This is a genomic window from Salinicola salarius, assembly GCF_003206135.1.
Lineage (GTDB): Bacteria > Pseudomonadota > Gammaproteobacteria > Pseudomonadales > Halomonadaceae > Salinicola > Salinicola salarius.
The window spans coordinates 1-114,442 of record NZ_PZJT01000016.1; the positions used below are offsets into that span (position 1 = coordinate 1).

Consider the following 114,442-nt stretch of genomic DNA (forward strand, 5'->3'; position numbering starts at 1 on the left):
TTTACACAGCTAGTCTGCGCGCCTTTTGCCACCTCCTGGAGAGACTGCCATGGAAAACGCTGCCCTTGCCCTCACCGGCATCGGCCTGCTGGCACTGATCTGCCAATGGCTTGCCTGGCAGCTCCGGGTGCCCGCCATTCTTCCGCTACTGATCGCCGGCATCGCCGCCGGCCCGGTGACCGGCATCCTCGATCCCGACGCGGTGCTGGGCGACCTGCTGTTCCCGCTGGTTTCCCTGGCGGTGGCGGTGATCCTGTTCGAGGGCGCCTTGACGCTGGATTTCCGCGAGCTTCGCGGCCATGGCCGCACGGTCAGCCGGCTGGTGACCTGGGGCGCGCTGATCACGGCGCTGATCGCCATTGCCGCCGCGCATCTGGTACTGGGCCTTTCCTGGGAGATGGCCAGCGTGCTGGGGGCGTTACTGGTGGTGACCGGCCCGACGGTAGTATTGCCGCTGCTGCAGACCCTGCGCGCCCGGGAACACGTCAGCCAGATCCTGCGCTGGGAAGGCATCCTGATCGATCCGATCGGCGCCATCGGCGCGGTACTGGTCTACGAGTTCGTCGCCCTGGGGCTCTCCAACGGTGCGGCAGCGCATACCCTGCTGAGCTTCGCCCAGACCGCGGTGATCGGCTTCGGCCTGGGCACGGCCGGCGGCTATCTATGGGGCAGCGTGCTGCGTCACTACTGGCTGCCCCAGCGGCTGCACAGCTTCGGCACCCTGATGATCATGCTGACGCTGTTCACCGCGTCGAACCTGCTGTTCCACGAGTCCGGCCTGCTGACCGTCACCGTCATGGGGGTATGGATGGCAAACATGCGCGGCGTGCCGACCCAGCCGATCCTGGAGTTCAAGGAGACGCTATCGATCCTGCTGATCTCGGGGCTGTTCATCCTGCTGGCTGCGCGCCTGAGCCTGGCCCAGTTGGGCCTGCTGTCGTGGGAAGCGTGGGCGTTCCTGGTCATTCTGGTGTGGGTCGCGCGGCCGCTGGCGGTGTGGCTGTGCACCTGGGGCAGCTCGCTCAACTGGCGGGAAAAGGCGCTGCTGGCCTGGCTCTCTCCTCGCGGGATCGTCGCGGCGGCCGTGGCCTCGCTGTTCGCGATTCGCCTCGAGGCGCTGGAGGTTCCCGGCGCCGAGCTGCTGGTGCCGGTCACGTTTCTGGTGATCATCAGCACCGTCGTCGTCCAGAGCCTGTTCTCGCGCCCGCTGGCGAGGCTGCTGAAAGTGAACGCCCCAACCGCATCGGGATTCCTGATCATCGGCGCCAACCCCGTCTCGCGGGCATTCGGCAGCGCGCTCCAGGAAGCCGGTTTCGCGGTGCGGTTATGCGACCACAACTGGGACGCCATTCAGGAAGCGCGGATGGCCAACATCCCGACCTACTACGGCAACCCGCTGTCGGAGCACGCCGCCCAGCATTTGGGGCTGACCGGCATCGGCCACCTGTTGCCGCTCTCGCCCTACCGCGAGCTCAACAACCTGGCCGCGCTGCACTTCGAGCACATCCTCGGACACGGCAAGGTCTTCCGGCTGGCGGTGGAGTCCTCCCGCAACGCCCGGCGCCACCACCAACAGGCGCTGGCACACCTGCCGCTGCTGTTCGACGGTCATACCACTTTCACCCGTCTTTCAAGCCTGATCGGCCAGGGCGCCGTGGTTCGTCAGGCCAACATCAGCGACAACTTCGATATCGACGATTATCGTCGCATTCACCACGACCGCCTGCTGACGCTGTTCACGCTCTCGACCAGCGGCCGGATCCGTATCGCCACGGCCGACAAGCCGCTCAACCCGAAGGCGGGAGATACGCTGATCAGCCTGATATTCCCGGATTCGCCCGAGTTCTGAATTCCAGGTTCCGGATTTGGGGCTCTGGATTATGAGCTCCGATTAGGCCACGCAATGACGAACCCCGCTTCCCGAGTCGACGACCGGGAAGCGGGGTTCTTACATTGGCGCTGAGCGTTCGTCAGCCCGGCGTGGACGCGTGACGCGGTCCGGGTTAAAAGAACATCCGGCGAAGCGCGCTCCCGGGTTCTTTCTCGCGCATGAAAGCTTCGCCGACCAGAAAGGCATTGACGTCGAATTCGCGCATGCGCTCGACGTCGTCCCGGCCATGAATGCCGGACTCGGTGACGACCGTCACGCCCTGGGGGATTCGCTTGAGCAGGTCGAAAGTGGTGTCCAGCGAGGTTTCGAACGTGCGCAGGTCGCGGTTGTTGATCCCCACCAGTGGCAGATCGAGCATCAGCGCCCGTTCGAGCTCGAAGATATCGTGCACCTCGACCAGCACGTCCATGCCCAGTGCCGTCGCCTGCTGGTAGAGATCCTTGAGCTGCTCGTCGCTCAGCGCTGCCACGATCAGCAGAATGCAGTCCGCGCCGATGCCTCTGGCTTCCGCCACCTGATAGCCGTCGATGATGAAATCCTTGCGAATCACCGGCAGGTCGCAGACATTCCGGGCGGCGATCAGATAGTCCTCGTGCCCCTGGAAGTAGTCGGCGTCCGTCAGTACCGAGAGACAGCTGGCGCCGGCCGCGGCGTAGTCGGCCGCAATCTCGGCGGGCCGGAAGTCTTCCCGGATGATTCCCTTGGAGGGCGACGCCTTCTTGATCTCGGCGATGACCGCGGGGTCGCCGCCATCGATACAGGCATTGAGCGCCGAGACGAAGCCTCGCGGCGCGCTCTGCGCCTTCGCCCGCTCCAGCCAGGTCTGCTCGCTGTCGACCGCGCGGCGTTCGGCGATCTCCTCGCGCTTGCGTGCCAGGATCTTGGCCAGAATGGTAGGCAGTTCACTATCGGCGGCATCGGTCATCGTGGAGATTCCTGTTGAGCTGGTTCTGATTCAGCGAAGACGCTGGTTCGGCGAAGACGCCAGTTTTGTCGCGGGCGGTCAGTTGGCGAAGACCCGGGTAAAGTCGGAAAGCTCCTTGAGCTTTTCCAGCGGCAGCTTGGAGGCCTGGGCGTCCTGCGCCATCAGCACGCCTTCCTTGAGCGAATCCGCCACATCGGCAGCGAACAGCGCCGCTCCGGCGTTGAGCGCGACGATATCGCCAGCCACACCCTTGCCGACCAGCGCTTCCTTGACCAGCTGGAGACTGTCTTCGGCGGTCACGACCTTCAGCGGATCGAGGGACTGACGCTCGATGCCCAGCTCCTCGGGCGTGATCGTGTATTCACGAATCTCGCCGTCGCGAAGCTCGGCAACCCGCGTCGGCGCCGCCACAGAGATTTCGTCCAGGCCATCCTCGGCGTGAACCACCAGCACGTGCCGGCTGCCCAGCTTGCGCAGCGACTCTGCCACCAGCGGCACGAGATGCGGTGCGTAGACGCCCAGCAGCTGATTGGGCGCCCCCGCCGGATTGGTCAGCGGACCAAGGATGTTGAAGACCGTACGAACGCCCATTTCCCGTCGCGGGCCGATGGCGTGGCGCATCGCCTGGTGGTGGCGCGGCGCGAACATGAAACCGACCCCGACCTGTTCTATACAGCGCGCGATGGTCGCCGCGTCGAGATCGAGATAGATCCCCGCCACATCGAACAGATCCGCGCTACCGGCGGCGGAGGAAACGCCCCGGTTGCCGTGCTTGGCGACATGGCCGCCCGCGGCCGCGACCACGAAGCTCGAAGCCGTGGAAACGTTGAAAAGGTTGGCGCCATCGCCGCCGGTGCCGACGATGTCGACGATGTTGTCGCAGTCGATCGATACCGGCTGCATCAGTTCGCGCATGACCTGCGCTGCCGCCGTGATCTCGTCGGCGGTTTCCCCCTTCATCGCCAGCCCGATCAGAAAACCGCCGATCTGGGCCTCGGTCGCTTCGCCCGTCATGATCGCCTTCATGACGGCGTGGGTGTCCTCGTAACTGAGATCCTGACGGCGCATGACCGCGCCAATGGCATCCCGCATCTGCATGTTGGTTCCTCGCCTGTTCCGTTAGCCGCGCCGTTTCAGGAAGTTCGCCAGCAGCTCGTGGCCTTGGCGAGACAGAATCGATTCGGGGTGAAACTGGACCCCTTCGATATCCAGCGTCTTGTGCTTCAAACCCATGATCAGCCCTGGGGTCGGGTCGTCGTCATCGGCCCAGGCCGTGATCTCGAGGCACTCCGGCAGGGTAGCGGCATCGACCACCAGCGAATGGTAACGGGTGACCTCGAGCGGGTCTTCGAGCCCTTCGAAAACCCCTTCACCGCGGTGACGAATGCGAGATGTCTTGCCGTGCATCACCTGAGGCGCGCGGATCACGTCGCCACCATAGACCTGGCCGATGGCCTGGTGACCGAGACAGACGCCGAGTATCGGGATCCTGCCGGCGAAGTGGCGAATCGCCTCCATCGAGATACCCGCTTCGTTGGGCGTACACGGCCCGGGCGAGACCACCAGGTGGGTCGGTTCGTGGCGCTCCAGCTCGGCAAGGTCCACGTCGTCGTTGCGCACGGTGACGACATCGGCCCCCAGCTCGCCCAGATACTGAACGATATTGAAGGTGAAGCTATCGTAATTGTCGATCATGAGGACTGACATGGGAATAAACTCCTGATATATCGATTAAATCGACTCTTGGCTCGAGATTTACCCGAATGCGATCCAAGTCGATCGCTGCCTCTATGCCGACCTCACGAAGCGAAACGAACACACAAAAATGCCGCCCCGTGGGGCGGCATTCTTTTCAAACGTCAGACAGACGTAGGCGTGCCACCCTTGGATCAAAGGCGCCACCACCCCTGGTTATGCTTGCGTATTCGGTTCGTGATCATGGGAAATATAGTGCCGCGTCGTCACGCAGGGTGTCAACGGCGTTATCGCCTGTCTTCCAAAAGGAATCGGGCCAACGCCGCTCAATTCGAGACGCTCTTGATTTGGTGAAGATAGAGCGGGTCGAAGTCTCCCTCCTCCTTCAGCCGCTCCTCATCCAGAACGGTTATCCTGCCACGCTTGGCTTCGATCAGACCATCCGCGCGCAGCGCCTGAAAGACGCGATTCATGTGGACCGGGGTGATACCTATCGCATCTGCCAATTCGGCCTGCGTAATTGGCAGGCGGAAAGAGTCATTCTCGGCAAACCCTACGGCTTTCAGCCGCATCAATAGCTCGCAAAGAAGGTGCGCCACCCGCGGATAGGCGCCCCGCTGCCCGATATTGAGGATCCAGTCCCGGTATATCGACGCATCGACCAGTGTCTCGCGCCAGAAGGCCGCGGCGAGGCGGGGAGAACGCTCGCAGGCCCGCTTCAAGGCGTCATGCTGGATGAATCCGACCATGCTGGAACTGATCGACGCGAGACTCATGTCCATGACCTTGAGATGCAGGCTCTGCAGATCCGGCATGTCGCCAGGAACATGCACCGCCATGATCTGACGCTTCCCGTCCGAGGTCAGCTTGTAGACGCAGGTAAACCCCTCCAGCAGCAGACAGCTCCGGGAAGCGTGCTCGCCGATGCGGATGATATCCTGCCCGGGATTGAGCGACTCCACTTGCACCGGAAGGTCCTGTAGCACCTGCCTCTCATCGTCGGAAAGCCTGAAGATGCTCTCCAGCTTCCGAATCATCAGGTCGTTGGGAGAAAGACGATTGGAAAAGTGAACGCCTGATACCATGGTTTTGCACCTTTGCTTCCCAAAGAAATGAAGCTGCTGCCTCAGTATCTCTGTTCATATGATTAAAACGCCTGTCTCGTCCATGAAGTGTGGTTCACGCTTCGGGAGCTGGCTACTCGTCGACGCCATTTCCGTCGAGGCGTGTCAACAGTTCGTCGATATCGGGAAAGATGGGTTCGATCGCTAGCTGGCCAGACCTCAAGGGGCCCAGTCGGATACAGAGAAACTGCCAGAAGACCAGCCCGTAGCGGCTCATGTAATGGCCGATTCGGGATTGCAGGGGAACGCCCTCCCCCTTTGCGAGCCGCTGAGCCAGAAAAGGAATGATCACGTCCTGGAGACGTTCGAAAGCCTTCATATCGGTCGAGGCTTCTGCCGTCAGGCCGGGCAAGGCCGGCACCAACGCCTCCCAGCGTTGCCGGGACGAACCTGCTGCCGGTCTGATCGCGACGTCGAATACGAACTCTTGCATACGGCCCCTCGCAATGCGTTTGGCTACCTCAAGGTCAACCGCTGGTTCATCGCGGCGAATCACTGCATTGTGTGAGTCGCTCGACGCGGCAAAGAGATAAGTATCTGCAGATAAGTAGGCTAATTCATTGCCGCAGCCGAATTGCGACAGCCCGCTGCATGGCGTAGCGCAAGCGCTACGGCTGGAGCTCCCAATCGAATGATCCGGCTCGAGGGAATGATGACAAGGACAGGCATTCAGACATGAAAAAGCCGCCAGGCACATGAAGCGCGAAGCGGCTAATTCAATAGGTATTCTTGGTGGAGCCTAGCGGGATCGAACCGCTGACCTCAACACTGCCAGTGTTGCGCTCTCCCAGCTGAGCTAAGGCCCCGAATAGCTGCTGCCCCGAAGGACGCGACGCACTATAAAAGCCTGACAGGCCAAGGTCAACCCCCAATAGGAAAAGCATGGTCAAAACCGCGTCGGGAAGACCGATCGAAGCGATTTCCCGAGCGCAAATCTCGAGGCCGGATGGGAGTATTTGGTCCGATAACATGTCACACTACGTAACAGAGGGAACGGGAGACGACAGCGCCAACGGTGCCGGTTTCACGATTTGCTCATACTCTTTTTCGTAAAGAAGCCAACATCGGCTTTCCGTAAAGAAGCCAACATCGGCGCGTATCGACCCGATAAAGGCCCAGGGCGTTCCATCGCGCCGATTGCTGCACATTTGCCACAGGCAGGTTTCAAGGACAGCAGGAATCCAGGAGTTATCTTGATCAAGGTATTGGTAGCCGACGATCACCATCTGGTGCGCACGAGTATCGCTCGCGTATTGGACAGCGAGCCTGACATCGAGGTCATTGCCGAAGCCGACAGTGGTGAAAGCGCCTTGGAGAGCTGCCGGATTCAGGCGCCGGATATTGCGATGATCGACATTCGCATGCCGGGAATCGGGGGCCTGGAGACCATCCTGAAGCTCCTCAAGACGCAGCCCGGCATTCGAATCATCGCGCTGACGGGGCAGGTCGACGAAGGAACGGCGCAACGCCTGATCAACGCTGGCGTGACGGGATTCATCAGCAAGGGCACCGAGCTGGATCTGATGATCGACGCGGTGCGCCGAATAGCGGACGGCGAGCGCTTCATCAGCGCCGACATTGCCCAGCGCGTCGTGCTGGCTCGTAGCGAAGGCCGTCACAATCCGTTCGATCAGCTCTCGCACCGGGAATTGCAGATCGCGACGATGATCATCCATTGCTACAAGGTGAGTCGCATTTCGGAGCAGCTCGCACTTAGCCCGAAGACCGTGAATACCTACCGCTACCGAATCTTCGACAAGCTGCAGGTGCAGTCCGATGTCGAGCTGACCCATCTCGGTCTGCGCCACGGTTTACTGGACAACCTCGGCCCCCGGACCTGAACCTCGGCCATGCGCGATGAGCCCGGTGGAAATGTTCGATCCTCGCAGTGCCCGCCCGGGTTTTTGATATACTGCGAGGATGAGTGAATCCTCGATCGATACCCCATCGCGCTTCGACGCCAAGCACTTCCTGAAGTCGGTCTCGGAGTCTCCGGGCGTGTACCGCATGCTCGACGAGCAGGCCAACGTGCTCTATGTCGGCAAGGCCAAGCGACTCAAGCCACGACTGGCCAGCTACTTCCGTGGCGCGTTGAACGCCAAGACCCAGGCGCTGGTCGCGCGGATCCAGGACATCCAGGTCACGATTACCCGGAGCGAAACCGAGGCGCTGCTGCTCGAGCAGACCCTGATCAAGGAGTTGCGCCCTCCTTACAACATTCTGCTTCGAGACGACAAGTCGTATCCCTACGTCTTCGTCACCGATCGGCACCCCTACCCCGCGCTCGAGTTCAAGCGCGTTCGGCAGAAGCGACGCGACGGCCGTTACCTGGGCCCCTATCCCAGCTCCACCGCGGTACGCGAGAGCCTTTCGCTGATGCAGAAGATCTTTCGTATCCGCAACTGCGAAGACAGCGTGTTCGCCCATCGTCAGCGCCCCTGCCTGCAGTATCAGATCAAGCGCTGCAGCGCGCCCTGCGTCGACAACATCAGCGAAGCCGACTACCGCCAGGATGTCGAGCACGCCGTGATGTGTCTCGAAGGGCGCAGCGAGCAGGTCACGCAGCAGTTGACCGCCAGCATGGAGCGCGCGAGCGATTCCCTCGATTTCGAGGAAGCTGCCCGGCTGCGGGATCAGATACAGCAGCTGCGACGGCTGCAGGAGAAGCAGTACGTCGACAATACCGATGGCGATGCCGATGTCTTTGCCCTGGCGGAGCAACCGGGCGGGCTGTGCGTCAGCGTGCTGGCCATTCGTCAGGGACGCATGCTGGGCGCGCGGCACTATCAGCCCGACAACGGCCTGGATCTTGGCGCCAGCGAACTGCTCAGCGAGTTCGTCAGCCAGTTCTACCTCGGCCAGTCCAAGGAGATCCCGCTCGAGATCATCGCCTCGCATCCACTGATGGACAGCGAACTCCTCCAGTCGGCGCTGAGCGAGCATGCCGGTCGCCGGGTCCGGGTGACCTCGCAAGTCCGTGGCCATCGTGCCCAGTGGCGTCGGCTGGCGATCACCAACGCCGAGCAGCATCTGGCCACCCAGCTCGCCAACCGCAGCCAGTTGGGCAAGCGCTTCGAATCTCTGCGAGAAGCCTTGGACATGCCGACAGCGCCCGCACGGCTGGAGTGTTTCGATATCAGCCACAGTCATGGCGAGGCGACAGTGGCCTCCTGCGTCGTGTTCGACCAGAACGGCCCGGCCAAGTCCGACTATCGGCGTTTCAATATCGAGGGCGTGGCCGCCGGTGACGATTACGCGGCCATGCGACAGGCCCTGACCCGCCGTTTCAAACGACTGCAGAAAGGCGAAGGCAAACTGCCTGATATCCTGATCGTCGACGGCGGCAAGGGCCAGTTGAACATGGCGCGGGAAGTGCTGGTCGAGCTGGAAGTCGTCGGCGTTGCGCTGATCGGCGTCGCCAAGGGCACGACACGCAAGGCCGGCCTGGAAACGCTGTTCATCGAAACCGTGGACCGCACGCTGAATCTCGACACCAGCTCGCCGGCACTACATCTGATCCAGCATATACGCGACGAAGCCCACCGCTTCGCGATCACCGGCCACCGTCAGCGCCGCGACAAGCAGCGTCGAACGTCTTCGCTGCAGGATATTCCCGGTATCGGGCCGAAACGCCGTCGAGAACTGTTACGCTTCTTCGGCGGTCTGCAGGGCGTGCGCAAGGCAACCAGAGACGATCTTTCGCGCGTTCCCGGGATCAATGAACAGATGGCGGCTACCATTCACCAGGCGCTCCATGGATGAGCGCAAGCAGCAGGCGTAAAATGCCCGATTCCCAACCCCCAGTAAGGACGCTAGCGGCACGATGAACATACCCAACATGCTCACTCTGGCAAGAATCGTGTTCATCCCGCTCATGGTGGTGCTGTTCTATCTCCCCTATGCCTGGAGTCTTCCGCTGACCGCAGCGCTTTTCGGGCTGGCCGCGATCACCGATTGGCTGGATGGCTACCTGGCCAGACGCTGGAATCAGAGCACCCCCTTCGGCGCCTTTCTCGATCCCGTGGCGGACAAGGTCATGGTCGCCGTTGCCCTGGCACTATTGATAGAGCGCTACGAGGCGATCTGGCTGACGCTTCCCGCCCTGGTCATCATCGGTCGCGAGATCGTGATCTCCGCGCTGCGCGAATGGATGGCGGAGATAGGCCAGCGCAAGCGCGTCGCCGTCTCCTGGATCGGCAAGTCCAAGACGACGCTGCAGATGATTTCCCTGCTGCTGCTGCTGGGCTTTCCTCCCGGTTCTCCGATCGCCCATCTCGCCATCGTTCTGCTCTACGCCGCGGCCGGCCTGACACTGTGGTCGATGATCCAGTACCTCAAGGCGGCCTGGCCGGAATTGACTCGCTCGCTGTGACTAAAAATTGCCATAAGCGTTTGACACTTACGAAGTTATCCTTATAATGCGACGGCGTGTTCAGCGGGAATAGCTCAGTGGTAGAGCATCGCCTTGCCAAGGCGAGGGTCGGGAGTTCGAATCTCCTTTCCCGCTCCAACACGATTTTCGATCCTACTGAATTGACGCAGGTTTTACTGGCCAGACCAGTTCGAGCGGCAGTCCTTGGTAAATCGATGAAAGGCTGGATGGCAGAGTGGTTATGCAGCGGACTGCAACTCCGTGTACGCCGGTTCGATTCCGACTCCAGCCTCCACTTCTTCTCAGCATCGAATCTGCGTGATTCGGTCGCTTCCTTGGTCACCGGCGCCTTGCCTTTCAAAAGGTTACCGGATAGTTTGACCGGATGTCGTTGGCCCGGATGGCGAAATTGGTAGACGCAAGGGACTTAAAATCCCTCGACCGTTAGGTCGTGTCGGTTCAAGTCCGACTCCGGGCACCATTTTCCTGATCAATTGGCATTTCCGTTCCCGAATCGATCGTCTTCTCAGGCCGAATACCGGCTGTATGATAATTCTCTTCCGTCTTTCCGGAATGACACGTTCTCCAGGCAATATCGCGGTCCGGCATGACGAGAAGCCGCGGTAAAAAATCGATTCTTGAAGTCAATCAGTGAAATGTCCGATGTTGAATCGGCGGGAAAAAGCGACCCGATCGCACACAAGGATGGTTGCCATGTGCGCCGGGTCGAAGCAGTCGCAGGGAAGCGACACAAAGTGATAGGCGAATTCGGCCAAAGACGCCGAACACATACCCGGCTACTGGCGCTCATGCGCGCATCAGGCCGTTGGACGAATACTCTATCGGCAGACAACCAGGCGACTTTAGCCCGCCCCTTGCATTCGTCTCGAGTCATGCGACCTGCTCGAAAATATGCGACACTCTCGCGCCCTGTGGCCCGCCGAATCAGTCATCCCGCTATTCGGATCCCGCTGCCAAGACATCCTGCCAACTCGATCTCGATGCCATGACCGACCTTCAAACCAATACCACAGCGCCACAGCTCGACCGCACCTTTTCCGTGGCCCCGATGATGGAATGGACGACCCGCGATTACCGCGCGCTGGCGCGATGTCTCACGCGGCGTGCGCTGCTGTATACGGAAATGGTGACCACGGGCGCGATCCTGCACGGCTCGCCGCGAGAGCGTTTTCTGGGTTACAGCGCCGTCGAACATCCGCTGGCGCTGCAATTGGGGGGCAGCGATCCCGGGGAATTGACCGAATGCGCGGCCATCGCCGAGGCGTGGGGCTACGACGAGGTCAACCTGAACGTGGGCTGCCCCAGCGATCGGGTCCAGAACAACCTGATCGGCGCCTGCCTGATGGGTTATCCCGACAAGGTTGCCGATGCCGTGGCGGCGATGCGTGGCGCGGTATCGATCCCGGTCACGGTGAAGTGCCGTATCGGCATCGACGACCAGGACGAGGATGCCGATCTCGAGCGCTTCATCGAGCGGGTGGCAGCCGCCGGCTGCGATACCTTCATCGTGCATGCCCGCAAGGCCTGGCTGCAGGGGCTCTCTCCCAAGGAGAACCGGGACGTGCCGCCGCTGAACTACGAACGGATCTATCGTCTCAAGGCCGCCCATCCCGAGCTGCATATTGGCATCAACGGCGGTATCAAGACACTGGAGGCGTGCCGGGCGCACCTGGAGGCCGGCGTGGACAGCGTGATGGTCGGTCGTGAGGCGTATCAGAATCCCTGGCTGCTGGCCGAGGTCGATAGCCAGCTCTATGGTCAGACGCCGCCGGCATCCAGCCGCCACGACGTGGCGCGCGCCTTCCGTCCCTACGTGATCGAGCGACTCGCCGAGGGCGCCAAGCTCAACCACGTGACCCGACATCTACTGGGACTGTTCCAGGGATGCGCGGGCGGAAGACGCTTCCGTCGTCATCTATCGGAGCATGCCCATCGGGAAGGCGCCGGCATCAGCATCTACGACGATGCCGTTGGCCTGGTGGACGAAAGCCAGCTGGCACAGACGGCCTGACTGCCGCAGGAAAACGGCCCGTAAGCAACGGGCCGTAAGCAATGGGCCAAAGACCGGTGACCGCTCGCCGACTGTTGAATATCAACCTAGAAGCCGGTCGTCTCGTAGCGCGACTGGAAGTCCTCCACCGCGTTCTCGACGTCGTCGATTTCCTGGTAGCGGGCAACGTGAAGCAACGCCTCGCCTTCGTTGACCAGCGGCAGGTTGCTCATCCCGATGACGATACCATCGGCACTCGCGACGATCGGCGCTTCATCGTTGCCGAACGGATCAGCGACCACCCCCAGCACCTGCTGCTTGGCGACCCGCGCGCCCAGCCTCACGCGCGGTCGGAAAATGCCATCGATCGGCGCCCGCGCCCAGCTGGAACCGTTGGCGATCTCGGCCGCCGGCGGCGCCCGTCGCCGGCTATCCGCCGGCAGCATGCCGATCAGCCGCATGACACGCCGAATCCCTCTGACGCCGGGCGCTATCGCCCACTCGTCGAATCTCAGCGCCTCGCCGGCCTCGTAGGTCAGCACCGGCACGCCGCGATTCTGGGCATATTCGCGCAGACTCCCCTCGCGCAGCTCGGCATTCAGGATCACCGGCACCCCGAACGCCTCGGCCATGGCCTGGGTTTCCCGATTCTGGCGCAGTTGGGATCGGATCTGCGGCAGGTTGGTACGGTGAATGGCCCCGGTATGCAGGTCGATGATATGCGTGGCCCGATCGACCATCTCCTCGCGCAACAGCGCCGCGATTCGTGAACCCAACGACCCGTTCTCGCTTCCCGGGAAGCAGCGATTGAGATCGCGCCGATCCGGCAGGTAGCGCGACTGCTGCACGAAGCCGAAGACGTTGACGACCGGAACGGCGATCAATGTTCCCCGCAGTCTCGACAGGTTCGGCAACTTCAACAGTCGGCGGACGATCTCGACACCATTGAGCTCGTCGCCATGAATCGCACTGCAAACCAGCAGCACCGGCCCGGGCTGGCGCCCGTGAACCACTTCGACCGGAATATGCATCGGAGCGTGCGTATAGAGCTTGGCGACCGGTACATCGATCTGGCGACGCGTGCCGGGCTCGATTCGTTCGCCCGCAAGCGTGAAAGCTTCCTGCGCCATGACAACCCTTGGTAATTGAAGATCTTATGATCGTAAAGCCATCGCGCGATCAAGGCGAGTCATGTTACTGCCCGGCTTCCCGCTCGATAGGCGCGGTGCCTCCTCCTCTCCTCGCTCCGAAAGCATTCGAAAGCGGATCATGGATGCGCGAGACACCGGCAACGACGCAGCGTCAGAATTCGGCATCGTCGACCGGGCGGTGCCGCCAGAGCCAGATGATGTCGCGGCCGAAGGAGAGCAGCAGCAGCAGCGCCGCCAGAAGCGCAAAATCGGTGGCCCACGCCGGCTCGACGAAAGGCAGCAGACAGACCATCAACGTCGCCACCTGCCATACGCAAATCGTCTTGCGAAAGTAGCTCTCGGGCAGCGCCCGATTGAGCCAGGGCGAGTACATTCCGGCGATCACGAACGCGTAGCGAGCCAGGCCGATGACCAGCACCCACGGGCCGACCTTCTCCAGCGCGATCAGCGCCGTACACAGCACGACGATGAAGAAGGCATCCAGCTCCATGTCGAAACGGGCACCGAAAGCGCTCGACGAACCGGTGCGGCGCGCCACCCAGCCATCGATACCGTCGAGCGACAGCGCCAGCAAACAGAGCGAAGCGATACCTTCGGCGTGGCGCTGGATGAAATCCGGATAGACCACCACGCCAGCGATGACCGCGATCAACGCGGCGCGCAGCAACGTGATGCGATTGGCCCAACCCAGGCCATGACGGGCGGCGGGCCAGACCCACAGCACGGCCGTCGCGATCGCCAAATAAACGCCACCGGCGGTGAACCGTAGGCCCGACGGGGCGGAAAACGCCCACTGCACCCACTCGACCAGCAACGCCACCAGGGCCAGACCGGCCGCCAACTCCACCCAGCCCCGCACGGACCGAAATCGCCGTGAAGGCGGTGCTACCCGCATGCGTGCCGATGAATGTCGCATCGTCGGTCTCTCCCTGGTTGCCATGATCGCCCTCTCCCACGCCGCCTCATTGTGTCCAAGGCGTTGGTGGTCAGGCATCGTTACGCACCTCGTACAAGTCTGGATGCACTTTGATCGATTTGCGAGAAGCGACTTCCTGGCCGCTTCATTACCGGAAGCGGACGGCACCCTATCCCGCCCAGCATCATTCCGCCAAGCCTTCGATAGAAAGCGGATATCCAACCCGGGTTCGATGACTCTTGCTTGCCGCCCTTTTATTGTACAAGTATTGTACAATGCTAAATCGTCATACTCTGCCATACTGCCATTCAGAGCGACAGCAAGCCGGACATCCAGATCTGTATCAAGGAGCGGATATCTCAATGACGACGCCTTACGCCCATGCTTTCTGGTCGCTCGGCGACGGCACCGGCGAAATTCGCCAGGCCGAGCTGAGTGTCAGCGGCGATCTGATGATAAGGACCTGCTACTCGGCCATCAGCCGTGGCAGCGAAACCCTGGTCTTCAAGGGCCAGGTGCCGGTCAGCGAATACCAGCGAATGCGCGCGCCGTTCCAGAGCGGCGAGTTTCCGGGGCCGGTCAAATACGGCTACTCCAACGTCGGCGTCGTCGAGCAGGGAGCCCACGACTGGCACGGCCGGTACGTCTATTGCCTGCATCCACACCAGACCCACTACCGCGTCGGGGCCGACGATGTCGTTCCGCTGCCGCCGGACGTGCCTCCGCAACGCGCGATCCTCGGCGCCAACATGGAGACGGCGCTCAACGCCCTGTGGGATGCCGCCCCGGGAATCGGCGACCGAATCAGCGTCGTCGGCGCTGGCGTGGTCGGCGCCCTGGTGGCCTGGCTCTGCGCGCGCCTGCCCGGTGCCCACGTCCAGTTGATCGATATCGACGAGCGCAAGCGCTTCCTGGGAGAGGCGCTGAGCGTCGACTTTCATACCCCGGAAACGGCCGCTGCCGAGCAGGACCTGGTCATCCACGCCAGCGCCTCGGATGGCGGCCTGCAGACCGCCCTTTCGCTGGCCGGGTTCGAGGCGACCGTGCTCGAAATGAGCTGGTACGGCAGTCGCGAAGTGAACCTGCCGCTCGGCGAGGCGTTTCACGCGCGCCGCCTGACGCTGCGGTCGAGCCAGGTCGGCAGCGTCTCCCCGGGGCATCGCCCGCGCTGGGATCACAAGCGGCGGCTCTCGCTCGCGCTGTCGCTGCTCAACCACGACTGCCTGGACGTGCTGATCAGCGGCGAAAGCCACTTCCGGGATCTGCCCGAGACATTGAAACGGCTGAGCCAGTCGGATGACGATACGCTCTGTCAGCGCATCCGCTACGGCTGAAGCCGCGTAACCGCCTTGGCACCGGCATCCAAGGACACACGCATCAAAGGACTCATGCCTCAAGGAGCGAAAGGAATGTTCAGCCTGACCGTCCGCGATCACATGATGATCGCTCACAGCTTCCACAGCGAAACCTTCGGCCCGGCACAGAAGCTGCACGGCGCGACGTACGTGGTCGATGTCACCTTCAAGCGCCCCGAGCTGGATCATGACGATCTCGTGGTCGACATCGGCCTCGCCAGCGAGACCCTGAAGCGCGTTCTCGGCGAGTTCACGCTGAACAATCTCGACGAGATCGAGGAGTTCAAGGGCCGCAATACCACCACCGAATTCATGGCCCGGGTAGTTTTCGACCGCCTGTCCCACGCCATTCGAGAAGGCGCCCTGGGCGACGGCGGCCGCCACCTCACCGCCATGACCGTCACGCTCCATGAATCCCACATCGCCTGGGCAAGTTACGAAGGGGGCCTATGAGCGACTTCACGCTTATCGTTGCCGGCGACCCCGGCCAGTTGACCGGCGGCTACGTCTATGACGCCAGAATCGTCGAGGCACTGCGCGCCAGCGGCTGGGAGATCGACATCGTCGGGCTCGACGGGCGCTTCCCGGAGCCGGATGCCGTCGCCTCCCACGCCCTGGACAGCGCCTTGACCGCCCTGCCCGACGGCAGCCAGGCCGTGATCGACGGGCTCGCCATGGGCGGCCTGCCGGCGATCGTCGAGCGTCACGCCTCGCGTCTGGCGATCACGGCACTGGTCCATCACCCGCTCGCCGACGAAACCGGCCTGGGGGCGCCTGAGCAGCAACGTTTTCGCATCAGCGAAACCCGCGCTCTGGCCGCCGTCGGCCACGTGATCGTCACCAGTGTCTACACCGCCCGCCGGCTGGCCGACTTCGCCGTGCCGGCGGAGAAGATCGCCGTCATCGAACCCGGCGTCGAGCTCGGTCAACTGGCGAGCGGCGACGGCAGCGGAACGCCTCGCCTGCTCTGCATTGCCACGATCACCCCGCGCAAGGGCCAGGATCTGCTGGTCGAGGCGCTGTCGGGCCTCACATCGCTGTCGTGGCAGTGCGACCTGATCGGCGCTCTCGATCGAGCCGACGCCTACGTCGAGGAGGTGCGCGAGGCCATCGACGCACACCAGTTGAACGAGCGTATCCGGCTGCTGGGTTCTCAACCCACCGATCGTCTGAGCGAGCATTATCGGCAGGCAGACCTGTTCGTGCTGCCGTCGCACTATGAAGGCTACGGCATGGTGATTACCGAAGCCCTCGCCCATGGTCTTCCCGTCGTTACCACTACGGGCGGCGCCCTCGCCCACACGCTGCCGGACGCAGCCGGTATCAAGGTGCCGCCGGGGGACGTGACCGCACTTCGCGACGCGCTGAAACGCATGCTCGAAGAGCCGCAAACCTATCGGCGCTATCAGGCAGGTGCGCGGAAGATTCGCGACACGCTCGGCGACTGGAACCGCGCCGCCGAGGCCTTCGGTCAGGCGTTGAAACGCACCAGGGCCGCGGAGGCGACGTCCTGATGTCGAAGCCGTCCACGCCCGCCGCCGACGCTCTGTTCAGCGATGCCTTGTTCAGCGACCAGTGGCTGACACTGCGGGAGCCCGCCGACCATCTGGCGCGCGATGCCCAGCTCGCCCACGCCGCCGACCGCTGGCTGACGCAGCGCGCCACGCCGACCCGACCGCTCGAGACGCAACGGACGCTGGTCGATCTGGGATGCGGCAGCGGTTCGAACCCGCGCTATCTGGCGCCACGGCTTCACGGTGCCCAGCACTGGCGTCTGATCGATCACGACGCCGAACTGCTGACCCAGGCCCGACTGCGCTGCGAGCCGCTGGTCAGCGCCGACGGCCAGCCGATTCACCTGGAGACCCGCAATCTGAGCCTCGCCGATGCCTGGAAGCACGGCCTGCAGGGGGCGGACCTGGTCACCGCCTCAGCGCTGTTCGATCTGCTGACAGCCGCCGATATCGAAGCTCTGTCCGATGCCTGCCGGGCCAACGATTGCGCCGTGCTGTTCGCGCTCAGCGTCGATGGTCAGATACGCTTTCACGATTCCAGCGGTACGCCGCTTTACAGTGACGACGACCGTTTCATGCTGGCTGCACTCGCGGCCCATCAGCAGCGCAACAAGGGCGGCGGTCCCGCCATGGGCACCCAGGCGCCGCGCCATCTCCGCGAGAGCTTTCATCGCCGTGGCTACCACATCCGCGAGGCCACGACGCCCTGGCGTCTCGGGCCGGAATCGCTGGCGCTCGCCGAGGCCCTGCTGGCCGGCTGGCGCACCGCCCTCCACGAACAACTGCCGCAGCAGCACAGCCGCGTCGACCGCTGGCATGCCCAACGGCTGGAAGGGTTGATGCGCGAGCAACTGACGGTGACCGTCGGGCATCGGGACCTCTTCGCCGCGCCCATCGCGGACGCCGCCCCGGGAGCGCCAGCGTGAACCGCTGGCTGTCGCCTGCGCTGCGCCTGGCCGCGACGCTGGCGCTGCTGGGGATGCTCGCCTGGCAACTGGATACCGACCAGTTGCTGTCGCGGCTCGCCGACCTGTCGCCGGGCTGGGTTCTGCTGGCCGTGCTGATCGGCGTTCCCCAGGTCGTGCTGTCGGCCTGGCGCTGGCGCATGACGGCTCACCAGATCGGGATCGCGCTGCCGTGGCCGACCGCCATCCGCGAATACTATCTGGCGACTTTTCTCAATCAGGTCTTGCCGGGCGGGGTGATGGGAGACGCGGCGCGCGCCTGGCGGCACGGCAGCACCCGTGAACGACCGAATGCCCGCGCCAGCTCGCCATCCGGGGCAGCGATCCGTGCCGTCATCATCGAGCGCGCCTCCGGACAGCTCGCGCTGCTGCTGGTCGCGGTCGCCGCCATTCTGCTCTCGCCGGCGCTGCGCGGCGGCATCGGCGGATGGTGGGAAGTGCACGGCAACATGGCGCTGTGGCTGCTACTGGCGATCCTGCTCGCATCCGCCGCCATCATCCAACGCCTGCGACATCGGCCCTGGCCGCCGCTGGCAAGCTTCGGCCGGGACGCCAGGCGGGCGCTGCTGGCGCTCTCCGTCTGGCCGGCCCAGTTGGCCGGCTCGCTGCTGATCGTCGCCACCTACATGGCCGTGTTCCTCTGCGCCGCCCAGGCGCTGGGGCTGTCACGATCGGTGTCGGAATGGCTGCCGTTGATCCCGCCGCTGCTGATGGCGATGGCGATTCCGCTGACCGTCGCCGGCTGGGGGTTGCGGGAAGGCGCCGCCGCCGTGATCTGGCCATTGGCCGGCCTGCCGGCACAGGAAGGCGTGGCACTGTCGGTGACCTACGGCCTGCTGATTCTCGCCGCCAGCCTGCCAGGCCTGGCGGTGCTGCTATGGGATCGCCGGCCGAACCGGCAGGCCACGCGGCCGGTTCGAACGCCCGCGCGGGGCGAGTCCGCTCCGGGAGGGCATCCCGGATGAAACCTCGATCACGTCACGCCGCGATCACGCAGATCCAGATCGAACAACATGTCCTGGCCCAGGCAGAAGTGCCGGCAAGCCGGCCGCAGCGCCCCGTCCAGCGTCTCGATTTCCGGCAGCGTCAGCGCCGGGCGGCCGGAGCCGATCAGCATGGGCGCGACCACGCTGTGCATTCGATCGAGGCAGTCAGCTTCGAGAAAGCGCGAGATCGTCAGCCCGCCGCCCTCGATCAGAATCCGGCGATGGCCGTGCTCGGCCAGCAGCGAGATGACCTGCGCGGGATCGATCCCCGCCGGCCCCGGCGTCACCGGCTTGACGCTGACATGATCGGCGCCACCGTGACCGGCAACACCCTCGCCGACGAGATGCCAGGTCGGCGCCGCCGGCTGCCGAAACACACCGCGATCCGCCGGCACCCGGCCTCGCGGATCGAGCACCACGCGCAGCGGGCTGTCGCCCTCGACATGGCGCACGGTCAGTTGCGGGTCGTCGGCATCGACCGTACCGGCACCCACGACCACGGCATCCACCAGCGCCCGCAGCCGGTGAAGATGAACCAGACTCTGCGTGCCGGTGACATAGTGGGAAGCCCCGCTCGCCGTCGCGATTCGACCGTCCAGGCTCTGCCCGATCTGCGCGATGACGCGCGGGCCCCGGGTGATGTCCGCCATGCACCACGGCAGCCAGATCGACAGCAACTGCGCCGCCTCCTCGTCGACCTCGTGGCTACAGCGCCAATCGCCCCGGGCATCGATATCGAGCCGGTAGCGCCCATCGACGACAGCCCCCTCGAAGATACCGTCACGGTTCAGATCCGCCGCACGACGAATCCAATTCCAGGCCTGCGGAGTATGTACAGGAGGTATACGAGCAGAAGCAGTACGAGAAGAAGGAGTACGAGAAGAAAAAGTCATGGTCATTCCTTGGCCAGACGGCACCACAGCGTAGCAAAGATCGCCCCTCGGGCGGAGGCGGTTCGATGATGAACACCCTGGCCGCCAACGACACGCACCTTTGATCACGGATGACGATCACGGCTCTCGATCATGCAGAGGCGGATCATGGATGACAGGATAAGGAGACGAGCATGCGACAGGTAGAACGCGCGATTTTCGATCTGCGACGCGGCCTTCCGGTTCTCGTACGCGCCAGCCATGGCGACGTGATGGTTCACCCGCTCGAGGGCTGCGACGACGAAGCCCTGGCAGCACTGCACGCCTTCAGCGGCAATCAGCCCGCGCTGGCGCTGACCCGGCATCGGCTCTCGCGGTTGGGCATCGACTTCGAGCCCAGGGTCGGGCTAGTGCCGATCGGTCCCGCCGACCGGGCGGAAGAGATCATTGCCTGGGCCAGCGCCGAGGAGCAGCGCTTCTCGCCGGGGAGCCAGCCGCTGAACGCCAACGACGGCAGCGTGGCGGCGCTGGACCTGATGCGCATCGGCCTGCTCATCCCCGCCGCGATCGTCGCCAGCGTCAGCGATGGCAAGCGCGCCCAGGTAGAAGCCCTCGTCGCCGAAGGCACCGTGCTGGCCGTCGCCGCCGAGCAGATCGCTGTCTATTCTGAGACGCGATCGCATTTCCTCAAACGCACCAGCGACGCGGAAATCCCGCTATCCCACGCCGAACGCGCCAGATTCGTGATGTTCCGGGAGGCCGACGGCATGCGCGAGCACATCGCCATCGTCATCGGCGATCCCGATGCGTGGAACGATGCCGTGCCGGTGCGGCTGCACTCCGCCTGTCTGACCGGCGATCTCTTCGGCAGCCTGCGCTGTGACTGCGGCGAACAGCTCCGCGAGAGCGTGCGCACCATCGACGAACGCGGCGGCGGCGTGCTGCTCTATCTCGCCCAGGAAGGACGCGGTATCGGCCTGGCCAACAAGCTGCGCGCCTATACATTGCAGGACGGCGGGCTGGATACGGTGGACGCCGACCAGGTACTCGGATTCGGCGAAGACGAGCGCACCTACGGCGTCGCGCTGGAGATGCTGGAACAGCTCGACATCACCCGCATCGAGCTGTTGACCAACAATCCGGAGAAGATCGCCGCCATGGACCAGGGCGGCGTCGAGGTCGTCAACCGTCGCGGCGTCTACGGCAAGCTGACCAAGCAGAACCGTCGCTACCTGGACGCCAAGGCCAAGCGCGCCGGCCACTGGCTGGAAGAGGTGCTCAACGAGGGCGAAAGCGGGCCGGTGACGCCGCTCAAGCGCCCCATGGCCCGCTGACAGGCGCCTCGGACGAAGACCTACGTCGGACGAAGACCTACGTCGGACGAAGACCGACGTCCGGACGACGCCGATCTTCAGGCGTCGCCCGGATCTCGACCTCGCAGCGTGGTCAAATCGAAGCGCCCCGCTTCCTCGATCACCCGCGCCAGGCGGGCACCGAAATGCTCGACCAGTCGTCGCCCGGTATCGGCATCGGCCAGCGTCGCATTGCCGGTGACGCCGCTCGGGTGCAGATCCTGGGCCATCCAGGCGTAGCCGGCATCACCTTCAGGGCCTAGCGTGGAGCCGGCTTGTTCTTGAAGCCGGCCCTGCGATACGGCATCCGCCAGATGATCGACACGAACCTTGTGCGGCGCGAGGTGCAGCATCATCGACGTTTCCAGCGCGCCGCCATGCAAGCCATGGCGCAGCTCCTCGGCGGGAAGCGCCTGCTCCGGGGGCGCGAAGCGAAAGTAGTTGGCCTTGACCGCCAGCATGCCATGGGCGGCACGCAGCTTGAGTGCCGCCAGATCGATGACCGCCTTGTTCCCGCCATGGCTGTTGAACAGCACCAGGCGCCGGATGCCGGCGCGATGCACCGCCTCGCCCAGCGCCTCGATCACGGCCATCGTCGTCTCCGGCATCAGGCTCAGCGTTCCCGCAAAATCGGTATGTTCCAGACTCGAGCCCAGCGCCAGCGGTGGCAGCGCGATCACGCCCCGGGCCGGCTCGAGCTGCCCCGCTGCCACGTCGAGCAGCCCCAGCCCGATATCCAGATCGGTCGAAAGCGGCAGATGCGCGCCGTGCTGTTCGATCGCCGCCAGCGGCAACACCGCCACCGTCGTCTCGTCGACCAGCCCGGCAAGCTCGGTGCTGGTCAGCTCCTGCCACTGATGAAGACTCATGCTTCCCTCCCTGACAAATCGGTTGCGGTGGATGCCGCCGAGGTCTTCAGCAACCGCTCCGCGATGGCACTGTCCCTGACCACCCGTCGCGCCACGGCGTCGCGCAGCATCCGCTCGTCGCTGCCGCCGCGGGACTGAGGCTGGGCCAGAGCCAACGTCAGCCGTGAGCGCGCTCGGGTGATACCGGTGTAGATCAACTCCCGCGTGACGATGGGGTTGGCTCGCGCCGGCAGCGCGAACAGCACATGCTCGAATTCCGAACCCTGGGACTTGTGGACGGTCATGGCGAAGGCGGTCGCCGCCGCATCGAGCCGCGAAGGCAGCACCTGACGCACGCCGTCGCCCTGCGGGAAACAGACCCGCAGCCGCCCACCCTCGTCGGGCAGCGTCAGCCCCAGGTCGCCATTGTAGAGCCCCAGTTGCGGGTCGTTGTGCGTCACCATCACCGGACGTCCGGCGAACCAGCCATCGGTGCGCGAGATCCAGCCCTGCTGCCACAATGCCCGCGCAATCCGCTCGTTTAACCCTTCGACGCCCCACGGCCCGCGTCGCAGCGCGCACAGCACCTGAAAGCGGCTCTGCAGCGCGAGGATCGCTGACGGCGAAGCCCCGGCCCGCAGCGCCTCGAACAGTTCCCGGTAACCCGCCACTATCGCCCGCTCGAACGCCGTGGCGTCGATATCCAGCGTCGCCAGGTCCTCGAAGCCGCCTTTCAGCGCCTGGACGAAGCCGCGGCCATCGCCGGCATTGGCGGCTCTGGCGAGCGCCCCGATGCCGCTGTCCGCCCGGAATCGAAAGCTCTTGCGCAGCATGGCGACATGGTCCGCCAGCGGATTGGTCTGGGTGGCGGCGGGCAGCGGCTCGCCGGCCACCGCCTGCAGATAGTCACGCAGGGGCTCGGAATATCCCACGCCGTCACCGACGCCGGCTCCCGCGCACAGATCCCCCAGGACCGAGCCCGCCTCCACCGAGGCCAGCTGGTCCTTGTCACCGAGCAGAATCAGTCGGGCGTCCGCCGGCATCGCCTCGAGCAGCGCCGCCATCATCTCCAGGTCGACCATCGAGGCCTCGTCCACCACCAGCAGATCCAGGCTCAACGGCGCCTCGGCGTGATGGCGAAAATGGCGCGTGTCCGGACGCGCCCCCAGCAGCCGGTGAAGCGTCTGCGCCTCCTGCGGAATCGCGTCGCGCACGGTCGCCGGGACCTCCAGGCGACCCACCGCCCCGGCGATCGACTCGGACAAGCGGGCTGCCGCCTTGCCGGTGGGTGCCGCCAGCCGGATACGCAGCGCCTCGCCGTCCCGCGCCAGCGACTGCTGCTGCAGCAGCGCCAGCAGTCGCGTCACGGTAGTGGTCTTGCCGGTGCCGGGGCCGCCGGAGATGATCGTCAACCGCTGGCGCAGCGCCAGTGCGCACGCCACGCGCTGCCAGTCAGGGTCGTCTCCCTCGCGCTGGTTGCCGGCGAACAGTGCCGCCAGCTGCTCCGCCAGTTCGTCGGCGACGGCCAGCGGCTGGCCCAGGCGCTGACGCAGGTGCGCCGCGACGCCGCTCTCGGCCTGCCAGTAGCGGCGCAGATAGAGTCGTTCGCCATCGAGCACCAGCGGCGTGGCGAGCCCCGAGGCCTCCCCGGCCAGCGCGACGATGGAGGACGCCGCCAGCACCGCCGCCCACCGCTGTGGCGTGACGCCCTCGAGCAGGGATTCCGGCAGCACCACGGCCTGCGCGGCGTCGTTCCCCTCCTCCAGCGGCGGCAACGACAGCGCGGAACGCGGCGCCTCCAGCACGCGGGATAGCGACAGGCAGACGTGACCGCGCCCCACCTGGTGGCTGGCGAGCGCGGCTGCCAGCCACAGCAACGGATCGTCGCCCGGATCGCGCTCGGCGAGAAAGATCGCGAAGTGGCGGTCGAGCTGGCGCAGCCAGCCGAGCTCCACCCACAGCGCCAGCGCCTCGAACAGCGCCTCTCGCGTCAGCGCCGGCTCGTCGACATCGAGCGCCAGGGTGAACTGATCCGCTTCGCGGGAATGCGGGTCCGATCGTTGATCGGATTTCTGCGACGAGGGTCGGCGGTTCATGAATGAGTCTCCCTGGACTGACGCAACAAGGCTCTCGCCGGCTCGGCGTCCCCTTCGAGCCAGGCATCCAGCGCCTCGATCAGCGCACGGTCGGGGCGGCGATGGAACACGCCGTTCGCCGTCGCCGCAGCGAGCGAGGTTGAAGGCGCTGGCGCGTCTCCGGGCGCGACCTCAGAAAGCCCCCGAAGAAAGACGTAACAGGCACCGCCCACATGCCGATCGTAGTCATAATCCTCCAGCCGCGACTTGAGCAGGCGATGCAGCGCCAGCACATAGAGCACGTACTGCAGGTCGTAACGGTGATCCACCATCGCCGCAGCCAGCCGTTCGCCCTGATAATCCGCCGGGTCGTCGCCCAGATGGTTGGACTTCCAGTCGAGCACGTACCAGCGCCCGCCCGCCTCGAAGGTCAGGTCGATATACCCCTTGAGCATGCCGTTGAGCTTGCGCGGCGCCAGCCGGGGCCGCAGTCCGGGCAGCGGTTCGAGCCGGGTGACGAGCCGGTCCAGCGGTTCGCTCCACGCATCCGAGGCCGGCAGCCAGAATTCCAGCTCGGTACGCCACGCCTCGAGCCGGTCGAGACGCACCGGGTGACCATCGACATGCATCAGCGGCAGCCGCAGCCGTTCGAGCAGCCAGGCGTGCAGCAGCGACGTCCAATCGGCGTCGAAGCCGCTCATCGCCAGGCGCCGTTCGATATCGCGGCGCAACGCCACGGCGTAGGCCGGGTCTTCCAGGCGATCGAAATCGAGCCTTTCCAGCAAGCCGTGCAGGAAGGTGCCCGGCCGCGGGCCTCGCGGGAAGTCGAGCAGCGAACGGATGCTGGGCCGCGGTACTGGATCGCGCTCGCGGCTGACCTCGATGTCCAGCGTCGCCGGCAAATCCTCGCTGGCTGCCGCCGCATCCTCTCCGCCGCCTTCGCCGTTCGTGTCGCGGTGCCACGCCTCCTCTCCCCGGTCGGTATCGCCCAGGGCCCGGCGCGCGTCGGCAATCAGCGAGGTATAGGAGGCGATCCACCAGTCGTCATCGATCTGCCCCCGAAAGACGCGTGCCGGCTTGGTCTGCGGTGCGAACGCATCGATTCGCAGCCGGTGAACCGGCGCCTCGGGCGGGGGCTCGATCGCCAGCCACCCGGCTTGCTGGCCTTCTTTCAACCGTCCCAGCAGCGCCGCGCCGTCGTCTTCCTTGTCGCTGCCCAGCAGCCGCCCCAGCGCCGTCTCGTGCAGGCAGCCGCTCTTGCCACGACCGCGGCCGACATGCGCCACGCCCAATCGGCAGGCGTAGGCGGCGCGGGTCAGGGCGACATAGAGCAGCCTTACATCCTCGTCGAGACGGGCCAGATCGGCCTCGCGCTGCTGGGCGTCGTCCGGCGACGCCACCATCACGCTGCCTTCGCCCTCCGGCGACTTCAACGCCAGCAGCCCGGTCTGGCGGTCCGGCTCCGCCGGGCGGTGCGAGCAGATGAACGGCAGCAGCACGATGGGATATTCGAGTCCCTTGGACTTGTGCACCGTGATCACCCGGACCAGATCCTCGTCACTCTCCAGACGCTGGCTGAGCGCCTGGCTGTCCAGCGTCTCGACGCCTTCCTGCAACGCGCGATGCCACCAGCGCAGCAGCGCCTGCTCACCGTCGAGCCGCTGCTGGGCGTTCTGCGCCAGTTCGCCGAGATGCAGCAGATCGGTCAGCGCCCGCTCGCCGTCGGTACGCTGGGCAAGCCGCTCGGCGATACGGAAGTCCCGCATGACGGTGCGTAGCATGGGCAGCACGCCGCGCCGCTGCCACTGGCGGTGGTAGTCGCTGAAGCGCTCGACCTCGCGCTCCCACGCCAGTTCGTCGGCCAGCAGCGGCTCCAGCGCCTGCGGCGAGTCGTTGAGGAGCTTGGTCGCCAGCGCCGCCTTGAGCCTGGCGTCCTGACGCGGCTGGGCCACGGCTTCGAACAGCTGCAGCAGCTCGAACGCCTGGGGCGTATCGAACACGCTCGAGCGCTCGCTCAGGTAGACGCTGCGGATACCGCCTTCGGCGAGCGCCGCGCGAACCTTGAGCGCCTCGCCGCCATGGCGGACCAGAATGGCAATGTCGGCGGGCTGCACCGGGCGCTCGCCCTTCGCCCCCTCGAACCGCCATGCGCCTTCCAGCAGCCGCTGCACCTCCGCCCGCGTCGCCGCCGCCATCACGTTCTGGTATTCACCGCGGGAATGGCGCTCGGTATCCGGCCACCAGACGCCCAGCGCCGCTACCGGCTGGCCGCCCCGGTCGACCAGCCGCGTCGACTTGGGGTTCGACTCGACGGCGACGAACGGAATCTCGTCGCTGCCGAAGGGTTGCGGATGACCCCGGAACAGCGCATTGGTGGCCTCGACCATGGCCTGGGTCGAGCGGAAATTGCGCATCAGCGTGAAGCGACTCGGCGTCGCCCGGCGCGCGCGCAGGTAGGTATGGATATCGGCCCCGCGAAAGGCGTAGATCGCCTGCTTGGGGTCGCCGATCATTAAAAGCGCTGTCGTGGCCGGATCGCTCTCCGGCGCACGGTAGATGTTCGAGAAGATCCGATACTGGACCGGATCGGTATCCTGAAATTCGTCGATCAGCGCCACCGGCAGCTCGTGGCGGATGCGCGCCGCCAGCCGCAGCGCCGCGCTGTCGTCGGCTCTCGTTTCGCTCTCTGTAGCCACTATGCCCGCTGGCCCGTCCGATGACGGGGCCGGCCGTGCCAGGGCGGCATCGAGATCGTTAAGCAGGTCCGAGAACTCCCACAGCCCCTGGCGGCGCTTGTCGGCAGCGAAGCTCACCGCGATGCGGTCGCGGGCGTGGGCCAGCACCTGTCGGGCGACCGCGTCGAAGGGCCGGCCGTGGGCGGCGAGGCGATCGAGATGGGCAAAGAACGGGTGCGTTGGCGCTGTCAGCCCTTTCTGGGCCGCGCTCTTCAGCAACGCCCCCGCGAGCTTCTCCTGACTCAGCCAGAAGCGCCCGCTGCTGTCGGTGATCTCCTCGGCGGCCTCGAACTCGCCCCGGGCCAGCCAGCTTTCGAACGCCGCCAGCCGATCGGCCAGCTCGTCGGGCTTGAACCGGCTCTTGTTGAGCACGCCATCGTGGAATGCCTCGGCCATCAAGGCGCCGATGGCATCGCGATCCCAGGCCGCCGCCAGCGCCGCTTCGATGGACTCCCGTTCGTGCAGCCCGCTTTCCAGCTCGGCGAACAGCGCGGTCAGGGAGTCCGGCGCTTTTACCGCCTCGCCGGCGACCCACAGCGGCTGGGGTTCGCCATCCTTCAACAATGGCCGCAACGCGGCCGCCAGCGCTTCCGGCCCGCTCCACTGCGAACGGATCTGGCGCTGCCAGCGCTCGTCGAGCGGATAGAACTCGCACCGCCAGTAATCCTCCACCGCCCGAGCCAGCAGCGCCTGACCATCCTGCAGCAGCTCGGCGGAGAAGCGTGCGCCGGCATCGAAGGCGTGGCGGGTCAGCATGCGCTGGCAGAAGCCGTGAATGGTGAAGATCGCCGCCTCGTCCATCAGCCGCGCCGCCTGGTCCAGCCGCCGGGCGCCGCTGCGGCAGGCCGTCTCGCCCGCCGTGGCCAGCGGCTCCAGCAGTTCGGCCAGTACCGGATCGTGGCGATCCTCGGCGCTTGCCAGCAGCCAGTCGCGGGCCTGCTTGAGACGCGCCCGAATGCGCCCGCGCAGCTCGGCGGTGGCGGCTTCGGTGAAGGTCACGACCAGGATCTCGGGCGGCGTCAACGGCCGGGGGAAATCCACCGTCTCGCGGCCGGGCAGCGGCCCCAGCACCAACCGCACGTAGAGCGCGGCCAGGGTGAAGGTCTTGCCGGTGCCGGCGCTGGCCTCGATCAGATGATGGCCGATCAACGGCAGGCCGACGAGCTCGAGCGGGACGGTTTGTTCCCGGTTTTCATTCGTGATACCGCTCATTCGCTCGCTCCCCCTCGAGATCGGGTCGACGAGGGTTTCGATAACGGCTTCGATGACGCTGGCGTTGCCACCGCCTGGGAATGGAAATGGGAATGGGTCTGCTGGGACGCTCGCAACAGGATCTCCAGTATCGGTTGATAGTGGGCCACGCTCTCGCGAACGCCGCCGGCCGCCTCGAACGCCTCGAAATCCGGCCACAGCTGGCCGAGACCGCCTTCGCGCTGAACCAGCGACGGCATGCCGAAGCCGCCCTCGTCGTACGCTTCCGCCAGCCGGTCGCGCCAGCCGGGATCGAGCGATTCCCCCGCCGCCAGCCCGCCGAGCGCCTCGCGATCGGCCAGGCTCCAAAGCGTCTTGACCAGCGCATCGCTGGCGGGCAGCGGCGCGCACCAGGCGCGCCACCAGGTGCGAAGCCAGTGGCCGAGACTCGCCCGCGCTTGTGCCCTCTCCAGCGCCGGGAACTCCAGCCAGCGATCCTCGAAAATCGCCGTCCACCGGCAGGGTGACTCTCCGCTGGCGTTGACCAGCAGCCAACGAACGTAACCCGCGTAGAGTCGATGCGGCTTTCCGAGCTTCTTCCACGGGCCGTCTCCCGAGCCCTTACCATCGGGCTTGAAATGGCCGAAGTGGCTGGTCTCCAGCGTCACCAGGCCAAGACTGCCTGCCTTCCCGCCGTCATCGTTTCTGTCGCCGTCATCGCTTTTGTTGTGGTCATTGCGTGTATCGAGATAAAGACCGTCGACCCGGGCCTCCAGCGCCAGCGCGGGACAGTCAGTCGTCGCGTCGATCGCGAACCGCAGCATGGGCGGCGTCAGCGCTTCGGCGCCGTCGACCCGGCGATGCCAGCTCTCCAGTTGGGTCTGCAGGCGCCTGAGCGGCGGCTCGATCGTCGCCCGGCCGAAACCCGCCGCCGGCAGCCGCCCTGCCAGACGCAGCCGGTCGGCGACCTGCGCCAGCGGCTCGTGGCGACGGCCGGCATCCAGCAGCTCGCGCTTGAGCGTGTGATCCTCGAGGGCATCGAGAATGAACGGCTCGCTGTCCTCGTCGGGCACGTCGGGATCCTGGAAGCGCACGCCCAGGCGGCCAAGGTAGACGCTCCAAGGCCGGCGCAACAGCCGCTGCAGATCGGCAAGCCCGAGCGCTTCCGCTGGCGCGGGCACGGCATCCGGCGCCGCAGGCTGCGCCGTCTCGGCGTCCGGATTCTCAGCCAGCAGATGCAGCGGCTCCCAGCTGGTATCGAAGGTGTAACGCGGATCGTCGGCGTGGAAATAGCGCCGCGAGAACGGCTGCAACGGATGCGCCTCGATCAGTCTCGCCGCCAGCGCCGCTTCGTCGTCCTGTATCGAAGCGTCGCCCGGGTCCGGCCGCCAGCCCTGCTCCAGCGTGTCGAGCAGCTCGCCGATCAGCACCGAGGGCGGTCGTGGGGTGTTGTCGCGCTGATCGAAGCCGACCCAGGAGAACGTCAGCCGTTCGCGGGCGGAGAGCAGCGCCTCGAGCAGCAGGTAGCGGTCGTCGTCGCGGCGGGAACGGTCCCCCGGACGCGGACGCTGCGCCATCAGGTCGAAGTCCTGCGGTTGGCGCGTGCGGGGATAGGCGCCGTCGTTCATCCCCAACAGGTAGACCTGCCGGAACGGAATGGCGCGCATCGGCATCAGCGTGGCGAAGTTGACCTTGCCGGCCAGAAAACGCTGGGCCAGGCCACCCTCGTCGAGCTCCGCCCTGAGCGCGTCGCGCACCACGGCGAGGCCGATCGGCTGGGTAAAGGCGGCCAGCTCGCAACTCTGCTGCCAGCGGCCCAGCGCCTGATCCACCCGCGCCAGCACGTCATGCTCGTCCAGCGCGGTGGGGGAGAACAGCGTGTCGATCAGCTGCCGCAAGCGCGCCAGCCAGTCCTCCGGCGTGGCGGCGCTATTCAATGCCTCGCACTGGGCAGCCATCACGCGTATCAGCTCGGCCAGCCGCCCGGCCAGATCCGCTTCCAGCCCGCCCACCTCGTCGTAGGGCACGATCTCGTCGAACTGCCACGCGGTGCTGTCGGGTAGCGGGCCGGTAGATCGTCCCGGCGGCAGCGGGCCGGTAGATCGTCCCGGCGGTAATGGGCCGGTAGAATACCCCAGCAGCATGCGCTCGAGCCCGAACGCCCAGCTGTTTTCATGCAGCGCGGGAAAGCCGAGCGATCGGCGGTGCGCGCCGGACAGCCCCCAGCGCACGCCACTCTCCGCCAGCCACTGGCGAAGGCGTGGCAGCTCCGCTTCCTCGATGGCGAAGCGCGCCCGAAACGCCGGAACGTCCAGCGCATCGAGCAGCTCGCTCACGCCCAGCCGCCGTTCGGGAAGCTCCAGCAGCGACAGGATCAGCACCATCATCGGATGCGCTTCACTGGCGACCTGATCGGCGATGGTGAACGGAATATGGCGGGGATCGTTCGGCGGCAATTGACCGAAGACCGCCTCGATGTAGGGCGCGTAGACGTCGATCTCCGGCACCATCACCAGAATGTCCCGGGGCCGCAGCGGCGTACCCTGGCTGCTGGCCTCCTCGAACGCCGCCAGCAGCCGATCGTGCAGTACCTCCACCTCGCGCAGTGGCGAGTGCACGCTGATGAGTGACAGCGAGGCGTCGTCCGGGGCGATCAGCCGTTTGCCGCTTTCCCGGGTTCGTTCTCCGGGATGTCTGAGATCGAGAATGTCCTGCTGCAGCTGGTTGAGCAGTGGCGCCCGTTCGGGATGCGCCTCATCGACCGTCGCCGGATCGCGGAACAGGTCGGTCTCGACGTCGAAGCCGCCGTCCTGACTTTCGAACTCGTAGAGGCCGACGATGAAATCCCGCCCTTGCGCGCCCCAGGCAGCCAACAGCGGATTGGCCTGAAGGTGCAGCGCTTCCTCGTCCAGCGTCTCGAGCCACGGCGCTTCCGGATGGCGGGACTGCTGTCTCGCCACCGCCTCGGCGGAAAGCCGTCCGGCGCGCTTGATCGCTTCCCGATCGGAGACGATATCGCCCCAGTAATGTCGACACGGATTGGCGATCATCAGGAAGACGTCGATGACGCCGGAAAGCGCGTGCAGCGCCTCCAGCGTCTGGGACGGCAGCGCCGAGATGCCGAACACGAAGAGCCGGGGCGGCAATCCTGGCGGGCAGCTCTCCAGCTGTCTGGCGGCGCGCAGGAATCGCCCGTGCAGGCTGGCGCGGTGAAACGCCCGCTCGGCCGGGTCGGCATCGGCGATGAGCGCTCGCCATAACGCCGGCTGCCAGCGCTGGTCGGCGGGCAGATCGGCCGGGGCGTCCTCCCCCGCTTCCCAGGCGGCCAGCCAGTCGGGGCGGTAGTTGAGGTACTGATCGAACAGATCCGCCAGGCGGACTGCCAGTTGCCAGCGCTTGCGCTCGGCCTGTTCGACGGCCCGGCGCTGTGCGCTCTCCTCCATCGCCGCAGACGATTCGACGCTCTCGTCGTCGTGCGACCGGCCCGCCGCGGCAGTTTCCAGCCCGGCGCTCAGGTAGTGGGCGAGCGGCGCGAAGGTGACCGGGTCGCTGGCGATCTCGCCTTCCAGCAGCCGCAGGATGCGCCATGCCAGCGGGCGCTTGTCGAACGGCGAATGCAGCGGAATCGGCCGGCTTTCGCCGTCTTCTCCGGCCTGTTCGAGCACCGCACGATAGGCACGCCAGACGAAGCTCGACGGCAGCGGGAAATCCACCGAGGCGGCGATGCCGTCGGCCTCGGCCAGCGAGAGGCGCAGCCATTGGGCCATGCCGTTGGACTGCACCAGGAAGGTTTCCGGGGTCAGCGGCGGCAACCGGTGGCGCTTGATCAACGCCAGTGCCAGATCGTGCAGGTCTTCGAGGTGATTGGCATGCAGGACGCTGAACATCCGCTCTCCCGGGTTCTTGGATCGAGGGTCGATGAGGCTTCGACAAAGACGCCATCCTACCGTGGTGCGGGACGACGATCACCCGGTGCCTGTGGCAAGATGTGACGTTCTCGTGTCAACCATGTCGTCGCCGCCATCACTGCCTCCGTGGCAGCCAATGGCAACGTTCACGGTAGCCATGACGACCTCCGCAGTGACTAATAACAATATCCGTGGCAAAGGACTTCCATTGACGACACCCGTCTTCCTCGCCGTGCTGGCCGGTGCTCTGATGCATGCCAGCTGGAACGCTCTGGTCAAGGTCGGCCTGGACCGACTGCTGAGCATCTCGCTGATCCAGGCCGCCTGCGCCGTGATCGCGCTCGCCGGCGTGGCCTTCGTGCCACTGCCTCAGCCGGCCGCCTGGCCGTGGCTGGCCGTATCGACGCTTTTGCATATCGGCTACAACGTGTTCCTGGCCCGCGCCTATCGGGTCGGTGATCTCGGCCAGATCTACCCGATTGCTCGCGGTTGCGCGCCCCTGCTGGTCACGCTGATCAGCGTCTTCGCGCTCAGCGAACATCCGTCATGGATCGGCTATCTGGGTATCGCGGTGCTGGTGCTCGGCATTCTGTGCATGGCTTTTCGCGGCGGCAAGGGGCCGCGGCTGGAGCGCGCCTCGCTGATCAACGCGCTGACGACCTCCGTCTTCATCGCCGGCTATACGCTGGCCGACGGCAGCGGTGCCCGCGCCAACGGCGATGCGATCGGTTACGTGGTCTGGCTGTTTTTGTTCGATGGCTTCGGCATGCTGCTGGCGCTGGTCGCCATGCGTGGCGTCCGCGCCCTGCCCGAGCTGACCCGCTACTGGCGGGTCGGCCTGCTCGGCGGCGCCCTCTCCATCGGTGCCTACGGCATCACGATCTGGGCCATGACCCAGGCGCCGATCGCGCTGGTGGCGGCGCTGCGGGAAACCAGCGTGCTGTTCGCCATTGCCATCGGTATCGTCTGGCTGAAGGAGCCGTTGCACCGCGAACGCTTGCTGGCCGGCGGCCTGATTCTGGGTGGCGTCATCCTGGCGCACTGGGGTTGATCGTCGACTGTCATCCTGCGTCAGGACTGCTAGGCTAGGAGCAATGACTTCTCGCTCTGCCAACGCCGCTTTACCCGCTTCCGGCGCGCATTCGCCCCATACCCGGACTCGAGCCATCGAGGCGACAGCCATCACCACGACAGCGATCGGCAAGGAGCCCATTTTGCCTCTCACCGCTCCACCGCACGCCACCAACACCGACGGCCAACCGCGCCGGGTCGGCGTCGAGCTCGAGTTCGCCGGCATCGGGCCGATCCAGGCGGCGCGTCTGGTCGAAATGACCTTCGGTGGTCGTGTCGAACAGCACAGCGCGCATCGACTGCAGGTCACCGGAACACCATGGGGCACGTTCCACATCGAGCTGGACAGCAAGTATGTCCACCCGGACGAACAGCTGCTCGATCGCGCTCGTACCACTGATGGTCAGCCGCCGGGTTTCGGCGAGCACCTGCGCGCCAGCGTGCACAGCCGTACCCGCGAATGGCTGGGCGATATGGTCGCCGGCCTGGTGCCGACGGAGATCGTCTGCCCGCCGATTCCCTGGGACGAGCTGGCGCGCCTGGACGAGCTGTTCGCGGCGCTGCGCCGCCACGGCGCGGAAGGCACCGATGCCAGCCTGCTCTACGGCTTCGGCCTCCATCTCAATCCGGAAATCCCTTCTCCCGAGGTGGAGAGCATACTGGCCTATCTGCGAGCCTACCTGATCCTGGCCGACTGGCTGCGCGACGAGATCGTCGTCGACGTGACCCGGGACATGCTGCCCCATACGCGGCCGTTTCACAGCGACTACACCCGCAAGATACTGGCACCGGACTACTGCCCCACCCTGCAGGCTCTGATCGACGACTACCTGGTCGCCAACCCGACCCGCAACCGGGAGCTGGACCTGCTGCCGCTGTTCGCCTGGCTGATGCCGGATCATCCCAACGCGCTGCTACGGGAAACGCTGGTCAAGCCACGGCCGACCTATCACTACCGCCTGCCCAACGCCGCGCTTTCCGACCCGGAATGGGGCGTGAGCGTGGAGTGGAACCGCTGGGCGGAGGTCGAACGTCTTGCCGCCGATCCGGATCGCCTGGCGGAGCGCAGCGCAGCCTATCGCGAGCATCTCGCCCAGCCGACCCTGAGCCGCTGGCTCGATTCCCTGCGTCACTGGATGCGTCATTGATGGCTTCACCGAAACACGCGGCGATAGCCCTGGGAAACGACAAAAGCCGTCCGCTGATCGGCATCACCACCTCGGATCACAAGAGCCTTCTGGCCTGGTGGTGCGACTGGATCTCGGTGTGGCGCGCCGGCGGCAGGCCGGTGCGGATCTCTCCGGCGCGCCCGCTACGGCAGGCGGTGGATGGCCTGATCATCGGTGGCGGCGACGATATCGGTGCCCAACGCTACGGGGGCGAGGTTCAGTTGAATGTCCGCGTCGACCCCGCCCGCGACGAGCTCGAGCTCGACCTGCTGGCCGACTACCTGCCGACCCGCGTGCCGATCCTGGGTATCTGCCGTGGCGCCCAGATGATCAACATCCACTGCGGCGGCAGCCTGATCGAAGACATCCAGACGACTTATAGCCACATCAAGAACCGGCGCACGGTGCTGCCCCGCAAGCGAATCGAGATCGAACCGTTCAGCCAGCTGGCCGACATTCTCAATCGCCGCTACTGCCACGTGAACAGCCTGCATCATCAGGCGGTGGATCGCCCCGGGGACGGCCTCAAGGTGGTCGCCCAGGACCGCGACGACCTCGTGCAGGCGATCGAGAGCGAAAGCCACCCGTTTCTCATCGGCGTGCAGTGGCACCCGGAATTCCTGCTCTTCAGCCGTTCCCAGCAGCGACTGATCCGAGCGCTGGTAGAAGCCGCGAGGCACCGCGAGGCTGAATCCGGAGAGGCCACAGCCAGCGAAGTCAAAATCAGCGACGTCGAGGCCAGCGAGGCCACAGTCAGCGAGGTCAAAGCCAGCGCGGATCCGCCGTGAAGGAGACGGTGAACCAGCGCTGTTCGGCGGGAATGGAGAGCCCTTCGGCGATCTCTTCCCGGATCCGGTCGAGTTCGGCGATCCCGCTACCGCTGGCGAAATCCGGTGTGGTAACAATGTGGATCTCGATGTTGTGCACCCGTCCGGTCTTGGCGACATAGCTCTCGAAGCGCTCCAGCCCCGGCCGCTGCATGACTGGCGCCATCGCCTCGCGAACCTCGCGGTCGAGCCGCGATGGCGCCATCATCAGTACCTCCCGCATGGCGCGATACACGATGCCTGCCGGCACCGGCATGAAGCCAAGCGTCAGCACCACCAGCAGCGTCGAATCCACGTAGGGTATCCAGGGCGCGAGAGCCGTCCCCTGCATCACCAGTGCCGCCGCAAACGCCACCAGCAGGGCGCTGGTGATCAGTGCCGCCATCAGCCAGTTCTGGATGTCGATCTTCACGAAGTCGGACCGGGCCTGACGATTGAGCCGACGTTCGACGAATACCATCACGTAGCAGATCACGCAGACGATCAGCGAGTAGCCGATCGCCATGTCGACTGCCAGCGGGTTGCCGCCCTGAAGCAGCGTGCTGAGCGCATTGAGGAAGGCGTAGAAGCACAGCAGCAGCAGGATTGCGCCGTTGAGCGCCGCCGCCATCGGCTCGAAATGCCAGTACCCCAACTGGAAGCGTCGCGTCGATTCACGGGCGACCAGTTTCGATACCAGCAGCGCCAGTAGCGACATCGCCGCATCGATCGACGAAAAGACGCCGTCGAACAGGATCGAATGCGATCCCGACAGCAACCCGAATCCGACGCCGAGCCCCGCCACGACCAGCGTCGTGGCGATGGATAGCTTGAGTGTCTTCTGCTCGAGGGAGACGTCCACGCCACACCCCTTTTCGTCTTGTCATTGTGCGATTTGTCGTATGCGCCCCGGCACGCGGAACACCGGCCACGATGCCGACGTTCAGGAGGGCATCACGGCCAGCCGCCGCCCTGCCGGCGAGCGCAGCAGGAACAGGCCAATGATGACGCCCATGACCGACAGCGCAGCGACGTAGATCGCCGGCGACATCGGATACCAGCGCATCAGCGTGGTGACGATGATCGGCGTGAAGCCGCCGAAGATCGCGTAGGCGACGTTGTAGGAGAACGAGAGCCCGCTGAAGCGAACCGCGGCCGGAAAGGCCTTGACCGCGATCGCCGGAATGGCGCCGGTAATTCCCACCGCGAAGCCGGCCAGCGCATAGAGCGGCATCAGTTGCTCGGGACGCTGACCGACGACACTCATCATCAACCAGTAGCTCGCCCCCAGCAGCGCGCTCCATCCCACCAGCGTCGCGCCGCTGCCGAACCGGTCGGCGCACCAGCCGGCGATCACGCAGCCCACGATCAGGCACAGGATCGCCACCACGTTGGCCAGCGAGGCATCCAGCCCGGCGTACTGCGCCGCCAGCAGCGGCGGCGTCATCAACATCACCACGACGATCGCCGCGGTCAGGATCCAGCTCACCGCCATGGCCAGCAGCACGCCGCCCAGGTGATCGCGAAGCACCGCCTTGACCGGCAGTTCCGCCGCCAGCGCACGGCGCTCGCGCATTTCGGCGAAGACCGGGGTTTCGCTCAGCCAGCGGCGCAGATAGACCGCCACCAGCCCGAAGATGCCACCGAGCAGGAACGGGATCCGCCAGGCGCCGTCGGCCAGCTCCGCCGGCGAGAAGTGGGACTTCATGATCGCCGCTACCAGCGAGCCGATCAGGATGCCGGCCGCCAGTCCCGCCGACAGCGTGCCGCAGGCAAGGCCGACGTGGCGACGCTGGACGTGCTCGGTGACGAACACCCAGGCGCCGGGCACCTCGCCGCCCACCGCCGCGCCCTGCAGCATGCGCAGCAGCACCAGCACCAGCGGCGCCAGGTAGCCGATGGCGTGGTAGGTCGGCAGGCAGCCGATCGCCAGCGTCGGCAGCGCCATCAGCAGGATCGACAGCGTGAACATCCGCTTGCGGCCCAGCAGGTCGCCGAAGTGCGCCATGACGATGCCGCCCAGCGGCCTGACCAGATAGCCGGCGGCAAAGATGCCGAAGGTCTGGATCTGGCGCAGCCACTCCGGCATGTCGGGTGGAAAGAAGAGCTGGCCGATGACCGTGGCGAAATAGACGAAGATGATGAAGTCGTAGAATTCCAGCGCGCCGCCGAGGGCCGACAGCGAGAGCGTTCGGACATCGTTGCGGGAGAGCGGGCGCGACGAGGTCGTGGTGGGATCGTGAGCCATATCGGTGTTCCAGGAGGATGACGCCCAGGGCGCCGTCACGGTCATTCCGGACGAAGCGGCCGAGGCCCGGGCCCCGCGCGTCGGCGTGGCACGGACCTCGAGACGCCGTTTCAGTGCTGCATCACCGCCAGACGCTGGCCACTCGGCGCCCGCAGCAGGAAGATGCCGATCACCACGCCGAGGACCGCCAGCGCGGCGATATAGTACGCCGGCGCGGCGGGATGACTGGCCATCAGCGTCGAGACGACGACGGGCGTGAAGCCGCCGAAGATGGCGTAGGCGACGTTATAGGAGAACGACAGCCCGGAAAAGCGCACCGCGGCCGGAAACGACTTGACGGCAACGGTGGGCACGACGCCGACGATCCCCACGCCGAAACCGGCCAGGCAGTAGAGCAGCATCAGCTGGTCGGGATGGGACGGCACCGTGTGCATCATGATCCAGTAGGTGATCCCCAGCAGCAGGCTCCACAGAATGATGGTGATGCCGCTACCGATACGATCGCAGCACCAGCCCGAGACCACGCAGCCGATGATCACGCAGACGATCGCCCACACGTTGGCCAGCGAGGCATCGATGCCGTAAAGCGTCTGCAGCAGGCTCGGCGTCATCAGCACGACCACGACGACCGCCCCGGTGAGGATCCAGGTCACCGCCATCGACAGCACCACGCTGTCCAGATGACGGCTGAGCACCCGCTTGACCGGCAGCCCTTCGGACAGCGCTTTCTTGGCACGCATCTCGGCGAATACCGGCGTCTCTTCCAGATAGCGGCGCAGATAGACGGCCAGAAAGCCGAATACGCCGCCGATCAGAAACGGCACGCGCCAGCCGTAGGCAGTCATCTCCTCGGGGGTATAGTACGACTTCAGAAACGCCGAGATGATCGAGCCGATCAGAATGCCGGCCACCAGCCCGGAGGCCAGCGTGCCGCAGGCGAGACCGACATCCTTGCGCGAGACGTGCTCGGTGACGAAGACCCAGGCACCCGGGACTTCACCGCCCACCGCCGCGCCCTGCAGGATACGCATCAACACCAGCAGCAGCGGCGCCAGGTAACCGATGGTTTCGTAGGTCGGCAGGCAGCCGATCAACAGTGTCGGCACCGACATCAGAAAGATCGACAGCGTGAACATCCGCTTGCGACCCAGCAGGTCGCCGAAGTGCGCCATGATGATGCCGCCCAGCGGGCGCGCCAGATAACCCGCCGCGAAAATGCCGTAGGTCTGGATCATCCGCAGCCACTCCGGCATGTCGGGCGGAAAGAACAGGTGGCCGATCACCGTGGCGAAATAGACGAAGATGATGAAGTCGTAGAACTCCAGCGCGCCGCCCAGGGCGGACAGCGACAGGATCTTGATGTCACCGCGTGACAGCGGACGCGACGGAGCCGCATCGTATTGAAGTGCGTTAGCCATAGCCGTGTTCTTTTTTCTGAGGCGTTGAAACGTGCGTGTGTCCAGTAGCCAACTTGCGTCACGGATGCTCGACAGAGGATGCCGTCCGCCGCATGAAGGGGCCATGACATTACCAGACTTTAAAAGTTCCGTCAGTGCGGCGTTGTCAAGAGACAAGCCCTTCTGAGGTATCGTCGAAAGCGTCGATTTTTCCAATTGACACAAAAAAGCCGGCCTCGCGAGCCGGCTTTTCGCTATCGCCCGATGCTCAACTTTCCAGTTTGGCATCCAGCGAAATCTTGGCATTTAGAAGCTTGGAAATCGGGCAGCCTTCCTTGGCCTTCTGGGCGGCGCTATCAAACGTCGCCTGGTCGGCACCCGGAATCTTGGCGACGGTCTTGAGCTGGACTTCGGTAATGGTGAAGCCGCTGTCGTCCTGCTCCATGATCACGGTGGCATCGGTCTTGATGCTGTCCGGCTCGATGCCCTCTTCGCCCAGCATCATGGACAGCGCCATCGAGAAGCAGCTGGCATGAGCGGAAGCGATCAGCTCCTCCGGGTTGGTGCCGGGCTGACCCTCGAAACGGGTATTGAAGCCGTATGGGCTCTCCTTGAGTGCGCCGCTCTCGGTGGAGACGACACCCTTGCCTTTCTTCAGGCTGCCTTTCCATTCGGCAGATCCGGATTTCTTGATCGTCATCGTCAACTCCTTCTGGTTTGCTATGACGTTTCGACGTCATCGGCCATCGCGGTGGATGGGATGGGGATCAGTGTAGACCACCTGCGCCAGACGTCATCCGCCCCGACTCACCGACTCCCGCCTGAAGCGGGGAATTCGCTACGCCTTGAGCGCCTCGAGCGCCGCGTCGTAATTCGGCTCGTTCTTGATCTCGCTGACCAGCTCGGCATGCACGACCTTGTCCTGCTCGTCGATCACGATGACGGCCCGGGCACAGAGCCCCGCCATCACGCCGCTCTGCAAGGCGACACCGTAGCGCTCCCGGAACTCCGGATGGCGGAAGCAGGAGAGCGTGATCACCCGATCCAGCCCTTCGGCGCCGCAGAAACGGCTCTGGGCAAACGGCAGATCCGCCGACACGATCAGCACCGCCGTGTTGTCGAGCCCGCTGGCATATTCGTTGAACTTGCGCGTGGACATCGCACAGGTTCTGGTGTCGACGCTGGGAATGATGTTGAGCACTTTGCGGCGGCCGGCAAAATCCGACAGCGACACGTCTTCCAGCTCGCCATTGGTCAGGGTAAAGGCAGGCGCCGTCTCGCCGACGACCGGAAAGTCGCCTCCCACCTCGACGGGTACGCCGCCTCGCGTCACGCTCTGCATGGTTGTCTCTCCGATAAAGAACGATTCAAACCAAAGGAATGATCAAACAAAAAGAACGATCCAAACAAAAAAAACGACTCAAAGGGCGAAGCGATTGCAAGGATCGCAGCGCGACGTATCCGATGACACGTGCACCACGACCAGCATAGCCTATTCCTGTGCTGCGCCACCCGCCCGCGCCAGGACGCGTCGCGATGCCGCCAGCGCCTCGGAACCCGGCGCTCGCAGCGTTGCCATGTTGCGCTCCGGGATCGACTCGGGATCGGGATAGCTCGCCAGCGCCCGCTCGAGCTCGGCCTCCCGCAGAAGATGCAGCATCGGGTAGGGCGAACGATTGGTCGCATTGGCCGGGTCGGACGCCTCGACGCCGTCGAAGACGTAATCCGGGTGGAAGCTGGCCAACTGATAGATGCCGGTGTATTCGAGATCCTCCAGCAGCCGCTCGGCCAGCTCGAGCCAATCCAGATAGTCGTCGAAATCCTCCATGCCGGCCGGCGCGATCAGCAGCGTGGTGGCGATCCCGGGCTCGGCATCCAGGCTACGGCATTCCGCCACCAGTTCGTGGAGCAGCCCCTCGAGGTCGGTAGCGTCGGCCACCGCGTAGCGAATAGCGTCCCGCCGCGACTCGCGGCCGGCAAAGGGGCAGATGTCGTGGGCGACGACGAAGGATTCCAGCCAGGCCCGCGTGAGGCCGATAAAGGAAGGGTCGATGACGGAACTCCTGAGTCGGGGTACGTGAACCGAATGAGGCGATCGTGCCCGTCGAAGACGGATCCACGGGAAGTCGATCGACGTCTCGCGGGCACTCAGCGATATTACATGGTTACCGGGAGATTCGGTGGTCGAGATTCAGGGCCATCGGCAAAGCCATTTGCGAAACCCGCGAGTGGCAGCCAGCATAACAGTAACGCCTTAACGAACAGGGGGTTCCATGCCAAGTACGCCATCGCGCCCAAGTACGCCACCGTGCATCGTGCTGCCAGAGAGCCAGGCAGCGCCCTCGATATTCCTTCCAGCCATCGGCCAGGGGACCTGGTACATGGGAGAAAACCAAGTGCCGCGCCGGCAGGAAGTCGCGGCGCTGCGCCACGGGCTGGACCTGGGACTGAAGGTCATCGATACCGCCGAGATGTACGGCGACGGCGGCGCCGAAGAGGTCGTCGGCGAGGCGATCCACGGGCGGCGCGACGACGCCTTCATCGTCTCCAAGGTCTACCCCTGGAACGCCGGCCGGGAGAGCACCATCGCGGCCTGCGAGCGCAGCCTCGAACGGCTGGGCATCGACACGATCGATCTCTATCTGCTGCACTGGCCCGGTAACATTCCCCTCGAGGAGACGTTCGAGGCGTTCGAACGGCTGCGTGACCAGGGCAAGATCCGGCGCTTCGGGGTTTCCAACTTCGATGCCGGCAACCTCAGAGCCATGGACTCGCTGCCTGCCGCCGCCGACTGCGCCACCAATCAGGTGCTCTATCACCTCGGCTCCCGCGGTATCGAGGTCGACATCATCCCGTGGATGCAGGATCACCACATTCCGGTGATGGCGTACTGTCCGCTGGCCCAGGGCGGGCGGCTGCGATCCAAGCTCCTCTCGTCGTCCGTGGTCAACGACATCGCCGACAAGCATGGCGCCAGCGCCGCCCAGATACTGCTGGCCTGGGTGATTCGCCCCACCAGCGTCAATCAGGACGGAACGCGAGGCGTCATCGCGATTCCCAAGGCATCGAGCCTGGCCCACGTCGAGGCCAATGCCGCGGCGCTGGGGATCGAGCTCGACAGCGACGACCTCACCCAGCTCGACAACGCCTTTCCCGCCCCGAAGGAGCCGGTATCGCTGGATATCGTTTGAACTATCGGCGAGACCGTCGTCTAAAAATGGTGTCTTCGCCCATTCCCCTCCCCCATCAGGAGTTCTGCATGACAGCGACGTCCGCGATCTCGTTCTCACCGAACCGCCATTGGCTGCCGGCCCTGGGTCTCGCCCTGGGCGCCACGATGGTTGGCGTCCCCGCCAGCGCCGAGGCCCAGCAAGCCGAGCCCTCGAAGCAGAACAGTGAAGCCACGTCAGGTTACGGCGCCGAACTGGAGGGCTTCGATTACCCCTATCCGGTGGAGCGTTTCCGCTTCACCTCGCAACGTCAGCAGTTGCAGATGGCGTATCTGGACGTCCCGGCCAGGGAGCCCAATGGTCATACCGTCGTTCTGCTTCATGGCAAGAATTTCTGCGCCGCGACCTGGGAGGATTCCATCGAGCGTCTCGCCAACGCTGGCTACCGCGTGATTGCACCGGACCAGATCGGCTTCTGCAAGTCGAGCAAGCCCGAGACCTATCAGTTCAGCTTTCATCAGCTCGCGGCCAACACCCACGCTCTGCTCGAAAGCCTCGATCTCGACGACGTCACGGTGATGGGTCACTCCATGGGCGGCATGCTGGCAAGCCGCTACGCGCTGATGTACCCCGAGCAGACCGAAAAGCTGGTGCTGGTCAACCCGATCGGACTCGAAGACTGGAAGGCCAAGGGTGTGCCGTACCAGCCGATCGACGAAGCCTACGCCAGCGAACAGCAGAAGGACGCCGAGGCGATCCGCCAGTATCAGCAGTCGACCTACTACGTCGGCGAGTGGGAGCCGCGCTATGACCGCTGGGTCGATATGCTGGCGGGCATGTACGCTGGCGATGGCGGCGATCTCGTCGCCTGGAACCAGGCTCTCACCTCGGACATGGTCTTCACCCAGCCGGTGATTCACGAATTCGACGAGATTCAGGTGCCGACGCTGCTGCTGATCGGCGAGAAGGACAACACGGCGATCGGCAAGGGGCTTGCCTCCGATGCCGTCAAGAAGACGCTGGGCCATTACGACGTGCTGGGCGAACGCGCCGCCGAACGCATCCCCGATGCCGAACTGGTCGAATTCCCCGAACTGGGCCACTCGCCCCATATCCAGCAGCCCGAGCGGTTCCACGAGGCGCTGTTCGACGGCCTGAAGCGCCTCGACGAATCCTGAGCACGACGGGTGCCCTCATAACAAGCCGGACGCTACAGCGGCAACTGGCCGGTAGTCGCTACCGAACCGCGCCGGGATGCCAGCCGATCCGCCAGCCGGGTCGGCTCCGGCAGCTTGGTCCTGCCCAGGCAGCGCACCACCCAGTCGACGGCGCCATCGAGGGACATACGATGCCCCGGCGACACGAACAGCGGTTTCACCCCCTCCCGCGAACGCAGCACCGCGCCGATGGTGACGCGGCCACGCTCGTCGAGGGCAATGCCGTTCGGGTCCTCTTCGCGCCGACGGTCGGTCAACGGCGTCCATGCGCCCTTCTCCAAGGGCACGTCGCCAAACTGACCGCATAGCCGGCTCTTGCCCACGCCGATGGTGGGCAGATCGAGCCAGAGCCCCAGATGCGAGGCGATGCCCAGACGGCGCGGATGCGCGATGCCCTGGCCATCGACCATGATCAGATCCGGGCGCTGCGACAACTGCTCGAATGCCCCCAGCGCCGCTGGAATCTCGCGAAACGACAACAGCCCCGGCACGTAGGGCATGCGCGTCGGCTCGCGATGCACTACCTGCTCGATCAAGGTGAGCGACGGCCATTCGAGCAGCACCAGCGCCGCCCGCGTGGTCTCCCCGCCATCCTCGAAGCCGATATCCATGCCGGCGATCAGGCCGACCTCTCCCAACGCCTCCTCGCGGACGATCCGTGGAGCCAGCTGTTTCTGCAAGGCGATCGCCGCCTCGGGCGTGAGATTCCATTCATGTAGCGCCATCCTGCGCCTCCCGCCATCCAGGTTGAGGACATCAGCCTAGGGCCTGTTGCCGTTTCATGCACGGCCGCGCCGCTCTCCGACCTAGACTCATCTTTCAATCCCGATTCGCCTTTCAATCCCGATTCGCCCTTCAAGTCCGATTCGCCCTTCAAGTCCGATTCGCCCTTCAAGTCCGATTCGGCCTTCAACGGACGCGACGTCGCGTTACACTTGGCGACGCTTTTGCCGCTTCACTCTCTCAGACGCAACAGGGCGCCGCGCCGTGAAACTACTCCACACCGCCGACTGGCACCTGGGCCAGTCCTTCCATGGCCAGGAACGCCATGTCGAACATCGCGCCTTCCTCGACTGGCTGCTGGGGACACTCGTCGAGCGCCAGCCCGACGCACTGCTGATCGCCGGCGATATCTTCGACGTGGTCAATCCCTCGCTGCGCGCCCAGGAACTGCTCTACGACTTCGTCGTTGCCGCCCATGCTGCGCTGCCGGCGCTGGAGATCGTGATGATCGCCGGCAACCACGACAGCGGCTCGCGCATCGAGGTGCCCGCACCGCTGATGAAGAGCCTCAGGACGCACGCCCTGGGGCGAGTGCACTGGCTCGATGACGGCCGTCTCGATAGCGACCACCTGCTGGTGCCGCTGCACGACGCCGGCGGCGCGCTCAAGGCATGGTGTCTGGCGCTGCCCTTTCTGCGCCCCGCGGAAGTGACCGGCGGCGAGATCGACGACTACCGCGAGGGCATCGCGCGGGTGCATGGCGAACTGATCGAGGCCGCCGAGGCACGCCGCCAGCCGGGCCAGGCGCTGGTGGCGATGAGCCACGCCCACCTTCAGGGCGCCGCCGTCTCCGAGGCGAGCGAGCGTCCCATCGTCATCGGCGGCGAGGAGTCGGTTTCGGCGACACTGTTCCCCGAATCGATCGCCTACGTCGCGCTGGGCCACCTGCATCGCCCCCAGCAGGTCGGTGAACCGCGCATCCGCTACAGCGGCTCGCCCCTGCCGCTCGATTTCAGCGAGAGTCACTATCCGCATCAAGTGATCGAGTTCACTCTCGACGGCGAAGCGCTGGGCGGGATCGAGACGCTGCCGATCCCGCGACACGTCGCTCTGCAACGCGTGGGGCCGGGCAGTCTCGAGGAGGTCGAACAGGCGCTGGAGGCGCTGGAGACGAACGCCGAGTTCCCCGATGCCACGATGCCCCGCGAACGCTGGCCGTGGCTGGAGATCCGGGTCGATCTCGACGCGCCCCGCCCCGACCTGCGTGCGCGAATCGAAGCCGCCCTGGATGGCAAGCCGCTGCGTCTGCTGCGCATTCACAACCGCTATCCCAATGCCAGCTCGCAGGATGATGCGGACGCCAGCGTCGATCTCGACAGTCTGACCCCACAGGAGATCTTCGGCCGCACCTGGCAGGCGCGCTACGGTGACGCACCGCCGGAAGACGTGATGACGGACTTTGCCAGCCTCCTGCAGCAGGTTCAGGACGCGGAAAGCCAACAGGAGAACGATGTGGAAAACAAGGCATGAAGATTCTCGCCATTCGCCTGGAAAACCTCGCCTCGCTGGCCGGACTCCACGAGATCGATTTCACCGCCTCGCCACTGGCCGATCAGGGCCTGTTCGCCATCACCGGCCCCACCGGCGCCGGCAAGAGCACCCTGCTCGACGCGCTCTGCCTGGCGCTCTACGGCAGCACGCCGCGCCTGCGTCAGGCGCCCCGCCGGGACTCCCAGATCGCCGATGTCAACGACGACACGCTGACCACCGCCGATGCACGCACCCTGCTGCGGCGGGGCTGCGCCAGCGGCTTCGCCGAGGTGGACTTCATCGGCCGCGATGGCCGTCGCTACCGGGCGCGCTGGTCGGCGCGCCGTGCCCGCAACAAGGTCGACGGCAGCCTGCAGAAGACCGAGCAGTCTCTCACCGATCTGGACGCCAACCAGTTGCTCACCGCCCAGACCCGGGAGTTCGAAAAGCTGCTGCCCGAGCGGCTAGGGCTCAAGTTCGATCAATTCACCCGCGCCGTGCTGCTGGCCCAGAGCGAATTCGCCGCCTTTCTCAAGGCCGACGACAACGAACGCAGCGAATTGCTCGAGCGCCTGACCGATACCCAGCACTATTCCGAGATCTCGAAGGCCGCCTATCAAAGGGTGCGTGAGGCCAAAGCGACCCTCGAGGCCATCGAAACCCGGCTCGCCGATGCCCTGCCGGTGGACGCCGACACCCGTACCACTTACGAGCAGCAGGCCCAGGCCGAGGAGCAGGCGCTGGCCGAGTTGCAGGCCGAGCTGTCGCGCCATCAGGCGCAAGGCATCGAGCTCGAACGCGATGCTCAACTTCTTCAGGCGTGGCAGCAGGCGGAAGCCGGCTGGCGTCAGGCCGAACACGAGTGGCAGCAGAACCAGACCGAGCGCCGCCAGCTCGCCCAGCTCGACGAGCTGGCCCCGTGGCGGGAACGGGCCCGGCGACGCCAGGCGCTAGAGCGCAACTTGACCGCCAATCGCCAGACCCTGGCGGAGCAGCGCCGCCTGTCCGAGGATGGCGATCGCGAGCGCGAAGCCCTGGAGCCCCGGCTGGCCGCGGCGCGGCAGGCCCACGAGCAGGCCCGGCAGGACGAAAGGGAAGCCCAGCCGCTGCTGGACGAAGCGCGCCGGCTGGCCGCCGATCTCGAATACCAGCGGCAGCAGCTCACCCAGCAGCAGCAGGAACACCGCCAGCTTGCCGACACCGCAAAGATCGAAGACCAGCGCCACGAAGCACTGACGCAGGCACGCCAGCCGCTCGAGGCGCGTCTCGATGAACAGCGGGCCGTGTTGGCGCGCTTGCTGGAAGCCACCGACGAGCCCGACGAACAGGCACACGAACATTCAGGCGCAGCCCGGAACGCAGACCGGGATGCCCACGAATTGCGCTCGAGCCTGAACCATCGGCGCGACCTGGCGCAACGCGAGCTGCAAACGCTGCAAAGCCTGCAGCATGACTGGCGCGAGGGCGAACGCCTGCATCGCGAGCAGACCGCGACACGCCAGCAGCTCGATGCCGAACGCCACCGGCTAAAGACGCTGGAAACCGAAGGCAGACAGGCCGCGGAACGGCTCAAGGCCGCCGAGTCCGAAGACGAGACGATACGCGATCAGATCGAAGCGGCAAGAGCGGCCCGGAGCGAGAGCGTCGAACAGCTGCGCCAATACCTGCGGGAAGACGAGCCCTGCCCGGTCTGTGGGGGAACGGATCATCCCTTCCGGCACGCACCGCCAGCGCACCCCGGCGTCGCCATGATCGAGGCGATCGAGCGCCAGGAGCGGCAACGGCTCGAAGGCCAGCGCCAGCAGGTCGAGCGTGCCCAGCAAACCTACCATCAGTGCAGCGCCGACTATCGTGCCTGTCGCCAGGGCATGCAGGAAAGAGAGCGCCAGCTCGAGACGCTGTCCCGGCAGCTCGATCAGGCCCGCGCGGCGATCGATGCCCACGACGACGCCCCGGCGCTTCGCCGGAGCGAGTCGGCCGACGGCTGGTTCGAGACCCGGCGGGAACGGCTGAATCGGCAATGGCAGGAGGCCAGCGACCGTCTCGCCGCGCTCGACGACGCGGAGCGCCTGCTGCAGCCGCTGGAAGCCGACTGGCAACGGCTGTCGCTCGAGCTGGGCAAGCTGGAAGAGCGCCGCGCCCTGAATCGCCAACGCCTGCAGGCGCTCGAGGCGTCGTTACCTTCACGTCAGCAGCAGGTGGAAGATATTGGCAGTCGGCTGGCGGCCCGGCTTGGCAGTCACGAATCCGTTCCGGCCTGGCAGGCAGCGCTGGAACGGCAGTGCCGGCAGGCGGAAGCGACCCTCGAGGAGCATCAGGCGCGCTGGCAGACGCTGGCCCAGACCCACGCGCAGCTGAGCCAAAAGCTGGTGGATCTCGAACAGCGCCAGCAAGACGCCCAGGCCGAGTTCGACGAACTCGACGGCGGCTGGCAGGCCTGGCGCCGCGAACGCCCTGCCCTCGACGACGAGACGGTCGAGGCGCTGCTGGCCGTCAGCGAAGCGGATCATCGCCGGCGGCGGGAGGCCCTGACCAGACTGGAGCGCGACCTGGCCGCCGCGACCGTCAAGCAGGAGGAGCGCCGACAGGCGCTGCACGATCAGCGTCGCCGGTTACTGCCGGCATCGGACGAGAAGGACCTGCTCGACGAGGCCAACAGCCGCGAGCTGGCGGGGCAATTGGCCCGCCAGCGCGAGACGCTGCAGGCGCTGGAACGACAGCGCGACGAGCGTCAGGAGAGTCGCGATGCGGCCCAGCACCGGCTTCGCGAGGACGACCGCCGCCGCCAGGCCCAGCGCGAAGGCGCCCAGGCGCGCGAGGCGGCACAGCAAGAGCTCAATCGCTGGCGGCTGATCGGCGACCTGATCGGCAGCGCGGACGGCAAGCAGTTCCGGCGCATCGCCCAGGCCTACAATCTCGATCACCTGTTGACCCACGCCAACCAGCACTTGCGGGCGCTGACGCCCCGCTACCGGCTGACGCGCGGTGGCAGCGAGCTCGGCATTCTGGTGATCGATGGCGACATGGCCGACGAACGCCGCTCGGTGCATTCGCTCTCCGGCGGCGAGACGTTCCTGGTCTCGCTCGCCCTCGCCCTGGGTCTGGCTTCGATGGCATCGCACCAGCTGGCGATCGAATCGCTGTTCATCGACGAAGGCTTCGGCAGTCTCGATCCGGCGTCGCTGGCGCTGGCAATGGATGCCCTCGACGGCCTGCAGGCGCAAGGGCGTCGGGTCGGGGTGATCTCTCACGTCCAGGAAATGCACGAGCGAATTCCGCTGCAGATACGGGTCGAACCCAGCGGCAACGGCGCCAGCCGAGTGACGATTCGGCACCGCTGAGGAATCCGCCCTGCCGGACCATCGGTATCTACACCTCGATCGCCGCCCGGGCCATGACCTGGGCGGCGGCGCCTCTGGCCGCAGTGAACGTGCTGTCTTCGATGATCTTGATCGGGACCGATTGGGACTTCCTGAGCAGATCGTTCTGATGGTCGTGGAAGTAGGCCAGGGCCGGCTCTATCAGACGCGCTTCCAACCGCATCAAAGAGCCCCCCAGAATCAGCATCGAGGGATTGAGCGTATGATGCAGATTGAGCATCAAGAGCCCCAGCGCTTCTCCCGCACGCTGGATCAGGGCTTGAACGGCTTCCTCGTCGGCCCGGGCCTGTACCGCCGCGCTGAGACTGGCCTCCGGCTCGACGTTCAGCGCTTCGCGCAGCGCCCACCCGCTTACCAGCGTTTCCGCACAGCCGCGGTTGCCGCAATGGCAAAACGCGCCGCCAGGCTGGATCACGGTATGTCCGATCTCGCCTACCAACCCTTGATACCCCCTCGGCACCACGGGGAAATGTTCACCACTGACCACGCCGCAGCCGATGCCGATGTCGGCGCTGATGTAGGCGATCGACTCGGGCGGCACACCGTCGAAGAAGTAGAACTCGCCGAACGCAGCGGCATTGGCCTCGTTGTCCAGCAGCCATACGCCACCCGGCAGATCCGGCTGTTCTCGCAGTAACGCCAGAAAATCGACGTCTTCCCACCCCAGGTTGGGCGCCAGCCTGAGAATGGGGGCGCTGGGAGAGACGGGGCCGGGCACGGAGACCCCGAGTCCGAGGCAGGAGCGCCCTGCCAGGGCGGGATTCTGACGGAGCTGCACCAGCAGCTGTGCAAGGCGCGTTGCCGTAGCCTCGGGCGTGGTGGGAGAAACTTCCTGGTGAAGGCTCGCCAGGATCTCTCCCACCAGATTGCAGGCAACCAGCCGCAGGCCCTTGACCCCGACCTCGGCGCCCAGCATGTAGTGACGATCACCATCCAGATAGAGCGCTCGCCCCGGGCGCCCGCCACCACGTGCATGCAGCTCACCCTCACGCAGCCAGCCACCTTCGGACAACGCCTGTACCACGCTGCCGACGGTGGCCTTGGTCAGACCGGTCTGGAGGGCGATATCCGCCCGCGACAATCCAGGACTGCGCCTCACGGTGCTGAGAATGGTGCTGCGGTTGAGACTCTTCAGATAGTTGAGATCGCCAGCGACTTGCGGCGTGAAGGAGTTCGGCATGGGCGAGGCGGCAACGTCGAGTAATGGCTGATTGAGACGACTATACCAAAGCCCGACGAGTTCGGCCGAAAAGCGTCTGCCATGGCGGGACCTAAGTCTTAACACTAATGGTCAATGGCAGCCGTTCTCGCAAACGCGCATGCTCCCTCACAACTTAGTTAACAGTTTTTACTAATCAGCAGGAGCCATCATGCCAACAGCCATCTACCCCTGTCTCGAGACCAAGCGCGTCGTCATCACCGGCGGCGGCTCCGGGATCGGAGAGGGTCTGGTACGCGCCTTTGCCGAGCAGGGCGCCGAAGTCCATTTCCTCGACATTCTCGAAGAGGCCAAGGCCCTGGCCGAAGCGCTGGGTGACAACGTGCATTTCCACCATTGCGACCTTACCGACGCCGACGCCCTGATCGGCACGCTCAACGCCATCGGCGAGGTCGACATACTGGTCAACAATGCCGCCAATGACGATCGCCACCGCCTCGAGGACGTCACTCCCGAGTACTGGGACAATCGCATGGCGGTCAATTTGCGCCATCTGGTGCTGGCCGCCCGTGAAGTCGCCCCGGCGATGCGCCGTCGTGGCCAGGGCGTGATCGTCAATCTCGGCTCGATCAGCTGGCACCTCGGCCAGCCCGGCATGGTGCTTTACGAGACCGCCAAGGCCGGCATCGAAGGCCTGACGCGCGCGCTGGCCAGCGAACTGGGCAGCGACGGGATCCGTGTCAACTGCGTGATCCCCGGCAACGTCAAGACCGCGCGTCAATCGCGCTGGTATACCCCCGAAGACGAGGCACAGATCGTCGCCGAGCAGAAGCTCAAGGTACGCATCCACCCCCACCACGTCGCTGCCACAGTGCTGTTCCTCGCCTCGGACGCGGCAGCAGCCTGTACCGCTCATAACTACTGGGTCGACGCCGGCTGGCTCTGACGCGAGCCGCTCCAGGACCTTCATCGACACGCCACCGGAGTTCAACAATGCCAATATCAAGTGCTTCACAACACCCCATCGTGGTTCTGCTCATCTGCTGCGTGGCCGCCATCGGCGGCTTTCTGTTCGGCTTCGATAGCGGGGTCATCAACGGCACCGTCGACGGCCTCCAGCAGGCTTTCCAGTCGGAGAGCGTCGGCACCGGCTTCAACGTCGCCTCGATGTTGCTCGGCTGCGCCGTCGGCGCCTTCTTCGCCGGGCGCCTGGCGGACAAGTTCGGTCGCCGCACACTGCTGCTGGTCGCCGCCGTCTTCTTCATCGTCAGTGCCTGGGGCTCCGGCATTGCCGATGGATCGCTCGAATTCGTGATCTATCGGATCCTGGGCGGCCTGGCGGTGGGTGCAGCCAGTGTCATGTCACCGGCCTATATCAGCGAGATCGCTCCCTCTCATCTGCGCGGCCGACTGGCGACGATTCAGCAGGTGGCGATCATCGGCGGCCTGTTCTTCTCGTTTCTCAACAACTACATCCTCGCCAACGTCGCGGGTGGCTCCACGGCGCCATTGTGGTTCGGCTTCGAAGCCTGGCGCTGCATGTTCTGGATGGAGCTGATCCCCGCCGGGATATTCCTCATCGCGCTGCTGTTCATCCCCGAAAGCCCGCGCTTCCTGGTCAGTGCCGGTCATGACGACAAGGCGGAACGGGTTCTGCGCCTGGTCTACGACGAAGCCGGCACCCGCAAGCGCCTGGAAGACATCCGCACGTCGCTGTCCAACCGTCACAAGCCGCGTCTGTCGGATCTGATCAACCCCGCTACCGGCAAGTTGCTGAAACTGGTCTGGATCGGCATCGGTCTGGCCGTGTTCCAGCAGTTGGTCGGGATCAACGTGGTGTTCTACTACGGCGCCGTGCTGTGGCAGGCGGTCGGTTTCTCCGAAAGCGATGCGTTGATGATCAACGTCATCAGCGGTGCCGTCAGCATCGCGGCCTGCCTGGTCACGATCGGCCTGATCGACCGCATCGGTCGCAAACCGCTGCTGTGGGCCGGTTCCGTCGGGATGACGATCACCCTGGCGATCCTGGTCTACGCGTTCTCCACCGCCGACATCGTCAATGGCAGCCTGGCGCTCTCCTCCGGTAACGGCGTTCTCGCCCTGCTCGCGGCCAACGTCTACGTCTTCTGCTTCAACGTGTCCTGGGGGCCGGTGATGTGGGTCATGCTAGGCGAGATGTTCCCCAACCAGGTACGCGGCTCGGGCCTGGCCGTCGCCGGCTTGTTCCAGTGGGTCGCCAACTTTGCCATCACCATGACCTTCCCGATCATGCTGGCATCGATCGGCCTTACTGGGGCTTACGGTTTCTACGCGGTCTGCGCCCTGCTGTCGGTCATCTTCGTTGCCCGCTTCGTACGAGAAACCAACGGTCAGGAACTCGAGGAGATGGTTTACGAGTAAGCGTTCGCCAAATGGGGAACTGAACGCCACAATAACGTGGTACGCAACGAACAAGGCCNNGGCCTTGTTCGTTGCCTCATCGTTCTTGACCGACGAGGCATTGGGCACCTCCGTTCGAAGAGATCAGCCAGCCAACTTCGACGCCAGCTCGGCCACATGCTTGCCCTGGAAGCGGGCGATCGCCAGTTCGTTCTCGCTCGGGGTACGGCTGCCATCAGCGTTGGCCAGCGTGGTCGCGCCGTAGGGCGTGCCACCGGTGATCTCGTCCATGTTGGAGAGCTCGGGGCAGCTGTAGGGCACGCCCACGATGACCATGCCGTGGTGAAGCAGCGTGGTGTGGATCGAGGTCAGCGTAGTCTCCTGCCCGCCGTGCTGCGTCGCCGTCGAGGCAAAGGCGCTGCCGATCTTGCCGATCAGCTTGCCCTGCGCCCACGGGCCACCGGTCATGTCCCAGAAGTTGCGCATCTGGGAAGCCATGTTGCCGAAACGGGTCGGCGTGCCGACGATGATCGCATCGTAGTCGGCCAGCACCTCGGGACCCTCGATCAGCGGCGCTTCCTGATCGGTCTTGTAGCCGGACTTGATCGCCACCTCCTCCGGCACCAGTTCGGGCACTCGGCGAAGATCGACCTGGGTACCGTCGACGCCCCGGGCGCCTTCCGCCACCGCCTTGGCCATGGTCTCGATGTGGCCGTAGCTCGAGTAATACAACACCAGCACTTTGCTCATGGGAACACTCCTTGAGGAACAGAGGTTTCGCGACGAAACGCTCTCCAGGCTAAGCCTCTGTCTGAAAAATCGGCGAGCGATGGCCAGACAAGGCGAAAATCGGCGAAAAAGCGGAGTTTACACGGGTGTAAATGAGCATTTTGAGTCGATTTTTAACGCCGTATGGGTGAGCGCAGGCATTTTTAGACAGAGCGTAGCCCGGGCGACCAGCCAACGCCATCGGAGCGACGCTGCGTTTTTTGATGCCGAAAGGCCGAAAAGATCGAACGCTTTGCGAATGCGCAATCGCCGTGCCATCCGGTCTACCCCGGGCCGGCATTTGTTGCGGTAGCGGGCTAGCCGCTATTCTGTGCGCTCACTCACCCAACCGTGGTCCACGCTGGTGGATCGGAGCAAGCCATGACGACTTCCCGCGATCTCCTGGCCAACCTGGTCGGCTTCGATACCGTCTCCCGCCATTCGAATCTCGCGCTGATCGATTTCGTCGAGCACTATCTCGCCTCTCATCGGGTGCCGGCCCAGCGCATCACCAACGCCGATGGCAGCAAGGCCAACCTGCTGGCCCGCGTTGGCCCCGCGGTCGAAGGCGGCGTGGTGCTCTCCGGTCATACCGACGTAGTGCCGGTCGACGGCCAGCCGTGGCGCAGCGATCCGTTCACGCTGACCGACAGGCAGGATGGCCGACTCTACGGCCGCGGGAGCTGCGACATGAAAGGCTTCCTCGCCTGCGCCCTGGCCCGGGTGCCCGAGTGGCAGACTCTCGAGCTGAAGCGACCGATCTATCTGGCTTTCTCCTATGACGAGGAGATCGGCTGTCTCGGCGCGCCGGCGATGATCGAACGCCTGATGGCGGACGAGCCACTGCCCGGCGCGGTCATCATCGGCGAGCCCACCTCGATGCAGCCGGTGGTCGCGCAGAAAGGGATCACCACGATGCGCACCACGGTGACTGGCCGGGAGTCGCACTCGAGCCAGATCAACCAGGGCGTATCGGCGATCCACGTCGCGGCCAAACTGGTGACGCGGATCGAGGGGATCATGCAGGAGCTGGTCGACGAGGGTGCGCTGGAAAAGGTCTTCAACGTGCAGCACTCGAGCCTGCACGTGGGCCTGATCGAGGGCGGCACCGCGATCAATATCATGGCCCGCCACTGCCAGTTCGACTGGGAGATTCGTCACCTGCCCAGCGACGGCTTCGAGGCGGTCTTCGCCCGCTTCGACCGCTACGCCAAGACACTGGAAGCCGAGTTGCAAAAGCGCGCACCGGAGATCCGCATCGTCACCGAGCAACTGGTCGATACCGTGCCGGCGCTGGCCGATCGCGACAACGCCCCCGCCATCGCGCTCTGTCGCGAGCTGCTCGACGACCCCAGCGTCGATACCGGCGGCGTCGCCTACGCCACCGAAGGCGGCCAGTTCCAGCGTGCCGGCCTGCCGACCATCGTCTGCGGTCCGGGCAGCATCGCGCAGGCTCATCAGCCGGACGAGTACATCGAGATCAGCCAGCTCGAAGCCGGCGACCGCTTCATGCAACGACTGGGCGAGCGAATGGCGTGTTGAGCACCGTCGCTACCCCATTCCTTCTGCTACCGGGACGAATCATGCATACCCCTGTTCTCGCCGTTCGCCGCACTGCCCTGGTCGCGGTCTACGGCACCTTGAAGCGCGGATTGCGCAACCATCACTGGCTCGACGGCGCCGAGTTCGTCGGCGCCGATATCCTCACCAGCGTCACGCTCTACGACATCGGCCCCTATCCGGGCGCCAGGGCAGAGCCCTCGCGAGGCGTGGAGGTCGAAGTCTTCCGCGTCGATGCGGCTGGCCTGAAAAGACTGGATCGCCTGGAGAATTACCGGGTAAGACAGCCGAAGTCCGGCGACTACGATCGCGCCGTGCATGACACCGCCTTCGGCCCCGCCTGGCTCTATCTCTACAACCGGGACGTGACCGGCTGCCCGGTGATTCGCCAGGGAGGCTGGCCGGCCGTGGCGTGAGGCCACGCTTGCTCAGGCGTCGAAGAACACCCGCAGCACGTGATCCATGTGCACTTCCATTGCTCTCCGGGCCGCATCGGGATCATGGCTTTCGATTGCCGTCAGGATGCGCTCGTGATCGTCCTGGGACTGGCGCGGCATGTCGGTTTCCATGAACAGCTCCTGAAGACGTCGGAACATCTTGCCGTACTGGTGGCCGAGCAGGTGCTTGATGGTCATGGCATAGGCGGCGTTGCCCGAGGCCTCGGCAATACGAATGTGCAAAAGCCGGTCGCCGGCCTGGTTTCTCCCGCCGTGGCGATTGTCCTCGACGTTACGCGCGTAGGCCTCACGCATCGCGGCGAGATCGTCGTCGCTGGCGTTGATCGCCGCCAGCGCCGCCGTTTCCGGTTCCAGGTAACGGCGTGCCTGCAGCAACGAAAACGGCGGGATTTCCTGATCCAGATCGAGCTCGATCTCGCTGGCGAACTCCGGGTCGAGCCCCCACTCTTCCTGGCGTCGGGCCGCGCTCATCACCGAGCTGCCCACCTCCTCGTCGCGTTCAAGCACCAGTACGCCATGGCCGACACGAACCTCGACCTGGCCCACCACCTCCAGCGCGATCAGCGCTTCGCGCACCGACGCCCGGCTGACCCCCAGCTGCTGCGCCAGATCCCGCTCCGGCGGTAACAGCGTACCGGGGGGAAATTCCCCCTGGCGGATCAACACCAGCAACTGGTCGGCAATCTGGCGATAGAGCCGCTGTGCACGAATGGTCTGGATCGGCATCTATCGATCTCCCGGTTTCATGAGCAAGACGAATTAGACATTGGTCGCAATTTCCAACGCTTTTACCGACTTGGCCGAGGCTATTAGACGTTTGGCGATTTGCGGGCCGTTTCCACAAAGGATAATACTCGGACCAAAGGTCAGGCCTTTAGACATTAGAACCAACCCTGCCTTGAGAAGCAAAAAACTCGGAATCAAAACCGCCTTCAGGAGCCATCGGCCATGCGACTCGCCAACAAGACCGCGTTGATTACCGCCGCCGGCCAGGGTATCGGCCGAGCCACCGTCGAGCGGTTCCTGGCCGAGGGTGCCCAGGTCATCGCCACCGACATCGATGCGGCCAAGCTGGAGGGGCTGGCAGGGGCTCAGTGCCATGTGCTCGACGTCACCGACGCGGAAGCCGTGCGGAGCCTGATCGAGTCGCTGCCACCGCTGGACGTGCTGTTCAACTGCGCCGGCACGGTGCCGAGCGGCTCGATCCTCGAATGCGAAGATGCCCAGTGGGCCTTCGCCCAGCGACTCAACGTCGACTCGATGTTCTACACCATTCGCGCCGCGCTGCCGGCGATGCTCGACAATGGCGGCGGCAGCATCATCAACATGTCGTCGCTGGCCTCCAGCGTGAAAGGCGTGGTCAACCGCTTCGCGTATGGCACCACCAAGGCTGCCGTGGTCGGGCTGACCAAATCCGTCGCCGCCGACTACATGACTCGCGGCATCCGCTGCAACGCGATCTGTCCGGGCACGGTCGACTCCCCTTCCCTGCGCGAGCGGGTCGCCGAGCAGGCGCGCCAGCAAGGCCGCACCACCGACGACGTCTTCGCCGAATTCATCGCCCGTCAGCCCATGGGCCGACTGGGCAAGGTGGAAGAAATCGCGGCACTGGCGACGCATCTGGCCAGCGACGAATCCTCGTTCATCACCGGTACGGTGCAGATGATTGACGGCGGCTGGTCGAATTGATCGCCATCACGAGTTCTCGTAGCTCGTAGCTCGTAGCTCGTAGCTCGTAGCTCGTAGCTCGTAGCTCGTAGCTCGTAGCTCGTAGCTCGTAGCTCGACATTAGACTCCCTTCGCTAACGGACACAGAAAAGGAAACCGCATGAAACTGCTACGCCACGGCCCGAAGGGTCAGGAAAAGCCCGGTATCGTCGATGCCAACGGCACCGTTCGCGACCTGTCCGGCAAGATCGATGACATCGCCGGCGACGTGCTCTCCGATGCGGGTCTGGCGCAACTGGCGCAAATCGATCTCGCCAGCCTGCCGGAAGTCGCCGCGGGTACGCGTCTCGGCCCCTGCGTCGGCCGGGTCGGCAAGTTCATCTGCATCGGTCTGAACTATTCCGATCACGCCGCGGAAACCGGTGCCGAAGTGCCCGCCGAACCGGTGATCTTCAACAAGTGGACCAGCGCCATTTGCGGCCCCAACGACGACGTGGAGATCCCCCGCGGCTCGGAGAAGACCGACTGGGAAGTCGAGCTCGGCGTGATCATCGGCAAAGGCGGGCGCTATATCGACGAAGCCGACGCCATGGACCATGTCGCCGGCTTCTGCGTGGTCAACGACGTCTCCGAACGTGAATACCAGCTCGAACGCTGCGGCACCTGGGACAAGGGCAAGGGCTGCGACACCTTCGGCCCGCTCGGCCCGTGGCTCGTCACCCGCGACGAAATCGCCGATCCGCATGATCTCGCCATGTGGCTCGAGGTCGACGGCAAGCGCTACCAGAACGGCTCGACCCAGACCATGGTGTTCCAGGTGCCGCATCTGGTCGCCTACCTCAGCCGGTTCATGAGCCTGCAGCCGGGCGACGTGATCTCCACCGGCACCCCGCCGGGCGTCGGCATGGGTCAGAACCCGAAAGTCTTCCTCAAGCCGGGCCAGACCATGCGCCTGGGGATCGAAGGGCTCGGCGAGCAGCAGCAGCGCTGCGTCGAGAGCTGATGGACTAGGACTGGACGCCCCTCCGCCGGCTATGCCGGAGGAGGCGGTGGGCCAACATTGGCCTGACCATTGGGCCTATAGATCAACCTTGAGATCGCCATTTTCTGGAGCGCATACATGCAAGTCGTCGTCTGCTCGAAGCCGAACGAGATGACCCTCATCGACCGGCCGGTGCCCGATTGTGCGCCTGGCGAGGCCTTGGTAGCGATCCGCCGTGTCGGCATCTGCGGTACCGACATCCACGCCTTCGGCGGCAACCAGCCCTATTTCGTCTATCCCCGCGTGCTGGGCCACGAGCTCAGTGGCGAGGTGGTTTCCGCCGCCGATGATGTCGATTCCGGCCTCGTCGGCCAGGCGGTCTACGTCATTCCCTATCTGCACTGCGGCGAGTGTCGGGCGTGTCGCCAGGGGCGCACCAACTGCTGTCAGCGTCTCGAAGTCGTTGGTGTGCATCGCGATGGCGGCATGGCGGAATATCTGAACGTGCCCGCCTCGCACTTGATTCCGGTGCCGTCGCTGTCGCCGGAACAGCTGGCCCTGGTCGAGTGCCAGGCGATCGGCGCCCATGCCGTCCGGCGTGGCCAGGTCGAGCAAGACGAACTGGTCGTGGTGGTGGGTGCCGGGCCGATCGGCATCGGCGTGCTGCAGGTCGCCAGGAGTCGCGGCGCGCGGGTGGCGATGATCGATACCAATCGCGACCGCCTGGCCCTGTGCCGCGATGAACTCGGCGCGGACGCCGTCTGGCATGCCGTCGAAGACGATGTGATCGCGGAGATCGAAGCGATGAACGACGGCGCCCTGGCCGATGTTGTGTTCGATGCCACCGGCAACCCGAAGGCGATGAATCGCGGCTTCGATTTCGCCGGGCACGGCGGGCGCTACGTGCTGGTCAGCGTGGTCAAGGCCGACATCACCTTCAACGACCCGGACTTCCACAAGAAGGAGCTGACGCTGCTGGGCAGCCGCAATGCCACACGGGAAGACTTTGAAACCGTCACTCGCCTGATGGCCAGCGGCGATATTCTCACCGAGCCGCTGATCACCCACCGGGGGCGACTCGAGGAGCTGCCGACCCTGATGCCCCAGTGGTGCGCGCCCGGCAGTGGCGTGATCAAGGCAATGGTGACGCTCGAAAGCGCGGGCCACGACAGCACAGCGGAGCATCAAGCATGAATGACACCATTGGCACCGACAGCCCGGCTCGTATCACCCTGCGCATCCATCCACACGACAACGTGGCGGTGGCGCTGACCGACCTGCCCGCCGGTCGTCAGGTCGTCATCGACGACCACGCCGTCACGCTCGCCGACAACATCCGCCACAAGCACAAGTTCACGCTCGCGGCGCTGTCGCCGGGCGATATCGTCACCATGTACGGCGTGACCGTGGGCAAGGCAACGCGCGACATTCCCGAGGGCGGCGTGATCACTGTGGACAACGTCGCCCACGCCACGGAAAGCGACGAGGTCCGCCCCGGTAGCAAGTCGTGGACGCCACCGGACGTGACGCGCTTCCAGGGCACGACCTTCGACGGTTTCCATCGCCCGGATGGTGGCGTCGGCACGGCCAACGTGTGGCTGGTCATCCCGCTGGTGTTCTGCGAGAACCGCAACATCGAGGTGCTGCGCCAGTGTGTCGCCGATGCGCTGGGGGACGATCCCTATCGCGACTACAAGCGCATGGCGCGCCAAATGCTGAGCGGCCAGAGCGACACGCCGGAGAGCGCCGATTCGTTCGACGCCACCGCGCCCAGACGTTTCCCCAACGTCGACGGCGTGCGCTTTCTGACCCATACCTTGGGCTGCGGCGGTACCGACGACGATGCCGAAGCGCTGTGCCAGTTGCTGGCCGGCTACATCTGCCACCCCAACGTGGCTGGCGCGACGGTGCTGAGTCTCGGCTGCCAGAAGGCGCAGATTCAGATGCTCAAGGCGGCGGTGGCCAAACGCGATCCGCAACGGTTACGCACGGTGGATTATTTCGACCAGCAGTCTTCACCCAGTGAAGAAGCGCTGATTCGCAACGCCCTGCAATCGATCTTCGATGGGCTGGCGGCAGCCGACCGAATCCCGCGCCAACCGGCGCCGCTGGCCAAGCTCACGCTCGGCGTCGAGTGTGGCGGCTCCGACGGCTTTTCCGGCATCTCCGCCAACCCGCTGGTCGGCGCCGTGGTTGATCGCCTGGTCGCCCTCGGCGGCAGCGGCATTCTCAGCGAGTTTCCGGAACTGTGCGGGGTCGAGCACGAACTGGTCGCCCGCTGTACCGACGCCGCGGTCGCCGAACGTTTCCGCGATCTGATGCAGGCCTACCAGCGCCATGCCGCCGCGGTGGGGGCCGATTTCGCCATGAACCCGTCTCCGGGCAACATTCGCGACGGTTTGATCACCGATGCGATGAAATCCGCCGGTGCGGCCAAGAAAGGCGGCGACGGGCCGGTAGTCGACGTGCTCGATTACACCGAGCCGCACCGTCGCCCCGGCCTCAGCCTGCTCTGCTCGCCGGGCAACGACGTCGAATCGACCACCGCGCTGGCCGGCTCCGGCGCCAATCTGATCGTGTTCACCACCGGTCTCGGCACACCCACCGGCAACCCGGTGACGCCAGTGCTCAAGATCGCCAGCAACAGCGAACTGGCGACCCGCATGCGCGACATCATCGATTTCGACGCCGGCCCCATCGTGCGCGGCGAACGCGGCATCGGCGAACTGGCCGAGGAGCTGCTGGCGCTGTGCATCGAGGTCGCCTCGGGTCGTCACCGCTCGCATGCCCAGCGTCTCTCCCAGCACGACTTCATTCCCTGGAAGCGCGGGGTATCGCTATGAGCGCTTCGACACGGCTCTCGACGAGCGCGTCCGATTATCGCGACGCCGGTATCGTCCAGTTCGGCACCGGGCGCTTCCTGCTCGCCCATGTCGACGCACTTGTGTCCGAATCGCTGGAGAAGGGAGACAGCGATGAGCGCATTCTGGTGGTGCAGAGCTCGACCCGCGAGGAAGGCAAGCGCAAGGCGCGCCTGCTCGCCGAGCAGCGCCGCTATCCCGTGCGGATTCGCGGTCGGCGCGACGGCGAAACGATTGATCGCAAGCAGACCGTCGACAGCATCGCCGGTTGCCTGATCGCCTCCGAACAGTGGGAAGCGCTCAAGCGACACGTGGTCGAGCACGCCCGCATCATCGTCTCCAACACCGCCGACAACGGCTACGACATCGGCGATGACTCGAGCCTCGCCGCAGTGCCGGCGAGCTACCCCGGCAAGCTGACCCACCTGCTGCGGGCTCGCTTCGAAGCCGGTAACGATGGCCTGACGATCCTGCCCTGCGAGCTGATCGAGCAGAACGCCCGGCAGTTGAAGTCGCTGGTGACGACAATGGCCCGCCGCGACGGCAAGGCAATGGCCGATAACGTGGCGTTTCTCGACTGGCTGGACAACCGCTGCGTATGGGCCGACACGCTGGTCGACCGCATCGTCTCGGCGCCGCTCGAACCGCTCGGTGCCATCGCCGAACCCTATGCGCTCTGGGCCATTGCCCGGCAGCCGGGCATGGCGATCCCCTGCGTGCATCCGGATGTCGAGATCGTCGACGACCTCGCACCGCAAGCGATTTGCAAGCTGCACATTCTCAACCTGGCCCATACCTATCTGGTCGACCGATGGCAGCAAGCCGGTCGCCCGGTCGAGTTCGTGCGCGAGGCGATGGAGTGCGCCGCGCTGGTCGATCCGCTGCGTGCCACCCTCGAAGAGGAGGTGCTGCCGACGCTCGCCGCCGAACTGCCCATGAACCAGTTGGAGCCGTATCTGGCGGTGACGATGGAACGGTTCGCCAATCCCTTCCTCGATCACCGCCTCGACGATATCGCCCAGCATCACGCCGCCAAACTGCAGCGACGCCTGCAGCCGGTAGTGGAAAAGGCACGCCGTCAGGGGCGTGCCACCCCCAGGCTCGACGAAGCGTTGAGCCGCTGATCCCAGCAAGAAGCCCACAAGACGACAACACTGGAGTACGCCCATGATGACTCATCGATTCTTCCGCTTCACCGCTTCACTCACCCTGGCCGGCCTGAGCACGCTCGCGCTCACGGGCATGGCCCAGGCCGCGACCGAAATCCGCGTCGCCTACGGCAATCAGCCCGGCGAGCCGGTCGATGTCGCGGTCAAGGAATGGGCGAAAAGCGTCGAGAAAGCCAGCGACGGCGAATTGACGCTGAAGGCGTTCCCCGCCAGCCAGCTCGGCGGCGAGACCGAGGTGATGGAACAGGCGCGCTTCGGCTCGCCGCTGATCACCATCACCGCCTACTCGAACTTCATGAGCTCGGTACCGGACCTCGCCGTCCTCGACGCGCCCTACCTGGCCGACGATTTCGACAGCAAGCTCAAGGTCTTCGACTCCGAATGGTTCGCCGAACAGGAGCAGAAGGTCGAGGAATCCGGCTATCACATCGTGATTCCCAACAGCGTCTACGGGGTGCGTCATTTGCTCTCCCGGGAAGCGGTCGCGACGCCGGAAGATCTGGCCGGGGTCAAGGTACGGGTACAGAACTCGCCGATGTACGTCGCCGCGATCGAAGCAATGGGCGCGGTGCCGACGCCGATGTCGCTGGGCGATGTCTATCCGGCGCTGGCCCAGGGTTTGGTCGACGGTGTCGAGAACCCGCTGCCAGTGCTGTATGGCGGCAAGTTCTACGAGGTAGTGAAGAACCTCAACCTCACCGCCCACATGCATACGGTCGCGCCGTTCGTCACCGGTGAAGCGTTCTGGCAACAGTTGAGCCCGGAAGATCAGAAGATCCTCACCGAGACCGGCCAGGAGATGGCCAAGAACCTGCGCAGCCTGGTCGAGAAGGAGACCGAAAAATCGCTCCAGCAGTTGAAGGATGCCGGCGTCCAGGTGCACGAGGTGGATACCGCCCCGTTCCGCGAGCGTGCCCAGCAGGAAGTCCCGGCGGCGTTTCCGCAGTGGAGCGAGGGGCTTTATCAAGAGGTCAGCGACATCATCAACGGCTGACAAAATCGCCGGGAGCGATTTTGGACGTCGCATAGCGACGGCCCGAAGGGCGACCGCCAGGGATGGCGGTCGCAATCTCGATGCCTGCGCGGACTCGGCGTCCCCAACGAATCGCGGCGTTGCGCGGGGCTATCGATATACCGCTGCTCAACGCCGCGACTTGGGCCGTCGCTCACGCTCTAGGAGTTGAATATCCATGCAAACGTTTTTCAAGGCGCTCGACCGTCTGATGCGGCTCGATGAGGTGATCGCCAGCCTGGCGCTGTTCGGGCTTTTCGTGGTCGCCATCGCCAACGTCTTCATGCGTTATCTGTTCTCGTCGCCGCTGGCCTGGAGCGAGGAGATCCTGCAGCTATTGATGGTGTGGGCGACGTTCCTCGGCGCCAGCGCGCTGGTGCGGCGCAACGAGCACGTGCTGATCGGCCTGCTCAACGACAGGTTGCCGGCAGCCGTTGCGCACTGGAACACGCGCATTTTCAACATCGGCATCGTCATGCTTTGCGCGGTGGCGATGCTGTTCTGGGGGCTGGAACTGCTGCCCTTCTCGCGTTTCCGCAGCACGCCGATGCTGCAAATCCCCTACTACTGGATTCACGTATCGATCCCCATCAGCGCGGTGCTGATGCTCTATCACAGTCTGGTGCGTCTGATCACCAATGACCGATTGATTGCCGACGAACGGGAACTGGCTCCGCCGGAAGCCACCCGCGACGCCGTTACCGCCAAGGAGTGATATCGATGGCCGTTGGAATCGCGCTCGCCGCGCTCTTCATCCTGTTCTGTCTGGGCACGCCGGTGGCCTTCGCGCTGTTTGCGTCGAGCCTGACCTACTTCCTGGTCGGCGCCGACCAGCCCATGGTAATGCTGATCCAGCGTCTCGCCGGCGGGCTGGAATCGATCTCGCTGCTGGCCATTCCGTTCTTCATCATGGCCGGGGTGTTCATGAACCACTCCGGTATCACCGAACGGCTGCTGACGCTGGCCGAGCTGATGACACGCCGCCTGCATGGCGGGCTGGCCCAGGCCAACGTGCTGCTGAGTACCTTCATGGGCGGTTTGTCCGGCTCCAACATCGCCGATGCCGCCATGAACGCCAAACTGCTGGTACCGAGCATGACGGCTGCCGGCTACCCCAAGCCGTTCTCGAGCGCGATCACGGCTTCGTCGTCGCTGATCACCTCGACCATCCCGCCGGGGATCGCGCTGATCGTCTACGGCTATGTCAACAACGTCTCGATCGGTCGGCTGTTCCTCGCCGGCGTCGTTCCCGGCGTGCTGATGGCAGTCGCCATGATGGTGCTGGTGTCGATCCAGTGTCGTCGCCTCGGTTATCAGAAGCCGCGCCGCGAGCGCGTATCGCGCCACGAATGGATCAGCGTGACCCGCGCCGGGATCATCGCCCTGCTGCTGCCGGTGGTCGTCATCGGCGGCATCCGTGTCGGCATCTTTACGCCCACCGAAGCGGGCGCGATGGCGGTGCTCTACGCGCTGATCGTCGGGCTGTTCGTGTATCGGCAGATGGGGCTCGGCAGCGTTGCGCTGGCGACGCGGGAGTCGCTGATGGCGTCGGTCAACGTGCTGTTCATCATTGCGATCGCCTCGGGCTTCGCGCGCGTGCTGACCTGGGAGCAGATTCCACAGCAGATCGCGCTGATGCTCTCCTCGGGCGTCGGCAGCGCGGTGGCGTTTTTGCTGATCGCCAATGCCCTGCTGCTGATCCTCGGCATGTTCCTGGAAGGCAACGCGATTCTGATCGTGCTTTCGCCATTGCTGGCTCCCGTGGCGGCCCAGTTCGGCATCGACCCGGTGCACTTCGGTATCGTCTTCATCCTCAACGCCTCGATCGGCACCATCACGCCCCCCCTGGGCACGGTGATGTTCACGACCTGCAGCATCACCGGCGTCTCGATCGGCGCCTTCATTCGCGCGATCACGCCCTACTGGCTATTGCTGGTCGCCCTGTTGCTGGTGGTGACCTTCGTGCCGGCGATCTCGCTGACGTTGCCCAACTGGGTGTTCTGACCCGGGAGCGTGCCCTGAACGCAAGCCGCCGAGTACGACCATGGCCGTATGTCAGCCTTTCCCGGTCGCGCGTTCGGCGGCCGGACAGGTAAGATGAAGTCGAAACAGCCAATGTTGACCACACGGCTCAACCCACTTCGAAGGCCGGGATTCGACTGACGTGAAGGACACCTCGACAACGCGTTCCCCACGCCGGCCCAGCGTCGCTGAAGCGCTGGTCAGGGAGATCTTCGCCGGGCACTACCAGCCCGGCGAATTCGTGCCCAAGGAGATCGACCTCTGCGAGCAGTTCGCGCTCAACCGCTCGGCGGTGCGCAGCGATCTGCGCCAGCTGGTCGACGCCGGCATCATCGAGCGTATCTCCGGTTACGGCTCCCGCGTTCGGGATTATGCCGAGTGGAACATTCTCGACCCGCAGGTCACCGAGTGGATGGTGCGTTTCGCTACGCCCAATCCGGGTATCCAGCGCGAGATTCTGACGTTCCGGCTCGACGTCGAGCCCTACGTGGCGATGACGGCGGCCAAGCGCGCCACGGCGCGGGATCTCGTGGCGATCGAAGAAGCCTTCGAAGGCATGGGCCGTGACTTCCACAACCCCGGATCGGCCAACCGCGGGAGGCTCCACAGCGACCACGACGTCGCCTTCCACGTAGCTATCTTCAAGGCGACCCACAACATCGTCTGGAAGCAGCTATCGCACATCCTGAAGCCCTCGATTCATCTACTGGTGGAGACCTCCAACGTCAGCGCCAGCGATCCCGAGCAGAGCCTGGAGCGCCACCGCCACTTGATGGAGTGCATTCGAACCCGGCAGCCCCGCGAGGCCTTCTTCGCCTCGGTGGCGGTTTTGCAGGGAACGGCCGACGCGCTGGGCATGGAGATGCCGGAGACCTTGCTGGGCGAAGTGCCGGCAGCCGTCGAGCGCTGAGCGCCGTCCTCGCGTGCCGGCAGCGCGATACCCAAGGAGCGCGGAAACTCGCATGCCTGCGATGCCCGCCTCGATCTCGTCAGAGGAGAACCAACATGGATTTCGGTATCAACGGCCGCTGGGCCATCGTCTGCGCCGCCAGCCAGGGACTGGGCAAGGGTTGCGCCGTTGCCCTGGCCAGGGAAGGGGTCAATCTGGTCATCAACTCGCGCCGGCAGGAGACGCTGGACGCCGTCGCCGAGGAGCTGCGCGCACTCGATCCGGCGATCGAAGTGCGTACGGTTGCCGGTGACATCGGCGATCCGGCCATCCGGGAGGCGGTGCTAAGCGCGCCGCCCCAGGTCGATATCCTGGTCAATAACAACGGTGGCCCGCCTCCCGGCGATTTCCGAGACTGGGAGCGGGACGACTGGATCGCGGCGCTGGACGCCAACATGCTGGCGCCCATTGCGTTGATTCAGGCCTGCGTCGATGGCATGGCCGAGCGCGGCTTCGGCCGGATCGTCAATATCACCTCGTCGGCGGTGAAAGCCCCGATCGACGTGCTCGGGCTCTCCAACGGTGCCCGCAGCGGCCTGACCGGATTCGTCGCCGGCACCGCTCGCCAATCGAGCCTGGCCAGTCGCAACGTCACCATCAACAACCTGCTGCCGGGCGCCTTCGACACCCAGCGGCTGAGGGGTGGCATCGACAAGGCCGCCAGCAAGAGCGGCCGCACGCATGACGAGGTCGCCCAGGCGCGTCTGGAAGCCATACCCGCCGGCCGCTTCGGCAACCCCGAAGAGTTCGGCGAAGTCTGCGCCTTTCTCTGCAGCCGCCAGGCCACCTACATGACCGGCCAGAACATCCTGCTCGACGGCGGCGCCTATCCGGGGACTTTTTAAGGCGCCCGAAGCCGCGCCATCTTCCTAGGCGCCCCAAGACGCGCCATCCTCCAAGGCGCCCGAAGCCGCGCCATCTTCCTAGACGCCCCAAGACGCGCCTCTCTCTTGGTCTAGGCGCCCGTAGCCGCGCCTCTGTCTTTAGCGCTCCAAAGTCAGCGCCGCTCTCTAGAGAGCCCGATGCTCACCTTCGCTCGTGGCTCGTGGCTCGTGGCTCGTGGCTCGTAGCTCGTAGCTCGTAGCTCGTCAGTGGTTGTCCCGCGGCAGATCCCAGGCTATGGCGCGATATTTGGTCGCCGGCGCGAGTGTCATCCCACGATCGAGCTGTTCGACCATCGAGCGCTGAATCTCCTGCCATGGGGTCTGGTGGTCGCGATAGGGATAGCCGCCGCTGGCTTCGAGCCTGGCGCGTCGCGCTGCCAGCTCCTCGGCGTCGATCAGCAGATTGGCTTCGCCGCGGTTGAGATCGATGCGGATTCGGTCGCCGGTCTCCAGCAGCGCCAGGCCGCCGTTGGTCGCCGCTTCCGGCGAGGCGTTGAGAATCGAGGGCGAGCCGGAGGTTCCCGACTGGCGTCCGTCGCCCAGGCACGGGAGCGATTCGATGCCCTGCTTGATCAGCGCTTCCGGCGGCTGCATGTTGACGACCTCGGCGCCACCGGGATGCCCCACCGGACCGGCGCCGCGCATCACCAGGATGGTGTTCTCGTCGATCCCAAGTGCCGGGTCGTCGATGCGCGCGTGGTAATCCTCCGAGCCGTCGAAGACCGCGACCTTGCCTTCGAACGCTTCCGGATCCTCCGGATTGGAGAGATAGCGGCGCCGGAAATCTTCCGAGATGACGCTGGTCTTCATCAGTGCGGAATCGAACAGATTACCCTTGAGGTTGAGGAAACCTGCCGATTCGACCAGCGGGTTGGCGTAGCGCAGGATGACGTCTTCATCCTGTGTTTCCTGGCCGAAGCAGTTGGCATGCAGCGTCTGGCCATTGACGGTCAGCGCGTCACCGTGAAGCCGACCGGCCGCCAGCAGTTCGTGCACCACCGCCGGCACACCGCCGGCACGGTAGAACTCCTCGCCGAGATAGGCGCCGGCCGGCATCACGTTGGCCAGCAACGGTACGTCGTGACCCAGCCGCTGCCAGTCGTCGTTGGTCAGCTCGATTCCCGCGTGACGGGCGATCGCATTGATATGGACCGGCGCGTTGCTCGAGCCGCCCAGCGCCGAACAGACGACGATGGCGTTCTCGAACGCTTCACGCGTCAGGATGTCGCTCGGACGCAGATCTTCCCACACCATCTCGACGATGCGCGCCCCGGTAGCGTAGGCGACCATCGGTCGCTCCTTGTAGGGCGCGGGAATCATCGCCGAGCCGGGCAGGCTCATGCCCAGCGCCTCGGCCATCGAATTCATGGTCGATGCCGTGCCCATGGTGTTGCAGTGACCCACCGAGGGTGCGGAATCGGCGATTCGGGCCAGAAATTCTGGGTAGTCGATCTCGCCAGTGGCGAGACGCTTGCGCAGCTCCCACACGATGGTGCCGGAACCGACACGATCCTTGCCGCGCCAGCCGTTGAGCATCGGCCCGCCGGAAAGCACGATCGCCGGGATATCCGCCGTGGCGGCGGCCATCAGACAGGCCGGCGTGGTCTTGTCGCAGCCGGTGGTCAGCAGCACGCCGTCGAGCGGATAGCCGTGAAGCACCTCGACCAGGCCGAGATAGGCGAGATTGCGATCCAGCGCGGCGGTGGGCCGGCGTACGTTCTCGTGAATCGGATGCAGCGGAAACTCGAACGGGACGCCGCCCGCCGCGCGGATGCCTGCCTTGACCCGCTCCACCAGCTGGATGTGATGGCGGTTGCACGGGGTGAGGTCGGAGCCGGACTGGGCGATACCGATGATCGGCTTGCCGGAAGAGAGCTCTTCCAGGGTGATGCCGTAGTTCATGTAACGCTCGAGACACAGCGCCGTGGTGCCGGCGTGGTCAGGGTTATCGAACCACCAGCGCGAACGGAGTTGATCGGGGGTACGGCGGGGACGTTCGGTCATGATCGAGGCTCTCACAAACTTGTCACTGACTTGGCCGACGGGCCAGCGGCGTAAACGATCGCTGGCCCGGTCGGTACTGAAGCATCGGTGCGTTGGGTTGGCGGACGCTCAGAGCGCTTTCGCGGCTGCATAGCCGAAATCTTGCTCGCTCCCGAGCGTGTTGCGCAGCGGCCGTCCCAGGGCCGGCAGGTCGATCTCGTAGCGATCGCCGGGTTCGACCACGATCTTGTCGGCGAAGCTCAGCGTCGCCGTGCCGAAGAAATGGACATGCACGTCGCCGGGACGGCGGAAGTTGCGATACTTGAAGTGATGGTGCTCGAGGTTCGCCAGACTGTGGGCCATGTTGCCCTCGCCGGTCAGAAACGGCTTTTCCCATAGCGTGCGACCGTCACGCACGATGCGGCTGGTGCCTTCCAGGTTTTCCGGCAGTTCGCCGATGAAGAGCTCCGGGCCGAAGCTGCAGGCGCGCAGCTTGGAGTGCGCCAGCCACAGGTAGTTGAAGCGCTCGGTGACATGATCCGAGAATTCGTTGCCGATGGCGTAACCGACGCGCCAGGGCGTGCCGTCCTGGCCGACGACATAAAGCCCGGCCAGCTCCGGCTCCTCGCCGGCATCCTGGGCGAACGCCGGGGATGGAATGTCGGTTTCCGGCGCCACCACGCAGTCGCCATCCCCCTTGTAGAACCATTCCGGCTGCGGCCCGACTTCTCCCGCCTTCGGCTTGCCGGCCTCGATGCCCATGCGGAACATGCGCATGGAGTCAGTGAGCTCACTTTCGTCGACCCCGCCTTCAGACGGGGACATAGCGGCAGCGTGCATCGCCGAACGGGTATCGGCGCTGCCGAGATGCGTCAGCCCCGTCCCCGTGACCAGGCAATGCGCCGGATCCGGATGCGTCAAAGGCGGCAGCAGGCGTCGCTCGGCAACGATCTGCGCGTAGTCGAGACGCTGCTCGATCAGCGCCGATTCGACTACCGAGGTCAGCGTCTTGCCCTCGTCGATGGCGCGTCTGGCCAGACCATAGACGCCCGCGTCGGCGTCGACGACCTGGACCTCCCGTTCATCGACGACCATCGCCACGGTCAGTTGATCGTCGTTCAGGCACTGTATCAGGCGCATCGTACTCTCCTCTCCATCGCTAATCGGTCATTGCCACCACGACGTCTCGACCACCCTGGCGGGACGTCCCGAGTTCATCATCCTGTCCGTCTCGATCGCAAACGTCCACGACCCTTCGCGCGCAATGCGACAAAGCGTGCCGGGTGCCTCCGCTGGGCAAACGGATGCCGCCACCCCGACCTGACCCGACGCCTCGCGACACAACGACCACCGTTTATCACCTGACGCCTATGTTGAACATATGAAAAATAAGTACAACATAGACTTTCGGAGCAAATACCTCCGAAGCGAACCGGCGTAATCTGGCGGCGAGGGTCATCGTTCGACACGAAGGCTTTCTCAACGATCTGCCTGACGACATTGATTGGCCAGAATAAAACCGCCTTCATCCGATCCGTTTTCAGCATGTCGCATCACCAGAAAGGCATGGTCAGGGTTTCGCCGTTATACCAATGTCTAGTCAATACGCATATTGCACTCAATGGTCATAAACCATAGCTTCATTGAGCGAAATGCAGGCTCATAACCGCACAAAAAATCCCCCGCCAAGGAACACGCCATGAAGACGTCAATAACCAGAAGTCATCTCGCAGGATTGCTGGGATTGTCATTGTTGCTGCCGCTGCCGGCAATGGCCGACTATCCCGAGAAGCCGATTACGTTGATCGTTCCCTGGGCGGCCGGCGGGGGCACCGACGCGACCGCTCGAACCATCGCTGCCGCGCTGGAAGAGGAGCTTGGCCAGACAGTCAACGTGGTCAATCGGACCGGCGGGAGTGGCGTGGTCGGACACACCGCCATGGCCATGGCCAAGCCGGATGGCTATACGCTCGGCCTGATTACCGGCGAGATCAACATGATGCACTGGCAGGGGCTGACGCAGCTCACCTACCAGGACTACACGCCGATCGCCCAGATCAACTACGACTACGCCGGCATCCAGGTGGCCGCCGACGGCCCGTTCGACTCGGTCGAATCGCTGGTCGAGCAGGTCAAGAGCGAGCCCGCTCGAACCTATACCGCTTCCGGTACCGGGCAGGGTGGCGTCTGGCACCTGGCCTTCGCCGGCTTCCTGCTGGATCAGGGAATGGAGGCCGATCGCGTCTCGTGGATACCCAGCCAGGGCTCGGCCCCGGCGATGACCGAGATGGCGGCCGGCAGCATCGATATCGTCCCGAGCTCGGTGCCCGAGGGGCGCTCGATGATCGAGGCCGGCAAGGCCAAAAGCCTGGCGATCATGGCGCCGGAGCGGCTCGACAGCTTCCCCGACGTCCCGACCCTGAAGGAAGCGATCGGCAGCGACTACGCCATCGGTGAATGGCGCGGTATCGCCGGTCCCAAGGGGATGGATCCGGCCGTCGTCGAGACCCTCGAGAAAGCGGTCGAAGCCGCCTACAACAGCGACACCTACCAGAACTTCATGGCCAAGCAGGGCTTCGGCACCGAATGGCGGGGCGCGGACGATTTCGGCAAGCTCATGGCCGAACAGGACGAGCGCTTCGGCAAGATCGTCGAACAGGTAGGCCTGGCCAAGTGATCCGACGACCCGAACGGGAGACGACCTCATGAGAGATTTCCTGCTCGGACTGGCGTTCATGATCGGCGGCGGCGTGGTCATTGCCGTCGCCCAGACCTATCCGACCATGCCGGCGCTGCAGTTCGGCCCGTCGCTGTTCCCCTCGCTGATCGGCGGGGGAATGGTGATCGGCGGACTGGTGCTGGCACTGACTCGGGTGGGCCAGCTCAAAAACGCGTTCGCCGGTCCCCGCTCCCAAGTGGCGAGCTACGATTACCGCGGCCTGCTGATCTCGCTGCTGCCCTGCGCGCTGGTCGTGTTCTATATCCTGGCCAGCGAATTTCTGGGCGCGGCGCTGTGCATGGCGGCGAGCATGCTGGTGCTGATGCTGATACGGGGCGCCAGGCTGTGGCTATCGCTGCTCGTGTCGATCATCGTTGCCGCGGCAATCTATGTGCTGTTCTCGCGCTACCTGTTGATCCCGCTACCGGAAGGTACGCTGTTTTCCCAAACCCTCACATTCGCCTGGTGACTGCCCATGGACGATTTCCTGCAAGGCCTGGCAATGGTATTCAACCTGCAGACGATGCTGGTCATCGTCGCGGCGGCCGTTTTCGGGCTCTTCGTCGGGGCCATTCCCGGCTTGACCGCCACCATGGCGGTAGCGCTGCTGGTGCCGATCACGTTCTACATGGATGCCACCCCGGCCATCGCCGCGATCGTGGCGACCTCGGCAATGGCGATCTTCGCCGGCGATATCCCCGGCACCTATCTCAACATTCCCGGCACGCCGGCATCGGCGGCCTACGTCGGTGAATCCTATCGACTCGCGCAGAAGGGACGCGCCCGCGAAACGCTGGGCACCAACCTGGTCTGTTCGGTCATTGGCGGGCTGTTCGGCACGATGGTGCTGGTGTTCGTGTCACCCTCGCTGGCCGAAATGGCGCTCAATTTCAGCTCCTTCGAATACTTCTGGCTGGCGCTGCTGGGCCTGAGCAGCTCGATCTTCATCGCCATCGGATCCCGAGTCAAAGCCTTCCTGTCGCTGACGGTGGGCCTGCTGCTGTCGACCGTGGGGCTGGACATGATGAGCGGTGCGCCCCGCTTCACCTTCGGCGTTCCCGACCTGATGGCCGGGATCAACTTCATCCCTGTGATGATCGGCATGTTCGCGCTGAACGAGATCATGATGTTCTACGGCTCGCGGGTCGAGGAACGCCATGTCCCGGTGACAGCGAAGGACAGCGTGTTCCTCAAGGCGCCGGGGCACATCAAGACCTACTGGCGTAACGTGCTGCGTGGCAGCTCCCTGGGTACGCTGATCGGCGCGCTCCCCGGTGCCGGAGCGGACATCGCCGCCTGGATCGCCTACGCCCTCGGCAAGAGCCGCTCCAGGGAAAAGGAGAAATACGGCACGGGCCATATCGAGGGTATCGTCGACGCCAGTTCCGCCAACAACTCCGGCATCAGCGGCGCCTGGGTCCCGGCGCTGGTATTCGGTATCCCCGGCGATACCATTACCGCCATCGTCATCGGCGTGCTCTACATGAAGGGCATGAACCCCGGCCCGACGATCTTCATGAATGGCGGCGGCCAGGTCTATGCCCTGTTCACGGTGTTCTTCGTCGCCAACCTGATCATGCTGCCGATCGGCTATCTCGCCATCCGCGCGTCGAAGGTGTTCATTTTGACACCGCGCAAGATCCTGATGCCGGTGATCCTGAGCTTCTGCATCGTCGGCGCCTTCGCCATCAACAACTCGATCACCGATATCTGGATCATGCTGATCATTGGGCTGGTGGCCTTCGTGCTCGCCCGCAACGACTTCCCGATGGCCCCCGCCATTCTCGGACTGGTGCTCGGCAGTACCCTGGAGAACAGCTTCATGAGCTCGATGCTGAAATCCAACGGCGATCTGCTGGCCTTCTTCGAGCGGCCGATCAGCGCCGCGCTGGGCGCGATGGTCATCCTGATCTGGCTGTTGCCTTCACTGATCCGCCTGTTCCGCCGCTGGCGTAGCACGCCACAACCCAGTCACAAGCCGAGGTCCTCATGACCCGATATGATGCTGCCGCCCTGCATTCGACGCTGGTTACCCTGTTCGAGGAAAATGGCGCGAGCCCGGAGGTGGCGCAAACCACCGCACGCATTCTGGTCGAGGGGGACCTGCTCGGCCACCACACCCACGGGGTGAAGCTGGCCAACGGCTATCTCAAGGATCTCAAGGCGGGCCATGCCTGCGGCGATCACGAGCGGCTCGAGATCCAGCAGAACAGCCCGGTCGCGGCGCTGTTCGACGGCCACTACCTGCTGGGGCCGTACCTCGTCCAGCGTGCGCTGGATCACTGTTGCGAGGCTGCAAAAACGTTCGGCATCGGCATGGTCAGCCTCAAGCGCTCGCATCACATCGCCTGCCTGGCGGCGTATCTGCAACCGCTGGTCGAGGCCAACCTGGTGCCGCTGATCCTGACTTCGGACCCGGCGGTCGCCTCCGTCGCCCCTTATGGCGGGCTGGATCGGGTCTACACACCCAATCCGCTGGCGATCGGCATCCCGGGGCGCGAACAGCCGATGCTGATCGACGTCAGCATGTCGACCATCACCAACGGCACCGTAGGCAAGACGCACGCTGCCGGCGGCAAGCTCGATCATCCGGCGATTCTGACCGGCCACGGCGAGATCAGCGACGACCCGGAGGACTACTTCGCCTCGCCGGCAGGAAGCATTCTGCCGCTGGGCGAACTCGCCTTCGGTCACAAGGGCTTCGCACTGGGACTGATGGTCGAGGCGCTGACCTCCGCCCTTTCCGGCTTCGGCCGCAAGGATGCCCCCGAGGGCTGGGGCGCTTCGGTGATGGTGATGGTGATCGATCCGGCCCGCTTCGGCGGCACCGAGTCGTTTCTCGACGAGACCGACCATGTCGCCAGACGCTGCCTCGACAGCCGACCGCGCGACCCCGCCAGGCCGGTGCGTCTGCCCGGCCAGTCTGGCCTGGCCCGGCGCCGGGACTATCTCGACAACGGCATCCCGTTGCCGACGGATGTCGTCGATGCCATGCGCAACGCCGTGGCAGACTCATCCCTGGCCGGCAAGACAGCCTTCGGCTAACAAGCACACATCCCTTTCGACTCGACAGGAGCTCTGTTTTTCATGACCCAACCCAATGATCCCGGCCGCCTTCAAGACAACTGTCTTCCCGAAGATGCCGATCAGGCACTGCTGGTGGGGCGCGTCTGGCTGACCAGCGATGATGGCCGCGCCGGCCCGGCGCTGGTGGCCCTGCGCGGCGACGTGCTGGTCGATCTTTCCGAGCACGTCTCGACCATGGCCGACCTGCTGGAGCGCGACGATGCCGCCTGGCTCGCTCGCGAGGCGCCGGGCAACAGCGTCGGCACGCTGACGGACGTGCTTGCCAACAGCCACGGGGACGCACCGCGCGCGCCCTATCTGCTGGCCCCCTGCGACGTGCAGGCGATCAAGGCGTGCGGCGTGACCTTTGCGGTCAGTCTGCTGGAACGGGTGATCGAGGAGCAGGCGGGCGGCGATCTCAAGCGCGCTGCCGAACTGCGTCAGGAGATTCAATCCCTGATCGGTGGCGATCTGTCGCGGATCAAGCCGGGCTCGGAAGAGGCGATGGCGCTCAAGGCGGAACTCCAGGCGCGTGGCGGCTGGTCGCAGTACATGGAAGTGGGTATCGGCCCCGACGCCGAGGTGTTCTCCAAGGCGCAGCCGCTGTCTGCGGTCGGCCACGGCGCCCGCGTCGGGCTGCATCCCGCCTCCGAGTGGAACAATCCGGAGCCGGAGATCGTGCTGGCCGTGGACGCCCAGGGGAAAGTGCGTGGCGCCACGTTGGGCAACGACGTCAATCTGCGCGATGTCGAGGGTCGCAGCGCCCTGCTGCTGGGCAAGGCCAAGGACAACAACGCCTCCTGTTCGATCGGGCCGTTCATCCGGCTGTTCGACGACCACTTCGGCATCGATGACGTGCGCAATGCCCAGGTATCGCTGCGCATCGAGGGGGCGGACGACGACTTCCTGCTGGAAGGACAGAGCGACATGCGCGAGATCAGCCGCGATCCGCTGGATCTGGTGGCGCAGACCTACGGCGCCCATCACCAGTACCCGGATGGCTTCATGCTGTTTCTCGGTACCATGTTCTCGCCGATTCAGGACCGTGACGGCGAAGGCCAGGGCTTCACCCATCATATCGGCGACCGGGTGACCATCTCGACACCAAGGCTGGGCACGCTGAGCAACGTCGTCGATCGCAGCGACCGCCTGCCGCCGTGGACTTTCGGTATCCGCGCGCTGCTGGCTCACCTCGGTCAACGCTGACGCCGGTTCGGCGTGAGTCCGAAGCCATCGCTTCTGCTTCTGCTGCCGACGCCGCCCTGGCGTCGGCAGTGGAAATTCAGGGTTCGTCGCGCATCAACAGCGTATCGATGAACTCGCCGACCACATCGGATATCTCCTCTCCCTTGCGGGTCAACACGCCGTAGTAGCCCAGCGGCTCGCCGATCACCAGCGGGAGCGCGGTGAACTTGCCCGCCGAAACGGCCGTCTTGAGCACCGATGTCGGCAACAGGGCGATGGCATCCGACGAGCTGACCAGTTGCAGCGTGGTCTGCGTCGAGGTGGTTTCCACCACATTGCGCGGCGTCGCGACTCCGGCTTCGGCCAGCGCCACCTCGAACAGTCCTCGCATCGGGCTGCTCATGGGATGCAGCACCCAGGGCCAGCGCACGACCTCGCCCAGGCCGGGCGGACGCTCGCACAGCGGATGCCCCGCCCTCACCACGATCGAAACCGGCTCAGCCTGTAGCGGCAGGAAGTCGAACAGGTGGTGCTGGGCGTGTTCCGTCACGCGTCCGATGACGACATCCAGCTGTTTGTATTCCAGGTCCGCCAGCAACCGATCGCTGGAATTCTCGAAAAGGCTGACCGCCAGCTGCGGTCGTCGAGACTTGATCGTGGTGATCGCCTTGGGCAACAGCAGTGGTGCCGCGCCGGGTACCGAGCCAATGACCAGCTTGCCGTGCCCCCCTTCACGCAGCGATACCAGATCGTCTATCAGACGATCGGTGTCGTTGAGGATCGTCCGGGCGTAACGCACCAGTAGCCGCCCGGCATCGGTGATTTCCATGCTGCGAGGCTGGCGATAGAACAGCGTCATGCCGAAAAACGTCTCGATGTCCTTGAGCATCTTGCTGGCGGCCGGCTGGCTCATGTTCATATGGCGAGACGTGGCGTGAAGATTGCGACTTTCGTCCAGCGTGACAAGCAGCGCGAGATGCTTGATACGCAGCCAACCCTTGACGTGATTACGACTATCGTTGGACATCATTCCGATCCGGATAAGCCTTTGGTCAAAGACAATAACCCCCGGTTATCGAGGTTGCAAAAAAAAAGATTGGTCAGCGCCAGCGAGCGCCAATTAGTCTGACGATACATTCCAAAAAGGCAGCCAGATTTTATGATTAAATTCCTGAAATAACCGCGCCAATCACGGGCAATCCTACGACTAAAGATATCGAATTGGCGTCCAGTATTTTTCGAAGTATTTCATGGAAACCGTGACAACCTTCATCCATAAGGCAAGGAATCTCGTCAGCATGCCCACGATTCAACGGGTCGAAGTTCAGGACATTCGCTTCCCGACCTCCCGCGAGCTGGACGGGTCGGATGCCATGAATGCCGCGCCGGATTACTCGGCCACCTATGTCATCCTGCATACCGACGCCGACGACGGCATTACCGGCCATGGCCTGACCTTCACCATCGGCCGGGGCAACGAGATCTGCGTCAGGGCAGTGGAATCTCTCGCCTCCCGCCTGGAGGGGCGCTCGCTTTCGGATATCACCGCCGACATGGGCGCCTACTGGCGCGAGCTGACCAGCGGCGACAGTCAGCTGCGCTGGCTGGGGCCGGAAAAGGGCGTCATTCATCTGGCCTGCTCGGCGATGATCAACGCGATCTGGGATCTGTGGGCGAAGCATGAAGGCAAGCCGGTGTGGAAGCTGCTCGCCGACATGACCCCGGAAGCGCTGGTGCGGTGTCTCGACTTTCGCTTCGTTACCGATGCACTGACCCCGGAAGAGGCGATCGGCCTGCTCAAGCGTCGCGAGGCCGGCAAGGCCGAACGCGAAGCCGCACTGCGCGAGCACGGCTATCCGGGCTACACCACCTCGGCCGGCTGGCTCGGCTACTCGGAAGAGAAGATGCGCCAGCTCTGCCGCGATGCCATCGCCGATGGCTGGGACCACTTCAAGCAGAAGGTCGGCGGCGACATCGAGGAGGATCGAAGGCGCGCCCGCATCCTGCGCGAAGAGATCGGCGAAGCGCGCCTGCTGATGATGGATGCCAACCAGATGTGGGACGTCGACGAGGCGATCGCCAACATGCGCCGGCTGGCGGAGTTTCGTCCTCACTGGATCGAGGAGCCGACCAGCCCCGACGACGTGCTGGGTCATGCCGAAATCCGCCACCGCCTGGCGCCGATCGGCGTCGCCACCGGCGAGCATTGCCACAACCGGGTGATGTTCAAGCAGCTGTTCCAGGCCGATGCGATCGATTTCTGCCAGCTCGACGCTGCTCGGCTGGGAGGCCTCAACGAAGTGATCGTGGTGCTGCTGATGGCCGCGAAGTACGACATTCCCGTCTGTCCCCATGGCGGCGGCGTGGGCCTGTGCGAATACACCCAGCACATCTCGATGTTCGACTACATCGCGGTTTCCGGCTCGCTGGAAGGCCGTTTGCTCGAATACGTCGACCATCTCCACGAACATTTCGTCGACTCGGTACAAATCCGCCGCGGGCATTACCTGGTGCCGGATGCCCCCGGCTACAGCGTCACCATGAAGGCGGACTCCCTCGCCGCTCATCGATATCCCGATGGCAGCGCCTGGCAATGACGGCGCCGCCGACCCGAGCATTCGGACGCCGCCGAGACCCGCGGCGCCGCACTGCACGTCACTCACGCCATGCACGCCAATTGCGCTATTCACTTCACTAACGTTCTGGAGCTGAAGATGACAACAATCACATCATCGCCTTCCGCCACGCGATCCCGTCGCGCCCGTTCTCCGTTGACCTCGCTGATGGTGGCAACCGTTCTGAGCCTGACCAGCCTGTCGGCCGTCGCGGCCACCGAAATGCCCCCGATTCCGGAGGTCAAGGGCGATGTCGTCAAAGGGGACGGCAACGACTACAGCCTCAAGTTCAATATCGGCCTGACCCAGTCCAGTGCCCAGTATCGCGGTCTGGAATACTTCAAGAAGATCGTCGAGCAGCGTAGTGACGGCCATATCGAGGTGCAGACCTTCCACAGCGCCCAGCTCGGCGACGATCTCCAGTCGGTCAGCGCGCTTCAGGCCGGCACGCTGGAAATGACGGCGCCTTCCACCTCGCCGATGGTGAGCATGTTCCCGCAGTTTGCCGTATTCGACCTGCCGTTCCTGTTCCCGACGCCGGAAATCGCCGACAAGGTGCTCGACGGCGAGATCGGCCAGCAGATGCTGGAGGACGCCTCGACCAAAGGCCTCGTGGCCATCGGCTGGGCCGAGAATGGCTATCGCCAGTTGACCAACAGCAAGCAGCCGGTGGCCTCCCCCTCGGATCTGGATGGCCTCAAGGTTCGCACCATGCAGAACCCGATCCACCTGGACATCTGGCGCACGCTGGGTGCCAATCCGACACCGATGTCTTTCGCCGAGCTGTTCACTGCACTGGAGCAGGGTGTCGTCGACGGTCAGGAAAACCCGTGGATTACCATCGAATCGTCGAAATTCAATGAGGTACAGCCGTACGCCACCGAAACGAATCACGTCTACACGCCTTTCATCACGCTGGTTTCCGAGCGTTTCTGGGACCGTCTGCCGGAGAGCTATCAGCAACTGCTGCGTGAGGCCGCCAAGCAGATGGGCGACTACGAGCGTCATGTCAGCCGCGTCATGAATGACCAGATCAAGCAGGAACTGAAAGACGAAGGCATGCAGATCACCGAGCTGACGCCGGAACAGATCGCGACCTTCCAGGAGGATCTGGCGCCGGTCTACGACGAGTGGCGGGACAAGATTGGCGGCGATCTGATCGACCGTATCCGCGCCGAGTCCCAGGCTCAGTCGAAGTAAGTGCCGATTCGCCGCAGGCGTCACGGACGCCTGCGGCTAGCCCTGCGTGATCATGGAGGTCATGATGAATGCCGACTCCCCCGCCACCCGGGGTCTCCTGGGCTGGCTCCGCCAAACGCTGGAAATCGCTGCCGGGCTGCTCGTGCTCGGTGTGGTCTTCTGCGTCACGGCCAACGTCTTTGGACGCTTCGTCCTCAACTATTCCTACACCTGGGCCGAGGAACTCTCCCGGGTGCTGTTCATCTGGCTGGTGCTGCTGGGCGCAGGCGTAGGCAGTCTCGGCAACGAGCATGTGGCGGTCACCTTCTTCCGCGACAAGGCGCCTGGCGGACTACGCAAGGCTGCCGCTCTGTTGAGCATTGCCATCGTCTACATCGTCTGTATCTGCATTCTGCTGGGGTTCAAGGAAGTGATCTCGGGCTACACCAGCGCCACGCCGATGCTGGGCATTCCCCAGACCTTCCTTTATAGCGCCATGCCAGTGATGGCGATCCTGACGATGATCGCCAACACCATTGCCTTGGTCGAATTGATCAGAGGCGCCCCGTTCCGGAGCAAGACATCATGATTCTATGGAGCATTCTGATAGGGCTTGCCATCTGTATCGTCATCGGCATGCCGATCTCGTTCGGTCTCGCGGCCATCAGCCTGTTCATCTTCTTCGAATCCGGCTATGCGCTGTCGCCGATCGTGTCGCAGGCCGTCAACGGGCTGGACTCCTTTCCTCTTCTGGCGATTCCCTTGTTCATTCTGGTCGGGGAAGTGATGAGCGCGGGCGGTATCGCCACTCGACTGGTCCGTCTCGCCAGCGCCCTGGTCGGTTTCGTCGCCGGTGGCCTCGGCCAGGTGGCAGTGCTCACGTCAATGTTCTTCGGCGGCATCAGCGGCTCCGCCGTGGCCGATGCCTCCGCCGTCGGCAGCATGATGATCGAGCCGATGAAGCAGCATCGCTACAGTGCGCCAATGGCAACGGCCATCGTGGTTGCCGCTTCGGTAGTGGGCATCATCATTCCGCCGTCGATCCCGATGATCCTGTTTGGCGTGGTCACCAACACCTCGATTTCACAGCTGTTCATGGCGGGGATCGTGCCCGGCATCCTGATCACGCTGGGGCTGGCGGCCACTACCTACGTACAATCGCGCAAGAACGGGCGCGGCCAGCCGTTCTCGGTGCCTGAGCTGTTCGCGGCATTGAAGGAGGCCCTGCTGGCGCTGCTGTTGCCGGTCATCATCGTCGGGGGCATTCTCTCCGGCGTGTTCACACCGACCGAGAGCGCGGCGATCGCCCTGGTCTACGCCTTCGTGGTGTCGTTCTTCATCTATCGCAGCCTGACATTGAAGCGCTTCTTCGAGCTTTGCATCGCTACCGGCAAGCTCACCGGCGTCGTGATGCTGCTGCTGGCGTTCGCCAGCGTGCTGGCCTGGCTGCTGACCGCCAACATGATTCCGCAGCAACTGGTGGTCAGCCTGTCGGCCATCACCGAGAACCAGTTCCTGCTGCTGCTGATTCTGACCGGATTCCTGCTGGTGGTCGGCTTCTTCATGGACCTGACCCCGGCGATGGTCATTCTGGCCCCGCTAATGACGCCGGTGGTGGTCAAGCTGGGGGTCGATCCGGTCTATTTCGGCGTGCTGATGTCGTTCGTGCTGGGGATCGGCCTGATCACGCCACCGGTGGGAACGGTGCTCTATGTCGGCTGCGGCGTGGGCAGGGTCGGCATGGAGAGCCTGGTGAAGAGCCTGCTGCCCTTCTATTTCACGCTGATCGCGCTGCTGGCGCTGTTCCTGCTCTTCCCCCAGATCGTGCTGTGGTATCGCTGAGGCCAGGTGATTTCGATGATGCTGAATGATTTCGACGATGTCCCCTTCGATGATCTCTGGAGAGGTGGTTCATGACCCCGCAGGCTGCACTGCTCGACGATCTGGCTACCCTACTGGGCAAGGGCGGGCTGCTGACCGAGGCCGACGACATGGAGCGCTATCGCGTCGACTGGCCAGGCCATCATGGCGCCGAGCCGCTGGCCGTCGCCCGCCCCTCGACGACGCGCCAGGTGGCCGACGTGGTGAGCTACTGCCATCGCCACGACATCCCGCTGGTGCCACAGGGCGGCCACAGTGGGCTGGTCGGCGGCGCACTGCCGGATGCGGATCATCCAGAGCTGGTCGTCAGCCTCGAGCGCATGGCAGCGATTCGCCATGTCGATCCCATCAACTTCACCATGAGCGTCGATGGCGGCTGCATTCTGCAATCGGTCAAGGATGCCGCCGAGGCGGCCGACTGTGACTTTCCGCTCTCGCTGGGAGCTCAGGGCAGTTGCCAGATCGGCGGCAATGTCTCGACCAACGCCGGCGGCCTCAATGTGCTGCGCTACGGCATGATGCGGCAGCTGGTGCTGGGGCTGGAGGTCGTGCTGCCGGACGGGCGTATCTACAACGGCATGAAGGCGCTGCACAAGAACAACACCGGCTACGATCTGAAGCAGCTGTTCATCGGCGCCGAGGGCACGCTCGGCATCGTTACCGGTGCAGTCCTCAAGCTGTTTCCCCGCCCTCAGGTCAGCCGCACGGCGCTGTTGGCGTGTCCGAACGTGGACGCGGTGCTGGAGCTCTACGCGCTGGCGAGACGCAGTTGCTGCGATCTGCTGACCGCGTTCGAACTGGTGCCGCGCACCTGTCTCGAACTGGCGATGGAGGCAGTCCCCGATCTGCGCGATCCGCTCGATGCCCCGGCACCGGTCTATGTGCTGATGGAGGTCGCCGCCAGCGGGCCGCTGGACCTCGATGCCATGATCGAGACGCTCTTCGAACGCGGATTCGAAGCGGGCGCCCTCACCGATGGCGTGCTCGCCGCCAGTGAAACCCAGGCCCGGAATCTCTGGCACATTCGCGAGGCGATGCTGGAGGGGCAGCGCAATCGCGGCGAGCACCTGCGCACGGATGTCTCGATACCCATCTCCTCGCTGAGCGCCTTCCATCAGCGCGCTTCCGAGGAGATCCAGTCGCTATGTCCGCAGGCGACGATCATCGCCTACGGCCATATCGGCGATGGCAACCTGCATTTCAACATTCTGCCGCCGCCCGGGCTGGGGGCCGACGAGCGTTCGACGCTGCTGCACGAGCTGGAGGAGCGGCTATTCGAGATCGTCGACGACTTCGACGGCAGCATCAGCGCCGAGCACGGTATTGGCCGCTTCAAGCAGAGCGCCTTCATGGAGATGCTGTCGGAGCCGGAATACGACATCATGCGGGGACTCAAGCATCTGCTGGACCCCCGCGGCCTGATGTCGCCCGGTCGCATTCTTCCCCGCCCCGCCGAATGACGCGCCGGGTTCGGATCCGGCGCTCGATCCCGTTCAGGAAGCTTTGTCATGCCCCATTCCCACACACGTTCGGACCGTCACGCCCACCCCGATAGCCGGAGCGTTGCCGTCATCGGCACCGGCATCATGGGCGCGCCCATGGCCAGCCGTCTGGCGGCGGCGGGCCATCGCGTACGCGCCTGGAATCGCTCGCCGGACAAACTGGTTCCGTTGCAGCGCGCCGGCGTGGAAGCGGCCGGTTCTCCGGTGGCCGCCGCCCGCGACGCCGATGTCGTCATCGTCATGCTGAGCGCCGGGCCGGTCTGTGACGAGATTCTGCTGGGCGAGGATGGCGTCATCGCCAAGATGTCGCCCGACAGCAGCCTGATCGTGATGAGCTCGATTCCCGCGGATACCGCCCGGCACCAGGCGGAGATCGCGAACCGCCACGGCGTCGGCTACCTGGACGCCCCGGTCTCCGGCGGCGAGCGCGGCGCCATCGATGGCACGCTGGCGATCATGGCCGGCGGCGAGGCGGACGTGTTCGAACGCTGCCGGGCCTTGCTGGCGAACCTCGGCCGCCCGACCCATGTCGGCCCTGCCGGGAGCGGCCAGCTTGCCAAGCTCGCCAATCAGATGATCGTCGCGAACACGATCGCCACGGTGGCGGAAGCGCTGCTGCTGGTGGAACGTGGCGGCGCCGATCCCGCACAGGTGCGTGAGGCGCTGATGGGCGGCTTCGCGGATTCGACGATCCTCAAGATGCACGGCCAGCGCATGCTCGAACGAGATTTTGCCCCCGGCGGTCCTGCCAAGTGGCAATACAAGGATACCCAGACGGCGATGGCAGAGATGACCCGCCTGGGACTGGAACTTCCGGTCAGCATCCAGGCCGATGCGCTGTTCGGCGACATGCTGGGCCACGGCGATGGCGAACTGGACCACAGCGCGCTGATCCGGGAACTCCGCCGTCGAAATGGCATGGCCGTCGACTGACATTGGCGGGCGCCCGCCCGCTTGTGGGCTTCGGCTCAGCGCTGGCTGAGCCAGCGCAGATAACCCGGTGCCTCCAGCTCGCCGGAATGGCGGAAGTTGGCCAGGCGCTCCTGGACCAGCGACTCCGAGGCCTCGAGATGTTGATGCAATGCCGAGCCGGCCAGCGCGGGGCGGCGTGACTGCATGGCTTCGAATACCTGTCGATGCGCGTCAAAGAATGGATCGCCCGGTGGCAATTCGATCTCTCCGCCCAGCAAGTGCTTGCTGATCAGCAGGATTGGCCGCGTGCGCTGCAGCATGATCAGGATCTCGGCATTGCCGCCATGCTCCAGGGCCTCGTGATGCAGGTCGTTTTCCAACGCATCGAGCTGACTGGCCTGAACCTCGGGATATCGGGTCTGCGCCTGATCCAACCTGTCGAGATAGCGGCGGATCGCGGCGTCGGGAATCCGGTCGCAGGCGCGCGCGATCATGAACGGCTCCAGCTGTCGTCGGGCATCGTAGAGCTGATGCAGCCGTTCGTCGTCCAGCGGCACCACGTTCCAGCTGCTGTACTTGATCTTCTCGACCACTCCCAGCGACTGCAGTTGCAGCAGGATGCGATACGTCGTGGCACGGCTCACGTCCAGCGACTTGGCCAGTTGCAGCTCGTTGAGCTCGAGACGCCCTTTCATCGAGCAGAGCACGATATCGTGTTCGACCTTTTCCGCCAGGGCGCGCCAGGAGTCCGTGCGCCTGACCGAAGCCCGCCCGCCTGCCGCACGGAAGTCAGCCGCGGTCAGCGAGCGGCGCACGATCGTGTGCGGATCGCGTCCCACCAGAAACCCCCGCCCCTCGAAGCGGCTGATGGTACCCTCCTGATGTAAACGCCCCAGAGTCTGGCGCACCGGGGAGCGGCTCATGCCGAAGATTTCAGCGATGTTGCCTTCGAGCAGTACCAACCCCGGCTCCAGGTGTCCGCTCGCCATGCTGCGCAGCAGCGCATCGTATAACTGGTCCTTGAGTGTCTTGGCCATCGACTCATTTCCGCGACGTGACAGGATCGAATCGGGACATGCCACGATTCAGCGATAACGAGTATTGCATACAAAGTTCGTCACTGACTGCCCGACATAGGGACTATGGCCTCGCCTGGCTTGTTTACTTGGTTCGTTTACCTGGCTTGTTTTACCTGAAGGGCGACCGATCAGCGATGTGCGAGCGACAGGCAAAATAAAACGCCGCCCACGTTATGTGGGCGGCGTCTCGATACTACCAGGGGCTGGGCCCCGCTAACGGATCAGTCGTCGGCAGTTCAAGCGCGAGAGCGTCGAACCGGCGCATCGCCATCGCTGCGACGACGCGGTGCACGCTCGGGCGCGCCCTGATCTTCAGAGATCTCCAGCGGACGGCCGCCGACGCGGGCCCGTGACATCTTGGCCAGAATCGAGGGTGGCAGACCACTCGGCAGCTCGACCACGGAGAAGGCGTTACGGATATCGATACGACCGATGCGGCCCCCTTCGATGCCACCTTCATTGGCCAGAGCACCGACCAGTTGGCCCGGCTTGACGCCATCCTTGTGGCCTACCGAGACGCGGTAGCGAGTCATGCCTTCACGCGGCGTGCTTTCGCGGCGGCGCGGCGCGCGTTCACGACCGCTATCGCGACCGCCATCACGGCCATTGTCGCGACGCGACGGCGAGCTGGTGATACGTCCGATCGGCGCTTCACCGGCTCGCGCCAGCGTGGCCAATGCCGCCGCCAGATCGATCGGGTCATGACCTTCCTCGACCAGCTTCTCGATCAGCGCACGCTGATGATCGGCACCGGCTTCGAGCATCTCGCGCAGACGCGCACTGAAACGGTCGTCGCGGTGGGCACGAATGGCCGCTTCGTCGGGCAGCGGCATCTCGGTCATGGCCTGACCGGTCGCCTGCTCGACCCAGCGCACCTTGCGGGTTTCACGACCGCCGGCAAAGGTGATGGCGACACCGTCACGACCGGCACGGCCGGTACGACCGATGCGGTGAATATAGGCTTCGGAGTCCTGCGGGAGGTCATAGTTGACCACGTGCGTGATACGCGGCACGTCGAGACCGCGAGCCGCGACGTCGGTCGCGACCAGCACGTCGACCTTGCCACGCTTGAGACGGGTCACGGTGCGCTCACGCAGGCTCTGGTCGAGATCGCCCGAGAGACCGGCGGCATTGACGCCACGAGCGGTGAGCTGCTCCACCAGCGTGGTACAGGCAGCACGCGTACGCACGAACACGATAGCCGCGTCGACCGTTTCGACTTCGAGGATACGCGCCAGTGCTTCCAGCTTGCTGGGGCCTTCGACACGCACCACGCGCTGTTCGATGTTCTCGCCGGTGCTGACCTTGGATTCGATGGTCACCTTGACCGGATCGACCAGGTAGCGGTTGACGATACGCTCGATCTCGCTCGGCAGCGTAGCCGAGAAGAACACCCGCTGGGCATCTTTCGGCGTGTCCGATACCACACGCTTGACGTCGTCGATGAAGCCCATGCGCAGCATTTCGTCGGCTTCGTCGAGAACCAGCGCCGAAAGACCATCGAGCTTGAGACTGCCACGATCCAGGTGATCGATGATTCGACCGGGCGTTCCCACGACGACCTGCGCCCCCCGCTTCAGCGCGGTCAACTGCTCACGATAATCCTGACCGCCACAAAGGGTGGCGATTTCCAGCCCTTTCAGATTCTGGCCATACTTGGAGAAAGACACGGCGACCTGCTGCGCCAGTTCCCGCGTCGGAGCCAGCACCAGGACTTGCGGTTCACGCCGACCGAGGTCGAGCCGGCTCAGCAACGGCAGCGCGAACGCCGCAGTCTTGCCGGTGCCGGTTTGCGCCTGGCCCAGCATGTCGCGACCTTCCAGCAGCGCAGGGATCGTCTGCGTCTGGATCGGTGAAGGAGTTTCATAGCCCAGGGTTTCGAGGGCAGTCAGTACTTCCGGCAATAGCGCCAGATCGCCAAAGCTAGGCGAAACAGTAACAGTCGAGGTCATTTCACACCTTGGAGTGGCCGGTAGGCACCGGCGAAAATGTCATGGCATCGGTGGCGTGATCACCACGGAATGCCGGTCGCACCTGGCATTGCGCTTGTCGCCCCGCGGATGACGGGAGCGATAGCATATGTGGCGACCTTGATGCGCCCGGTTGCTTGAAACATCAACCGATCTAGGCGCTCCATCGTTGCATCCGGACGCGAAAAACGGCTTGGCCGCGCGTCATGTACGAGATACGTCCGGTGCTGGGCATCGATTCACAAGTCGATGGCGTCGATTACAGACATATCGGCAGGATGGTGGGGTCAACACATGCGAGGAAGCGCTACTATACCATCGGCGTAGGCGTTTCGCCACCCGAACGTAAAAATCCTACAGAAAGGGTCGCCAACGGAACCTCGAATGAAGCTCTGAGCCGAACGCCGTAGACTGAACGCCCTTTGATGTTTTCTATCTCCAACACGAACACGCCGAGCCTTCCCGCCATGCCGACACCCAAGCCCACCCTGTGGATCGATGCCGACGCCTGCCCCCGCGTCGCTCGCGACATCATCATTCGGGCCGCCGAACGCACCCGCACCCAGACCTGGATGGTCGCCAATCATGCGCTGCCGTTACCGCCCTCGGCCTGGGTCAAATCGCGAATGGTGGCCCACGGATTCGATGCCGCGGACAACGCGATCGTCGAGGCTGTCGCGACCGGCGACCTGGTCATCACCAGCGATCTGCCGCTGGCGCAGGAAGTGATCGAACGTGGCGCCGAGGTCATGACCACCCGCGGCGAAAGCCTGAATATCGACAACGTCAAGGCGCGAGTGCAGATGCGGGACTTCATGGAGACGCTGCGCGCCAGCGGCGAACATACCCAGGGGCCCAACGCCTATACCGATGGTGATCGCCGGGAGTTCGCCAACGCGCTGGATCGATGGCTGCAACGCCATGCCCGTGGCTGACACGGCCACTGCCAGCGCGTAGTAGGTCGTGAACTGGCTCTCATTCGGCGCCGCGAATTCCCTGCCCGGACAGTCGCCCGCGGTCATGCGGCGCATCCAGCGCCAGCGACGGCCCCAACGGAACGATCCGGGTCGGATTGATCGTCGGATGGCTGTAATAGTAGTGGCGCTTGATGTGGTCGAAGTCCACCGTCTCCGCGATGCCCGGCCACTGATATAGCTCGCGCAGATAATTCGACAGGTTCGGAAAGTCGGCGATGCGCTGGCGATTGCACTTGAAGTGCCCATGGTAGACCGCATCGAAGCGTACCAGCGTCGTGAACAGCCGGATATCGGCCTCGGTCAACCACTCACCCGCCAGATACCGCTGGCTCTCGAGCCGCGCTTCCAGACGGTCGAGACAGTCGAACAGCGCCACGAAATGCTTCTCGTAGACCGCCTGCTCGGTTGCGAAGCCGGTCTTGTAGACGCCGTTGTTGACGTTGTCGTAGACGTCCGCATTGACCTCGTCGATGACGTCGCGCAGGTCGTCGGGATAGAAATCCAGACGGTTGCCGGTCAGTTCATCGAATGCCAAGTTGAGCATCCGCAGGATCTCTGCCGATTCGTTGTTGACGATGCGCCGCTGTTGCCGGTCCCATAACGCAGGCACCGTCACCCGGCCGGTGTAGCGAGGGTCGGTCAAGGTATAGAGCTGGTGATGGTAGTCGACATGGTTGACCTCATCGCCGCTCGATCCCTCGTCCACCCGATAGCTCCAGCCCTGGTCGAGCATCAACGGACTGGTATGGGAGACGCCGATCTCCGCCTCCAACCCCTTGAGCTTGCGCATGATCAGCGTGCGGTGCGCCCACGGACAGGCCAGCGATACGTAGAGATGATAACGTCCTCTTTCCGCCGCAAGCCCTGGCTGCCCTTGCGGCCCCGGCTCGCCGGCAGGCGTGATCCAGTCACGCAGCTTGGCGGACTCGCGCACGAATTCGCCGCCGTGGCTCTTGGTGTCATACCACTGGTCTCGCCATTCTCCGTCGACAAGCAATCCCATGAGTCTCTCCTGTCAATGCCAGTGCGCGCCGTTCGGTGACGCGTGCCGTTAGATGCCGAATGGCTGACAGGATAGACCTCTTCGGTCAGAGATCGAGCGTAATAACTCGGCTCATTCGTTCGGCTGCATCGATGCATTCGAGTTCTGCGGCCGGGCATCCTGTGGGCAGGTAGCGACTACGCTGGCCATCAGCGCCTCGGCCAGGGCACGCGTCGCCGGGCCGGCGCCATCGATGTCACGATGCACGAGCTGCAGCGATACCCGGCGCACGCCACCTGCGCGCAACGGCAGCGCCTTCAGTCGCCCCTGGTCCAGCGCCGCGCGAATCCGCGTTTCCGGCACCCAGGCAAAGCCCAGCCCCCGCTCCAGCATGTCGATCGATGTCGATAGGTGCCCCAGCGTCCAGCGCTGCTCGGCCTTCAGCCAGCCTGCATCGAGCCGGTGACGCACTGCGGAATCGCGAATGACCAGCTGCCGGTGCCGTTCCAGATCGCGCAAATCCAGCTCGCGCTCAAGCTGATGCAAGGGATGCCGGGGATGAGCCACCGCGATGAAAGGCACGTCGACGATGGATTGCCCCAGGAAGCCCTGGGCGCTGACTCCCGAGATGACGAGGTCGGCACGCCCCTCATACAACATTTCGACAGCACCATTGAGGACGGTTTCCTGCAACTGAACGCGCACGTGCGGGAACGCGTCCGAGAACCGTGTCAACGCCTCGGCCAGGGCATCCGCCGGAAAGACCTGGTCCACGGCCAAGGTGACTTCCGCCTCGAGCCCGCCGGCGAGACGCTCGGCCACGTCTTCCAGCGAAGCAGCGTTCTCGATCAATTGCCGCGCTCGGCGCAGCAGGAGGGTTCCTGCCTCGGTAAGCACGACCTGGCGTCCCTTGGGCTCGAAAAGCGCCACCCCCAGCTGCTCCTCGATCTTGTGGATCGCGTGATTGAGCGTCGACGGGCTTCGATGAATCACTTCTGCGGCCTTGGCAAATCCACCGTTATCGGCTACCGCCGCCAGCATTTGCCACTGCAGCAACGTCACTTTCGGCACAACACTCTCCCGTTAGCCTCGAACGTTCATGCGCAGAAGAAGCGCCTGAAAGCCCAGCTTTTCTTCGATTCGGTATTCTGCCGTCAGATTAAGCGTCAGCGCCATGATCGTGACTGACCTGTGGTTACGTTGCCGAAAAATCGCTCTACTCCTGGCAATCTTCTGGATCAATAAAATCCCTACAAACCTTTTACAGATGAAGATTCGGCTGGAAAACAGCGCTTTATCACGCACCATGATGGTGCAAAACCATGCACCACTACCTTACATAAACTTACGCTCGGCACTCTCGCCCCCACACTTTCAGCTGATGCCTCAATCTCGCCAAGGCCCCGTGAGCCGCGGCCTCAGGCACTGTACTTAAATACAGACTAGGCAATTAACACCAGCTTAGGGTATGGTTCCCCGGCCTTTATTTAAATTTGTCATCCTTTTTTATCCGGGCCCCCATTTTCATGCTGCGAATATTTCATTCGCTACCCCGCACGCACAAAGTGTTATTGCTTCCGGTCGCCACCATGGTCACCGTGCTGGGTACGCAAAAAATCATGGGCGTTTTCGGCGATGCCGACGACGTACAACAGCAAACTCCACTCGCGACGACGACCATTTCTCAATCGATCGTCAATTCGGCCACCCGGAAAGAGGCGGCAGAACTCGCCTTTTCCTTCGGCGATTTAACGCAAGACATTCCCCTGGCGCAACTCAAGCCGCTGGAGGTAATGCAGGTCGATTTCATCTCCGAAGCGCAGGCTGACGAAGGCTCGACGACGCCTTCGCAGGCGCAGACAATCTCCCCCATCATCAAGCCGGCGATCGAACCCGACGTCAAACAGGTAGCAATGCAGCTGCCTGCGAAAGACGTACAAGCCGCGTCCGACGACGATGACAGCGACATCGGGGGCACGTCTTACGAAGACTGGTCGTTCGACAATACGATGGATCCCTCCGGCGATACCGAGCTGGGTGACGAGATCGCTTCCAGGGAAACCTACGTTCCGGAATGGCAGAGTTATACCATTCAAAGCGGCGACTCCTTCGCTTTGACTGCCGAAAGAACGCTGGGTCTCGCGTACAGCGACGTGATGCAGATCCTCAACACCGTACCGGATCAGAAGGTCCTGACCCGTTGGCGTGTCGGCAATAGCTTCGACTACAAGCTCGACGAGAACGGCCAGCTGTTGGCACTGCGCGTGATGAAGGATCCTCGTGAGGGTTACCTGATCCAGCGCGACGATGAATCGGCCGACTTTGCCTATTCACCGATCGAGAAAGCCGGTGAAGCCGCTCAGCGCATGTTCAGCGGCACGGTCAATGGCTCGTTCGCACTATCGGCTCAATCGACGGGGCTCTCCAACGCGGAGGTCTCCGAGCTCACCAATGTGCTGTCCAAGAAGCTCGATTTCCGTCGCGACGCACGGGCCGGCGATCGGTTCCGGGTACTGGTGGAGTCCGACATGATCGACGGGCACCCTCTGGATTCCAAGGTGCTAGCTGCGGAATACGAGGGCGAGCGCATGAATCTGACGGTGCTTCGCAACAGCGCCGACGACCATTTCTACACCCCGGATGGCAACAGCCTCGACCCGGCTTTCAACCGTTACCCTTTCCAGGGTCATTACCGCATCAGCTCCTCGTTCAACCTGCGTCGGCATCACCCGGTCACCGGGCGCATCAGCCCGCATAAAGGCACCGACTTCGCGATGCGCAGCGGCACGCCCGTCGACGCGCCGGCCGATGGTGTCGTCGAACGCGTGGTCAACCACCCCATTGCCGGTCGTTACATTACCATTCGGCACAATAACGGTTATGTGACTCGCTTCCTTCACTTGAGCAAGGCCCTGGTCAAACCCGGCGAACACGTCAAGATGGGCGAGGAGATCGCGCTCTCGGGCAGCACCGGTCGCGTTACCGGCCCTCACCTGCACTACGAGGTACTGGTCAACAATCACCAGGTCGATGCCATGCGCGTGAAACTGCCGGAATCCCAGAGCCTGCGTGGCGATGCCCTCGCCGCCTTCAAGCGCGAATCGGAAAATCTGCTGGCCAAGCTGGATCGGCGGAGTGAAAACGAACCGGCTATCGCGCAGGTGAAAGTCAAGAAAGGCGACGACGCCGACGACAACACCTGAGATTACGGGTCTCCCGTTCATCGAGCCCTGCTTCGGCAGGGCTTTTTCGTTGCTGCCGTCTGGCTCTCCCTCGCCAGCGCAGGGATAGGTGCCGGCCGCCAGGAGATCACGCGACCGGTTTTTGTTGCGGATGTGAGAAAAGGGAGTAGCGCTTTCGGCGTCGTGGGGCCATTCTGATAACGACTTCATCCGTCAGAGAGGTAAAGCCGAGACAGTCTTTACGTTCCAACGATAGTGGCACTGACGGAGTGAGTCGGGCGACATCGAGCTGTCACCGCACTCTGTCAGGGTCGAGAAGCCTTGAACTCACAGGAGTGCTTTTGCCGATGGTGCGAATCGACAAGAAAGCGAACAGGCTCTACGTACTGGACACCAATGTCCTGATCCACGACCCAACAGCCCTCTACCACTTCGAAGAGCATGACGTCGTCATCCCGATGACGGTGCTCGAGGAGCTCGACAAACACAAGAACGGCATGCGCGAGATCGCGCGCACGGCCCGACAAATCAGCCGTACCCTATCCGACCTCACCGCTCACGTTACCCCCCAGGAGATCCAGCAAGGCATCCCCATTCCTCGCGTGACCGGCGGCTCTGCCGGCCGCCTGCGTTTCCTCTGCTACCGAGACCTGGCGCCGCTGGAGACACTGGAAAACTCGCCGGACAACCGCATCCTCGCCGAAACCTGCCGGCTCCGCGATGAACGGCCGGATGCCTCAGTCATCCTGGTGACCAAGGACATCAACCTGCGAGTCAAGGCCACGGCACTCAACGTGCCGGTCGAAGACTATCTCAATGACAAGGCGTTCGATGACCTCGACGCGATGATCGAAGGCGCAAAGGTCTACGCCGACGCAGGCCGCGACGGTCGCAGTCTGTGGGAGTCGCTGGACGTCGAAGTCATGGTCGAACGCGCCGACGGTCACACCTTCTACCACCTGGAAGGCCGCATTCCAGAGGACTGGCATGTGGGAATGCTCGTTTCCGACAGCGACAACGGCGCGGAATTCGAAGCCATCGTGCGCAGCCACGGGCCCAGCAAGGCGACGCTGCAATTGCTGACCAACTACCGGCATCACGGCGGCGTCTGGGGCGTGCATGCCCACGACAGCCGTCAGAACTTCGCCCTCAACCTGTTGATGGACCCCACCATCGACTTCCTCACCCTCGCGGGTAGCGCGGGCACCGGAAAGACCTTCATGACGCTGGCGGCTGCGCTGCAGCAGACGCTGGATGGCAAGCAGTTCGAACGTATCGTCTTCACGCGGGCGCCCATTCCGATGGGAGAGGATATCGGCTTCCTGCCGGGCACCGAGGAAGAGAAGATGTCGCCGTGGATGGGCGCCTTCCACGACAACATGGACAACCTGCTACGTGACGAGCGTGAGGGCTCGTCCAGCTGGAACGATGGCGCGACCCGCCAACTGATCGGCTCGCGCGTGCAGATCCGCTCACCCACGTTCATGCGCGGACGCACGCTGAACGACACTTTCCTGATCATCGACGAGGCTCAGAACTTCACGCCCAAGCAACTCAAATCCCTGATCACGCGTGCCGGGCGCAATACCAAGATCGTCTGCCTGGGTAACGTCGGCCAGATCGATACGCCCTATCTCACGGCCAATACCTGCGGTATGGCCGCAGTGGTGGAACGCTTTCGCGACTGGCCCCATGCCGGTCACATCACCCTGAAGAGCGTCGAGCGCTCGAGGCTTGCCCTGGCGGCGGAAGAACTGCTCTAGATCCATTTCCCTTCGAACCCAGACGCAAACGCCCCGGCCAAGCCGGGGCATTTGTGTTCGACACTCACCGCATCGCGCTTCAATAGTCGTCTTCAGAAGGCTTCTTGTTGTTCATGACGTCTTCGATCAACTGCTCGGATTCGCTGCGCGGCGTCTCTGCCATGATCCGCTCGGCCTCTTCCCAGGAGCAGACCTCCGCGTTGCAGGAGGTGCAATAGACATGGTCGTCCGCGGATTTGGCCTGGGAAACCTTCATCATGTGGTTGCCACAATTGGGGCACCCCTTGGGCATACGAAACTCTTCGGAAAAATCTGACATGGCGTCACTCCTTGTCGGCCACTGAATGTCGTGTTGAAAATGTCTGTGTTGAGTGTAGTCGAGTTGCGGGTGCCTGCGGCGATATCTTCCTGACGCGCCAGGAAATCGAAGCGAGCTCAGCACCGCAGACGACGCATCAGCGCCGCCAGACGATACAAAGATTGTTGGCCGGCAATTCATGGGTCGCCTCGCACCTCAGCCCATTGTCGCCGGCCAGGGCCTCGACCGCTTCGAGATCGCGAACGCCCCACCGTAAATCTCGCGAGCGCAGGTCTGCATCGAACGCGGCGTTACTGGGCGCAGTGTGCTCGCCATGGCGCCGGAAAGGCCCGTAAACCACCAGCACGCCACCCGCCGGAAGTCGCCGGCCAGCCTCGGCAAACAGCGCTTCGCTCGCATCCCAGGGCGAAATGTGCAACAGATTGATGCAGACGATCGCGACAAGATCCGGCAGCACCGGCCACTGCTCGGTGACATCGAGACAGATCGGCGCCGCCAGATTGTCCAGCGCCTCGGCTTCGCGCCAGGCCGCGATCGATGCCAGCGCCGTCTCGCTGGGGTCCGAAGGCTGCCAGCAGAGTGGCGCCAGATGGCGGGCAAAGTGGACCGCGTGCTCGCCGTTGCCGCTGGCGATTTCCAGCACCCGCCCCGTCTGAGGCAACGCTGATCGCAACACGGCCAGGATCGGCTCCCGATTGCGCCGGGCCGAGGGGCTGGACAGGCGCCGATCGGCTCCCTCGCGCTCGAGGCTATCCATGCTGTTCATGGCGAACTCCGATCATCCCAGCGTCGCGGTCAACCAGGCCGCGATGTCCTGTGCCTGCTCCGGGCAGAGGCTATGCCCCATTTCGTAGGTCCGGTAATTGACCGGATACCCCAGCGCCTCGACCTTTTCCGCGCCTTCCCGACCCAGCGATTCCGGGACGACCGGATCGGCCGAGCCATGATGGACTTCGATGGGAAGGCGACGATTGGCCTCTGCCAGTTCGATGCTGTCGGCCGTGGCGAAGTAGGTCGACAGCGCCAGCAGGCCTGCCAGTGGCTTCGGATAGGAGAGCGCCGCCTCGTAAGCCACCGCCCCGCCCTGGGAAAAGCCGGCGATCACGATGCGACGGCTGTCGATGCCGGCGGCGATCTGTTCGTCGATCAACCCGTGGACCCGCCTGGCCGATGCCCGCAGCTGCTCGACATCGACCCGCCGCCCCAGATTCATCTCGAGAATGTCGTACCACGCCGGCATCGTCATGCCGCCATTGACGGTGACCGGCAGTTGCGGCGCGTGGGGCAGCACGAAGCGAACGGCCAGGGAATCGGGTAACCCCAGCGCCGGTATCAGCGGCTCGAAATCATGACCGTCCGCCCCCAACCCGTGAAGCAGAATGACGCAGGCATCGGCTTGTCGCCCGTTCGTCGGTTCAATGATCAGTTCTTGCGCAGATGCCATATTGGATCGTCCTCGTCGCCCCGGTTTGGATTCAAGATTCTCACTGCCCAGTTTAACGTGCCATCCAAAAGCTTGTCCGCTGCGTAGTTCGAGGAGTAGCTCGATGCGTAGTTCAATGAGTAAGTTCGATGGGTAAGTTCGATGAACTGGCCACAGCGCCTCATCCCACCCTGACGGACCGATGCTATGCTGAATCGCCGGACCCGACTCAAGGACGAGCCATGATGTCTTTTCTCGACCGGGCGCCTCGCTGGTGCCTGGTGCTGGCCCTGCTGTCGCTCAATGTCTTGCTGCTGACGCCGGAACTGCCCTGGGCCGGGTTCCCGCCACGGCACTGGATCGCACTCGAAGCACCGCTGGTCGTCGGGCTGCTGGCGCTGTTGCCGCCCACTCCCTGGCGACGCTGGATCGCCGGTCTGGTGGCCTTTGCAGCGCTGGCGATCGTGCTCGGTGCTGCCGGCGATGCTCTGACTCAGACCATGCAGGGGCGGTCGCTGAACGTCTATACCGACATCAAGCTGATCCCCATTCTGATCGAGCTGGTCGTGACCAATCTTGGCCTGCCGCTGGCAATCGCCGGCCTGCTGGTCATTGGCCTGGCTCTGCTCGCCCTTGGCCTCGTGTTGACGAAACTGCTGCAGGGCTTTCATGGCCGCAACACGTCGCGCGGGTTCGCGCTGTTGCTGATTCTGCTGGGAGGTGCGGGACTGGCCCGCATCGACGCCATGCACCGCGACGAGACGACGGGACTGACAGCCAGGATCGGCCATTCCGCAGTGAGCTTCGTGGCCTTCGAATGGCAGCGTGCACGGGAGACTCGCCAGGCAATGGCGGCATTCGGCCGCCAGCTGTACGAAGACGACTACGCCTACGCCGGGCCCGAAGGACAGCCACTGCCGGGACTGGCCGATACCGACGTCATCCTGAGCTTCATCGAATCCTACGGCGTCGCCGCCATCGAGCGCGCACCGTTCGAGGCCGAGATTCAGCCACGCCTCGGCAAGGTCGAAAGCCAGCTCGCCGACGCCGGCCTCTCGGTCGTCACCGGGCGCGTCACCGCCGCCACGCTGGGCGGGCAATCCTGGCTCAATCACGCCACCTTCACCAGCGGCCTGCCGGTCACGTCCCAGTTGCGCTTCGAGCTGATGATCAACAGCCCGCATTCGACTCTGATCGACGATTTCAAGGCCACTGGCCACGACACCATCGCCCTCATGCCGGGCATCATCCGGGATTGGCCGGAAGGCGATCTCTACGGTTACGACGACATCCACACCTCGGAAAGCATGGGCTATCGCGGGCCTGCGATGGGCTGGGCAAGCATGCCGGACCAGTTCACCTGGCAACGGGTCGAGGACTACGTCCTGTCACGCCATGACGGTCCGACCTTCACCGAGTTGGCCACGCTCTCGAGCCACGCCCCGTGGTCGCCGGTGATCGATGTGATCGATGACTGGACGTCGATCGGCGACGGCCGGGTTTTCGATCGTTGGGAAGGTGCGGGCGAGGATTACGCCACGCTGTGGCAGGACACGGCGGCAATGCGCCGAAACTACGCCCCGGCGATCGACTATGCGCTACAGGCCGTCAGCGGCTTTGCCCGCCGCTACCTGGGCCAGGACAGCAGCAGGAACCGGACGCTGCTGATGGTGCTCGGCGATCACCAGGCTGCGCCGGCGATCATTGGCGAAAACCCCGGCCGGGACGTGCCGCTGCATGTCATCAGCGACGATCCGACGTTGCTCCGAGGGTTCATCGACAACGGTTTCCGGCCCGGCATGTTCCCGCCCGGGCCGGATGCCGCGATTCCCATGGAGGGGATGCGCGGCCTGCTGCACCGGCTCTACGGCAACCTTACTCCTGATGAGACGGCGCCGACTTCAGGTTACGGCTCTTGATCAGACTGGCCACGGTGGTGATGACCAGGGTGCCGAGGATGATCGTCATCGACAGCCAGATCGGGATCTCCGGCACCAGGTGCAGCGGCTGACCACCGTTGATGAACGGCAGGCTGTTGGTGTGCATCGCCTCAATGATCAGCTTGACGCCGATGAAGGCCAGAATGAACGACAGTCCCAGGCTGAGATAGACCAGACGCGTCAACAGACCGCCGAGCAGGAAGTACAGCTGAAGCAGCCCCAGCAAGGCGAAGGCGTTGGTCGTGAAGACGATATAGGGCTCCTTGGTCAGCCCGTAGATCGCGGGAATCGAATCCAGCGCGAACAGCACGTCGGTCATTCCCAGTGCCACCACCACCATGAACAGTGGCGTCACCAGACGCTTGCCGTTCTTGACCGTCAGCAGGCGATCGCTGTCGAACTCATCGGTAGCCGGCAGACGTTTCTGAATCCAGCGCACGATGGCATTGGGTTCGTACTCCTCGTTCTCGTCATGGCCGCCCGTGCCCTCGCGCACCAGCTGGATCGCGGTGTAGAGCAGAAACAGTCCGAACAGATAGAACACCCAACTGAACTGCGCGATGGCCGCAGCGCCGACGGCGATGAAGATGCCACGCAGGACCAGCGCAATCACGATGCCTATCAGCAGCGCCTTCTGCTGGTAGGCGCGCGGCACCGCGAACTTGGCCATGATGATCAGGAAAACGAAGAGATTATCGACCGACAGGCTCTTCTCGGTGATGAAACCCGCGAAATACTCGGCGCCGTGCTGCGCGCCCCAGACCCACCACAGACCGCCACCAAAAACCGCTGCCAAGGCGATAAAGAAGACCGACCACCAGGCCGCTTCCTTGAAGGAGGGATCGTGGGGCTTACGCACATGGGCGTAGAAATCGAAGATGAATAGTGCGGCAATGCCGGCGACAGTCGCCAGCCAGACCCAGACGGGTACGTGCATAGAGAAACCTCCGGTAGACGGTGAACGTCACCGAAAGTCTCTCCCGTCACTCTGATTGCCCCTGTCCGAGTCAGGACATGGCTGACAGAGCGACCAATAGCGCCGGGGCATGTGGCCCGTGCTGACGACGCTATCGTCGGGGAGGATCGACGATCCTGCCCGTGGGATACTCCCCTTCCGTGCTGAGCGCATTGTGTCTTGAAGCCGGCAATGGCACAAGACCTGCCGACAAGTCAGACGACGGGCGGTCAATGCTGCTCGCCAGTGCTCTCCGCTGGTGGGGTTGCTTTCTCTTCCTGCCGAGTGCCCTTCATGAGTTGTTCCCGGGCGGAGGGCGAACCGGAATCGCCAGCATCGACATCATCGCTGGTCTGATCATCTTCGCTGCTCATTTCGTATTGCGACGTCGCTCCCTGATTCTGACCCTCGATCGTGTCCGCCTGCATGTCGGGATCTTGGCCCTCGGCGCTCTGGCTGTCCTTGTCATCCGACTGTGCCATGGCGCCGGTGGAGAGAAGCGCAATGGCAACAAGAGAAACGAACTGGGAAACGCGCATGATATGACTCCTTCCAGGTGTGGTCTGCCTTCCAGGGCAACGTCGCTGCCATCGGCAGCGCCGGAAAGCCCCGGCTTCCTGACACCTAGCTGGTATAGAAGCCATTACTTCGCACGGCAAACACATTGATCGGCAGGCTTTAACCTGCCGGAAAGGCCCGATGTTCACCCGCGGATATCCCTCTTTTTCGATTCAGTCACTTGGTCATGCCATCGCCTCCACAAGCTCGCGCCGATGGCACCCATCGGCGTGATCGTTGACCATGCCGACGGCCTGCATCCAGGCATAGACGATCACCGGCCCGACGAACTTGAAACCGCGCTTCTTGAGCGCCTTGGACATCTCCAGGGAAAGCGGCGTCTGGGTGGGAACGGGGCCGTCGCTTTCAAAAGAGCGCTGGATGGGCTTGCCGCCGACCATGCCCCAGAGAAATTCGGAGAAGTCTTCGCCGTTGTCGTGCATGGCGAGATAGGCACGGGCATTGCCGATGGTCGCTTCGATCTTGGCACGCGAACGAATGATGCCGGCGTTGCCCATCAGTCGCTCGACATCGTTGTCGTCGAAGCGGGCGACCCGCTCGGGGTCGAAGCCCTCGAAAGCTTCCCGGAAGGCATCGCGCTTCTTGAGAATGGTCAGCCAGGAAAGGCCGGCCTGAAAGCCGTCGAGTATCAGCTTTTCCCACAGCGCGCGGCTGTCGTACTCGGGAACGCCCCACTCCTCGTCGTGGTACTCGGCATTCAGCGGATGGGTCTGCGCCCAGGCACATCGTTCGAGATGGAGGATCGGCTCATTCATCGTCGGCTCTCGTGGGTCTCTTGGAATCGTGTCCGATTGTGACCCGTTCGAACTGGCTCGCCAAATACCGATGAGCCGACACCGCTCAAAAACGGTGCCGGCTGCTTTTCATCGCGCACCGAAATCGGTGCTGGTCGTGGCTCGTGGCTATTTGAGCGTCCCGTGCGGATCGATCACGAATTTCTTGGCCGCGCCCCCATCGAAGGCGGCATAGCCTTGCGGCGCTTCGTCCAACGAAATGGTCTGGACGTTCACGGCACGGCCGATCTGCACCTTGTCGTGAAGGATCGCCTGCATCAATTGGCGCTGGTAGCGCATTGCCGGTGTCTGCCCGGTGTGAAACGACATCGCCTTGGCCCAGCCGAGGCCGAACTTCATCGAAAGATTGCCTTGCTTCGCGTCCTCGCTCTCTGCGCCGGGATCCTCGGTCACGTAGAGCCCCGGAATCCCGACCCGGCCACCGGCCTGGGTAATCTCCATGGCGGCATTGAGCACCGTCGCCGGCTGTTCATGCGCATGGTTATGGCCGTGGCAGTTGGCCTCGAAGCCCACCGCATCCACCGCTGCGTCGACTTCGGGAACGCCCAGCACGGACTCGATCAGCTCGGACATGCTGGCGTCCTGCTTGAGATCGAGCCCGACACAGCCGAAGCTTCGCGCCTGCTCCAGACGCTTGTCGTTCATGTCGCCGACGATCACGCAGGCGGCACCCAGCAGTTGCGCGGAAACCGCGGCAGCCAGCCCGACCGGACCTGCACCGGCGATATAGACTGTCGATCCCGGCTGGACGCCAGCCGTCACGCAACCATGGAAACCGGTGGGGAAGATATCCGAGAGCATGGTGAGATCGAGGATCTTCTCCATCGCCTGCTCCCGATCGGGGAAGACGAGCAGTTGGAAGTCGGCATAAGGCACCATCACGTATTCGGCCTGGCCGCCGACCCAGCCGCCCATGTCGACGTACCCATAGGCACCGCCAGCACGGTCACCGTTGACGTTGAGACAGATATGAGTATCGCCACGCTTGCAGTTGCGGCAGCGGCCGCAGGCGACGTTGAACGGGACCGAAACGATGTCGCCGACCTTGATGAATTCGACGTCGCGACCGCATTCGATCACCTCGCCGGTGATTTCGTGACCCAGCACCATGCCCTCGGGCGCCGTGGTTCGACCACGCACCATGTGCTGGTCGCTGCCGCAGATGTTGGTCGTCACGACCTTGAGGATGACGCCGTGATGGCATTGGCGGCTACCGAGGGCTAGCTCGGGGAAGGGAATACTTTCGACGGCGACCTTGCCGGCGCCGCGAAAGACGACGCCGCGATTGGCGGGTGAAGACATGGCGTGAACTCCTGTGACTGGTCTTTGGATGCCCTCTCGATGGCCGCTCGAATCATGGTCTCTCTCATCACGGTCTTTCGAGGAAGGCATGCCGTAGCCAGCGTAAGAGCGCTCGTCGCTCCGAGGCTTTCTCGTTGCGCCATCGGGTGACGCAACGACGACAGTGCCAGCATCCAATGGTCGAAATCGCGAGCGGAAAAAACCGCATCGCCCCCGCGGAAAGCTCGCAATTTCTTCTAGCCCGTAGCCCGTAGCCCGTAGCCCGTAGCCAACGATTTGCTCTTCTTTCAGCTTGGAGCTTATGGCTTACCGCGCCGGCACAACGGGTCAAAAATCGATCACGACCTTGCCTCTCGGCTTCGAGCAGCAGGAGAGAATGAAACCTTCGGCTTCGTCTTCCTCGGTGATGCCGCCGTTGTGCTCCATCTCGACCTCGCCTTCCAACTTCATCACGCGGCAAGTGCCGCAGATGCCCATGCCGCAGGCCTTGGGAATATGCAGGCCGAGCTTGGCCGCCGCCGAGTGGATCGTGTCGTTCTCGCTGACGCGGATACTCTTGCCGCTGCCGGTGAACTCCACCGGCATCAGCGTCGCCGTATCGACCTCCTCGGCGTCGGCTTCGGCCTGCTCGGCCAGTTCCAGCACGTCCTCCTGGACGCTCAGCGGCGTCGCGCCGAAGGACTCCTGGTGGTAGCGCGACATGTCGAAGCCGTCTTCCAGCAGCACCTGACGCACCGCCTTCATGAAAGGCGTCGGTCCGCAGCAGAATACCTCCCGCTCGAGATAGTCCGGCGCCATCAACGTCAGCATCTGCCGCGTCAGGTAGCCCCGGAATCCGGACCAGGCCTGACTCAGCTCGTCGCTGCGCTCGCAGACGATATGCAGGCGGAACTCCGGCAGGCGCGAGAACATGTGCACCAGTTCACGGTGATAGATGATGTCGTTGGGCGCCTGAGCGCAATGGATGAACTCCAGGTCGACGGCGGCATTGGTATCGAAGAACCAGCGCGTCATCGACATCAACGGCGTGATCCCGACCCCTCCCGATAGCATCAACACTTTCTCCGCCGGGTGATCGATGACGTTGAAATCACCGACTGGCCCGTGAACGACCATCGGGTCGCCGACCTTGAGATTGTCATGGAGCCAGTTCGAAACCTGGCCACCCGGCAGGCGCTTGACCGTGATCGAGAAGCTGTAGGGTATCGAGGGTGAACTGGAAATCGTGTAGGAGCGCATCACCGGCTGCCCGGCGATCTCCAGTTCCAGCGTGACGAACTGCCCCGGCTTGAAGAAGAACATCACCGGCTGGTCGGCCATGAAACAGAACGTCCGCACGTTCCAGGTTTCCTGAATGACCTTGACGCACCGCACCTGATGGCGGCCGTTGGTCCAGGTTTGCGTATTGACCGGATTGAAGAATTGCATCGTCACCGCGCTCGATCGGAGGAAGATGGCGCTGGCGAGACGACATCGGCCCGCACCGCCGCTTCCGGTGAATTATCCTCATGAGCGGATTCTGCGCACGCCGAGGCCGGCCGACTTGCCCATCAGCGACACAGGCATGCCAACCAACCCCAGCCGCCACCAAAACCTCGATGCAGAAACGAAAACTTACCTATCGTGACGCCCACGCAGTGCCATCGGCGCTCCGGTATCGACCGGTGATGTGACAGTGAGCATTTGTACCTGCCGGTCGGCCTGACATCGACGAATGTCGCGGGTGGACAATCTCATGGCCGACACCTAAGCGACACTTCGCCCAAAGGATGAATCATCGCCGCCACCTGCCATTCATGTCGTTCCCGCCGCGACATACGGAAACGACCCATATCTGTCATTGATGAGGATGCGACCATGTCACCACTTCCACGCGATAGCCTGGAGGATTCTCTCGCCAGTACCCGTCAGGCCGTGGCCGACATGCTGGACCAGCGTGCCCCTGCCTTCTCGCTGCCGCAGCCGTTCTACAACGACCCGCGCCTGTTCGCACTGGACATGCAGAACGTGTTCGAAAAACAGTGGCTGTTCGCCGGCATGAGCTGCGAAATTCCCGCCAAGGGCAACTTCTTCAAGGTGGAGATCGGCAGCAACTCCGTCATCGTGGTGCGCGGCGCCGAGAATCGTATCCACGCATTTCACAATGTCTGCCGCCACCGCGGCTCGCGGCTCTGCCTGAAGGACAAGGGCAAGGTCGCCAAGCTGGTCTGCCCCTACCATCAGTGGACCTACGAACTCGACGGCCGGCTGCTGTTCGCCGGCAGCGACATGGGCACCGATTTCGACATGAGCGCCTACGGTCTCAAACCGGTGGCGGTGAAGAGCGCGGGCGGATTCGTGTTCATCAACCTGAGCGACGACCCGGAACCGATCGACGATTTTCTCGTCTCGCTGGAACACTACCTCTCGCCCTACGAGATGGATAACGTCAAGGTCGCGGTGGAGTCCAACATCGTCGAGCGCGCCAACTGGAAGCTGGTGATCGAGAACAACCGCGAGTGCTACCACTGCAACGGCGCGCACCCGGAACTGCTCAACTCATTGATCGAATTCGACGACACCGACGATCCGCGCTCCACCGGCGAATATCGCGATCTGGTCGCCCGCAAGCAGGCCGACTGGACCGCCTGCGAAGTACCTTGGCAACTGGCGCGCTTCGGCAAGCGCAACCGCCTCACCCGCACGCCATTGATCGACGGCGTCGTCTCGATGACCCTGGATGGCAAACCCGGCTGCAACAAACTGATGGGGCGTATTCCCAACGCGGACATGGGTTCGCTGCGCATCCTGCATCTGCCCAATTCGTGGAACCATTTCATGGGCGATCACGCCGTGGTCTTCCGCGTATTGCCGTTGGGCCCGCAGGAGACACTGGTCACCACCAAATGGCTGGTTCACAAGGATGCCGTCGAAGGGGTCGACTATGACCCCGAGCGCCTGCGCCAGGTCTGGGATGCCACCAACGACCAGGACCGGCGTCTTGCCGAGGAAAACCAGCTCGGCATCAATTCGCTGGCGTATCAGCCGGGACCTTATTCGAAGACCTACGAATTCGGCGTGATCGACTTCATCGACTGGTACAGCGAAACGTTAAGGGCCAATCTCGGCGTCGAGACACCGAGCCACCTGCAGGTCGCTTCGCAATAGTTCTATCTCGTCCAGTCCGGGACCCACCGACGGACTCACCAACGAAAAAGGCGCCCCGTCCGGGGCGCCTGAGATTGGCGACAAAGCCGGCGTTGGGCCGGGCTCTCGTTCGGTGCGGAAACTGTATTACCAACGATATTTCAGACTGCCGATAACGCTGCGGGACTCACCGTAGTAGCACCAGTAGTCACAGCCGCTGACATAATCTTCATCCGTCAGATTGGTCACGTTGACCTGAGCGGTCCAGTGGGAATCGATATCGTAGCTCGCCATCGCGTCATACAGCGTGTAGGCCGCCACTTTCGTGTCGCTGTATTGAGGCGAGTCCACGCTGGTGCCGACATAGCGCACCCCGGCACCCAGATCCACCCCCTTCAACGCACCCTGTGCAAAGTCGTAATCCAGCCATAGCGATGCCTGATGGCGCGGAATCAGTCCGGCACGAAGCTCTTTCTGGGTATCGCTGACATCCAACGTCACATCGGTATAAGTATAGGCCGCAGTAACCTGAAGATTGTCGGTGACGTAGCCCACGCCCTCCAGTTCGAAACCGCGCGAGTGACGTTCCCCGCCCTGGTTGCTGGAAGCCCCTCCACTGGGATAGAGCGTGTCGCTCTCCTTGAGATCGAACACGGCCGCGGTGACATAGCCGTCCAGCCAATTGGGCGCGTACTTGAGCCCTAGCTCCCACTGTTTACCCTCGCTAGGCTGGTAGGCATCACCGTTCAGGTCATTGCCGATATTGGGCGTGAATGACTCGCTGTAGCTTAGATACGGCGACAGCCCGTAGTCGCCCAGATACATGACCCCGCCGGTGTAGGACATCTGGGTATCGTCATAACTCTGGTCTTCGCCGCCGTCCTGCTTGTTGGTCACGTCGACGCTATCGTGCCGTGCCCCGGCGAGCAGAATCCAGCGATCGTAGAGGCGCAACTGATCCTGCACATAGACGCCGATCTGCTCCTTGCCCTGATCGTAGTAGGTCGGATCGCCGGGTTCACCGACACCGCTATTGTGAGGATCGAAGATATCGATGGTGTCGTAGGCGAAGTTGTCGCGACTGAGATAGTCGGCATCCAGATGCTGATAATCCAAGCCCACCAACAACGTGTTTTCGGTGTTATCCGTATACCAGCTACCGATCATGCGGTTGTCGATGGTAAAGGCGTCGTAGCTACCGTCGCGATAGGTCAGGCCACGCTGCGCGGTACGATCATCGAGCATATACGAGGGGTAAGCGGTTCGCAGAAACAGGTCCAGGGAAGCGAGACGTGCGTTCTGCTGGAATTCCCAGGTATCGTTGAAAGTGTGCTCGAGCTCATAGCCAACCGCGATCTGCTCATGCTCGAGACGATCGTTGTCGTTGTCACCGAGGTCCGTATCCCGATCCACCTTGCCAAAAGGCGTATCATTGACGGAGCCGTAAGGCAGATAGAATACGTTGGCGGGCGTGCCGTGATCGCGCTGATAGCTGGCCAGCAGCGTCAGCGTGGTGTCATCGGAGAGATCCACCGCCAGGCTCGGAGCAAAATAGACCCGCTCGTTATCGGTGCCATCGAGTTCACCGTCCTGATCTCGAAACAGACCGACAAAACGGTAGCGCACATCACCGCTGTCGGTGACCGGACCGGACGTATCGATGCCGACCTGGCGATGCCCTTTGTTACCGCCCTGGATCTCGAACAACCCTTGCGTCTCTTCCGTCGGCCGCTTGCTGACGGCGTTGACGATACCGCCGGGAGGCGCCTCACCATAGAGAATCGAGGCCGGCCCCTTCAGAAAATCGACCCGTTCGAGGCCGAACGGCTCGGTCTTCCACCACAGGTAGCCAGCCTCGCGGAACAGACGCAAGCCATCCTGATAGGTCGAATCCTCGCCCGAGAACCCCCGAAAAAAGAACCAGTCCGCCTTGGCGTCGTTACCATAGGGCGAAGACAGTGCGCCGGAACGATAACGCAGCACCTGGTCATATCTGTTGACCGATCGTTTCTCCAGTTCCGAGTCGCTGACGACGGAGGTCGCGCGTGGCGTTTCCAGCAGCGGCGTATCGACCTTGAGCGCCGTCCCGGTAACGACCACCGTATCGTTGTTGACTGTCGACTCCTGCGCGAGAGCATTTCCGGCGTAGATCAACAGCAACGAACCGCCGACGGCGGCAAAGGTGTTCCCTGATTTCATCGGATCGAGTGCCCGTTCATGACGTGGTGGAAGCCGGCGGCGTCCGACCGGCGATTATTCTCGCATATCATTGTAAATAACAATCATTACTATGTGTATCAGCAATTCGCTTTCGCTCACTCTCCTCGATTGATAACGATTGTCATTCGATCTACCATCACCGCCCAACGCCGCTTCCAGCGCCCTCTCGAGTCAGCGGGCGTCTGCGTCATCGTTTCCCGTTGCCAGGAACCCGTCATCTTGTCGCGTGCCCGTCCTATCCCTGCTCTCCTTGCACTCGCCATGACCGTGCTGCTGGGGTTGGCTACCGCGCTTGCGAGCACGCCAGCGAATGCCGGTTCGCCGCCATTGCGGATCGCCGCCGCCAACTGGACGGTCGCGGAAACGCTGATTGCGCTTGGCGTCGTGCCCTATGCGGTTTCCGATATCCCCAATTACAACGCCTGGGTCAAGGCACCCCCGATTCCTGATTCGACGTTGGATATCGGCCTGCGCAACGAGCCCAATCTCGAACTGCTGGCCCAGAATCCGCCCGATCTGCTGCTGACCAGCGCGCTGTTCTCCCGCGACAATGCCCGTCTCGAACGGCTGATGCCGGTCAGGATGATCGACAACTTCTATACCGACGCGCCGTTTTACGAAGCGACGCTGGCCATGACCCGCAAAATCGCGCAGCTGACCGACCGCGAGCCGCAGGCGGAGGCGTTGATCGCCGAAACCGATCAGGTGCTGGAAGAGACAGCCCGGGCATTGCAGGGCTTCAAGGCGCCGCTCTACATCGTCCAGTTCAGCGACGCGCAGCACGTGCGTGTCTTCGGCCACGGCAACATGGTGGGCACGCTCTTCTCCCGCACCGATCTGACCAACGCCTGGACGGGCCCCACCAATGCCTGGGGTTATGCCAGCATCCCGATCGACCGCCTGGCCGAGCGACCCGATGCACGGATCGTCGTCATCGAACCGTATCCACGCGGTGTCGGCGAGGCACTGAAAGACAATCGGATCTGGCAGCATCTGCCGGCGGTGCGTGAAGGTCGCGTGAGCTTCATCGAGCCCATCTGGCCCTACGGCGGGTTGATCTCTCTGCAGCGGCTCGCCCGCTCGCTGGTCGCCGTCAGCGACAGGATCCCGCCCGCGGACCCGGCAACCGAGGAAGGCGCGCCATGACGCTTCGTGCCCGCTCGCCGGCCTGGTTCGCCCTAGCCCTGTTGCTGTTGGCGATGTGCCTGGGGGCCGCCACCTTGCAGACTCAGTTTGCCGACCTCTCGGGACACTGGTGGCAGGCGATCCTCTCTCCGGACGATGACCAGATTCGGCAGATCGTGATGCACTATACCTTCGCCCCGAGGCTACTGGTCGCGCTGCTGGGCGGTGCCGCCCTGGCGCTGGCGGGCTGCCTGATGCAGCAGGTACTGCGCAACCCGCTGGCTTCCCCGGCAACCCTGGGGGTCACCAGCGGCGCGCAGTTGGCGCTGGTCATCGCCACGCTATGGGCGCCGAGCTGGATGCTGGCCGGACGCGAATGGATCGCGCTACTGGGCGGCATCGCGGCAACGCTGCTGGTCTTCGCGCTCTCCTGGAAGCGACGGCTGGCGCCGATGGTGGTGGTGCTGTCCGGCATGGTGGTCAGCCTCTACTTCAGCGCCATCAACAGTGCGCTACTGCTTTTCCATCAGGAGAGCCTGTCGGGGCTATTCATCTGGGGAGCTGGGGCGCTCGCTCAGGACAACTGGCACGACACGCAGTTTTTGCTTCTGCGCCTGTTTATCGTGGTGCTGCTGGCACTTCTGCTGCTGCGCCCGCTGTCGCTGCTCGATCTGGAAGAGGATGGTGCCCGGAGCCTGGGCATCTCGCTACGCAAGCTACGCTTCGCCGGCCTGGGGCTGGGCATCTTCATCACGGCCTGCGTGGTCAGCGCGATCGGGCTGATTGGCTTCATCGGTCTGGCCTCGCCGGCTATCGCGCGATTGTCCGGCGCCCGCACGCTGCCCCAGCGACTCGTCTGGTCGATGATCCTGGGCGCTCTCCTGCTTGCGGTGACGGATCTCGCCGTACAGCAGCTCGCGCCGTTCACCGCCTCCCTGCTGCCGACGGGCGCAATGACTGCGGCCCTCGGCGCTCCGCTGCTGCTCTGGCTTCTGCCACGCCTCAAAGTCGGCGGATCCCGGCCGACACCCAGCACGGGCCTGACGCTGCCGCGCCTTGCGCATCCTCGCCATCGCCTGTGGGTGCTGGGCGCAATGACACTCGTCGCCTGCGCACTGGCCCTCGTCGTCGGCTTCATGCTCGACAGCCACTCGAAATATCTCAGCCTGGCCGGTATCGACGACCTGGCGCTGATCGTCGACTGGCGGTTGCCTCGTGTCGCCACCGCCGCAGCGGCCGGGCTGATGCTGGCCGTCGCCGGCACGCTGCTGCAGCGGATGACCGGCAACCCCATGGCCAGCCCGGAAGTGCTGGGCATCAGCGCCGGCGTGGCAATCGGCGTCATCGCGCTGATGCTGCTGCCTCTGGGCATCGCCCCGCTCAGCGGGTCCGTGATGGGATTCAGCGGCGCGACCGTGGCCCTGCTGGTCCTGATCGTCTGCAACCGTCGCAGTGGCTTCGCGCCGGAAAGGCTGCTGCTGACCGGGATCGCCATTTCGTCGCTGCTGGATGCCATGCGCGCCATCGTGCTGGCCAGTGAAGATCCGCGTGCGCAGCAGCTGCTCTCCTGGCTGGGCGGCTCGACCTACTACGCCAGCCTTACCTCCAGCGCCTGGATCTTGGTCATCGCGATCATGCTGTTCGCGCTGGCGCTGCCGTTGCAGCGCTGGCTCACGTTGCTGCCGCTGGGCGCCCCCACCGCCAAGGCGCTGGGCATGGACGTGGACCGGAGCCGCCTGGTGCTGCTCGCGCTGGTGGCCTTGCTGACGGTCGCGGCGACGCTGGTGATCGGCCCGCTCTCGTTCATCGGGCTCATGGCCCCGCACATGGCACGCCTGATGGGCTTCCATGGCGCCCGCCACCAACTGCTCGGTGCCGGACTACTGGGGATGCTGGTAATGGTGATCGCCGACTGGCTGGGCAGGAACCTGTTCTTCCCCTACCAATTGCCGGCGGGATTGATCGCCGCGCTGATCGGCGGCGTCTACTTCATGTGGGGTTTGCGGAGGCTCTGAGAGCTGTTCACGGGGAACGCTTTGGAAGGGCAGCGTCGGCCGCGAGCATTTGTCACCGACGCAAGAGGTACGGACTAGGCCGCGTAGCTGCGCCAGATCTCCAGCGAGCGGGAGAGTTCATCTTCCAGAATACGGCGATTGCCATCGCTTGCCACTGGCGAACCCGGATCATGCATCGGCGGCAAGCACTCCATGATTACCGGCCCCTCGAACCCGATCCGCTCCAGCGCCTCGAATTGCGCCGAAAAGTTCACCATCCCGCTACCGATGCCGCCGCGCGTCGAGTCCGAGACGTGATAGATCGATAACGTATCACGGCTCGATTCGATCGCGGCGACGGGATCGGACTCTTCCAGATTCATATGATAACTATCGAGAATCAGCCCCAGTTCGGGACGATCGATGGCCCGCACCAGACGATTACCCTCTTCCGCCGTGTGAATCATTGGTACCTCCTGGCGGTTGGCGACTTCGTAGACGAGCTGGATCTGCCGCTCGCTAGCGTAGCCAGCCAGTTCCCGACACGCTTCGACCAGCGCATCGAAGGGCGTCGGATGCCCCTGGACCCAAAACGAGAGGATCGGCAACGTGACAATGGGCGCTCCCAGCTCGGCGGCGCGGTCGATCACCTGACGATAGGCATCGATTCCCTGCGCGACATCCGGCGCCTCGCCCGCCTGCGGCCCGATTCGCTGAGCGTCCACCGCCAACAGGGCTATTCCACGCCGATCGAGCGCTTCTCGGATCGCAGCCGGCGTATCGCGCTCCCACAGTTCGTTGATCTGGACACCGTCGAAGCCCAGTTCGACCACCTTGTCCAGCAGCAGATCCAGATCGTCGATACCTAGCGTCCAAGTGCAGATACCAATTGCCATGCGCTCTATCCTCTATCGCGTTGCTCGATCTTTCAGCATAGGCAAGGGTCGGCAATACCGGGAAATCGGCAGCTATCGCGGTGCGCTCAGGCGCCGTTGAATGCGGGCAAGAGATGGCGCTCTATCGCCTCCCGGACCGACGGCAACATCACGTCGGTGTGCTGCATCAGGTCGCGAATGGCCGGCTCCAGCCCTTCGACACCCCTGGCACGATGGCAACCCGCCGCCAGCCGGGCACAGGTCTCGGGGCATGCCTCTTCAGGGATACGCACGCCCAGCGAGGTCAGCCGCTGACGAAAATCTTCCCCATCGATAAGATCGACGATCATCATGTCTCGTCTCCCGTTCGGTCGTTGATTCACCTCTCGCGCTGGCAAAGGAGCGATCATGTCGTCCACTGGCCAGCTGCCCTCGTCGAGAATGCCGAAGCTGCTCGATTACGGCATCTCATCGTTCAGTATCTTCTCTTCACGCAGATAGGCAATTAGCCTATCGGCCGCCTGTTCGGGGGTCAGATCGGTCAGCACCTGGCCACCGGCGGCCGATGACTTGGCCGCCGCGGCCCGGAAGCGATCCCGCGCATTGCCGGACTTGACGACCTTGAGCCGCTTGGGGCGGGCTCGTGCCGGCTGCCACCGCCATTCGCCGCTGGCCGAATCCTCTTCGGCGGTCAGCCCGTCGACCACATGAATGCGGCCCCGTCTTGCCGGGCCGAAAGCGCTCTGGCGCGGAGGGGGCGCCAGAGCATCGACAGTGATCAAGCAAGGCAGCGACACCTCCAGTCGGCGGCGTTGCCCCTGCGGCAGCACCTGCAGCAGAGTGACGCGATCCGCGCCGACCCTTTCGATCGTGGCGGCGCCGGATACGATCGTCCATCCCAGCCGTTCGGCGAGCAGATAGGGCAGCAACCCGGAGCCCTCGCCACATTCGGCGCGCTGCCCGGCAAGCACCAGCCGACAGCCGCTGTTCGCCAGCCATGTCGCCAGCAACGGCACGGCATCGTCGGCGGTCGTCATCGGTAGCAGCGCCAGCTCTCCCTGGGCGGCGGAATCGTCCAGTCCATGATACATACCCAGATAGTCGCGCAGCGCAGGCTCCTCGGCGTTGCCTGCGTGGACGAGTTGCAGGCGCGCCCCGGCCAGCGTCAAGCCCATCTCGACGGCTCGCGCATCCTCCCGGGCGCGTCCCGGCCGCCCGGAAACCGGATGATGTCCGCTGGAGACCAGCGCCACGACCGGGCATGCGGCAGCGTCAGGCGGCGTCATGATAGCGCTCTCCACGAGATTCGGTGGCAGGGACATCGGCCATCGGCTTCCCCAACCGTGCGCACACGGCCGCCAGCACGGCATCACCATCGGCGATGAGCGCCAGATCGGCACGCTTGACCATATCGCAACCCGGGTCGCGGTTGATCGCGACGACCCGCTGGCATTTGGCGATGCCCTGAAGATGCTGGACCGCGCCGGAGATCCCCACCGCGATGTAGCAACTGGCGGAGACGAACGTTCCCGTCGCCCCGACCTGCCGGGTGCGGGGCATGTTGCCGTCGTCGACGGCCACCCGCGAGGCGCCCTCGCTGGCCCCCAGCACCTCGGCGGCGTGATGGAAGCCCGCCCAATCGCCGATACCACGACCGGCGGAGAGAATGAACGGCGCCTGGGCCAGCGGAATCTGCTGCGGATCCACCGCGACCCGACCGAGATCGACGACTCCGACCGCGGTCATGTCCGAGGTCATGGAGCCGGCCGCGTCGATCGATATTGGCCGCGCCTCGTGCCGTGTCTCGCTGACCGGCTCGGCGCACTCGGGCAGTGCCAGCAGAATAAGCGGGAGTTCGCGCTGGATATCCTGCCGCCCTCCCGCCCGCGACAGGCCAAGACCCTCGGCGATCTGCCATACCCGCGTCGCCGCTCGCGCGTTGGCGCCATGACTGGAAGAGCGGGAAAGCCGCGCCGCCAGACGTCGACCAAGATCGCCGCCACCGGGGAAGCTATCCGCGAACAGCCAATGCCGTGGCGTCATTGCCGTCTCCACGCTCAACAGCGCCGCGAGACGCGACTCCGGATCGTAACAATCACCTTCGACGCATGCCGACAGGTCGATCCAGCGGTCGGCGCCGGCGTCTTCCAGCCCCGCCACCGCGCCCTGGAATGTGACCGCCGTGACAGCGAGCGACTGCCCATCGGCCAACTGCCTGGCCAGACCCAACAGATCCCGATCATGATCGCTCAGTCGTCCTTCCGGGCACTCCGGCACCACCATGACGAAGCCGGCCGGATCGTCGATCACCACCATACGGCGCGAAGGCCCGCTCTCGATTGGAGATGATGTCGGCGGCTGCGCCTCGACGACGGCACCGCTGCGGTCGATTCGCCTGATGCCGTTGGGGCCGACGGCGCCGATCGCATGTGGATCGATTCGTGTCACGCCATTGGGGCCGGTCCAGCGCCAGGCCGGATGCATGAACTCCTGATAGCGCGGGTGGAGCCGATTGCGCCGGATCCGTTCGGCGTGGGGGTCGATGCGTCTGACATTCATGCCGGTTCCTCCTCGCGACTCGGGCTCGAGACAGCGACACTCGCTTCGGGCTCGGCCGATGCCGGCGTCACCAGCGCATCGGCCACCAGCTCGGCCAGATCCTTGATTTGCGGCCGAGGCTCGACCACGCCTTCCAGCATCGCGGTGCATTGCGGGCAGGCGACGGCAACCGTAGTGGCCCCCGTTGCACGCGCGTCCTCCATGCGCATGTCGGGAATGCGCGCGCGACCTGGGAGATCGGCGGGCACGTCGGAAAGCGCCGCCCCGCCACCGCCGCCGCAGCAGCGCGAGCGGAACCCGGACCGTTGCATCTCGGCCACGTCGAGCCCCAGCGCCGACAATATCTGGCGCGGCGCGGCGAACTCGCCGTTGTAGCGCCCCAGATAGCAGGGATCGTGGTAAGTGATCGTTTCACGTCGTTCGGGCGTTGCGACATTCAACCGGCCGGCATCGAACAGCTCGGCGATGAAGGTGGAATGGTGCTTGACGACATACTCGCCGCCGAAGGTAGGATACTCGCGACCCAGGACGTGCAAACTGTGCGGGTCCGCCGTGACGATGCGCTGAAAGCGGTAGCGCGAGAGCGTGGCGATATTGCGCTCGGCGAGACGCTGGAAGGTCGCCTCGTCGCCCAGCCGTCGGGCGACGTCGCCACTGTCGCGCTCTTCATCGCCGAGCACGGCGAAGTCGACGTCACCGGCGCGCAGAATCTTCACCAATGCACGCAGCGTGCGCTGATTGCGCATGTCGAAAGCGCCATCGCCCAGCCACAGCAGCACGTCGACGCCCTCGGGACGATCCTGAATACACGGAATCTCCAGATCCGCCGCCCAGTCGAGACGCGAGGCGTTGTCCAGTCCGCCGGGGTTGTCGGTGGCGATCAGATTGTCGATCGCCACCGCGCCTTTTTCGGGCGTTTCGCCTCGCTCCAGGGTGAGGAAGCGGCGCATGTCGACAATGGCGTCGACATGCTCGATCATCATCGGGCACTCCTCGACGCAGGCTCGACACGTCGTACAGGCCCACAGCGTCTCTGCCTCGACAAGCTGCGGCACGATGGCCTGTTCCGGCGCCCCCTGGTGTTTGCCCACCTCGATCCCCGGATATGGAGATCCGGCATAGTGCGCATCAGAGCCACCGGCCATGCCGACGACCATGTCCTGAATCAGCTTCTTGGGGTTGAGCGGCTGCCCCGCCGCGAATGCCGGACAGACCGCCTGACAGCGCCCGCACTGCACGCAGGCATCGAAGCCCAGCAGTTGATTCCACTGGAAATCCGCCGGCTTTTCCACGCCCAGCTTCGACGCGGTCAGGTCGAGCGGGAACAGCGCCGTCGACCGGCTGCCGCGATGGACATCGTGCGTCTTTTTCAAGGTCGCGCCGGGATGCTGATCATCGAAGCGCTCGGGGCGACGATGGAACGCCAGGTGCATCGAGCCGGCGAAGGCGTGCTTCATCGGTCCGCCCCAGCCCATGCCGACGACCAACTCCAGCACGCCCCATCCCACCAGCGCGATCAGCACGATGGCGAACAGGCTGCCGGCAAAAAGTGCGGGGCCGATGCCCACCAGCGGCAGGCTGATCAGGAACATCCCCACCGAATAGGCGAGCAAGCTCTTGGAAAGCCGTTGCCAGGGGCCTTTCGAGAGTTTGGCTGGAGGATGGATTCGACGGCGATTGACCGCCAGCGCGCCCACGAACATGACCGCGCTCGCTGCCAGCAGCAGCCCACCGAGAATCGGATTGCGCCAGCCGAAGCCATGGACGA

Annotated in this window: 93 protein-coding genes and 4 tRNA genes; 53 read left to right on the plus strand and 44 right to left on the minus strand. The window is 64.2% G+C overall.

What is annotated here, in order from left to right:
- Positions 1 to 49: 49 nt before the first annotated feature.
- Positions 50 to 1,849: a cation:proton antiporter gene (locus DOM32_RS14340; RefSeq protein ID WP_071231303.1), complete on the plus strand. Its 1,800-nt coding sequence runs from the start codon at positions 50 to 52 to the stop codon at positions 1,847 to 1,849.
- Between the two features lie 154 nt (positions 1,850 to 2,003).
- On the opposite strand, the gene trpC is transcribed toward DOM32_RS14340, so the two are convergent.
- The 6 genes from trpC to DOM32_RS14370 form a co-directional block, all read right to left on the minus strand.
- A complete protein-coding gene (gene trpC / locus DOM32_RS14345; protein WP_071231304.1) occupies positions 2,004 to 2,816 on the minus strand; it encodes an indole-3-glycerol phosphate synthase TrpC in 813 nt (270 codons plus the stop codon).
- A gap of 78 nt (positions 2,817 to 2,894) precedes the next feature.
- The gene (trpD, locus tag DOM32_RS14350) at positions 2,895 to 3,914 is read right to left on the minus strand and encodes an anthranilate phosphoribosyltransferase (RefSeq protein WP_071231305.1); all 1,020 of its coding nucleotides are present in this window, start codon (positions 3,912 to 3,914) and stop codon (positions 2,895 to 2,897) included.
- A 21-nt stretch (positions 3,915 to 3,935) separates the two neighbouring features.
- Entirely contained in the window at positions 3,936 to 4,523 is a 588-nt protein-coding gene (locus tag DOM32_RS14355; RefSeq protein ID WP_071231306.1) for an anthranilate synthase component II, read from the minus strand.
- A 314-nt stretch (positions 4,524 to 4,837) separates the two neighbouring features.
- Positions 4,838 to 5,596: a Crp/Fnr family transcriptional regulator gene (locus DOM32_RS14360; protein WP_071231307.1), complete on the minus strand. Its 759-nt coding sequence runs from the start codon at positions 5,594 to 5,596 to the stop codon at positions 4,838 to 4,840.
- Between the two features lie 112 nt (positions 5,597 to 5,708).
- Positions 5,709 to 6,068, minus strand: a complete 360-nt coding sequence (locus DOM32_RS14365) for a hypothetical protein (RefSeq protein ID WP_110635596.1) — start codon at positions 6,066 to 6,068, stop codon at positions 5,709 to 5,711.
- Between the two features lie 297 nt (positions 6,069 to 6,365).
- Positions 6,366 to 6,441, minus strand: a tRNA-Ala gene (locus DOM32_RS14370).
- A 387-nt stretch (positions 6,442 to 6,828) separates the two neighbouring features.
- Between DOM32_RS14370 and DOM32_RS14375 the strand changes: the two genes are divergently transcribed.
- The 7 genes from DOM32_RS14375 (at position 6,829) to dusA (ending at position 12,039) form a co-directional block, all read left to right on the plus strand.
- A complete protein-coding gene (locus tag DOM32_RS14375; RefSeq protein ID WP_110635599.1) occupies positions 6,829 to 7,476 on the plus strand; it encodes a response regulator in 648 nt (215 codons plus the stop codon).
- Positions 7,477 to 7,555: 79 nt separating this feature from the next.
- The gene (gene uvrC, locus DOM32_RS14380) at positions 7,556 to 9,397 is read left to right on the plus strand and encodes an excinuclease ABC subunit UvrC (protein ID WP_110635602.1); all 1,842 of its coding nucleotides are present in this window, start codon (positions 7,556 to 7,558) and stop codon (positions 9,395 to 9,397) included.
- A gap of 61 nt (positions 9,398 to 9,458) precedes the next feature.
- A complete protein-coding gene (gene pgsA / locus DOM32_RS14385) occupies positions 9,459 to 10,007 on the plus strand; it encodes a CDP-diacylglycerol--glycerol-3-phosphate 3-phosphatidyltransferase (RefSeq protein ID WP_071231310.1) in 549 nt (182 codons plus the stop codon).
- Between the two features lie 63 nt (positions 10,008 to 10,070).
- Positions 10,071 to 10,145, plus strand: a tRNA-Gly gene (locus DOM32_RS14390).
- Positions 10,146 to 10,228: 83 nt separating this feature from the next.
- Positions 10,229 to 10,302, plus strand: a tRNA-Cys gene (locus DOM32_RS14395).
- A gap of 99 nt (positions 10,303 to 10,401) precedes the next feature.
- Positions 10,402 to 10,488 (plus strand) — tRNA-Leu (locus DOM32_RS14400).
- 525 nt (positions 10,489 to 11,013) lie between these two features.
- Entirely contained in the window at positions 11,014 to 12,039 is a 1,026-nt protein-coding gene (dusA, locus tag DOM32_RS14405) for a tRNA dihydrouridine(20/20a) synthase DusA (protein ID WP_110635605.1), read from the plus strand.
- An 86-nt stretch (positions 12,040 to 12,125) separates the two neighbouring features.
- Here the strand turns inward: dusA and DOM32_RS14410 are convergent, their stop codons facing one another.
- Entirely contained in the window at positions 12,126 to 13,148 is a 1,023-nt protein-coding gene (locus DOM32_RS14410) for a succinylglutamate desuccinylase/aspartoacylase family protein (RefSeq protein WP_110635608.1), read from the minus strand.
- A 172-nt stretch (positions 13,149 to 13,320) separates the two neighbouring features.
- Positions 13,321 to 14,085: a CDP-alcohol phosphatidyltransferase family protein gene (locus DOM32_RS14415; RefSeq protein ID WP_157957083.1), complete on the minus strand. Its 765-nt coding sequence runs from the start codon at positions 14,083 to 14,085 to the stop codon at positions 13,321 to 13,323.
- Between the two features lie 362 nt (positions 14,086 to 14,447).
- Here DOM32_RS14415 and DOM32_RS14420 point away from each other — a divergent pair, with 362 nt between their 5' ends.
- The 5 genes from DOM32_RS14420 to DOM32_RS14440 all read left to right on the plus strand — a co-directional run bounded on the left by DOM32_RS14420 (position 14,448) and on the right by DOM32_RS14440 (position 18,884).
- Complete coding sequence (locus tag DOM32_RS14420) at positions 14,448 to 15,419, plus strand: zinc-dependent alcohol dehydrogenase (RefSeq protein ID WP_071231313.1); 972 nt, start codon at positions 14,448 to 14,450, stop codon at positions 15,417 to 15,419.
- A 75-nt stretch (positions 15,420 to 15,494) separates the two neighbouring features.
- On the plus strand, positions 15,495 to 15,893 hold the full coding sequence (locus tag DOM32_RS14425; protein ID WP_110635614.1) for a 6-pyruvoyl trahydropterin synthase family protein: 399 nt from the start codon (positions 15,495 to 15,497) through the stop codon (positions 15,891 to 15,893).
- Positions 15,890 to 16,954 (plus strand): glycosyltransferase family 4 protein, encoded by a 1,065-nt coding sequence (locus DOM32_RS14430; protein WP_110635618.1) that lies wholly within the window; start codon positions 15,890 to 15,892, stop codon positions 16,952 to 16,954. The genes DOM32_RS14425 and DOM32_RS14430 overlap by 4 nt, the downstream gene beginning before the upstream one ends.
- Positions 16,954 to 17,880 carry a class I SAM-dependent methyltransferase gene (locus DOM32_RS14435; RefSeq protein WP_110635621.1) on the plus strand — a complete coding sequence of 309 codons (927 nt, stop codon included), beginning with the start codon at positions 16,954 to 16,956 and terminating at the stop codon, positions 17,878 to 17,880. Before DOM32_RS14430 ends, DOM32_RS14435 begins: the two co-directional genes overlap by 1 nt.
- Positions 17,877 to 18,884 carry a lysylphosphatidylglycerol synthase transmembrane domain-containing protein gene (locus DOM32_RS14440; RefSeq protein WP_110635624.1) on the plus strand — a complete coding sequence of 336 codons (1,008 nt, stop codon included), beginning with the start codon at positions 17,877 to 17,879 and terminating at the stop codon, positions 18,882 to 18,884. The genes DOM32_RS14435 and DOM32_RS14440 overlap by 4 nt, the downstream gene beginning before the upstream one ends.
- An 8-nt stretch (positions 18,885 to 18,892) precedes the next feature.
- Here the strand turns inward: DOM32_RS14440 and DOM32_RS14445 are convergent, their stop codons facing one another.
- Positions 18,893 to 19,798: a RibD family protein gene (locus DOM32_RS14445; protein ID WP_244179938.1), complete on the minus strand. Its 906-nt coding sequence runs from the start codon at positions 19,796 to 19,798 to the stop codon at positions 18,893 to 18,895.
- A gap of 173 nt (positions 19,799 to 19,971) precedes the next feature.
- Here DOM32_RS14445 and ribA point away from each other — a divergent pair, with 173 nt between their 5' ends.
- Entirely contained in the window at positions 19,972 to 21,111 is a 1,140-nt protein-coding gene (gene ribA, locus DOM32_RS14450; protein ID WP_110635627.1) for a GTP cyclohydrolase II RibA, read from the plus strand.
- A gap of 77 nt (positions 21,112 to 21,188) precedes the next feature.
- On the opposite strand, the gene DOM32_RS14455 is transcribed toward ribA, so the two are convergent.
- The 4 genes from DOM32_RS14455 to recC are packed head-to-tail and all read right to left on the minus strand — an operon-like array spanning position 21,189 to position 31,865.
- Positions 21,189 to 21,998 carry a creatininase family protein gene (locus DOM32_RS14455; RefSeq protein WP_110635630.1) on the minus strand — a complete coding sequence of 270 codons (810 nt, stop codon included), beginning with the start codon at positions 21,996 to 21,998 and terminating at the stop codon, positions 21,189 to 21,191.
- Entirely contained in the window at positions 21,995 to 24,073 is a 2,079-nt protein-coding gene (recD, locus tag DOM32_RS14460; RefSeq protein WP_110635633.1) for an exodeoxyribonuclease V subunit alpha, read from the minus strand. The genes DOM32_RS14455 and recD overlap by 4 nt, the downstream gene beginning before the upstream one ends.
- On the minus strand, positions 24,070 to 27,999 hold the full coding sequence (gene recB, locus DOM32_RS14465; protein ID WP_110635636.1) for an exodeoxyribonuclease V subunit beta: 3,930 nt from the start codon (positions 27,997 to 27,999) through the stop codon (positions 24,070 to 24,072). The genes recD and recB overlap by 4 nt, the downstream gene beginning before the upstream one ends.
- The gene (recC, locus tag DOM32_RS14470; RefSeq protein WP_110635639.1) at positions 27,996 to 31,865 is read right to left on the minus strand and encodes an exodeoxyribonuclease V subunit gamma; all 3,870 of its coding nucleotides are present in this window, start codon (positions 31,863 to 31,865) and stop codon (positions 27,996 to 27,998) included. Before recC ends, recB begins: the two co-directional genes overlap by 4 nt.
- 229 nt (positions 31,866 to 32,094) lie before the next feature.
- Here recC and DOM32_RS14475 point away from each other — a divergent pair, with 229 nt between their 5' ends.
- The 3 genes from DOM32_RS14475 (at position 32,095) to DOM32_RS14485 (ending at position 34,914) form a co-directional block, all read left to right on the plus strand.
- The gene (locus tag DOM32_RS14475; RefSeq protein ID WP_110635643.1) at positions 32,095 to 32,937 is read left to right on the plus strand and encodes an EamA family transporter; all 843 of its coding nucleotides are present in this window, start codon (positions 32,095 to 32,097) and stop codon (positions 32,935 to 32,937) included.
- A gap of 163 nt (positions 32,938 to 33,100) precedes the next feature.
- Positions 33,101 to 34,105: an amidoligase family protein gene (locus DOM32_RS14480; RefSeq protein ID WP_087718011.1), complete on the plus strand. Its 1,005-nt coding sequence runs from the start codon at positions 33,101 to 33,103 to the stop codon at positions 34,103 to 34,105.
- Positions 34,105 to 34,914, plus strand: coding sequence for a gamma-glutamyl-gamma-aminobutyrate hydrolase family protein (locus DOM32_RS14485; RefSeq protein ID WP_071231324.1), 810 nt, complete (start codon positions 34,105 to 34,107; stop codon positions 34,912 to 34,914). Before DOM32_RS14480 ends, DOM32_RS14485 begins: the two co-directional genes overlap by 1 nt.
- Here DOM32_RS14485 and DOM32_RS14490 read toward each other — a convergent pair.
- The 6 genes from DOM32_RS14490 to DOM32_RS14515 all read right to left on the minus strand — a co-directional run bounded on the left by DOM32_RS14490 (position 34,889) and on the right by DOM32_RS14515 (position 40,768).
- Positions 34,889 to 35,794 (minus strand): cation diffusion facilitator family transporter, encoded by a 906-nt coding sequence (locus DOM32_RS14490; protein ID WP_110635646.1) that lies wholly within the window; start codon positions 35,792 to 35,794, stop codon positions 34,889 to 34,891. The two genes, DOM32_RS14485 and DOM32_RS14490, sit on opposite strands and share 26 nt — an antisense overlap.
- 81 nt (positions 35,795 to 35,875) lie before the next feature.
- Positions 35,876 to 37,180 (minus strand): MFS transporter, encoded by a 1,305-nt coding sequence (locus DOM32_RS14495; protein WP_110635649.1) that lies wholly within the window; start codon positions 37,178 to 37,180, stop codon positions 35,876 to 35,878.
- 110 nt (positions 37,181 to 37,290) lie between these two features.
- On the minus strand, positions 37,291 to 38,598 hold the full coding sequence (locus tag DOM32_RS14500; RefSeq protein WP_110635652.1) for an MFS transporter: 1,308 nt from the start codon (positions 38,596 to 38,598) through the stop codon (positions 37,291 to 37,293).
- Positions 38,599 to 38,845: 247 nt separating this feature from the next.
- Entirely contained in the window at positions 38,846 to 39,277 is a 432-nt protein-coding gene (locus DOM32_RS14505) for an OsmC family protein (RefSeq protein ID WP_110635654.1), read from the minus strand.
- A gap of 138 nt (positions 39,278 to 39,415) precedes the next feature.
- Complete coding sequence (tpx, locus tag DOM32_RS14510) at positions 39,416 to 39,919, minus strand: thiol peroxidase (RefSeq protein WP_071232940.1); 504 nt, start codon at positions 39,917 to 39,919, stop codon at positions 39,416 to 39,418.
- A 150-nt stretch (positions 39,920 to 40,069) separates the two neighbouring features.
- On the minus strand, positions 40,070 to 40,768 hold the full coding sequence (locus DOM32_RS14515) for a DUF1415 domain-containing protein (RefSeq protein WP_420876625.1): 699 nt from the start codon (positions 40,766 to 40,768) through the stop codon (positions 40,070 to 40,072).
- An 82-nt stretch (positions 40,769 to 40,850) separates the two neighbouring features.
- Here DOM32_RS14515 and DOM32_RS14520 point away from each other — a divergent pair, with 82 nt between their 5' ends.
- Positions 40,851 to 41,768 carry an aldo/keto reductase gene (locus DOM32_RS14520; protein ID WP_110635660.1) on the plus strand — a complete coding sequence of 306 codons (918 nt, stop codon included), beginning with the start codon at positions 40,851 to 40,853 and terminating at the stop codon, positions 41,766 to 41,768.
- Positions 41,769 to 41,836: 68 nt separating this feature from the next.
- Positions 41,837 to 42,925 (plus strand): alpha/beta fold hydrolase, encoded by a 1,089-nt coding sequence (locus DOM32_RS14525; protein ID WP_208625388.1) that lies wholly within the window; start codon positions 41,837 to 41,839, stop codon positions 42,923 to 42,925.
- A 32-nt stretch (positions 42,926 to 42,957) separates the two neighbouring features.
- On the opposite strand, the gene nfi is transcribed toward DOM32_RS14525, so the two are convergent.
- Complete coding sequence (gene nfi, locus DOM32_RS14530; RefSeq protein WP_110635663.1) at positions 42,958 to 43,689, minus strand: deoxyribonuclease V; 732 nt, start codon at positions 43,687 to 43,689, stop codon at positions 42,958 to 42,960.
- A gap of 262 nt (positions 43,690 to 43,951) precedes the next feature.
- Between nfi and DOM32_RS14535 the strand changes: the two genes are divergently transcribed.
- Both DOM32_RS14535 and DOM32_RS14540 read left to right on the plus strand, forming a co-directional pair.
- Positions 43,952 to 45,217, plus strand: a complete 1,266-nt coding sequence (locus DOM32_RS14535; protein ID WP_110635666.1) for an exonuclease SbcCD subunit D C-terminal domain-containing protein — start codon at positions 43,952 to 43,954, stop codon at positions 45,215 to 45,217.
- Positions 45,214 to 48,558 carry an AAA family ATPase gene (locus DOM32_RS14540; protein WP_110635669.1) on the plus strand — a complete coding sequence of 1,115 codons (3,345 nt, stop codon included), beginning with the start codon at positions 45,214 to 45,216 and terminating at the stop codon, positions 48,556 to 48,558. The genes DOM32_RS14535 and DOM32_RS14540 overlap by 4 nt, the downstream gene beginning before the upstream one ends.
- Positions 48,559 to 48,586: 28 nt before the next feature.
- On the opposite strand, the gene DOM32_RS14545 is transcribed toward DOM32_RS14540, so the two are convergent.
- On the minus strand, positions 48,587 to 49,777 hold the full coding sequence (locus DOM32_RS14545; protein ID WP_071232945.1) for an ROK family transcriptional regulator: 1,191 nt from the start codon (positions 49,775 to 49,777) through the stop codon (positions 48,587 to 48,589).
- A 190-nt stretch (positions 49,778 to 49,967) separates the two neighbouring features.
- Here DOM32_RS14545 and xylB point away from each other — a divergent pair, with 190 nt between their 5' ends.
- Together xylB and DOM32_RS14555 are read left to right on the plus strand one after the other, a co-directional pair.
- The gene (gene xylB, locus DOM32_RS14550) at positions 49,968 to 50,702 is read left to right on the plus strand and encodes a D-xylose 1-dehydrogenase (protein WP_110635672.1); all 735 of its coding nucleotides are present in this window, start codon (positions 49,968 to 49,970) and stop codon (positions 50,700 to 50,702) included.
- A gap of 47 nt (positions 50,703 to 50,749) precedes the next feature.
- Complete coding sequence (locus tag DOM32_RS14555; RefSeq protein WP_110635675.1) at positions 50,750 to 52,156, plus strand: sugar porter family MFS transporter; 1,407 nt, start codon at positions 50,750 to 50,752, stop codon at positions 52,154 to 52,156.
- Positions 52,157 to 52,279: 123 nt separating this feature from the next.
- On the opposite strand, the gene wrbA is transcribed toward DOM32_RS14555, so the two are convergent.
- Positions 52,280 to 52,885 carry an NAD(P)H:quinone oxidoreductase gene (gene wrbA / locus DOM32_RS14560; RefSeq protein ID WP_110635678.1) on the minus strand — a complete coding sequence of 202 codons (606 nt, stop codon included), beginning with the start codon at positions 52,883 to 52,885 and terminating at the stop codon, positions 52,280 to 52,282.
- Positions 52,886 to 53,284: 399 nt separating this feature from the next.
- Between wrbA and argE the strand changes: the two genes are divergently transcribed.
- Positions 53,285 to 54,445 (plus strand): acetylornithine deacetylase, encoded by a 1,161-nt coding sequence (argE, locus tag DOM32_RS14570; protein WP_110635683.1) that lies wholly within the window; start codon positions 53,285 to 53,287, stop codon positions 54,443 to 54,445.
- Positions 54,446 to 54,486: 41 nt separating this feature from the next.
- A complete protein-coding gene (locus DOM32_RS14575; RefSeq protein ID WP_110635687.1) occupies positions 54,487 to 54,879 on the plus strand; it encodes a gamma-glutamylcyclotransferase family protein in 393 nt (130 codons plus the stop codon).
- A 12-nt stretch (positions 54,880 to 54,891) separates the two neighbouring features.
- On the opposite strand, the gene DOM32_RS14580 is transcribed toward DOM32_RS14575, so the two are convergent.
- Positions 54,892 to 55,647 (minus strand): FadR/GntR family transcriptional regulator, encoded by a 756-nt coding sequence (locus DOM32_RS14580; protein ID WP_071232951.1) that lies wholly within the window; start codon positions 55,645 to 55,647, stop codon positions 54,892 to 54,894.
- 222 nt (positions 55,648 to 55,869) lie between these two features.
- On the opposite strand from DOM32_RS14580, the gene DOM32_RS14585 reads away from it, so the two are divergent.
- From DOM32_RS14585 to DOM32_RS14630, 10 genes are all read left to right on the plus strand, one after another.
- Entirely contained in the window at positions 55,870 to 56,610 is a 741-nt protein-coding gene (locus DOM32_RS14585; RefSeq protein ID WP_071232952.1) for an SDR family oxidoreductase, read from the plus strand.
- A gap of 139 nt (positions 56,611 to 56,749) precedes the next feature.
- Positions 56,750 to 57,592, plus strand: coding sequence for a fumarylacetoacetate hydrolase family protein (locus DOM32_RS14590; RefSeq protein ID WP_110635690.1), 843 nt, complete (start codon positions 56,750 to 56,752; stop codon positions 57,590 to 57,592).
- 117 nt (positions 57,593 to 57,709) lie between these two features.
- Positions 57,710 to 58,765: a zinc-binding alcohol dehydrogenase family protein gene (locus DOM32_RS14595; protein WP_110635694.1), complete on the plus strand. Its 1,056-nt coding sequence runs from the start codon at positions 57,710 to 57,712 to the stop codon at positions 58,763 to 58,765.
- Positions 58,762 to 60,414, plus strand: a complete 1,653-nt coding sequence (locus DOM32_RS14600; RefSeq protein ID WP_110635697.1) for a UxaA family hydrolase — start codon at positions 58,762 to 58,764, stop codon at positions 60,412 to 60,414. Before DOM32_RS14595 ends, DOM32_RS14600 begins: the two co-directional genes overlap by 4 nt.
- Positions 60,411 to 61,556, plus strand: a complete 1,146-nt coding sequence (locus DOM32_RS14605) for a mannitol dehydrogenase family protein (RefSeq protein WP_110635700.1) — start codon at positions 60,411 to 60,413, stop codon at positions 61,554 to 61,556. Before DOM32_RS14600 ends, DOM32_RS14605 begins: the two co-directional genes overlap by 4 nt.
- A gap of 43 nt (positions 61,557 to 61,599) precedes the next feature.
- On the plus strand, positions 61,600 to 62,595 hold the full coding sequence (locus DOM32_RS14610) for a C4-dicarboxylate TRAP transporter substrate-binding protein (protein WP_110635703.1): 996 nt from the start codon (positions 61,600 to 61,602) through the stop codon (positions 62,593 to 62,595).
- A gap of 196 nt (positions 62,596 to 62,791) precedes the next feature.
- Positions 62,792 to 63,328: a TRAP transporter small permease gene (locus tag DOM32_RS14615; RefSeq protein WP_110635706.1), complete on the plus strand. Its 537-nt coding sequence runs from the start codon at positions 62,792 to 62,794 to the stop codon at positions 63,326 to 63,328.
- Between the two features lie 5 nt (positions 63,329 to 63,333).
- Complete coding sequence (locus DOM32_RS14620; protein ID WP_110635709.1) at positions 63,334 to 64,617, plus strand: TRAP transporter large permease; 1,284 nt, start codon at positions 63,334 to 63,336, stop codon at positions 64,615 to 64,617.
- A gap of 160 nt (positions 64,618 to 64,777) precedes the next feature.
- The gene (locus tag DOM32_RS14625) at positions 64,778 to 65,545 is read left to right on the plus strand and encodes a FadR/GntR family transcriptional regulator (protein ID WP_110635712.1); all 768 of its coding nucleotides are present in this window, start codon (positions 64,778 to 64,780) and stop codon (positions 65,543 to 65,545) included.
- A 95-nt stretch (positions 65,546 to 65,640) separates the two neighbouring features.
- Positions 65,641 to 66,429 (plus strand): SDR family oxidoreductase, encoded by a 789-nt coding sequence (locus DOM32_RS14630; protein ID WP_110635716.1) that lies wholly within the window; start codon positions 65,641 to 65,643, stop codon positions 66,427 to 66,429.
- Positions 66,430 to 66,672: 243 nt separating this feature from the next.
- On the opposite strand, the gene DOM32_RS14635 is transcribed toward DOM32_RS14630, so the two are convergent.
- A complete protein-coding gene (locus tag DOM32_RS14635) occupies positions 66,673 to 68,472 on the minus strand; it encodes an IlvD/Edd family dehydratase (RefSeq protein ID WP_110635719.1) in 1,800 nt (599 codons plus the stop codon).
- 108 nt (positions 68,473 to 68,580) lie between these two features.
- Positions 68,581 to 69,591, minus strand: a complete 1,011-nt coding sequence (gene araD1, locus DOM32_RS14640) for an AraD1 family protein (RefSeq protein WP_110635722.1) — start codon at positions 69,589 to 69,591, stop codon at positions 68,581 to 68,583.
- Positions 69,592 to 70,150: 559 nt separating this feature from the next.
- Between araD1 and DOM32_RS14645 the strand changes: the two genes are divergently transcribed.
- From DOM32_RS14645 to DOM32_RS14665, 5 genes are read left to right on the plus strand one after another with little or no spacing between them, the layout of a single operon-like run.
- Entirely contained in the window at positions 70,151 to 71,128 is a 978-nt protein-coding gene (locus DOM32_RS14645) for a tripartite tricarboxylate transporter substrate binding protein (protein WP_110635725.1), read from the plus strand.
- A gap of 28 nt (positions 71,129 to 71,156) precedes the next feature.
- Complete coding sequence (locus tag DOM32_RS14650) at positions 71,157 to 71,639, plus strand: tripartite tricarboxylate transporter TctB family protein (RefSeq protein ID WP_110635727.1); 483 nt, start codon at positions 71,157 to 71,159, stop codon at positions 71,637 to 71,639.
- A gap of 6 nt (positions 71,640 to 71,645) precedes the next feature.
- Positions 71,646 to 73,163, plus strand: coding sequence for a tripartite tricarboxylate transporter permease (locus DOM32_RS14655; protein ID WP_071230328.1), 1,518 nt, complete (start codon positions 71,646 to 71,648; stop codon positions 73,161 to 73,163).
- Entirely contained in the window at positions 73,160 to 74,215 is a 1,056-nt protein-coding gene (locus DOM32_RS14660; RefSeq protein WP_110635731.1) for an Ldh family oxidoreductase, read from the plus strand. Before DOM32_RS14655 ends, DOM32_RS14660 begins: the two co-directional genes overlap by 4 nt.
- Positions 74,216 to 74,257: 42 nt before the next feature.
- The gene (locus DOM32_RS14665) at positions 74,258 to 75,442 is read left to right on the plus strand and encodes a fumarylacetoacetate hydrolase family protein (protein WP_071230326.1); all 1,185 of its coding nucleotides are present in this window, start codon (positions 74,258 to 74,260) and stop codon (positions 75,440 to 75,442) included.
- Between the two features lie 76 nt (positions 75,443 to 75,518).
- Here DOM32_RS14665 and DOM32_RS14670 read toward each other — a convergent pair whose 3' ends face one another.
- Positions 75,519 to 76,448, minus strand: coding sequence for a LysR substrate-binding domain-containing protein (locus DOM32_RS14670; protein WP_071230325.1), 930 nt, complete (start codon positions 76,446 to 76,448; stop codon positions 75,519 to 75,521).
- A 271-nt stretch (positions 76,449 to 76,719) separates the two neighbouring features.
- On the opposite strand from DOM32_RS14670, the gene DOM32_RS14675 reads away from it, so the two are divergent.
- From DOM32_RS14675 to DOM32_RS14700, 6 genes are all read left to right on the plus strand, one after another.
- The gene (locus tag DOM32_RS14675) at positions 76,720 to 78,018 is read left to right on the plus strand and encodes an L-fuconate dehydratase (protein WP_110635737.1); all 1,299 of its coding nucleotides are present in this window, start codon (positions 76,720 to 76,722) and stop codon (positions 78,016 to 78,018) included.
- A gap of 117 nt (positions 78,019 to 78,135) precedes the next feature.
- Positions 78,136 to 79,236 (plus strand): TRAP transporter substrate-binding protein, encoded by a 1,101-nt coding sequence (locus DOM32_RS14680; protein ID WP_071230323.1) that lies wholly within the window; start codon positions 78,136 to 78,138, stop codon positions 79,234 to 79,236.
- A gap of 64 nt (positions 79,237 to 79,300) precedes the next feature.
- Positions 79,301 to 79,804, plus strand: coding sequence for a TRAP transporter small permease (locus tag DOM32_RS14685; RefSeq protein ID WP_071230322.1), 504 nt, complete (start codon positions 79,301 to 79,303; stop codon positions 79,802 to 79,804).
- Positions 79,801 to 81,057: a TRAP transporter large permease gene (locus tag DOM32_RS14690; protein ID WP_110635742.1), complete on the plus strand. Its 1,257-nt coding sequence runs from the start codon at positions 79,801 to 79,803 to the stop codon at positions 81,055 to 81,057. The genes DOM32_RS14685 and DOM32_RS14690 overlap by 4 nt, the downstream gene beginning before the upstream one ends.
- 71 nt (positions 81,058 to 81,128) lie before the next feature.
- Positions 81,129 to 82,556, plus strand: a complete 1,428-nt coding sequence (locus tag DOM32_RS14695) for an FAD-binding oxidoreductase (RefSeq protein WP_110635744.1) — start codon at positions 81,129 to 81,131, stop codon at positions 82,554 to 82,556.
- 48 nt (positions 82,557 to 82,604) lie between these two features.
- Positions 82,605 to 83,531 (plus strand): NAD(P)-dependent oxidoreductase, encoded by a 927-nt coding sequence (locus DOM32_RS14700; protein ID WP_110635747.1) that lies wholly within the window; start codon positions 82,605 to 82,607, stop codon positions 83,529 to 83,531.
- Positions 83,532 to 83,566: 35 nt separating this feature from the next.
- Here the strand turns inward: DOM32_RS14700 and DOM32_RS14705 are convergent, their stop codons facing one another.
- Positions 83,567 to 84,547, minus strand: coding sequence for a GntR family transcriptional regulator (locus DOM32_RS14705; protein ID WP_110635750.1), 981 nt, complete (start codon positions 84,545 to 84,547; stop codon positions 83,567 to 83,569).
- Between the two features lie 278 nt (positions 84,548 to 84,825).
- Complete coding sequence (locus DOM32_RS14710; protein ID WP_071230318.1) at positions 84,826 to 86,541, minus strand: DEAD/DEAH box helicase; 1,716 nt, start codon at positions 86,539 to 86,541, stop codon at positions 84,826 to 84,828.
- A 485-nt stretch (positions 86,542 to 87,026) separates the two neighbouring features.
- On the opposite strand from DOM32_RS14710, the gene DOM32_RS14715 reads away from it, so the two are divergent.
- Positions 87,027 to 87,494: a YaiI/YqxD family protein gene (locus DOM32_RS14715; RefSeq protein WP_110635753.1), complete on the plus strand. Its 468-nt coding sequence runs from the start codon at positions 87,027 to 87,029 to the stop codon at positions 87,492 to 87,494.
- Positions 87,495 to 87,534: 40 nt separating this feature from the next.
- Here DOM32_RS14715 and DOM32_RS14720 read toward each other — a convergent pair whose 3' ends face one another.
- Positions 87,535 to 88,539, minus strand: a complete 1,005-nt coding sequence (locus tag DOM32_RS14720; RefSeq protein ID WP_110635756.1) for a glutathione S-transferase family protein — start codon at positions 88,537 to 88,539, stop codon at positions 87,535 to 87,537.
- 111 nt (positions 88,540 to 88,650) lie between these two features.
- Positions 88,651 to 89,589 carry a LysR family transcriptional regulator gene (locus DOM32_RS14725; RefSeq protein WP_110635759.1) on the minus strand — a complete coding sequence of 313 codons (939 nt, stop codon included), beginning with the start codon at positions 89,587 to 89,589 and terminating at the stop codon, positions 88,651 to 88,653.
- A 494-nt stretch (positions 89,590 to 90,083) separates the two neighbouring features.
- On the opposite strand from DOM32_RS14725, the gene DOM32_RS14730 reads away from it, so the two are divergent.
- Complete coding sequence (locus DOM32_RS14730; RefSeq protein ID WP_338095133.1) at positions 90,084 to 91,721, plus strand: peptidoglycan DD-metalloendopeptidase family protein; 1,638 nt, start codon at positions 90,084 to 90,086, stop codon at positions 91,719 to 91,721.
- A 326-nt stretch (positions 91,722 to 92,047) separates the two neighbouring features.
- A complete protein-coding gene (locus DOM32_RS14735; protein ID WP_071230313.1) occupies positions 92,048 to 93,463 on the plus strand; it encodes a PhoH family protein in 1,416 nt (471 codons plus the stop codon).
- A 79-nt stretch (positions 93,464 to 93,542) separates the two neighbouring features.
- Here DOM32_RS14735 and DOM32_RS14740 read toward each other — a convergent pair whose 3' ends face one another.
- From DOM32_RS14740 to DOM32_RS14750, 3 genes are all read right to left on the minus strand, one after another.
- Entirely contained in the window at positions 93,543 to 93,782 is a 240-nt protein-coding gene (locus tag DOM32_RS14740; RefSeq protein WP_071230312.1) for a hypothetical protein, read from the minus strand.
- Positions 93,783 to 93,918: 136 nt separating this feature from the next.
- Positions 93,919 to 94,548 carry a DUF938 domain-containing protein gene (locus DOM32_RS14745; protein WP_110635766.1) on the minus strand — a complete coding sequence of 210 codons (630 nt, stop codon included), beginning with the start codon at positions 94,546 to 94,548 and terminating at the stop codon, positions 93,919 to 93,921.
- Positions 94,549 to 94,560: 12 nt separating this feature from the next.
- Positions 94,561 to 95,226: an alpha/beta hydrolase gene (locus DOM32_RS14750; protein ID WP_110635768.1), complete on the minus strand. Its 666-nt coding sequence runs from the start codon at positions 95,224 to 95,226 to the stop codon at positions 94,561 to 94,563.
- A gap of 221 nt (positions 95,227 to 95,447) precedes the next feature.
- On the opposite strand from DOM32_RS14750, the gene DOM32_RS14755 reads away from it, so the two are divergent.
- Positions 95,448 to 97,124 (plus strand): sulfatase-like hydrolase/transferase, encoded by a 1,677-nt coding sequence (locus DOM32_RS14755; protein WP_110635770.1) that lies wholly within the window; start codon positions 95,448 to 95,450, stop codon positions 97,122 to 97,124.
- On the opposite strand, the gene DOM32_RS14760 is transcribed toward DOM32_RS14755, so the two are convergent.
- The 5 genes from DOM32_RS14760 to DOM32_RS14780 form a co-directional block, all read right to left on the minus strand.
- Positions 97,081 to 98,082, minus strand: a complete 1,002-nt coding sequence (locus DOM32_RS14760) for a TerC family protein (protein WP_071230309.1) — start codon at positions 98,080 to 98,082, stop codon at positions 97,081 to 97,083. The genes DOM32_RS14755 and DOM32_RS14760 overlap by 44 nt on opposite strands.
- A gap of 248 nt (positions 98,083 to 98,330) precedes the next feature.
- On the minus strand, positions 98,331 to 98,639 hold the full coding sequence (locus tag DOM32_RS14765; RefSeq protein ID WP_071230308.1) for a hypothetical protein: 309 nt from the start codon (positions 98,637 to 98,639) through the stop codon (positions 98,331 to 98,333).
- A gap of 204 nt (positions 98,640 to 98,843) precedes the next feature.
- Complete coding sequence (locus DOM32_RS14770; RefSeq protein WP_110635773.1) at positions 98,844 to 99,434, minus strand: DNA-3-methyladenine glycosylase I; 591 nt, start codon at positions 99,432 to 99,434, stop codon at positions 98,844 to 98,846.
- A 147-nt stretch (positions 99,435 to 99,581) separates the two neighbouring features.
- On the minus strand, positions 99,582 to 100,775 hold the full coding sequence (gene fdhA, locus DOM32_RS14775) for a formaldehyde dehydrogenase, glutathione-independent (RefSeq protein WP_071230306.1): 1,194 nt from the start codon (positions 100,773 to 100,775) through the stop codon (positions 99,582 to 99,584).
- A gap of 327 nt (positions 100,776 to 101,102) precedes the next feature.
- Complete coding sequence (locus DOM32_RS14780) at positions 101,103 to 102,203, minus strand: FAD-binding oxidoreductase (RefSeq protein WP_416221224.1); 1,101 nt, start codon at positions 102,201 to 102,203, stop codon at positions 101,103 to 101,105.
- 429 nt (positions 102,204 to 102,632) lie between these two features.
- Here DOM32_RS14780 and DOM32_RS14785 point away from each other — a divergent pair, with 429 nt between their 5' ends.
- Positions 102,633 to 103,922: an aromatic ring-hydroxylating oxygenase subunit alpha gene (locus DOM32_RS14785; protein WP_110635777.1), complete on the plus strand. Its 1,290-nt coding sequence runs from the start codon at positions 102,633 to 102,635 to the stop codon at positions 103,920 to 103,922.
- Between the two features lie 126 nt (positions 103,923 to 104,048).
- Here DOM32_RS14785 and DOM32_RS14790 read toward each other — a convergent pair whose 3' ends face one another.
- Entirely contained in the window at positions 104,049 to 106,100 is a 2,052-nt protein-coding gene (locus DOM32_RS14790) for a TonB-dependent siderophore receptor (protein WP_110635780.1), read from the minus strand.
- 240 nt (positions 106,101 to 106,340) lie between these two features.
- On the opposite strand from DOM32_RS14790, the gene DOM32_RS14795 reads away from it, so the two are divergent.
- A complete protein-coding gene (locus DOM32_RS14795; RefSeq protein WP_157957084.1) occupies positions 106,341 to 107,267 on the plus strand; it encodes an ABC transporter substrate-binding protein in 927 nt (308 codons plus the stop codon).
- Positions 107,264 to 109,261 carry a Fe(3+)-hydroxamate ABC transporter permease FhuB gene (gene fhuB / locus DOM32_RS14800; protein ID WP_110635786.1) on the plus strand — a complete coding sequence of 666 codons (1,998 nt, stop codon included), beginning with the start codon at positions 107,264 to 107,266 and terminating at the stop codon, positions 109,259 to 109,261. The genes DOM32_RS14795 and fhuB overlap by 4 nt, the downstream gene beginning before the upstream one ends.
- 74 nt (positions 109,262 to 109,335) lie before the next feature.
- On the opposite strand, the gene DOM32_RS14805 is transcribed toward fhuB, so the two are convergent.
- The 5 genes from DOM32_RS14805 to DOM32_RS14825 form a co-directional block, all read right to left on the minus strand.
- Positions 109,336 to 110,136 carry a sugar phosphate isomerase/epimerase family protein gene (locus DOM32_RS14805; protein WP_110635789.1) on the minus strand — a complete coding sequence of 267 codons (801 nt, stop codon included), beginning with the start codon at positions 110,134 to 110,136 and terminating at the stop codon, positions 109,336 to 109,338.
- An 86-nt stretch (positions 110,137 to 110,222) separates the two neighbouring features.
- Positions 110,223 to 110,468, minus strand: coding sequence for a hypothetical protein (locus DOM32_RS14810; protein ID WP_071230300.1), 246 nt, complete (start codon positions 110,466 to 110,468; stop codon positions 110,223 to 110,225).
- A 105-nt stretch (positions 110,469 to 110,573) separates the two neighbouring features.
- Positions 110,574 to 111,401 (minus strand): electron transfer flavoprotein subunit beta, encoded by an 828-nt coding sequence (locus DOM32_RS14815; RefSeq protein WP_110635791.1) that lies wholly within the window; start codon positions 111,399 to 111,401, stop codon positions 110,574 to 110,576.
- On the minus strand, positions 111,388 to 112,674 hold the full coding sequence (locus DOM32_RS14820) for an electron transfer flavoprotein subunit alpha/FixB family protein (RefSeq protein ID WP_110635794.1): 1,287 nt from the start codon (positions 112,672 to 112,674) through the stop codon (positions 111,388 to 111,390). Before DOM32_RS14820 ends, DOM32_RS14815 begins: the two co-directional genes overlap by 14 nt.
- Positions 112,671 to 114,442: DUF3483 domain-containing protein (locus DOM32_RS14825; RefSeq protein WP_110635797.1), on the minus strand; the 1,772-nt coding region annotated here is incomplete at its 5' end. The genes DOM32_RS14825 and DOM32_RS14820, both read right to left, overlap by 4 nt.

Coding starts and splice junctions, on each gene's coding strand:
- DOM32_RS14575 (WP_110635687.1), top strand. CDS start 54,487: ATGCATACCCCTGTTCTCGCCGTTCGCCGCACTGCCCTGGTCGCGGTC.
- nfi (WP_110635663.1), bottom strand. CDS start 43,689: ATGGCGCTACATGAATGGAATCTCACGCCCGAGGCGGCGATCGCCTTG.
- DOM32_RS14485 (WP_071231324.1), top strand. CDS start 34,105: ATGGCTTCACCGAAACACGCGGCGATAGCCCTGGGAAACGACAAAAGC.
- DOM32_RS14585 (WP_071232952.1), top strand. CDS start 55,870: ATGCGACTCGCCAACAAGACCGCGTTGATTACCGCCGCCGGCCAGGGT.
- DOM32_RS14495 (WP_110635649.1), bottom strand. CDS start 37,180: ATGGCTCACGATCCCACCACGACCTCGTCGCGCCCGCTCTCCCGCAAC.
- tpx (WP_071232940.1), bottom strand. CDS start 39,919: ATGCAGAGCGTGACGCGAGGCGGCGTACCCGTCGAGGTGGGAGGCGAC.
- DOM32_RS14340 (WP_071231303.1), top strand. CDS start 50: ATGGAAAACGCTGCCCTTGCCCTCACCGGCATCGGCCTGCTGGCACTG.
- trpC (WP_071231304.1), bottom strand. CDS start 2,816: ATGACCGATGCCGCCGATAGTGAACTGCCTACCATTCTGGCCAAGATC.
- DOM32_RS14790 (WP_110635780.1), bottom strand. CDS start 106,100: ATGAAATCAGGGAACACCTTTGCCGCCGTCGGCGGTTCGTTGCTGTTG.
- DOM32_RS14365 (WP_110635596.1), bottom strand. CDS start 6,068: ATGCAAGAGTTCGTATTCGACGTCGCGATCAGACCGGCAGCAGGTTCG.
- wrbA (WP_110635678.1), bottom strand. CDS start 52,885: ATGAGCAAAGTGCTGGTGTTGTATTACTCGAGCTACGGCCACATCGAG.
- DOM32_RS14540 (WP_110635669.1), top strand. CDS start 45,214: ATGAAGATTCTCGCCATTCGCCTGGAAAACCTCGCCTCGCTGGCCGGA.
- DOM32_RS14410 (WP_110635608.1), bottom strand. CDS start 13,148: ATGGCGCAGGAAGCTTTCACGCTTGCGGGCGAACGAATCGAGCCCGGC.
- DOM32_RS14545 (WP_071232945.1), bottom strand. CDS start 49,777: ATGCCGAACTCCTTCACGCCGCAAGTCGCTGGCGATCTCAACTATCTG.
- recC (WP_110635639.1), bottom strand. CDS start 31,865: ATGTTCAGCGTCCTGCATGCCAATCACCTCGAAGACCTGCACGATCTG.
- DOM32_RS14780 (WP_416221224.1), bottom strand. CDS start 102,203: ATGCAATTCTTCAATCCGGTCAATACGCAAACCTGGACCAACGGCCGC.
- trpD (WP_071231305.1), bottom strand. CDS start 3,914: ATGCAGATGCGGGATGCCATTGGCGCGGTCATGCGCCGTCAGGATCTC.
- DOM32_RS14630 (WP_110635716.1), top strand. CDS start 65,641: ATGGATTTCGGTATCAACGGCCGCTGGGCCATCGTCTGCGCCGCCAGC.
- DOM32_RS14755 (WP_110635770.1), top strand. CDS start 95,448: ATGATGTCTTTTCTCGACCGGGCGCCTCGCTGGTGCCTGGTGCTGGCC.
- DOM32_RS14770 (WP_110635773.1), bottom strand. CDS start 99,434: ATGAATGAGCCGATCCTCCATCTCGAACGATGTGCCTGGGCGCAGACC.
- DOM32_RS14605 (WP_110635700.1), top strand. CDS start 60,411: ATGAGCGCTTCGACACGGCTCTCGACGAGCGCGTCCGATTATCGCGAC.
- DOM32_RS14620 (WP_110635709.1), top strand. CDS start 63,334: ATGGCCGTTGGAATCGCGCTCGCCGCGCTCTTCATCCTGTTCTGTCTG.
- DOM32_RS14360 (WP_071231307.1), bottom strand. CDS start 5,596: ATGGTATCAGGCGTTCACTTTTCCAATCGTCTTTCTCCCAACGACCTG.
- DOM32_RS14655 (WP_071230328.1), top strand. CDS start 71,646: ATGGACGATTTCCTGCAAGGCCTGGCAATGGTATTCAACCTGCAGACG.
- DOM32_RS14355 (WP_071231306.1), bottom strand. CDS start 4,523: ATGTCAGTCCTCATGATCGACAATTACGATAGCTTCACCTTCAATATC.
- DOM32_RS14815 (WP_110635791.1), bottom strand. CDS start 111,401: ATGACGCCGCCTGACGCTGCCGCATGCCCGGTCGTGGCGCTGGTCTCC.
- ribA (WP_110635627.1), top strand. CDS start 19,972: ATGCGACAGGTAGAACGCGCGATTTTCGATCTGCGACGCGGCCTTCCG.
- DOM32_RS14645 (WP_110635725.1), top strand. CDS start 70,151: ATGAAGACGTCAATAACCAGAAGTCATCTCGCAGGATTGCTGGGATTG.
- DOM32_RS14555 (WP_110635675.1), top strand. CDS start 50,750: ATGCCAATATCAAGTGCTTCACAACACCCCATCGTGGTTCTGCTCATC.
- DOM32_RS14430 (WP_110635618.1), top strand. CDS start 15,890: ATGAGCGACTTCACGCTTATCGTTGCCGGCGACCCCGGCCAGTTGACC.
- DOM32_RS14690 (WP_110635742.1), top strand. CDS start 79,801: ATGATTCTATGGAGCATTCTGATAGGGCTTGCCATCTGTATCGTCATC.
- DOM32_RS14590 (WP_110635690.1), top strand. CDS start 56,750: ATGAAACTGCTACGCCACGGCCCGAAGGGTCAGGAAAAGCCCGGTATC.
- DOM32_RS14580 (WP_071232951.1), bottom strand. CDS start 55,647: ATGCCGATCCAGACCATTCGTGCACAGCGGCTCTATCGCCAGATTGCC.
- DOM32_RS14805 (WP_110635789.1), bottom strand. CDS start 110,136: ATGGCAATTGGTATCTGCACTTGGACGCTAGGTATCGACGATCTGGAT.
- DOM32_RS14455 (WP_110635630.1), bottom strand. CDS start 21,998: ATGAGTCTTCATCAGTGGCAGGAGCTGACCAGCACCGAGCTTGCCGGG.
- DOM32_RS14660 (WP_110635731.1), top strand. CDS start 73,160: ATGACCCGATATGATGCTGCCGCCCTGCATTCGACGCTGGTTACCCTG.
- recD (WP_110635633.1), bottom strand. CDS start 24,073: ATGAACCGCCGACCCTCGTCGCAGAAATCCGATCAACGATCGGACCCG.
- DOM32_RS14705 (WP_110635750.1), bottom strand. CDS start 84,547: ATGGCCAAGACACTCAAGGACCAGTTATACGATGCGCTGCTGCGCAGC.
- DOM32_RS14595 (WP_110635694.1), top strand. CDS start 57,710: ATGCAAGTCGTCGTCTGCTCGAAGCCGAACGAGATGACCCTCATCGAC.
- DOM32_RS14820 (WP_110635794.1), bottom strand. CDS start 112,674: ATGAATGTCAGACGCATCGACCCCCACGCCGAACGGATCCGGCGCAAT.
- DOM32_RS14650 (WP_110635727.1), top strand. CDS start 71,157: ATGAGAGATTTCCTGCTCGGACTGGCGTTCATGATCGGCGGCGGCGTG.
- dusA (WP_110635605.1), top strand. CDS start 11,014: ATGACCGACCTTCAAACCAATACCACAGCGCCACAGCTCGACCGCACC.
- DOM32_RS14710 (WP_071230318.1), bottom strand. CDS start 86,541: ATGACCTCGACTGTTACTGTTTCGCCTAGCTTTGGCGATCTGGCGCTA.
- DOM32_RS14700 (WP_110635747.1), top strand. CDS start 82,605: ATGCCCCATTCCCACACACGTTCGGACCGTCACGCCCACCCCGATAGC.
- DOM32_RS14685 (WP_071230322.1), top strand. CDS start 79,301: ATGAATGCCGACTCCCCCGCCACCCGGGGTCTCCTGGGCTGGCTCCGC.
- DOM32_RS14600 (WP_110635697.1), top strand. CDS start 58,762: ATGAATGACACCATTGGCACCGACAGCCCGGCTCGTATCACCCTGCGC.
- argE (WP_110635683.1), top strand. CDS start 53,285: ATGACGACTTCCCGCGATCTCCTGGCCAACCTGGTCGGCTTCGATACC.
- DOM32_RS14420 (WP_071231313.1), top strand. CDS start 14,448: ATGACGACGCCTTACGCCCATGCTTTCTGGTCGCTCGGCGACGGCACC.
- DOM32_RS14745 (WP_110635766.1), bottom strand. CDS start 94,548: ATGAACAGCATGGATAGCCTCGAGCGCGAGGGAGCCGATCGGCGCCTG.
- DOM32_RS14765 (WP_071230308.1), bottom strand. CDS start 98,639: ATGCGCGTTTCCCAGTTCGTTTCTCTTGTTGCCATTGCGCTTCTCTCC.
- pgsA (WP_071231310.1), top strand. CDS start 9,459: ATGAACATACCCAACATGCTCACTCTGGCAAGAATCGTGTTCATCCCG.
- fhuB (WP_110635786.1), top strand. CDS start 107,264: ATGACGCTTCGTGCCCGCTCGCCGGCCTGGTTCGCCCTAGCCCTGTTG.
- DOM32_RS14635 (WP_110635719.1), bottom strand. CDS start 68,472: ATGACCGAACGTCCCCGCCGTACCCCCGATCAACTCCGTTCGCGCTGG.
- DOM32_RS14520 (WP_110635660.1), top strand. CDS start 40,851: ATGCCAAGTACGCCATCGCGCCCAAGTACGCCACCGTGCATCGTGCTG.
- DOM32_RS14720 (WP_110635756.1), bottom strand. CDS start 88,539: ATGGGATTGCTTGTCGACGGAGAATGGCGAGACCAGTGGTATGACACC.
- DOM32_RS14715 (WP_110635753.1), top strand. CDS start 87,027: ATGCCGACACCCAAGCCCACCCTGTGGATCGATGCCGACGCCTGCCCC.
- DOM32_RS14665 (WP_071230326.1), top strand. CDS start 74,258: ATGACCCAACCCAATGATCCCGGCCGCCTTCAAGACAACTGTCTTCCC.
- DOM32_RS14670 (WP_071230325.1), bottom strand. CDS start 76,448: ATGTCCAACGATAGTCGTAATCACGTCAAGGGTTGGCTGCGTATCAAG.
- DOM32_RS14675 (WP_110635737.1), top strand. CDS start 76,720: ATGCCCACGATTCAACGGGTCGAAGTTCAGGACATTCGCTTCCCGACC.
- DOM32_RS14760 (WP_071230309.1), bottom strand. CDS start 98,082: ATGCACGTACCCGTCTGGGTCTGGCTGGCGACTGTCGCCGGCATTGCC.
- DOM32_RS14785 (WP_110635777.1), top strand. CDS start 102,633: ATGTCACCACTTCCACGCGATAGCCTGGAGGATTCTCTCGCCAGTACC.
- DOM32_RS14695 (WP_110635744.1), top strand. CDS start 81,129: ATGACCCCGCAGGCTGCACTGCTCGACGATCTGGCTACCCTACTGGGC.
- DOM32_RS14680 (WP_071230323.1), top strand. CDS start 78,136: ATGACAACAATCACATCATCGCCTTCCGCCACGCGATCCCGTCGCGCC.
- DOM32_RS14615 (WP_110635706.1), top strand. CDS start 62,792: ATGCAAACGTTTTTCAAGGCGCTCGACCGTCTGATGCGGCTCGATGAG.
- DOM32_RS14505 (WP_110635654.1), bottom strand. CDS start 39,277: ATGACGATCAAGAAATCCGGATCTGCCGAATGGAAAGGCAGCCTGAAG.
- DOM32_RS14525 (WP_208625388.1), top strand. CDS start 41,837: ATGACAGCGACGTCCGCGATCTCGTTCTCACCGAACCGCCATTGGCTG.
- uvrC (WP_110635602.1), top strand. CDS start 7,556: ATGAGTGAATCCTCGATCGATACCCCATCGCGCTTCGACGCCAAGCAC.
- DOM32_RS14445 (WP_244179938.1), bottom strand. CDS start 19,798: ATGACTTTTTCTTCTCGTACTCCTTCTTCTCGTACTGCTTCTGCTCGT.
- fdhA (WP_071230306.1), bottom strand. CDS start 100,775: ATGTCTTCACCCGCCAATCGCGGCGTCGTCTTTCGCGGCGCCGGCAAG.
- DOM32_RS14750 (WP_110635768.1), bottom strand. CDS start 95,226: ATGGCATCTGCGCAAGAACTGATCATTGAACCGACGAACGGGCGACAA.
- DOM32_RS14500 (WP_110635652.1), bottom strand. CDS start 38,598: ATGGCTAACGCACTTCAATACGATGCGGCTCCGTCGCGTCCGCTGTCA.
- DOM32_RS14415 (WP_157957083.1), bottom strand. CDS start 14,085: ATGCGACATTCATCGGCACGCATGCGGGTAGCACCGCCTTCACGGCGA.
- araD1 (WP_110635722.1), bottom strand. CDS start 69,591: ATGCGCCTGATACAGTGCCTGAACGACGATCAACTGACCGTGGCGATG.
- DOM32_RS14425 (WP_110635614.1), top strand. CDS start 15,495: ATGTTCAGCCTGACCGTCCGCGATCACATGATGATCGCTCACAGCTTC.
- DOM32_RS14810 (WP_071230300.1), bottom strand. CDS start 110,468: ATGATGATCGTCGATCTTATCGATGGGGAAGATTTTCGTCAGCGGCTG.
- recB (WP_110635636.1), bottom strand. CDS start 27,999: ATGAGCGGTATCACGAATGAAAACCGGGAACAAACCGTCCCGCTCGAG.
- DOM32_RS14735 (WP_071230313.1), top strand. CDS start 92,048: ATGGTGCGAATCGACAAGAAAGCGAACAGGCTCTACGTACTGGACACC.
- DOM32_RS14435 (WP_110635621.1), top strand. CDS start 16,954: ATGTCGAAGCCGTCCACGCCCGCCGCCGACGCTCTGTTCAGCGATGCC.
- DOM32_RS14610 (WP_110635703.1), top strand. CDS start 61,600: ATGATGACTCATCGATTCTTCCGCTTCACCGCTTCACTCACCCTGGCC.
- xylB (WP_110635672.1), top strand. CDS start 49,968: ATGCCAACAGCCATCTACCCCTGTCTCGAGACCAAGCGCGTCGTCATC.
- DOM32_RS14740 (WP_071230312.1), bottom strand. CDS start 93,782: ATGTCAGATTTTTCCGAAGAGTTTCGTATGCCCAAGGGGTGCCCCAAT.